Source organism: Ruegeria sp. HKCCD6428 (genome assembly GCF_013110595.1).
In the GTDB taxonomy this organism is placed as follows: domain Bacteria; phylum Pseudomonadota; class Alphaproteobacteria; order Rhodobacterales; family Rhodobacteraceae; genus Ruegeria.
Genome location: NZ_WVQX01000009.1, coordinates 1 through 114,638, shown reverse-complemented (window position 1 = coordinate 114,638; position 114,638 = coordinate 1). Strand labels below are relative to the sequence as shown.

The 114,638-nt window shown below is 58.9% G+C and carries 108 protein-coding genes, 1 other RNA gene and 1 riboswitch (1 of these 110 running past the window's edge); of the genes, 71 read left to right on the top strand and 38 right to left on the bottom strand.

What is annotated here, in order from left to right; all coding sequences use genetic code 11:
- Positions 1-1,886 carry the 5' portion of a leucine--tRNA ligase gene (gene leuS / locus GS620_RS17925; RefSeq protein WP_171617274.1) on the bottom strand. Its footprint begins 652 nt before the window's first position, so only the first 1,886 of its 2,538 coding nucleotides appear in the window; its start codon is at positions 1,884-1,886; its stop codon lies off the left edge, out of view.
- 72 nt (positions 1,887-1,958) lie between these two features.
- A complete protein-coding gene (locus GS620_RS17920; protein ID WP_152459265.1) occupies positions 1,959-2,441 on the bottom strand; it encodes a DUF3576 domain-containing protein in 483 nt (160 codons plus the stop codon).
- 286 nt (positions 2,442-2,727) lie between these two features.
- Between GS620_RS17920 and GS620_RS17915 the strand changes: the two genes are divergently transcribed.
- Both GS620_RS17915 and GS620_RS17910 read left to right on the top strand, forming a co-directional pair.
- On the top strand, positions 2,728-3,777 hold the full coding sequence (locus GS620_RS17915; protein WP_171233755.1) for a porin: 1,050 nt from the start codon (positions 2,728-2,730) through the stop codon (positions 3,775-3,777).
- A 101-nt stretch (positions 3,778-3,878) separates the two neighbouring features.
- Entirely contained in the window at positions 3,879-4,538 is a 660-nt protein-coding gene (locus GS620_RS17910) for a YggS family pyridoxal phosphate-dependent enzyme (RefSeq protein ID WP_171617272.1), read from the top strand.
- On the opposite strand, the gene GS620_RS17905 is transcribed toward GS620_RS17910, so the two are convergent.
- Together GS620_RS17905 and ribA are read right to left on the bottom strand one after the other, a co-directional pair.
- Positions 4,522-5,022: a L,D-transpeptidase family protein gene (locus GS620_RS17905; RefSeq protein WP_171617270.1), complete on the bottom strand. Its 501-nt coding sequence runs from the start codon at positions 5,020-5,022 to the stop codon at positions 4,522-4,524. The two genes, GS620_RS17910 and GS620_RS17905, sit on opposite strands and share 17 nt — an antisense overlap.
- Entirely contained in the window at positions 5,019-6,110 is a 1,092-nt protein-coding gene (gene ribA, locus GS620_RS17900; RefSeq protein ID WP_152459261.1) for a GTP cyclohydrolase II, read from the bottom strand. The genes GS620_RS17905 and ribA overlap by 4 nt, the downstream gene beginning before the upstream one ends.
- 162 nt (positions 6,111-6,272) lie before the next feature.
- Between ribA and GS620_RS17895 the strand changes: the two genes are divergently transcribed.
- Positions 6,273-6,959 carry a response regulator transcription factor gene (locus GS620_RS17895; protein ID WP_117872957.1) on the top strand — a complete coding sequence of 229 codons (687 nt, stop codon included), beginning with the start codon at positions 6,273-6,275 and terminating at the stop codon, positions 6,957-6,959.
- A 216-nt stretch (positions 6,960-7,175) separates the two neighbouring features.
- Here GS620_RS17895 and GS620_RS17890 read toward each other — a convergent pair whose 3' ends face one another.
- Entirely contained in the window at positions 7,176-7,994 is an 819-nt protein-coding gene (locus tag GS620_RS17890) for a DUF2189 domain-containing protein (RefSeq protein ID WP_171617268.1), read from the bottom strand.
- Between the two features lie 242 nt (positions 7,995-8,236).
- Between GS620_RS17890 and GS620_RS17885 the strand changes: the two genes are divergently transcribed.
- The 4 genes from GS620_RS17885 to GS620_RS17870 all read left to right on the top strand — a co-directional run bounded on the left by GS620_RS17885 (position 8,237) and on the right by GS620_RS17870 (position 10,866).
- Entirely contained in the window at positions 8,237-9,025 is a 789-nt protein-coding gene (locus GS620_RS17885) for an exodeoxyribonuclease III (protein ID WP_171617266.1), read from the top strand.
- 75 nt (positions 9,026-9,100) lie between these two features.
- On the top strand, positions 9,101-10,015 hold the full coding sequence (gene trxA / locus GS620_RS17880) for a thioredoxin (protein WP_171230603.1): 915 nt from the start codon (positions 9,101-9,103) through the stop codon (positions 10,013-10,015).
- 27 nt (positions 10,016-10,042) lie between these two features.
- Positions 10,043-10,684, top strand: coding sequence for an LON peptidase substrate-binding domain-containing protein (locus GS620_RS17875; RefSeq protein ID WP_171119908.1), 642 nt, complete (start codon positions 10,043-10,045; stop codon positions 10,682-10,684).
- A complete protein-coding gene (locus tag GS620_RS17870; RefSeq protein WP_171119907.1) occupies positions 10,681-10,866 on the top strand; it encodes a Trm112 family protein in 186 nt (61 codons plus the stop codon). The genes GS620_RS17875 and GS620_RS17870 overlap by 4 nt, the downstream gene beginning before the upstream one ends.
- Here the strand turns inward: GS620_RS17870 and GS620_RS17865 are convergent.
- Positions 10,863-12,125, bottom strand: a complete 1,263-nt coding sequence (locus GS620_RS17865) for an FAD-dependent monooxygenase (RefSeq protein ID WP_253283984.1) — start codon at positions 12,123-12,125, stop codon at positions 10,863-10,865. The two genes, GS620_RS17870 and GS620_RS17865, sit on opposite strands and share 4 nt — an antisense overlap.
- A gap of 52 nt (positions 12,126-12,177) precedes the next feature.
- On the opposite strand from GS620_RS17865, the gene GS620_RS17860 reads away from it, so the two are divergent.
- The 4 genes from GS620_RS17860 to GS620_RS17845 all read left to right on the top strand — a co-directional run bounded on the left by GS620_RS17860 (position 12,178) and on the right by GS620_RS17845 (position 18,368).
- Positions 12,178-13,506 (top strand): amidase, encoded by a 1,329-nt coding sequence (locus tag GS620_RS17860; protein WP_171617264.1) that lies wholly within the window; start codon positions 12,178-12,180, stop codon positions 13,504-13,506.
- 108 nt (positions 13,507-13,614) lie between these two features.
- Positions 13,615-14,796 carry an aminotransferase class I/II-fold pyridoxal phosphate-dependent enzyme gene (locus GS620_RS17855; protein WP_171617261.1) on the top strand — a complete coding sequence of 394 codons (1,182 nt, stop codon included), beginning with the start codon at positions 13,615-13,617 and terminating at the stop codon, positions 14,794-14,796.
- 14 nt (positions 14,797-14,810) lie between these two features.
- Positions 14,811-17,732 carry a DNA translocase FtsK gene (locus GS620_RS17850; protein ID WP_171617259.1) on the top strand — a complete coding sequence of 974 codons (2,922 nt, stop codon included), beginning with the start codon at positions 14,811-14,813 and terminating at the stop codon, positions 17,730-17,732.
- Positions 17,733-17,771: 39 nt separating this feature from the next.
- Positions 17,772-18,368 (top strand): outer membrane lipoprotein carrier protein LolA, encoded by a 597-nt coding sequence (locus GS620_RS17845; RefSeq protein WP_152459252.1) that lies wholly within the window; start codon positions 17,772-17,774, stop codon positions 18,366-18,368.
- A 14-nt stretch (positions 18,369-18,382) separates the two neighbouring features.
- On the opposite strand, the gene GS620_RS17840 is transcribed toward GS620_RS17845, so the two are convergent.
- Positions 18,383-18,964, bottom strand: coding sequence for a lytic transglycosylase (locus GS620_RS17840; protein ID WP_152459251.1), 582 nt, complete (start codon positions 18,962-18,964; stop codon positions 18,383-18,385).
- 60 nt (positions 18,965-19,024) lie between these two features.
- Positions 19,025-19,906 carry an AEC family transporter gene (locus tag GS620_RS17835; RefSeq protein WP_171617257.1) on the bottom strand — a complete coding sequence of 294 codons (882 nt, stop codon included), beginning with the start codon at positions 19,904-19,906 and terminating at the stop codon, positions 19,025-19,027.
- An 80-nt stretch (positions 19,907-19,986) separates the two neighbouring features.
- On the opposite strand from GS620_RS17835, the gene hspQ reads away from it, so the two are divergent.
- Complete coding sequence (hspQ, locus tag GS620_RS17830) at positions 19,987-20,313, top strand: heat shock protein HspQ (RefSeq protein WP_117872061.1); 327 nt, start codon at positions 19,987-19,989, stop codon at positions 20,311-20,313.
- A 35-nt stretch (positions 20,314-20,348) separates the two neighbouring features.
- Here the strand turns inward: hspQ and ggt are convergent, their stop codons facing one another.
- The 3 genes from ggt to GS620_RS17815 all read right to left on the bottom strand — a co-directional run bounded on the left by ggt (position 20,349) and on the right by GS620_RS17815 (position 22,952).
- Complete coding sequence (gene ggt, locus GS620_RS17825) at positions 20,349-21,926, bottom strand: gamma-glutamyltransferase (protein ID WP_171617255.1); 1,578 nt, start codon at positions 21,924-21,926, stop codon at positions 20,349-20,351.
- A 216-nt stretch (positions 21,927-22,142) separates the two neighbouring features.
- On the bottom strand, positions 22,143-22,592 hold the full coding sequence (locus GS620_RS17820) for an ATP-binding protein (RefSeq protein ID WP_171172230.1): 450 nt from the start codon (positions 22,590-22,592) through the stop codon (positions 22,143-22,145).
- A gap of 21 nt (positions 22,593-22,613) precedes the next feature.
- Complete coding sequence (locus tag GS620_RS17815) at positions 22,614-22,952, bottom strand: STAS domain-containing protein (RefSeq protein ID WP_117872067.1); 339 nt, start codon at positions 22,950-22,952, stop codon at positions 22,614-22,616.
- A 102-nt stretch (positions 22,953-23,054) separates the two neighbouring features.
- On the opposite strand from GS620_RS17815, the gene GS620_RS17810 reads away from it, so the two are divergent.
- From GS620_RS17810 to rarD, 13 genes are all read left to right on the top strand, one after another.
- Complete coding sequence (locus GS620_RS17810) at positions 23,055-24,227, top strand: acetyl-CoA C-acyltransferase (RefSeq protein WP_171364480.1); 1,173 nt, start codon at positions 23,055-23,057, stop codon at positions 24,225-24,227.
- A gap of 73 nt (positions 24,228-24,300) precedes the next feature.
- Positions 24,301-24,756 (top strand): GAF domain-containing protein, encoded by a 456-nt coding sequence (locus GS620_RS17805; protein ID WP_171617253.1) that lies wholly within the window; start codon positions 24,301-24,303, stop codon positions 24,754-24,756.
- 141 nt (positions 24,757-24,897) lie between these two features.
- Entirely contained in the window at positions 24,898-25,647 is a 750-nt protein-coding gene (locus tag GS620_RS17800) for a hypothetical protein (RefSeq protein ID WP_171617251.1), read from the top strand.
- 332 nt (positions 25,648-25,979) lie between these two features.
- Positions 25,980-26,549, top strand: a complete 570-nt coding sequence (locus GS620_RS17795; protein WP_152459243.1) for a helix-turn-helix domain-containing protein — start codon at positions 25,980-25,982, stop codon at positions 26,547-26,549.
- Positions 26,549-27,172, top strand: a complete 624-nt coding sequence (locus GS620_RS17790) for a LysE family translocator (protein WP_152459242.1) — start codon at positions 26,549-26,551, stop codon at positions 27,170-27,172. The genes GS620_RS17795 and GS620_RS17790 overlap by 1 nt, the downstream gene beginning before the upstream one ends.
- Before the next feature lie 4 nt (positions 27,173-27,176).
- On the top strand, positions 27,177-27,557 hold the full coding sequence (locus tag GS620_RS17785) for a GFA family protein (protein ID WP_171119897.1): 381 nt from the start codon (positions 27,177-27,179) through the stop codon (positions 27,555-27,557).
- A 15-nt stretch (positions 27,558-27,572) separates the two neighbouring features.
- Complete coding sequence (locus tag GS620_RS17780) at positions 27,573-30,020, top strand: FAD-dependent oxidoreductase (RefSeq protein WP_171617249.1); 2,448 nt, start codon at positions 27,573-27,575, stop codon at positions 30,018-30,020.
- Between the two features lie 15 nt (positions 30,021-30,035).
- A complete protein-coding gene (locus tag GS620_RS17775; RefSeq protein WP_171617247.1) occupies positions 30,036-30,512 on the top strand; it encodes a cupin domain-containing protein in 477 nt (158 codons plus the stop codon).
- A 12-nt stretch (positions 30,513-30,524) separates the two neighbouring features.
- Positions 30,525-31,577 (top strand): alcohol dehydrogenase family protein, encoded by a 1,053-nt coding sequence (locus GS620_RS17770; RefSeq protein WP_152459238.1) that lies wholly within the window; start codon positions 30,525-30,527, stop codon positions 31,575-31,577.
- Between the two features lie 11 nt (positions 31,578-31,588).
- Entirely contained in the window at positions 31,589-32,482 is an 894-nt protein-coding gene (locus GS620_RS17765; protein ID WP_171172216.1) for a homocysteine S-methyltransferase family protein, read from the top strand.
- Between the two features lie 5 nt (positions 32,483-32,487).
- Positions 32,488-33,465 (top strand): GlxA family transcriptional regulator, encoded by a 978-nt coding sequence (locus tag GS620_RS17760; RefSeq protein WP_152459236.1) that lies wholly within the window; start codon positions 32,488-32,490, stop codon positions 33,463-33,465.
- Positions 33,466-33,554: 89 nt separating this feature from the next.
- Complete coding sequence (locus GS620_RS17755) at positions 33,555-36,008, top strand: FAD-dependent oxidoreductase (protein WP_171617245.1); 2,454 nt, start codon at positions 33,555-33,557, stop codon at positions 36,006-36,008.
- Between the two features lie 262 nt (positions 36,009-36,270).
- On the top strand, positions 36,271-37,176 hold the full coding sequence (gene rarD / locus GS620_RS17750; protein WP_171119891.1) for an EamA family transporter RarD: 906 nt from the start codon (positions 36,271-36,273) through the stop codon (positions 37,174-37,176).
- On the opposite strand, the gene GS620_RS17745 is transcribed toward rarD, so the two are convergent.
- Both GS620_RS17745 and GS620_RS17740 read right to left on the bottom strand, forming a co-directional pair.
- Positions 37,167-37,877, bottom strand: a complete 711-nt coding sequence (locus tag GS620_RS17745; RefSeq protein ID WP_171617243.1) for an SGNH/GDSL hydrolase family protein — start codon at positions 37,875-37,877, stop codon at positions 37,167-37,169. The genes rarD and GS620_RS17745 overlap by 10 nt on opposite strands.
- 2 nt (positions 37,878-37,879) lie before the next feature.
- Positions 37,880-38,290, bottom strand: coding sequence for a nuclear transport factor 2 family protein (locus tag GS620_RS17740; RefSeq protein WP_171172209.1), 411 nt, complete (start codon positions 38,288-38,290; stop codon positions 37,880-37,882).
- Between the two features lie 96 nt (positions 38,291-38,386).
- On the opposite strand from GS620_RS17740, the gene GS620_RS17735 reads away from it, so the two are divergent.
- Positions 38,387-39,034 carry an RluA family pseudouridine synthase gene (locus GS620_RS17735; protein ID WP_171617240.1) on the top strand — a complete coding sequence of 216 codons (648 nt, stop codon included), beginning with the start codon at positions 38,387-38,389 and terminating at the stop codon, positions 39,032-39,034.
- Between the two features lie 2 nt (positions 39,035-39,036).
- Here GS620_RS17735 and GS620_RS17730 read toward each other — a convergent pair whose 3' ends face one another.
- Positions 39,037-39,228, bottom strand: a complete 192-nt coding sequence (locus GS620_RS17730) for a hypothetical protein (protein WP_170345624.1) — start codon at positions 39,226-39,228, stop codon at positions 39,037-39,039.
- 106 nt (positions 39,229-39,334) lie between these two features.
- On the opposite strand from GS620_RS17730, the gene GS620_RS17725 reads away from it, so the two are divergent.
- From GS620_RS17725 to GS620_RS17710, 4 genes are all read left to right on the top strand, one after another.
- The gene (locus GS620_RS17725) at positions 39,335-40,027 is read left to right on the top strand and encodes a YafY family protein (protein ID WP_171119887.1); all 693 of its coding nucleotides are present in this window, start codon (positions 39,335-39,337) and stop codon (positions 40,025-40,027) included.
- 126 nt (positions 40,028-40,153) lie between these two features.
- Positions 40,154-40,825, top strand: a complete 672-nt coding sequence (locus GS620_RS17720) for an OmpA family protein (protein ID WP_152459228.1) — start codon at positions 40,154-40,156, stop codon at positions 40,823-40,825.
- A 132-nt stretch (positions 40,826-40,957) separates the two neighbouring features.
- Entirely contained in the window at positions 40,958-41,500 is a 543-nt protein-coding gene (locus GS620_RS17715) for an NADPH-dependent FMN reductase (protein WP_171119885.1), read from the top strand.
- A 15-nt stretch (positions 41,501-41,515) separates the two neighbouring features.
- Entirely contained in the window at positions 41,516-42,307 is a 792-nt protein-coding gene (locus GS620_RS17710) for an acyl dehydratase (RefSeq protein ID WP_171617238.1), read from the top strand.
- On the opposite strand, the gene GS620_RS17705 is transcribed toward GS620_RS17710, so the two are convergent.
- A complete protein-coding gene (locus GS620_RS17705) occupies positions 42,299-43,333 on the bottom strand; it encodes an FAD-binding oxidoreductase (RefSeq protein WP_171617236.1) in 1,035 nt (344 codons plus the stop codon). The two genes, GS620_RS17710 and GS620_RS17705, sit on opposite strands and share 9 nt — an antisense overlap.
- Before the next feature lie 55 nt (positions 43,334-43,388).
- On the opposite strand from GS620_RS17705, the gene mnmD reads away from it, so the two are divergent.
- Positions 43,389-44,054, top strand: a complete 666-nt coding sequence (mnmD, locus tag GS620_RS17700) for a tRNA (5-methylaminomethyl-2-thiouridine)(34)-methyltransferase MnmD (protein ID WP_171617234.1) — start codon at positions 43,389-43,391, stop codon at positions 44,052-44,054.
- Positions 44,051-44,920 carry a DMT family transporter gene (locus GS620_RS17695; protein ID WP_171617232.1) on the top strand — a complete coding sequence of 290 codons (870 nt, stop codon included), beginning with the start codon at positions 44,051-44,053 and terminating at the stop codon, positions 44,918-44,920. Before mnmD ends, GS620_RS17695 begins: the two co-directional genes overlap by 4 nt.
- On the opposite strand, the gene GS620_RS17690 is transcribed toward GS620_RS17695, so the two are convergent.
- Positions 44,894-46,867 carry a lytic transglycosylase domain-containing protein gene (locus GS620_RS17690; protein WP_171617230.1) on the bottom strand — a complete coding sequence of 658 codons (1,974 nt, stop codon included), beginning with the start codon at positions 46,865-46,867 and terminating at the stop codon, positions 44,894-44,896. The two genes, GS620_RS17695 and GS620_RS17690, sit on opposite strands and share 27 nt — an antisense overlap.
- Before the next feature lie 134 nt (positions 46,868-47,001).
- On the opposite strand from GS620_RS17690, the gene dapA reads away from it, so the two are divergent.
- Positions 47,002-47,874, top strand: a complete 873-nt coding sequence (gene dapA, locus GS620_RS17685; protein ID WP_171617227.1) for a 4-hydroxy-tetrahydrodipicolinate synthase — start codon at positions 47,002-47,004, stop codon at positions 47,872-47,874.
- Between the two features lie 136 nt (positions 47,875-48,010).
- Here dapA and GS620_RS17680 read toward each other — a convergent pair whose 3' ends face one another.
- The 6 genes from GS620_RS17680 to GS620_RS17655 form a co-directional block, all read right to left on the bottom strand.
- Positions 48,011-48,883 carry a DmsC/YnfH family molybdoenzyme membrane anchor subunit gene (locus tag GS620_RS17680; protein WP_171230636.1) on the bottom strand — a complete coding sequence of 291 codons (873 nt, stop codon included), beginning with the start codon at positions 48,881-48,883 and terminating at the stop codon, positions 48,011-48,013.
- Entirely contained in the window at positions 48,883-49,632 is a 750-nt protein-coding gene (locus GS620_RS17675; RefSeq protein ID WP_171617225.1) for a 4Fe-4S dicluster domain-containing protein, read from the bottom strand. Before GS620_RS17675 ends, GS620_RS17680 begins: the two co-directional genes overlap by 1 nt.
- Positions 49,633-49,741: 109 nt before the next feature.
- Complete coding sequence (locus GS620_RS17670) at positions 49,742-52,561, bottom strand: molybdopterin oxidoreductase family protein (RefSeq protein WP_171617223.1); 2,820 nt, start codon at positions 52,559-52,561, stop codon at positions 49,742-49,744.
- A 90-nt stretch (positions 52,562-52,651) separates the two neighbouring features.
- On the bottom strand, positions 52,652-53,659 hold the full coding sequence (pta, locus tag GS620_RS17665) for a phosphate acetyltransferase (RefSeq protein ID WP_171617221.1): 1,008 nt from the start codon (positions 53,657-53,659) through the stop codon (positions 52,652-52,654).
- 22 nt (positions 53,660-53,681) lie between these two features.
- Positions 53,682-55,457 (bottom strand): sulfoacetaldehyde acetyltransferase, encoded by a 1,776-nt coding sequence (gene xsc / locus GS620_RS17660; RefSeq protein ID WP_171617219.1) that lies wholly within the window; start codon positions 55,455-55,457, stop codon positions 53,682-53,684.
- A 125-nt stretch (positions 55,458-55,582) separates the two neighbouring features.
- On the bottom strand, positions 55,583-57,043 hold the full coding sequence (locus GS620_RS17655; protein WP_171119873.1) for a PLP-dependent aminotransferase family protein: 1,461 nt from the start codon (positions 57,041-57,043) through the stop codon (positions 55,583-55,585).
- Between the two features lie 133 nt (positions 57,044-57,176).
- On the opposite strand from GS620_RS17655, the gene GS620_RS17650 reads away from it, so the two are divergent.
- On the top strand, positions 57,177-57,485 hold the full coding sequence (locus GS620_RS17650; RefSeq protein WP_171207031.1) for a helix-turn-helix transcriptional regulator: 309 nt from the start codon (positions 57,177-57,179) through the stop codon (positions 57,483-57,485).
- The gene (locus GS620_RS17645) at positions 57,478-58,509 is read left to right on the top strand and encodes a permease (protein WP_171617217.1); all 1,032 of its coding nucleotides are present in this window, start codon (positions 57,478-57,480) and stop codon (positions 58,507-58,509) included. Before GS620_RS17650 ends, GS620_RS17645 begins: the two co-directional genes overlap by 8 nt.
- Before the next feature lie 56 nt (positions 58,510-58,565).
- Here GS620_RS17645 and GS620_RS17640 read toward each other — a convergent pair whose 3' ends face one another.
- Positions 58,566-58,955, bottom strand: coding sequence for a hypothetical protein (locus tag GS620_RS17640; protein WP_152459212.1), 390 nt, complete (start codon positions 58,953-58,955; stop codon positions 58,566-58,568).
- 51 nt (positions 58,956-59,006) lie between these two features.
- Positions 59,007-59,768: a DUF1013 domain-containing protein gene (locus GS620_RS17635; RefSeq protein ID WP_171617215.1), complete on the bottom strand. Its 762-nt coding sequence runs from the start codon at positions 59,766-59,768 to the stop codon at positions 59,007-59,009.
- A 130-nt stretch (positions 59,769-59,898) separates the two neighbouring features.
- On the opposite strand from GS620_RS17635, the gene GS620_RS17630 reads away from it, so the two are divergent.
- Positions 59,899-60,540, top strand: a complete 642-nt coding sequence (locus tag GS620_RS17630; RefSeq protein ID WP_171617213.1) for a ribonuclease T2 — start codon at positions 59,899-59,901, stop codon at positions 60,538-60,540.
- On the opposite strand, the gene GS620_RS17625 is transcribed toward GS620_RS17630, so the two are convergent.
- Entirely contained in the window at positions 60,537-61,025 is a 489-nt protein-coding gene (locus tag GS620_RS17625) for a hypothetical protein (protein ID WP_171617210.1), read from the bottom strand. The genes GS620_RS17630 and GS620_RS17625 overlap by 4 nt on opposite strands.
- 206 nt (positions 61,026-61,231) lie before the next feature.
- Here GS620_RS17625 and GS620_RS17620 point away from each other — a divergent pair, with 206 nt between their 5' ends.
- Complete coding sequence (locus GS620_RS17620; protein WP_152459208.1) at positions 61,232-61,729, top strand: lactoylglutathione lyase family protein; 498 nt, start codon at positions 61,232-61,234, stop codon at positions 61,727-61,729.
- A 69-nt stretch (positions 61,730-61,798) separates the two neighbouring features.
- On the opposite strand, the gene recR is transcribed toward GS620_RS17620, so the two are convergent.
- The 3 genes from recR to GS620_RS17605 all read right to left on the bottom strand — a co-directional run bounded on the left by recR (position 61,799) and on the right by GS620_RS17605 (position 64,971).
- Positions 61,799-62,392: a recombination mediator RecR gene (recR, locus tag GS620_RS17615; RefSeq protein WP_171617208.1), complete on the bottom strand. Its 594-nt coding sequence runs from the start codon at positions 62,390-62,392 to the stop codon at positions 61,799-61,801.
- A gap of 61 nt (positions 62,393-62,453) precedes the next feature.
- Positions 62,454-62,807 carry a YbaB/EbfC family nucleoid-associated protein gene (locus tag GS620_RS17610; protein WP_170347293.1) on the bottom strand — a complete coding sequence of 118 codons (354 nt, stop codon included), beginning with the start codon at positions 62,805-62,807 and terminating at the stop codon, positions 62,454-62,456.
- 400 nt (positions 62,808-63,207) lie between these two features.
- The gene (locus tag GS620_RS17605) at positions 63,208-64,971 is read right to left on the bottom strand and encodes a DNA polymerase III subunit gamma/tau (protein ID WP_171617206.1); all 1,764 of its coding nucleotides are present in this window, start codon (positions 64,969-64,971) and stop codon (positions 63,208-63,210) included.
- Positions 64,972-65,141: 170 nt separating this feature from the next.
- Between GS620_RS17605 and GS620_RS17600 the strand changes: the two genes are divergently transcribed.
- A complete protein-coding gene (locus GS620_RS17600) occupies positions 65,142-65,654 on the top strand; it encodes a dual specificity protein phosphatase family protein (protein WP_152459204.1) in 513 nt (170 codons plus the stop codon).
- On the opposite strand, the gene GS620_RS17595 is transcribed toward GS620_RS17600, so the two are convergent.
- On the bottom strand, positions 65,646-66,053 hold the full coding sequence (locus GS620_RS17595) for a hypothetical protein (protein ID WP_171172574.1): 408 nt from the start codon (positions 66,051-66,053) through the stop codon (positions 65,646-65,648). The genes GS620_RS17600 and GS620_RS17595 overlap by 9 nt on opposite strands.
- 90 nt (positions 66,054-66,143) lie before the next feature.
- Positions 66,144-66,366: riboswitch (cobalamin riboswitch) on the bottom strand.
- Positions 66,367-66,436: 70 nt separating this feature from the next.
- Here GS620_RS17595 and GS620_RS17590 point away from each other — a divergent pair.
- Positions 66,437-67,357, top strand: coding sequence for a hypothetical protein (locus GS620_RS17590; RefSeq protein ID WP_371809825.1), 921 nt, complete (start codon positions 66,437-66,439; stop codon positions 67,355-67,357).
- A 39-nt stretch (positions 67,358-67,396) separates the two neighbouring features.
- Here GS620_RS17590 and rsgA read toward each other — a convergent pair whose 3' ends face one another.
- The 3 genes from rsgA to GS620_RS17575 all read right to left on the bottom strand — a co-directional run bounded on the left by rsgA (position 67,397) and on the right by GS620_RS17575 (position 70,587).
- Positions 67,397-68,473: a ribosome small subunit-dependent GTPase A gene (gene rsgA / locus GS620_RS17585; RefSeq protein WP_253283983.1), complete on the bottom strand. Its 1,077-nt coding sequence runs from the start codon at positions 68,471-68,473 to the stop codon at positions 67,397-67,399.
- Positions 68,474-68,580: 107 nt separating this feature from the next.
- An RNA gene (gene ffs, locus GS620_RS17580) (signal recognition particle sRNA small type) lies at positions 68,581-68,679 on the bottom strand.
- Between the two features lie 39 nt (positions 68,680-68,718).
- Positions 68,719-70,587 carry a bifunctional 2',3'-cyclic-nucleotide 2'-phosphodiesterase/3'-nucleotidase gene (locus GS620_RS17575; RefSeq protein ID WP_371809823.1) on the bottom strand — a complete coding sequence of 623 codons (1,869 nt, stop codon included), beginning with the start codon at positions 70,585-70,587 and terminating at the stop codon, positions 68,719-68,721.
- 182 nt (positions 70,588-70,769) lie between these two features.
- Between GS620_RS17575 and nudC the strand changes: the two genes are divergently transcribed.
- From nudC to GS620_RS17560, 3 genes are read left to right on the top strand one after another with little or no spacing between them, the layout of a single operon-like run.
- On the top strand, positions 70,770-71,753 hold the full coding sequence (gene nudC / locus GS620_RS17570; protein WP_171617204.1) for an NAD(+) diphosphatase: 984 nt from the start codon (positions 70,770-70,772) through the stop codon (positions 71,751-71,753).
- Between the two features lie 37 nt (positions 71,754-71,790).
- Positions 71,791-72,258, top strand: coding sequence for an SRPBCC family protein (locus GS620_RS17565; protein WP_152459201.1), 468 nt, complete (start codon positions 71,791-71,793; stop codon positions 72,256-72,258).
- Positions 72,259-72,305: 47 nt separating this feature from the next.
- Entirely contained in the window at positions 72,306-72,848 is a 543-nt protein-coding gene (locus GS620_RS17560) for a chloramphenicol phosphotransferase CPT family protein (RefSeq protein ID WP_171364674.1), read from the top strand.
- A gap of 4 nt (positions 72,849-72,852) precedes the next feature.
- Here the strand turns inward: GS620_RS17560 and GS620_RS17555 are convergent, their stop codons facing one another.
- A complete protein-coding gene (locus GS620_RS17555) occupies positions 72,853-73,686 on the bottom strand; it encodes a prephenate dehydratase (RefSeq protein ID WP_152459200.1) in 834 nt (277 codons plus the stop codon).
- 120 nt (positions 73,687-73,806) lie between these two features.
- Between GS620_RS17555 and GS620_RS17550 the strand changes: the two genes are divergently transcribed.
- From GS620_RS17550 to GS620_RS17530, 5 genes are all read left to right on the top strand, one after another.
- A complete protein-coding gene (locus GS620_RS17550) occupies positions 73,807-74,319 on the top strand; it encodes a cytochrome c family protein (RefSeq protein ID WP_152459925.1) in 513 nt (170 codons plus the stop codon).
- Positions 74,320-74,489: 170 nt separating this feature from the next.
- A complete protein-coding gene (locus GS620_RS17545) occupies positions 74,490-76,394 on the top strand; it encodes an extracellular solute-binding protein (protein ID WP_171617202.1) in 1,905 nt (634 codons plus the stop codon).
- A gap of 1 nt (position 76,395) precedes the next feature.
- A complete protein-coding gene (locus GS620_RS17540; protein ID WP_171617200.1) occupies positions 76,396-77,490 on the top strand; it encodes a microcin C ABC transporter permease YejB in 1,095 nt (364 codons plus the stop codon).
- The gene (locus GS620_RS17535; RefSeq protein WP_171617198.1) at positions 77,491-78,597 is read left to right on the top strand and encodes an ABC transporter permease; all 1,107 of its coding nucleotides are present in this window, start codon (positions 77,491-77,493) and stop codon (positions 78,595-78,597) included.
- A complete protein-coding gene (locus GS620_RS17530) occupies positions 78,594-80,171 on the top strand; it encodes an ABC transporter ATP-binding protein (protein ID WP_171617196.1) in 1,578 nt (525 codons plus the stop codon). The genes GS620_RS17535 and GS620_RS17530 overlap by 4 nt, the downstream gene beginning before the upstream one ends.
- Positions 80,172-80,195: 24 nt before the next feature.
- On the opposite strand, the gene GS620_RS17525 is transcribed toward GS620_RS17530, so the two are convergent.
- On the bottom strand, positions 80,196-82,124 hold the full coding sequence (locus GS620_RS17525; RefSeq protein WP_171617194.1) for an elongation factor G: 1,929 nt from the start codon (positions 82,122-82,124) through the stop codon (positions 80,196-80,198).
- A gap of 212 nt (positions 82,125-82,336) precedes the next feature.
- Positions 82,337-83,692 carry an oxygen-independent coproporphyrinogen III oxidase gene (gene hemN, locus GS620_RS17520; RefSeq protein WP_171617192.1) on the bottom strand — a complete coding sequence of 452 codons (1,356 nt, stop codon included), beginning with the start codon at positions 83,690-83,692 and terminating at the stop codon, positions 82,337-82,339.
- Between the two features lie 61 nt (positions 83,693-83,753).
- Between hemN and fnrL the strand changes: the two genes are divergently transcribed.
- A complete protein-coding gene (gene fnrL, locus GS620_RS17515) occupies positions 83,754-84,497 on the top strand; it encodes a transcriptional regulator FnrL (RefSeq protein WP_152459193.1) in 744 nt (247 codons plus the stop codon).
- Between the two features lie 71 nt (positions 84,498-84,568).
- Positions 84,569-84,823: a GlsB/YeaQ/YmgE family stress response membrane protein gene (locus GS620_RS17510; RefSeq protein ID WP_152459192.1), complete on the top strand. Its 255-nt coding sequence runs from the start codon at positions 84,569-84,571 to the stop codon at positions 84,821-84,823.
- 37 nt (positions 84,824-84,860) lie between these two features.
- Here GS620_RS17510 and GS620_RS17505 read toward each other — a convergent pair whose 3' ends face one another.
- A complete protein-coding gene (locus GS620_RS17505; protein WP_171617190.1) occupies positions 84,861-85,700 on the bottom strand; it encodes a universal stress protein in 840 nt (279 codons plus the stop codon).
- Positions 85,701-85,900: 200 nt separating this feature from the next.
- Between GS620_RS17505 and ccoN the strand changes: the two genes are divergently transcribed.
- The 10 genes from ccoN (at position 85,901) to nusG (ending at position 94,991) form a co-directional block, all read left to right on the top strand.
- Positions 85,901-87,508, top strand: a complete 1,608-nt coding sequence (gene ccoN, locus GS620_RS17500) for a cytochrome-c oxidase, cbb3-type subunit I (RefSeq protein WP_171207032.1) — start codon at positions 85,901-85,903, stop codon at positions 87,506-87,508.
- A 14-nt stretch (positions 87,509-87,522) separates the two neighbouring features.
- A complete protein-coding gene (gene ccoO, locus GS620_RS17495; protein ID WP_152459189.1) occupies positions 87,523-88,251 on the top strand; it encodes a cytochrome-c oxidase, cbb3-type subunit II in 729 nt (242 codons plus the stop codon).
- A 12-nt stretch (positions 88,252-88,263) separates the two neighbouring features.
- Positions 88,264-88,449 (top strand): CcoQ/FixQ family Cbb3-type cytochrome c oxidase assembly chaperone, encoded by a 186-nt coding sequence (locus tag GS620_RS17490; protein ID WP_050605006.1) that lies wholly within the window; start codon positions 88,264-88,266, stop codon positions 88,447-88,449.
- Complete coding sequence (gene ccoP, locus GS620_RS17485) at positions 88,446-89,309, top strand: cytochrome-c oxidase, cbb3-type subunit III (protein WP_171119849.1); 864 nt, start codon at positions 88,446-88,448, stop codon at positions 89,307-89,309. The genes GS620_RS17490 and ccoP overlap by 4 nt, the downstream gene beginning before the upstream one ends.
- Before the next feature lie 419 nt (positions 89,310-89,728).
- Complete coding sequence (gene ccoG / locus GS620_RS17480) at positions 89,729-91,156, top strand: cytochrome c oxidase accessory protein CcoG (RefSeq protein WP_171617188.1); 1,428 nt, start codon at positions 89,729-89,731, stop codon at positions 91,154-91,156.
- A 2-nt stretch (positions 91,157-91,158) separates the two neighbouring features.
- Positions 91,159-91,617, top strand: coding sequence for a FixH family protein (locus GS620_RS17475; protein WP_171172548.1), 459 nt, complete (start codon positions 91,159-91,161; stop codon positions 91,615-91,617).
- A 2-nt stretch (positions 91,618-91,619) separates the two neighbouring features.
- A complete protein-coding gene (locus GS620_RS17470) occupies positions 91,620-93,797 on the top strand; it encodes a heavy metal translocating P-type ATPase (protein ID WP_171617186.1) in 2,178 nt (725 codons plus the stop codon).
- A gap of 5 nt (positions 93,798-93,802) precedes the next feature.
- Complete coding sequence (gene ccoS, locus GS620_RS17465; protein ID WP_152459183.1) at positions 93,803-93,961, top strand: cbb3-type cytochrome oxidase assembly protein CcoS; 159 nt, start codon at positions 93,803-93,805, stop codon at positions 93,959-93,961.
- Positions 93,962-94,060: 99 nt separating this feature from the next.
- A complete protein-coding gene (secE, locus tag GS620_RS17460; protein ID WP_050605011.1) occupies positions 94,061-94,258 on the top strand; it encodes a preprotein translocase subunit SecE in 198 nt (65 codons plus the stop codon).
- Between the two features lie 199 nt (positions 94,259-94,457).
- Positions 94,458-94,991 (top strand): transcription termination/antitermination protein NusG, encoded by a 534-nt coding sequence (gene nusG / locus GS620_RS17455; protein ID WP_152459924.1) that lies wholly within the window; start codon positions 94,458-94,460, stop codon positions 94,989-94,991.
- An 86-nt stretch (positions 94,992-95,077) separates the two neighbouring features.
- Here the strand turns inward: nusG and GS620_RS17450 are convergent, their stop codons facing one another.
- A complete protein-coding gene (locus GS620_RS17450) occupies positions 95,078-96,307 on the bottom strand; it encodes a peptidoglycan-binding domain-containing protein (RefSeq protein WP_171119844.1) in 1,230 nt (409 codons plus the stop codon).
- Positions 96,308-96,701: 394 nt separating this feature from the next.
- On the opposite strand from GS620_RS17450, the gene rplK reads away from it, so the two are divergent.
- From rplK to GS620_RS17405, 9 genes are all read left to right on the top strand, one after another.
- On the top strand, positions 96,702-97,151 hold the full coding sequence (gene rplK / locus GS620_RS17445; protein WP_037314971.1) for a 50S ribosomal protein L11: 450 nt from the start codon (positions 96,702-96,704) through the stop codon (positions 97,149-97,151).
- 1 nt (position 97,152) lies between these two features.
- On the top strand, positions 97,153-97,851 hold the full coding sequence (gene rplA, locus GS620_RS17440; RefSeq protein WP_171119843.1) for a 50S ribosomal protein L1: 699 nt from the start codon (positions 97,153-97,155) through the stop codon (positions 97,849-97,851).
- Positions 97,852-97,979: 128 nt separating this feature from the next.
- Positions 97,980-98,738 carry a nuclear transport factor 2 family protein gene (locus GS620_RS17435; RefSeq protein ID WP_171331865.1) on the top strand — a complete coding sequence of 253 codons (759 nt, stop codon included), beginning with the start codon at positions 97,980-97,982 and terminating at the stop codon, positions 98,736-98,738.
- A 322-nt stretch (positions 98,739-99,060) separates the two neighbouring features.
- Positions 99,061-99,579: a 50S ribosomal protein L10 gene (gene rplJ, locus GS620_RS17430; protein ID WP_152459179.1), complete on the top strand. Its 519-nt coding sequence runs from the start codon at positions 99,061-99,063 to the stop codon at positions 99,577-99,579.
- Positions 99,580-99,658: 79 nt separating this feature from the next.
- Positions 99,659-100,036, top strand: coding sequence for a 50S ribosomal protein L7/L12 (gene rplL, locus GS620_RS17425; protein WP_152459178.1), 378 nt, complete (start codon positions 99,659-99,661; stop codon positions 100,034-100,036).
- Positions 100,037-100,286: 250 nt separating this feature from the next.
- A complete protein-coding gene (rpoB, locus tag GS620_RS17420; RefSeq protein ID WP_171119841.1) occupies positions 100,287-104,423 on the top strand; it encodes a DNA-directed RNA polymerase subunit beta in 4,137 nt (1,378 codons plus the stop codon).
- Positions 104,424-104,473: 50 nt separating this feature from the next.
- Positions 104,474-108,715, top strand: a complete 4,242-nt coding sequence (gene rpoC, locus GS620_RS17415) for a DNA-directed RNA polymerase subunit beta' (RefSeq protein ID WP_171119840.1) — start codon at positions 104,474-104,476, stop codon at positions 108,713-108,715.
- 191 nt (positions 108,716-108,906) lie between these two features.
- Positions 108,907-109,389, top strand: coding sequence for a hypothetical protein (locus GS620_RS17410; protein ID WP_171617184.1), 483 nt, complete (start codon positions 108,907-108,909; stop codon positions 109,387-109,389).
- An 89-nt stretch (positions 109,390-109,478) separates the two neighbouring features.
- Positions 109,479-110,348: a DMT family transporter gene (locus GS620_RS17405; RefSeq protein ID WP_171331867.1), complete on the top strand. Its 870-nt coding sequence runs from the start codon at positions 109,479-109,481 to the stop codon at positions 110,346-110,348.
- Here the strand turns inward: GS620_RS17405 and GS620_RS17400 are convergent.
- Complete coding sequence (locus GS620_RS17400; RefSeq protein WP_171617182.1) at positions 110,333-111,139, bottom strand: putative rhamnosyl transferase; 807 nt, start codon at positions 111,137-111,139, stop codon at positions 110,333-110,335. The genes GS620_RS17405 and GS620_RS17400 overlap by 16 nt on opposite strands.
- A 390-nt stretch (positions 111,140-111,529) precedes the next feature.
- Between GS620_RS17400 and rpsL the strand changes: the two genes are divergently transcribed.
- From rpsL to fusA, 3 genes are read left to right on the top strand one after another with little or no spacing between them, the layout of a single operon-like run.
- Positions 111,530-111,901 carry a 30S ribosomal protein S12 gene (gene rpsL / locus GS620_RS17395; RefSeq protein WP_005621086.1) on the top strand — a complete coding sequence of 124 codons (372 nt, stop codon included), beginning with the start codon at positions 111,530-111,532 and terminating at the stop codon, positions 111,899-111,901.
- A gap of 15 nt (positions 111,902-111,916) precedes the next feature.
- Positions 111,917-112,387, top strand: coding sequence for a 30S ribosomal protein S7 (rpsG, locus tag GS620_RS17390; protein WP_010441203.1), 471 nt, complete (start codon positions 111,917-111,919; stop codon positions 112,385-112,387).
- A gap of 18 nt (positions 112,388-112,405) precedes the next feature.
- Positions 112,406-114,523 carry an elongation factor G gene (gene fusA / locus GS620_RS17385; RefSeq protein WP_152459172.1) on the top strand — a complete coding sequence of 706 codons (2,118 nt, stop codon included), beginning with the start codon at positions 112,406-112,408 and terminating at the stop codon, positions 114,521-114,523.
- Positions 114,524-114,638: the final 115 nt, after the last annotated feature.

Genomic DNA, 114,638 nt, shown 5'->3' with positions numbered 1-114,638 from the left:
CTGACCGGGTCGACCACGTTCTTCTTGGACTTTGACATTTTGGCCGATGGGATGATCTCGACCTCTGTGCCGTCAGCCAGTTTTCCGTCCGTGACCTCCTCGGGCAGGTGATAGACCGGACGGCCGTTGGCATCGCGGGTCTGGTAGATCTCGTGCGTCACCATGCCTTGGGTAAACAGCGCGTCGAAAGGTTCGATGGCTTTGTCCGGCAAATGCCCGGTGATGTTCATCGCACGGGCGAAGAAACGCGAATACAGCAGATGCAGAATCGCGTGTTCGATCCCGCCGATATACTGGTCTACATTCATCCAGTATTCCGCCTCGGCCAGATCGGTGGGCGTTTCCGCTCGCGGAGCGGTGAATCGGGCGAAATACCATGACGAATCCACGAATGTGTCCATCGTGTCGGTCTCACGCTTGGCAGGGGCGCCACAATTCGGGCAGGCGCAGTCGCGCCAGGTCGGGTGACGGTCCAGCGGGTTGCCCGGTTTGTCGAAGGTGACATCATCGGGCAGGCGAACCGGAAGGTTCTCTTTCTTTTCAGGGACCACACCACAGCTTTCGCAGTGAACGACAGGAATCGGACAACCCCAATAGCGCTGACGGCTCAAGCCCCAGTCTCGCAGGCGATATTTCGTGACCCCTTCGCCCCAACCGGCTTTTTCGGCGAAATCGATGGTGGTGTTGATCGCCTCTTCTCCGGTTGCTTCGGTCAAGCCTGCGAAATGGTTCACCCAGCGGACTTTCTCGGTCTTTGGCGGGACAAAGGCGATCTTGTCGACCGGCGTGTCGTCGTCCAGCGCAAAGAACGTATCGATCACCGGCAGATCGTATTTGCGGCAGAAATCAAGGTCGCGTTGGTCATGGGCCGGGCAGGCGAAGATCGCGCCGGTGCCGTAATCCATCAGGATGAAATTGGCGATCCAGACCGGCAGTTCCCAGTTCGGGTCCAACGGGTGCTTGACGCGGATGCCGGTGTCGAAACCCAGCTTTTCGCCAGTTTCGATGGCCTCTTCCGTGGTGCCGCCCTTGCGGCATTCGGCAACGAATTCAGCGACCTCCGGGTTCTCGGCCTCAAGCTGTTTGGCGATCGGGTGATCGGGCGAGATCCCCACGAAGGATGCGCCCAGCAGCGTGTCGGGGCGCGTCGTGTAGACAGTGATCGGTTCCCCACCATCGGTGCGCTCGAACCCGAATTGCAGGCCGCGCGACTTGCCGATCCAGTTTTCCTGCATCAGTCGAACCTTGGCGGGCCAGTTTTCCAGCGTGTCCAGAGCGTTCAGCAGTTCTTCGGAATAATCAGAGATCTTGAAGAACCACTGCGTCAGCTCGCGCCGCTCAACCAACGCGCCCGAGCGCCAGCCCCGCCCGTTTTCCACCTGTTCATTGGCCAGAACGGTCATGTCGACCGGATCCCAGTTGACCACGGCGTTCTTGCGATAGACCAGCCCGGCCTCAAGCATGTCGAGGAACAGCGCCTGCTGCTGGCCATAGTATTCCGGATCACATGTGGCGAATTCACGGGACCAGTCGATCGACAGGCCCAGTGGCTTCATCTGGGCGCGCATGTCGGCGATATTGCCGTAAGTCCACTCTTTGGGATGGCCGCCGATCGCCATGGCAGCGTTTTCCGCCGGCATCCCGAACGCGTCCCAGCCCATGGGGTGCAGAACATTGTGCCCGGTGGCCAGCTTGTGCCGCGCGATGACGTCGCCCATCGTATAGTTGCGCACATGCCCCATATGGATTCGGCCGGACGGGTAGGGGAACATCTCAAGCACATAGTATTTCGGCTTGTCCGCCTTGTGGTTGGCGGTGAAGATTCCTGCCTTGTCCCAGGCCTCTTGCCATTTTGCTTCGATTTCGGTGGCCGAATAGCGCGACATTTTGCGGTCCTTCGTGAATGAAAACGCCGGGTAGGAACCCGGCGTGGTATTAGTGTGATTTTCGGCGGAGTGCTAGAACTTGTTGTCCGCGATGCGCAGCTGACGAGCGCGGGACAGAATCGCATCCTCCACGGCGCGGGTTGTTGCCGCGCTTACCGGGGCGCCGCCGCTGGATTGCAGGGCGACGGACAAAGACCGGGCCGCAAGCGCCGGATCACTGATGTGTACGGTCGCCCTGTATGACCGTCCTCCGCCCGGAGGAGTGCCGTAACCCGTTACGATCACTCCTGTAAACGGATCGACCTCCTGCACAGGCAAGAAGTTCAATATGTCCAGAGAAGCTGCCCACAAGTACCGGTTTACATTGGTGGTCTGCTCGGCCGTGCTGCGGTCGAAAATGTCCCAAAGCGTGGTACGTTCAGGATCGTTCAACTCGCGTTCATCGGAATTACCGCTGGCGGGATTGGGGGAATATGTCGAAGTGCTTCGATTCTGCCCGCATGCCGCAATAGTGGTGGTCAGCATGATTAATCCCAAAATCGTAGGCAGGCGCATTGTCAGCAGGTCCTGTTTTCACTTGTTGTGCAGTATTCAGGGCATACTCCTAGCCAAGGACCCTCGCTGCAACAAGCCTATTCTTCTGAAATGTAAGCGTGTCAGCCTGATCCGGGCAAAAACGAACTGTGGCATCCTTGCACCAATCTGACCCCAATGACGTGACCGGGTTTATGCCAAGCTTGCGCAATGGGGGCAAAAAGAGCGAAACGGTGTCCGTGCTGAGACATATGCCGAGGCATGTGTCGAGTAGATAACTCTTTTGAATGAAACCGAGGGAAACAAGATGAAAAAAGTTCTCTTCGCATCGACGGCGCTGATCGCGACCGCAGGCGTTGCAGCAGCTGAAGTTAACTTCAGCGGTTACGGCCGTTTTGGTATTGGCTACGTTGAAGACCGTACCGCAACCACAACCGTGAACGGACCTGGCGCAGACGGCCTGATGGGCACAGCCGATGACGTCTCCGCAAGCTCGACCGCACAGTCTGACGACGCTATCTTGGTCTCGCGCTTCCGTCTGAACATCGACGGCATCGTAGAAACCGACGGCGGCGTTCGCTTTGAAGGTCGTGTTCGTCTGCAAGCTGACGAAGACGCCAGCACCGGTGAAGCAAACTCGGCCGGCCTTAACGGCGCACGCTTCTCGGTCATCTACGGCGGTCTGCGTGTTGACGCGGGCAACGTCGCAGGTTCGTTTGACAACCTGGCAAACTACTACGGCAACGAAGTTGGTCTGGAACTGTTCGCAGGTCAGTACTCGGGCGTTGACTATAGCTTCCTGGCTTACTCGTCGACCGGTTCGGGCGCGAACGCTGTGTTCTTCCAGTATTCGGTTGGTGACTTCTCGTTTGGTGCATCTTATGACCAAGCGCAGGTTACAACTGTTGCAGCTGGTGGTACCACTTCGACCACCGTTGACGCAGACCGCTGGGACATCAGCGCAACCTACACCTTCAACAACATCACAGCCGCTCTGGCCTATGGTCAGACCGACGGTGGCGCAGGCAGCGATCCGAGCCTGACCGTTCTGACTCTGGGTGGCGAATGGGGTGATTTCTCGGGTACTCTGTTCGTTGCAGACGACAAAACCCGAGTCGCAGCAACTGACGGCACCGCATGGGGTCTGTCGGCTGCCTACAACCTGGGCGCTGCAACCACCCTGCTGTTCACCTACGGTGACGGTAACGCCTCTGCTGACACTCAGCAGGTTGCTATCGGTGCGATCTACGACCTGGGCGGCGGTGCATCGCTGCGCGGTGGTATCGGCCGTGACGATTGTGACAGCTGCGCAAGCGACACAATCCGTGCCGACTTCGGTGCTCAGTTCAACTTCTAAGCTGATCTGAACCGTAAGATTTAAGGGCGGGTCTTCGGACTCGCCCTTTTCTTTTGTGGCGACTTGGTGTTTTTCTGCGCCAAAGACAGATTGAGGGGCCCATGTCGTTGCAAGAAATCACCTCACGCATTGCAAATGCCGAAGCCAGATCGGACCGCCCTGCCGGTTCCGTCAAACTGATCGCTGTATCCAAAGTACAACCGAATGAGCGGGTTCAGGCGGTGCTGGAGCAGGGCCACAGGTGTTTTGGTGAGAATCGCGTACAGGAGGCGGCCAGCAAATGGCCCGCTTTCAAAGAGCAATTCGATGCCGTCGATCTGCATCTCATCGGCCCGTTGCAGACCAACAAGGCCAGGCAGGCGATGGAACTGTGCAATGCGATCCATTCGGTCGACCGCCCCAAACTGGCCAAAACCTTGGCGCGGCTGGCGCAAGAGGAGGGATACTGCCCCGACCTGTTCATTCAGGTCAATACGGGTGAAGAAGCGCAGAAGGCAGGCGTTCTTCCTGCGGATGCGGACGGGTTTATCGCGGAATGCCGCTCGCTGGACCTGCCGGTGCGCGGGTTGATGTGCATCCCGCCGGTCGATGAAGAACCCACTTTGCATTTCGCCCTCTTGGCCAAGATCGCCGCACGCAACGGGCTTGAGGGGTTGTCGATGGGGATGAGCGGCGATTTCGAGCAGGCCATCGCCTTGGGCGCGACCCATGTTCGTATCGGGTCGGCCATTTTCGGCGAGCGGGTCAAACCTCAGGGATGATCAGGCGCGTTCCAAGGGCAATTCGCCCTGCAATCCAGTGCAGATGGCCCCGACGGAAGGCAATGCAGCCCTCGGTGGGGTAGCCGGGCCTGCGCCACTGGTGCAGAAAAATAGCCGATCCCTTGCCGGGAACGGCATTCGGCCAGTTCCAGTCGGTCAACAGGACCAGATCGTAAAGCGGATCAGCCCGGCGCAGTTTTTCATGACTGAACGCATAAGGGGCCGGCACCATGTGATTGTAGTGGCTGTCCTCGACGTCATCCGACCACAAGTCCTGCGGCCCAATCGGGATTGCCCAGAAGTTGGGGGCGACCAGCCGGTCGGGCCGGTAGAGCAAGCCGACGATTCGATGGCATCCGGTAGGCGTCGCCCCATCACCCTCGTGTTTCGTGTTGCTCAATCCGCCTTTGCCAACCGAACAGGGGAACGTCCTGCCAAGAAAGCGAACGCCACGCGGGGTGAGCACAAGATCGTCTGGGGTCACAACAGGTGCCCGGATTTCGCGGCTTTCGTGGCCAGGTATCCCCGGTTGTGCGCGGTTTCACCCACTTTCAATGGAACGCGCTCGGTCACGGCGATCCCCGTGCGTTCCATCATCGAGATCTTGGCAGGGTTGTTGGTCAGCAGGCGCACCGAGTTGAAACCCAGAGATTTCAGGATATCCGACCCGAGTCGGAAGTCGCGCTCATCATCCTCGAAACCCAGCCTGTGGTTTGCTTCTACCGTGTCAAAACCCTGATCTTGAAGAAAATAGGCACGCATCTTGTTGGCCAGCCCGATACCACGCCCTTCCTGGTTCAGATACAGAAGAACGCCAGCCCCTTCGGCCCCCATTTGTGCCAGCGCGCCCCGCAATTGCGGACCGCAATCGCATTTCAGGCTGCCCATCAGATCGCCCGTGAAACAGGCGGAATGCAATCGGGCCAGCACTGGTTTGTCCCGATCCGGGCGGCCTATTTCGACTGCGTAATGTTCTTCTCCGCCATCTTCGGGGCGGAAAACATGCAGGCGGCCGGCCTCGGATACTTCCATCGGAAGACGCGCGGCAACCACCTCATGCAGGGCGCTGCGGTCCGCCAGATGCGGGGCGGCGCGCGTGTGGTCAATGCAGGTCAGGCCGTGCGATACGGCAAAGGCCCGACCGTCTTCGACCGGCACGACGACCGCGGCGGGAAGAATGCGCGCGGACTTGGCCAACGCAATCGCGATGCGGTGCAAATTGGCGTTGCCGTGGCGCTCGGTCATCAACGGGCCTTTCATCGGCGCGTTCAGATCGTCAGAGGGATCAGCAACCGCCTGCACCCAAGTGATATCTGCATCGGCGGGAATCGAAACGCGCGCGAGATCGCCGTCATAGGCCCGCGCCTTGAGTGTTTCGGCCCGCCGCCCGGTAATGGCCACCACCGGGTCTCCGAGCTTTTTCAGATCGGCCAGGCGTTGAGGGTTGAGCGTTTCCGCAGAGATCGCCACAACGCTAAAGCCGCTGTCATCGGTCAGCACCACTGGAACGCCCATGCGCAGATCGGCCCGGGCCCGGGCAAGAAGTTCGGTGATATCGGGGATGAGGCTCATCTATGTTACCCTATAACGCTCAGCCCTTCTCCTAGCTGTTTCGAAAGGAAATGTGAAACATTTCTGCCAACTCTGACACGAAGGCGTGAAACCGTTGCAGCAAATCTTGTTGATTGCATATTCCGCGCGCAAGTGATGGAAAAGCGTTTGGAGGATCGGGAAATGGCTCAACTCAAGAAAATCCTGTTGGTGGACGATGACGAGGATCTGCGCGAGGCGCTCAGCGAGCAACTTGTCATGACCGAAGACTTTGACGTTTTCGAAGCGTCAGACGGCCAGTCCGCGATGGAGCGCGCACGCGAAGCGATCTATGATCTGGTTATTCTTGATGTGGGTTTGCCGGATACCGACGGGCGGGAACTGTGCCGCCTGATGCGCAAACAGGGCGTCAAAAGCCCGATTCTGATGCTGACCGGTCATGACAGCGATGCCGATACGATCCTGGGCCTGGACGCCGGCGCGAATGACTATGTCTCCAAACCGTTCAAATTTCCGGTATTGCTGGCCCGGATCCGCGCTCAGTTGCGGCAGCACGAACAATCCGAGGACGCGGTATTTGTTCTTGGCCCCTATACGTTCAAGCCGGCGATGAAGATGCTGATCACGGAAGAAGACCGCAAGATCCGTCTGACCGAGAAGGAAACCAACATCCTCAAGTTCCTGTACCGATCAACCGACGGTGTCGTGGCACGGGATGTGCTGTTGCACGAAGTGTGGGGATACAATGCCGGGGTCACGACCCACACGCTGGAAACCCACATCTATCGTCTGCGTCAGAAGATCGAGCCCGATCCGTCCAATGCGCGCCTTTTGGTCACAGAATCGGGTGGATATAGGCTCGTGTCTTAACTGGTTGTGGATTGATGTGGATCAAAGTGATACTCTGCACTCATAATTAGGTTACTCCCAACCCGTGCATGTCCGGGTTATGACATGTACCTCCCTGTTGGACTGCCGGGCCGAATGGCCCGGCTTTTTTTCGCTGCTGAGGGGCGGTTTCCACACAAGGCAGACAGCAGCACTGACCGGTATTCGACCAATGGTGGAGGTGAGTTCTGCCGCGGTTCACCCTTCCGCCGGGGCAACGGCGCGCTGGTAAAGGTGCCACGTGGTGTGGCCTAAGATCGGAAGGGTAAAGATCAGGCCCAGAAACGCCGGAACCAGCGACAGCAGTATGGTGACCGAGATGATCGCCGCCCAGCCGAGCATGACCGCCGGGCTTTCGGATACGACGCGCAATGAGGTCAACATGGCAGAGATGAAGTTGGTGTCCCGGTCCAGCAGCAAGGGCATGGCGACGACGGTCACCGAAAACAGTACGGCTGACAGGAACGCGCCGACACAGGTGCCTACGGCAAGGAAGATCCAACCCTGCGGCGTGAAGAAAACGGTGTTCAAAAACCCGTCGAAGTCCGAGAAGGATGCGTTCTGGAGGATGATCGCCAGCCAAAGCCGGACCTGGTAGATCCACACCCAGAAAATGAAAAGTGTGACAAAGGCCATCCAGCCCAATTCGCGTTTGCGTTGATTGGCCATGACGCTGAGGATTTCAGCCCAGCCAAAGCTTTCGCCTTTCTGCAAGCGGCGCGACATTTCATAAAGCCCGGCGGCGGCGAAAGGCGCGACCAGCGGAAAACCGACAATGGCGGGAATGATCATCCAGATCTGGCCAAGCCAGATCAGAGCCCAAACCAGCAGAATTCCGAATACTGCATAGAACAGACCGAAAAAGCCGCTCAGGACAGGGCGGGCCAGAAAGTCGGAAAACCCGGCTTTCAGCGACGCCCTGATGTCATCCGTCGTGATCTTGTTGACCTGCGGCATGTCCCGCTGCTGAGGCGTCAGATCCTCCGGTGGCGTGGAACCTGCGGTCTCGGATGCCATGACACACTCCTCCCAAAGCATGGTGCCGGGCCGGTCTGTTCGCGAACAGACCCAGCGGTGAAACAGACATTCCTCATTCGCAGACAAGTCTGCATCAGGCGAGATATCAGGGCAAGGGAAAGCATGAATGTGACGCCCGCCTAACTGCCGGCCTGTGGTCCTGGCATCGGGCCGCCTTTTCTCGTGGCAACTGGCGTTATGCCACGCTAACCTGCGCCAATCGCGACAAAGGAATCCCCGACATGCCTTTCACCCTTGCCACATGGAACATCAATTCCGTTCGCCTGCGCGAGCCTATCGTGCTGAAATTGCTGCAAGAAGAAGCCCCTGATGTATTGTGCCTGCAAGAGTGTAAATCACCGGTTGAGAAAATCCCGACCGAAGGGTTTGCCGAACTGGGCTACACCCACATGATCGCGCGCGGGCAGAAGGGGTATAACGGTGTCGCCATCCTGTCGCGCCTGCCGATGGAAGAGGTGGGCGACAAGGATTTCGCGGGTCTCGGACATGCCCGCCATATTGCCGGGCGGTTGGAAAATGGTGTCACGATCCACAATTTCTATGTCCCGGCGGGCGGCGACGTGCCGGACCGGAACGTGAATGAGAAATTCGGCCAGAAGCTCGACTATCTTACTGATATGCGCGATTGGTTCCGTGCGGAAAAGCCGGCTAAATCCATCCTTGTCGGCGACCTGAACATCGCTCCGCGTGAGGATGATGTGTGGTCACACAAACAACTGCTGAAGGTCGTCTCGCACACGCCCATCGAGGTCGAGCATCTAGCCGAGACACAGGAAGCAGGTGGCTGGGTCGATATCACCCGTCAGGATATCCCGGAAGGGCAGCTTTACAGCTGGTGGTCCTATCGCGCCCGGGATTGGGATGCGGCGGACAAGGGGCGCCGGCTGGACCATATCTGGGCCACGGCCGATATCTCGAACGCGGGCCATTCCAGCCGTATTCTGCGAGACGCCCGTGGGTGGGAAAAACCAAGCGATCACGCTCCGGTCTTTGCCAGTTTCGACGTCTGATCCGCAACTCAGCACTTGGTTTCCGCGGCAAGCGGCTGCATATAGGGCGCAAGTTCGAACGAAAGAGTGATTGCCATGGACCTTCTGAACGGCGGAAACGCCCCAGCAACCGATCTGATCAAAGACGGGACCGAGGCCACTTTCATGGCCGATGTGGTGGAAACCTCGCAGGAAACACCTGTGATCGTTGATTTCTGGGCACCTTGGTGTGGCCCGTGCAAAACCCTTGGGCCGATGCTGGAAGAGGCTGTGACAGCCGCGAAAGGCGCGGTCAAGATGGTCAAGATCAATGTGGATGAAGCGCAGACAATTGCCGCGCAAATGCGCATCCAGTCGATCCCGACCGTCTATGCCTTTTTCAAAGGCCAGCCTGTGGACGGGTTTCAAGGCGCGTTGCCGGGATCCGAGATCAAGGCTTTCGTCGACCGTGTGATCGAAGCCGCAGGGGGGGAAAGCCCGGGGGGCCAACTGGATGATGCTGTGCAGGCCGCCGAGGAAATGCTTGCCGAAGGCGCGGCTGCGGACGCGGCTCAGACCTTTGTCGCAATTCTGGGCGAAGATCCGAACCACGCCGCGGCGTACGGTGGGCTGGTGCGGGCGCATATCGCCACCGGTGATCTGGAGCAGGCAGAAGCGATCCTGAACGGCGCTCCGGCCGAGATCTCCACATCGGCCGAGCTGGAGGCCGCACATGCGCAGCTGGAGCTCGCCAAGCAGGCGGCAGATGCCGGCCCCGTCGCCGAGCTGACGGCAGCAGTCGAGGCGGATCCGGACAACCATCAGGCCCGCTTTGATCTGGCGCAGGCGCTGCACGCGAACGGCAATGTGGAAGAAGCCGTGGCACAATTGCTGGAACTGTTCCGCCGGGATCGTGAATGGAATGAAGGCGCAGCCAAGACACAGCTTTTCACCATCTTCGATGCGCTCAAGCCCAATGACCCGATTGTTCTGAACGGACGTCGCAAACTCAGTTCTATGATATTTGCCTAATCTCTCATCAGAGCTAGACTCGGGTACATGATGCATCCCGCCGACCTGCCGGAAACGGTATCAGTTTTTCCCTTGCCCGGGGCGCTGCTGCTCCCGCGTTCGCGCTTGCCGCTTCACATATTCGAGCCTCGCTATCTTCAGATGCTGGACGACGCGCTGAAAACCAAGGAACGGTTGATCGCAATGGTTCAGCCGAATCCTTCGGTCAATGACGACGACAAGCTGCACCGTATTGGATGCGCAGGGCGGGTGACGCAGTTTTCGGAAACCGAAGATGGCCGGTACCTGATCACGTTGACCGGTATATCCCGGTTCAGGGTCATGTCAGAGCTGGATTCGTTCACGCCCTACCGGAGGTGCGCGGTCTCGTGGGACGGGTTCGACCGTGATCTGGGAAAGGCCGAGAAAGACAACGGGTTTGACCGCAACGCGTTCCTGACACTGTTGGAGCGTTTCTTTTCATCCCGTCAATTGTCCACCGACTGGGATTCGCTCAAGGACGCAGAGGATGAACTTTTGGTGAATTCCCTGTCGATGCTTCTGGATTTCGACCCCGAGGACAAACAGGCCCTGCTGGAAGCCCCCTGCCTGCGCACCCGGCGCGAAACGTTGGTGACGCTGATTGAGTTCGCCTTGCGCGGCGGATCAAACGAGGAAAAACTGCAATGACCGACCCTGAACACGCCTTTGATCGCCACATGCTCGAGGCGATGATCTGCCCGCAGACACATACGACCCTGCACTATGACGCCGAAAAGCGAGAGCTCGTTTCAAAAGCGGCGGGTTTGGCTTTTCCCATCCGCAACGGCATTCCGGTCATGCTGGTCGATGAGGCCCGGCAGCTGGACTAAATCGGGCGCCCTTGCAACAGCTTGGGCAGATCCCCGGTCAGCCCGGCCGCTTCGCGAACGAAACCGCGACGGAGGCCGGGCAAAGCGCCGACAACCCCCATACCAATGTCACGCCCAAGCCGCAGCAGCGGGTTGTCGTTGGAAAACAGCTTGTTGAAGACATCCGTCGCCATCGCCAGCGAGGCCGTGTCGAAACGGCGCCATTCCTGATAGCGCTCCAGTACCATCAACGAGCCGATATCCTCGCCGCGCCGTCCCGCCAAAGTCAGAACCTCAGCCAGAGCGCCGACATCGCGCAGGCCAGCGTTCAGGCCCTGACCGGCAATGGGGTGCATTCCGTGCGCGGCATCCCCGACCAGCGCCATGCGATCGCTGATGAAGGAATTGGCGATGGTCAGGTTCAGCGGATAAGTGAAACGATCACCCGCCAGACTTATTTCACCAAGAAAATCGCCAAATCGCGGGCGCAGCACTTGCACGTAGTCATCCCCGGGCAGGGCGTTGATGTGCTGTGCGGTGTCGGCGCGTTCGCTCCAGACGATGGAACTGCGATTGCCGGTCAACGGAAGAATCGCCAGCGGACCGGGTGGCATGAAAAACTGATGTGCAATGCCATTATGCGGCAGCTCATGTTCGATGGCGCAGACCAATGCCGTCTGGCCGTAATCCCAACCGGTGCGTTTGATGCCGGCCCGTGACGCGGTTCCGCTGCGGCGACCGTCACAGCCAACCAGCAGGCTGCCGCCCAGGGTTGTGCCGTCATCCAACGTCACGGTCACGCTGGCCGCGTCGGCCTGTTGCGAAACGACGGATTTGCCGCTTACCTGGGTGATGCGCGGCTCTTCGGCCATCGCGCCCAGAAAAGCACGGCGCAGGTGGCGATCCTCGACCATATACCCCATGGGGCCTTCTTCGATCTCGGCATGGTCGAAAAGCATGAAAAAAGGCGATGGCCCCGTTCCGGCATGGCCATCTGTGACCTTGATTTCCAGCATCGGTTGGGCGTGCTGCGCGACGCGGTCCCAAATGCCGATGGCATCCAACAACCGCTGTGAGGCCAGAGCCAGCGCATAGGCGCGTCCGTCGAATGCCGCGTTCTTGCGAACCTTTTCGACAAGCGCATCGATCACCGTGACCGAATGACCGGTTTGTGCCAGTGCCAGCGCCAAAGCAGGGCCGTTCAACCCGCCGCCCACGATCAGAATGTCAGAAGCCTGTTTCATGCCCTGCAATATGCGCGCCCTTTCGGGATTGTCCATGTGCAGTCCTGTCGCTACCGTCACCCAAAGTCGAAAAATCTGGAGGGATGAGATGCAGGATTGGTTGACAATGACCGCGTGTGATTTGGGCCGTGGCATTGGCATGGGGCAGATCGATCCGGTCGAACTGACGGAAACCTACCTGTCCGCTATTGACGCTCATCCGCATCGGGACCGCATCTATGCCCGCGTCACCCGTGACCGCGCCCGGGCCGAGGCTGAAGCCGCTCGGCAACGCGCGCAACTGGGCCTGCGCCGGTCGCTGCTGGATGGCGTCCCGATCAGTTGGAAAGACCTGTTCGATACCGCCGGCACCGTGACCGAGGCGGGTTCGGCTCTGCTGAAGGATCGCGTGCCGGATGCGGATGCGCTGGTGCTGCGCAATGCGACTCAGATGGGCACCGTTTGCCTGGGTAAAACACATATGAGCGAGTTGGCCTTTTCCGGCCTTGGGTTGAATCCGATCACCGAAACCCCGCCCTGCATTCATGACGAGGCGGCAGTGCCCGGGGGGTCGTCTTCGGGGGCTGCGGCCTCGGTCGCGTGGGGGTTGGCGGCGTGTGGCATCGGCTCGGACACGGGTGGTTCGGTGCGTATCCCGGCGGCTTGGAATGATCTGGTGGGGCTGAAAACCACTGCGGGGCGGCTCAGCCTGGAGGGTGTGGTGCCGCTGTGCCTGCGTTTCGACACGGTTGGACCTGTGGCGCGTTCGGTCGAGGACGCGGCGCATGTGCTGGCTCTGCTCGAGGGGGGAACGCCTGCCGATCTGCGTGGCGTTTCGCTGAAAGGGCGCCGTTTTGCCGATTTGCAGAACATTGCCAAGGACAACCTGCGCGACACACCGCGCAATGCGTATGACGAAGCTGTGGCCAAACTTGCCGACGCGGGGGCCGAGATCGTGCCGTTGGAAGTGCCCGAGTTGAACGAGGCCATGACGTTGACCAGCATCGTATACACGACCGAGGCCTATGGGCTGTGGCGCGATGTCATCGAAGCCAATCCCGATGCAATGTATCCCGAGATTCTCGAACGCTTCCGCATTGGCATGGGCTATTCGGGCCCCGACTATGTGGCAGCCTGGGCCAAACTCAAGGCATGCCGCAGCGCCTGGGACGCGGCAACCGCCGGGTTTGACGCGGTTCTGGCGCCGACAGCGCCGATTTTGCCGCCCAATCTGGAGCGCTTGCTCAGCGATCACGACTATTACGTAACCGAGAATCTTCTGGCCCTGCGGAACACGCGGATTGGCAATCTGATGGGGCTGGCGGCGCTGAGCCTGCCCACAGGAACGCCCGGCTGCGGGTTGATGATGCTGGGCTATCCCAGCTCGGAAGAGGCGTTGTTGCGGCTGGGTTCGGCAGCGGAAACGGTGCTGGCCTGAATGCCACAATCCCCTGATTCGGAACCTCTTTGTCTGGACGAAGAGGCACACGGACTGTAATCTGCCAAAAAAACGGGGCGCCAATGACCCCGATATTGAGGCAGTACCATGGTTTTCCCCGAGCGGTTTTCGAACCTACCGGCTTATGCATTCCCGCGTCTGCGCGCCCTATTGGATCACCACCAGCCGGGCGGTGATGTCGTTCACATGACCATTGGTGCACCGACACATGATTTTCCGGCTTGGGTGACGGATGTCATCATGGAAAACGCCGCCGGGTTCCAGGGATATCCCCCGAACGAAGGGTCGGATGACCTGCGCACGGCGATTACGGATTGGATCAAGCGGCGATATGGGGTTCAGATGGACCCTGATGCCAACGTGATGGCGCTGAACGGCACGCGCGAGGGGCTATACAACGCCGCCATGGCTTTGTGCCCGGAACAGAAGAACGGTCAGCAGCCGATCATCCTGTGCCCGAACCCGTTTTATCAGGTCTACATGGTCGCCTCGCTGTCGGTGGGCGCGCAGCCTTATTTTGTGCCCGCCACCGCCGCGACGGGCCATCTGCCGGACTATGCCGGCCTGCCTGCGGACGTGCTGAACCGCACCGCCGTGGCCTATATCTGTTCACCCGCCAATCCGCAGGGGGCCGTTGCCTCGCGCGAGTATTGGGCCGACCTGATCCGTCTGGCCGAGCGGTACGATTTCCGTATTTTTGCGGATGAGTGTTATTCCGAGATTTACCGTGAAGAAGCCCCGACAGGTGTTCTGACTGTCGCGCAGGAGCTGGGCGCTGATCCTGAACGGATCACGCTGTTCAACTCACTTTCCAAACGTTCGAATCTGGCCGGTTTGCGGTCGGGGCTTATCGCCGGTGGCCCAAAGACGATCAAACAGGTCAAGCAGTTGCGCACCTATGCCGGGTCGCCTCTGCCTCTGCCCTTGCAAGCTGCCGCGGCAAAGGTTTGGGCGGATGAGGAACACGTTCGCGAAAACCGCGCGCTGTATCAGGAAAAGTACGCCATTGCGGATGAGGTATTCGCAGGCGTGCAAGGCTATATGGCGCCCGAGGCCGGTTTCTTTCTGTGGCTGCCGGTCGAGAATGGTGAAGACACCGCATTGAAAGTCTGGAAGGAAACCGGTGTCCGGGTCCTGCCGGGCGCATATCTTTCACAAGGCGATCCGGGAAAGAACCCGGGCGAAGGATTTATTCGGGCTGCATTGGTGGCCCCAAAAACAGAGTTGCAGCGTGGTCTGATCACACTCCGCGACTGCATCTATTCGTGAGGTACGAGGGCAAAATGGCATCATATAACGCGCGCAACCGCGATCCATTGCTGGACAGCACAACGCAGGCAGCCCTTGAGCGACGCAGCAAAGAGTTGATCGGCATCGCCCTGATCCTGCTGGGTTTGGCTGCGGCCGCGATGATCTGGTCCTACACGCCCGATGATCCAAACTGGATGGTGTCCACCGACGCGCCGGTGCAAAATTGGATGGGGCGGATTGGGGCCTCGATCGCCGCACCCTTGTTCATGATCGTCGGCTGGGGAAGCTGGGGCATCGCATTGGTTCTGATCGGTTGGGGTTTTCGGTTTGCGGGCCATTTCGGGGAAGATCGCGCCATTGCGCGTCTGATTTTTGCGCCGATCTGGATCGCCGTCGTCTCGGTGTATGCCGCAACCCTCGTTCCTGATGCAGACTGGCGCGCGACTCACAGTTATGGTCTGGGCGGTTTGTTCGGTGATACGGTCATGGGCGCGTTGCTGACGCTGTTGCCGATTTCGTCACATTTTCTGGTGAAGCTGATGTCGCTGGCCATGGCGGTCGGGATGATTGCGCTGGGTATTTTTGTGCTGGGTTTCACCAAAACCGATGTCAAGCGGGGTTTCCGCGCCTTCCTGCTGGGGCTTGTGATGGCATATGATATGCTGATGACCCTGATGGGCCGTGGTGCAGCCTCGGCTGCGCAGGCGGCACGAGATCGTCGCGCGCAATGGGAAGAGCGCAAACTTGCGCGAACCGCAGGTGCCGAGGCCGTGTTCGAGGATGATCTGGCTTATACCGATCCAATCTTTGAAGAACCTGAACCGGAAAGTCCCGAACCTCCGGTCAAGTCCGGTCTGTTGGCGCGCATGCCGTCACTCATCAGGCGCCCCGATCCCATGCCCGAGCCAGAGCTGGTCGATCCGGAACCAATCGCGGGTTTCGACGAAATGCCGGGTGAAGATCGCATCCGTTCGAAAATCTCGGCCGCTGTGCGCAATCGCAAAGTGGCGACCGGTGAGTTGACGCCCGAACCCGACCCGAACCTTCCGCTGACCAAGGGCCGTGGCCGTCGCCCGGGCCCGCTGATCCTGAACGCAAGCCAGCCGGATGGCCTGCCAATGGAACCGCCGGTGACAGCAGCAGGACTGCCGCCCGAGCCGCCCGTAACAGCGGATGACATGCCAGACTGGCAAGAATCCACGCCGTTTGAAAATGCGCCCGAACCCATGCGGAACCACTATGCACCCGAGCCGGATCTGGAGGACGAGGTATTCGAGGATGTCGAAGAAGCTGTTTTGCAACCACGCCCGGCGATGAAAATCCCGGTGGCCGAACCGCGCAAGCCCGTGGTCGCGCAACCGGTACGCCGCACACCGCAACCGTCTCGCCGCGCACAGGCCGAGGCACAGCCTGCATTATCCTTTGAAGAGCGGCACTCGGACTTCGAACTGCCACCTCTGGGCCTTTTGTCGAATCCGGCCAGCATTCAGCGCCACCATCTGAGTGATGAAGCCTTGGAAGAAAACGCGCGGATGTTGGAAAACGTGCTGGATGATTACGGCGTGAAGGGTGAGATCGTCAGCGTTCGCCCGGGCCCGGTCGTCACCATGTACGAACTGGAGCCTGCTCCGGGGCTGAAGGCAAGCCGCGTGATTGGCCTGGCCGATGACATCGCGCGTTCGATGTCGGCCCTGTCAGCGCGGGTTTCGACCCTTCCGGGCCGTTCGGTGATCGGCATCGAACTGCCGAACGAAAACCGCGAAATGGTGGTTCTGCGCGAAATCCTGGCCAGCCGCGATTTTGGCGATGGCAACCAGGCACTGCCGTTGGCCTTGGGCAAGGATATCGGCGGCGAGTCCGTCGTGGCAAACCTCGCCAAGATGCCTCACCTACTGATTGCTGGTACAACCGGTTCCGGTAAGTCGGTGGCGATCAACACCATGATCCTGTCGCTGCTGTACAAGCTGACGCCGGATGAATGCCGCCTGATCATGATCGACCCGAAGATGCTGGAACTGTCGGTCTATGACGGCATCCCGCATCTGCTGTCGCCCGTTGTGACCGACCCGAAAAAAGCGGTGGTCGCCCTGAAATGGGTCGTGGGCGAGATGGAAGATCGCTATCGCAAGATGTCCAAAATGGGCGTCCGCAACATCGCGGGCTATAACGGCCGGGTGAAGGATGCGCTGGCCAAAGGCGAGATGTTCAGCCGCACGGTGCAAACCGGGTTTGACGATGAAACCGGTGAACCAACGTTCGAGACTGAAGAATTCGCACCCGAAGCGATGCCCTATATCGTTGTCATCGTCGATGAGATGGCCGACCTGATGATGGTAGCAGGAAAGGAAATCGAAGCCTGCATCCAGCGTTTGGCGCAGATGGCGCGGGCCTCGGGCATTCACCTGATCATGGCCACACAGCGCCCTTCGGTCGACGTGATCACCGGTACGATCAAGGCGAACTTCCCAACGCGGATTTCCTTCCAGGTGACGTCGAAAGTCGACAGCCGCACCATTCTGGGTGAAATGGGGGCCGAACAGCTGCTGGGGCAGGGCGACATGCTTTACATGGCTGGGGGTGCCAAGATTACCCGCTGCCACGGACCCTTTGTCTCGGATGAAGAGGTCGAGGAAGTCGTCAACCACCTGAAACAGTTCGGTCCGCCGGACTACATTGGCGGTGTCGTCGACGGTCCGGCCGAGGAAAAGGCTGACAATATCGATGCCGTTTTGGGTCTGAACACTGGCGGCAATACGAACGGAGAGGACGCGTTGTACGATCAGGCGGTGGCAATCGTGATCAAGGATCGCAAATGCTCGACCTCGTATATCCAGCGGAAACTTGCCATCGGCTATAACAAGGCGGCGCGCTTGGTTGAGCAGATGGAGGACGAAGGCGTTGTTTCGTCAGCAAATCATGTCGGTAAGCGGGACATCCTCGTCCCCGAGCAGTAAGATATTTAATAACAAGGGCAGAAGGTCTATCTGTACGGCATGAAACAGATTGCTTTTGCCCTTGCTTTGACACTGGCCGCACCCGCCGCATGGGCGGCGGAGAAGCTGCCGCTCTCGCAGATTTCCAATTACCTGAACGGGTTGAAGACGGTTCAGACGACATTCACCCAGGTGAATGACGATGGCTCGCTGAGCACCGGCAAGCTGTGGATGCAGCGCCCCGGCAAGATGCGGTTTGAATATGACCCGCCCAACAGTGCCGTGGTGCTGGCAAGATCCGGAAGCGTTCAGATCTTTGATCCGAAATCGAACCAGCCGCCCGAGCAATACCCGCTTAAGCGCACGCCGCTGTCCATCGTGCTGGCGCGCAACGTGAACCTGAGCCAGGCGAATATGGTTGTAGGTCACAGCTTTGACGGCACGGCCACCGTCGTCACCGCGCAGGATCCCAAGAACCCCGAAGCGGGCCGGATCGAACTGATGTTCACGGACAATCCGGTCGAGCTGCGCAAGTGGGTGATTCACGACAATGCGGGCAGCCAGACAACGGTATTGCTGGGCGCCATGAATGAAGGCGGTCGCCTTGATCAGAAGCTGTTCTCGGACAAAAAGAGAAGCGGGTCAGGCAATCGCTGACCCGCTTGTATGTGTCAATACCGACAGTTTGCCAACTGTGCCTGATATAGTTGTGCGCGTGCGTCTACGTCATTGGCAACGTTCAACAACCAGGATTTGCTGTTGTAGCTGCCACGGGCGTACCCTGTGTGACCTTCGTGATAGGCCAGGTATTGATTGCGCGTATCTGCCGGGTGGATACCGTTTCGCTCGTAGCTTTTGTTCATGTACCAGCCGATAAAATCCGAGGCGTCGCGGATGCGATCGCGCTTGGCCCGGCGTTTTCCTGTTTCACGCTGGTACTGTTCCCATGTGCCGTCCAGTGCCTGACCATAGCCGTAAGCGCTGCTTTGACGACCCATCGGGATGACGCCCAATACGTATCTATGCGGAGTGCGCGCATCGTGCCGATAGCGGCTTTCCTGATAGATGGTCGCCATCTGAACGTGAACCGGTACGCCCCATTTGCGCTCGGTGTTCTTGAAGGCTTTGATATAGTCGGGTTTTTCACGCGCAATACTGCACGCATCGTTTAATCTGCTGGGCGGCTGTTTAGAGCCGCCCCCACAGGATGCCAGAAGCAGCACCCCTAGGAGTACGAAAAGAATTCTGCTCATGTGCCTCGTGCCTTTTTTGTGTATTCTAGCGCAGATTGAGCGCTGAGGAAATCACAATCGCTATAAAATGATAGCCAGAACAGCCGGTAACGCCGCTACGGAAAGCACTGTGGACACCATGACCATGCCGGCGACGGCGTCGGAATCGGCCCCAAACCGTTCGGCCAACAGGTAAGAGGTTACGGCAACCGGCGTACAGATTTGAAGAACCAGAACGCCAAATGCGATCGTATCCAAATCAAACCATCGCCCGATTCCCCATCCCAGCGCAAAGCACACCGCCAGTTTCAGCGCTGACAGCCACAGCGCCCGCCCCAAGCTGTGCGAGGTCAGACGGGCGATTGCCACACCCAACGTGACCAACATCAGCGGAACAGCCATTTGCCCCAAAAGCTCCAGCGTGTTGGTCAGAAATGTCGGCGTCTGCCACCCCTGCCAAAGAAACACTGCGCCAAGGATCGTCGCCCAGGCCATTGGTTGGCGCGCAACCTGTCCCCACGCACCTTTCCCGGCGACCAGATAAATCCCGTAAGTGAAAGAAAACAGCGCGGTAACTGACAGAAAGACAACAGCATATCCCAGACCAATCTGACCAAAGGCAAAGATGCACAGCGGCAGGCCCAGATTTCCGGTATTGCCGAAGATCAAAGGCGACAGATATGTTCGCGGGTCCAGTCTCAGCCCTCGAACGATCAACCAGAACACAACCACCAGCAGCAGATTTGCGACCAGCGTCGCCATCGTGAAGCGCGACAGATCACTGCCCGGGATCTCGGTTTGCATCAGGGCAACAAATATCAGACTGGGCATTGCCAGCATAGTTGCAAAGCGGGTAACGAATTGCAGGCGGTATTCAAAGCCCAGCTTAACCCATGTAAAACCAACAGCCGCCAATAGAAAAACCGGCGCCACGATTTCGAACACTGTCAGTATAAGGTTCACAGACTGTTTCCCTGATTTTCACATCAATGATTGGCTTTTCCGCCCGGAAACGGGTAAAAAAAGCGTTGGGGGCTGATACAATGCTAAAGACACGTGCAAAATACGGCTTGGGCCAGGTGGTTCGTCACAAGAAACACCCTTTTCGAGGGGTGATTTTTGACGTGGATCCCGAGTTTTCGAATACCGAAGAATGGTATCAGGCCATTCCGGAAGACAGCCGCCCAAGGAAAGAGCAACCGTTCTACCATCTGCTGGCCGAGAACGACCAATCCTTCTATGTTGCTTATGTTTCAGAACAAAATCTGGTTGCAGACTATTCAGGCGAACCGGTCGAGCACCCGGATATCCCCAATATGTTCGGACCGTTCGAAGATGGTTCATACCCCCTGCATTTCCACCTGAACTAGCAGAGCCGAACCGGCGGGCATAGGTCTGCCGCAGATCAATATCCAAGCGCACAGCCGTCCTTGCGTGGGTCGCTGGCGCCTTCCAAAACGCCGTCGTTCCGGATTCGGATCGCTTGCGCTCCGCCAAGAGGTGTTTCCGGCACTTCAATATTGTGGCCGATATCGGACAATTGTTTCGCGATTGCCTCGCTGTACCCACGTTCCAGTTTCAGAACCGATCCGTCGAAGAAAGCGCGCGGCGCATCGATGCTTTCCTGCAACCCAAGCCCGAAATCGGTAAGATTTGACACGAAACGCGCGTGTCCGGTTGGCTGATAGGCACCGCCCATGACACCAAACGGCATCGTGACCCGACCGTTCTGCGCCAACATTCCCGGAATGATCGTGTGCATCGGGCGTTTGCCGCCGCCCAGTTCGTTGGGGTGGCCGGGTTGCAATGTGAATCCAGCCCCGCGGTTTTGCAGCAATATGCCGTATTTTTCCGACGCGATACCGGACCCAAAGCTGTGAAAGATCGAATAGATCAACGAAACAGCCATTTGGTCGCGGTCGACGACTGTGATGTAAACCGTGTCCTTGTGAACCGCTTCGGTCAGAGGCGCCGCAGCAGGCATCGCCTTTTGGGGATCGATCAAAGCAGCCAGTCTGGCAGCGATATCCGGATCCAGAAAGCGCTCCACTCTTGCCATGTGGTCGGGATCCGCGATGAACCGGTTTCGAGCGTCATAGGCCAGTTTGGTGGCCTCGGCTTCGATATGAATACGCTCTGCTCCGAATGGATCCATCGAGGCCATGTCAAAATGCTTGAGGATATTCAGCAGCAAAATCGCGGTTGCGCCCTGGCCGTTCGGCGGATGTTCCACCAAATCCACACCTTTGTAGGCCCCATGTATCGGCTGCGTTTCAGTACATCTTGTGTGATGAAAATCCTCAGCGGAATGGACACCACCCCTTTTCGAAAGTGCGGTGATCATATCATCGGCGATTTCACCTGAATAGAACGCGTCGCGACCGTGGGCCGCGATCTGGCGCAAAACCTCCGCCTGTCCCGGCGCACGGAAAACCTGCCCCATCGACGGGGCTTGCCCGTCAATCAGATAGTGGTCGCGGGCGGCGCCCTGAAGTGTTGCGGCACCCGATTTCCAATCGAAAGCGACCCGAGGAGCCACCGGAACACCCGCTTCAGCATAATGAATCGCCGGTTTCAAAATCGCGCCCAACCCCAGGCGACCCTCGGTCTGGGCCAGGTGGCAGAAGGCATCGACGGCTCCGGGAATGGTCACGGCATCCGGCCCATTCAAAGGTACGGATGACAGGCCCTGATCGCGCAACACCTGGGAGTGCGCGGCAGCCGGCGCGCGACCCGATCCGTTGAGTGCGCGTATCCTGCTTTCGCCGGCGCGATTGAACAGAACGAAGCAATCGCCGCCCAATCCGGTCATCTGAGGTTCGCAAATCCCCAAAAGAACAGCCCCGGCAATCGCGGCATCCATCGCGTTGCCGCCCTGGCCCAAGATATCGATGGCCACTTTGGCCGCCAGCGGATGCGACGTCGCGCACATGCCTTGCGTGGCAAAAACTTCGGATCGGCCCGGATTATGCAGATCACGCATGGCGAATTCTCTCTCGTTGGAACAAGAGAAAGCTATTCACTGATCAGCGATTGTCCAGCGATTTCAGGATGGGAAGTTCCTCGGCGCCATTCACTGGGTGGGGGCTGTGATATGTGGCGCCGAGGGAAGCTATCTGAGCTACGAGTCACTGTATGGCGGTTGTTTGCGGCGCGACAATGTTTCGAAAATGACCTTATTGTGACCAATTATGGTCGATCACCCGTTGGGTTCAAAGTCAAACCGCAGGGATAGACGGTTGCATCCCCCGCGCCGCTCGTACCTGATATCACTGGTGAGGCGATGAATCAGGAACCAGCCGAACCCACCTTCGGGGAGGTCTTGCAGATCCGTTCCAATCGGAGCAGGGGTGCCATCCGGAGGTTGGTATCCAGGCAGCGGGCGCCCCGTATCCGAGATCAAGATGTCCAGAAGATCCCTGTCCAGCCGGCAGGTGACCTGAACCTTGGCCGCGGCGATGCCATTGTAAGCGTGTTCCACGACGTTGTTGATGGCTTCAGCCAAAGCAATCTTCACGTCACCGGCTTTATGCGGGGGCAATCCCCGTTCCGCCAGACCGACGCTGAGCCTTGCAATGCCCTCGCTGGCCTCTGATTCCGTCGCAGGGAAGGTCAATTCCAGACAGGTCTTGTTTTCAATCGGCTCCACGCCATCTATCCCCTGCTGCCGTCAGGCGTCTGTCTCTGACAACGCGTCATCCAGTGTTTCAAAAAGCCTGAAAACCGTATCCATGCGTGTCAGGCGAAAAACTTTTTCGACCACTGGCTGCAATCCGGCCAGATCAAGCCTCCGGTCCTTGCCCAGCTGTTTCATGGAGGCAACGATTGCACCCAGACCGCTGGAGTCAATGAACTCGACATCGGACAGATCCAGCACAACGCGATGAGCGCTGTCCTCGGTATTGGCGCGCATGTCTTCCTTGAACTGAATGGCCATTGCAGCATCGATCCGGTCGGCATGAACGGTGATGATCTGAGTTTCGCCGGTTGTCTTGCTGGTCAGCCCCATGATCCTGCCGCCTTCCAAACTGAAATTGAGTCGTAGAAATACGCTAGACGGCAATTCTTACCATTCGGTATTCAAGAGCCCGAAAGCAGGAGGAAAACCCGGATGAGAGACGTTGTAATAGCAGGGGCCGCCCGTACACCGATGGGCGGGTTTCAGGGCATGTTTGACGGTGTTGCTGCGGCTGACCTCGGGGGCGAAGCAATCCGCGCGGCTTTGCAGCAGGCAGGGGTGCAGACGGTCGACGAAGTGCTGATGGGCTGCGTTTTGCCGGCGGGGCAGGGTCAGGCACCTGCGCGGCAGGCCGGGTTCGCGGCGGGATTGGGCGAAGAGGTTCCTGCCACGACGCTGAACAAAATGTGTGGTTCGGGGATGAAAGCCGCTATGATGTCCTTTGACCAAATTGCATTGGGTCACGCAGATACGATGGTTGCGGGCGGCATGGAAAGCATGACCAACGCGCCCTATCTTCTTCCAAAGATGCGCGGCGGTGCCCGCATTGGCCACGGCCAGGTGGTTGATCACATGTTCCTCGACGGCCTTGAAGATGCCTATGACAAAGGCCGTCTGATGGGGACTTTCGCCGAAGACTGTGCCGAGGCGTATCAGTTCACCCGTGAAGCACAGGATGAATACGCGCTGCAATCTTTGTCCAACGCGCTGTCTGCGCAGGAAAATGGCGCATTCGATCAGGAAATCACGCCCGTTACCGTCCGGACGCGCAAGGGTGAAACTCTGCTGGAGACAGATGAGCAGCCAAAATCCGCCCGCCCCGAGAAGATCCCGACGCTGAAGCCTGCGTTCCGCAAGGACGGTACGGTGACGGCGGCTAACTCGTCTTCGATTTCGGACGGCGCGGCGGCGCTGGTTCTTGCGTCGGCAGAAACCGCCGAAGCGCAGGGCATGACGGTTCGGGCCCGGATTTTGGGGCATACGAGTCATGCTCAGGCGCCCGGCCTTTTCACGACGGCTCCGGTTCCGGCGGCGCAGAAGCTCTTGTCACGCATTGGCTGGAGCAAGGATGACGTCGACCTGTGGGAAGTGAACGAGGCCTTCGCGGTTGTGCCGATGGCATTCATGCACGAAATGGGCTTGCCGCGAGACAAGGTGAATGTGAATGGCGGCGCCTGCGCCCTGGGCCATCCCATCGGTGCCTCTGGTGCCCGCATCATCGTTACGTTGTTGAATGCGCTGGAAAAACGTAACCTCAAACGGGGCGTCGCGGCGATCTGCATTGGCGGGGGGGAAGGCACGGCCATTGCCATCGAACGCGTTTGACCCTTCATCTTTTTCCAAATACTCCGGGGGGTTCGGGGGCCGTGCCCCCGACCATCCGAAGGGGTTGCAATCAATGACTGCCGATTATGAAACGCTTGCCAAAACCATCGCGGCCCTGACCGAAGGCGAAACGGACCAGGTTGCTCTTATGGCCACTGTCGCCTGCGAGGTTCACCATTCCGACGATCGTTTCGACTGGACCGGGTTTTATCGTGTCACCGAACCGGGCGTTCTGAAAATCGGCCCCTATCAGGGTGGGCATGGTTGTTTGGTCATCCCGTTCGAACGGGGCGTCTGCGGTGCAGCCGCAAGAACGGGCGAAACGCAACTGGTGCCGGATGTCGATGCGTTTCCGGGTCACATCGCCTGCGCCAGCTCAACCCGGTCCGAACTGGTTCTGCCCGTGCGGGATTCGTCGGGAAAAGTCATCGCCGTTTTTGACATTGACAGCGACCAGCCGGATGCTTTCACGCAACAGGATGCGCAAAATCTGGAAGACATTCTGACCGCCGTGTTTGCCGGGCACTGACCGTTGCGGTCGTTGCTGATGTGCATCAACCCAAGGGATTCCCGGGCGATCGTACGGCCCGGCTGACTTCGTCTTGCAGGCTTTGAAGCGATCTCCTATCAAAATCCATAGCGAAGTTTCGTTTTGGGGTGTTTCTCAGGGATGCAAGAGTCTGACATCAATCCGACGGTCGCGGATGAAGCGCCTCCAAAAGGGATCAGACGCGCCCATATGGCGACATTCCCGGATCGCATCGGCGTATTGCCCCATTCGGTGGCAAGCATCGCGCATCAGGTCGACAGGGTTTTCATCTGCCTGAACGAATATCAGGAAGTTCCCGATTTTCTGGGCGAGTTCGACAACGTCACCGCCGTGATCCCTGACCGGGATTACAAGGATGTCGGCAAGTTCATTTTCCAGCCGGATCCGGCAGATACCGTTTTTCTGGTCGACGATGATATCGAATATGCGGACAACTATGTCCGTCAGACCATACGCCGGGCGCGGGGCGTCGGACTGGAAAAGCGTGTCTTCGGCTATCATGCCACGACGTTCAAAAACCCGACGCCCAGGTCGATACGGCAGCGCACGTTGTTGCGTATGAACCAACGGCTGACCTACTCGACCAGGGTACACCAGTTGGGAACCGGAACCGTCATGGTGTCCGGGTCGCTGTTCCCGACACTGGAATACATGGAAGGCAGCGAGAAGTTCGTCGACGTGCGTTTTGCCCGTTACTGTTTCGAAAACGGCATCGAAATGTGGACGCTGCCCAGAAATCGCCGCCGATTTCCCAGCTTGCTTGCCGGGCTTGAGCCGGAAAAGCGCGAAACGATCGCCGACAGTTTCACCCGTCGTTGGCCTCAACATGTGTTGGATGAAGTGAAGGTTTTTGCCGGCCTTCAACTCTAAAGCCAGGCGGGCTTTGCACGATTCAGGCTTTTCCAGATCTGTCTCTGTCGCGAAGGGTTTCCCATGTCGCCGCAGCGCCACGGGGGAGCGATATGTCTGTCTTTTTGAAATGAAGTCCTTGTACGGCAAAAACTGAAATTCGGCTGCTGCACCCCTGCGGTTTTTCTGGTGTTTCAGGGGCCTGTGCGCCTGCTGGTCCTCAATTCTGTCTTTCGCACACGATGATGATCGACACCCAAATGAAACCGAGCGTGAAAAAATGCTTGGAAATTTCACCAGCTTGCTTCATCGTGAAAAACGAAGTAAGAATTTCACGAGATTCGGAGCGGCCTGTGAACAGCCAAGCCCCCCAAAGCGCAACCCTTGGTGCTGACCTGAGGGCCTTGCGCAAGGCCAGAGGGTTGACCCTGACCGAGATTGCAACTCGGCTGGATCGCTCTGTCGGTTGGTTGAGCCAGGTAGAGCGCGATTTGTCCGAGCCTTCAATCTCGGACCTGCGCCAGATTGCAGAATGCCTTGGCGTGCCAATGTCGATGCTGTTTGCGCATTCCGCTGCCCCAGCAGACGAACAGGGCTACGTCGTGCGCGCCGGGTCGCGTCGCCCGATGGGGTCGGGCGAAGAAGGCCTGATCGAAGAGTTGCTGTCGCCGGATCTGACCGATGATTTCGAAATGGTGCATTCCACGTTCGAGCCAAACTCACGGATGCAGACACCCGCCAACCGCCCGACCCAGGAAGTGGGCTATATGATTTCAGGTCGATTGAACCTGACGATCGGGTCGCGTGAATTTCTGGTGGGGCCGGGCGACAGTTTTCGGATCAAACATGAACCTTATCAATGGGCCAACCCCTATGAAGAGCCTGCTGTGGCCATCTGGGTCATTGCTCCGCCGGTGTACTGATGTCATTCGAGGCCTGGACCATTTTCGCGCTGTTCTGGGTGGTATTCGTCACCACACCGGGGCCGAACGCGGTCAACTGCATCTCGAACGGGATGAGCCTGCCGTTTCCAAAGGCCATGATGGGTGTATTGGCCATACTGACGCAAGCCAGCATGTTTTTGATTCTGTCCGCGCTGGGCGTCACAGCCCTGATTGCCGCTTCTCCGACCGGGTTTTTCGTAGCCAAGCTGGTCGGCGCGGGCTTTCTGATCTGGTTGGGCGTGCGGGGATGGATGAATGCCGGCAAGCCCGCTCCGGTCTCGGAACGCCCGGCCCGGCACGTTTATCTGCACGCGCTGGCAGTGGCCACGATCAACCCAAAAAGCGTCGCGGGCTATCTGGCCGCGTTTTCGCAATTCGTGCAGCCGGACGTGCCGATCTGGCAGCAGATGGTCGTGATCATGCCAACCGCACTTTTCATCACAACGCTCAGCTATACCGGTTTTACCGTGTTGGGCGCTTTGATGGGCAAGGCGGCGCTGGGCGCAGTGTTCAACATCTGGGTGCGCCGGGTGATGGCGGCCTGTTTCATAATCTACGGCGTGTTGTTGGGAACCAGCACCGCGCCTGCGGCAAGGGGGTAATCTTATGTACAGAGGGTCCTGCCTTTGCGGTTCAGTTACCTTCACCATCGAAGGAGACCTTTCTCCGCCTTCGGTCTGCCATTGCGGGCAGTGCCGAAAGCAATCCGGCCATGTCTGGGCCTCGACCACGACCCATCAGGACAATCTGAGTTTCTCGGCCCGCGACACGCTGAACTGGTTTCGCGCATCAGACATCGCACGGCGCGGGTTTTGCAGCAAATGCGGCTCATTTCTCTTCTGGCAACAGACCGAAGAGGACACGATTTCGATTGCCATGGGCGCGTTCGATGCGCCCACGGGCCAAAAGCTCTCGAAGCACATCTTTGTGGCTGACAAGGGCGATTATTACGACATCACGGACGATCTGCCCCAACGGGCACAGTAACAGGGACCAAGACACATGAGTGATTTTCCGACAAAAGCCCGCGTGGTCATTATCGGTGGCGGTGTGGTGGGGGCTTCCTCGCTGTATCATCTGGCCAAGAAAGGCTGGACCGACTGCGTTCTGCTGGAAAAGAACGAACTGACCGCAGGCTCGACCTGGCATGCGGCCGGTAACGTTCCGACCTTTTCGACCTCGTGGGCGATCATGAACATGCAGCGCTATTCGACCGAGCTGTATTCGCGTCTGGGTGAAGAGGTCGACTATCCGATGAACTACCATGTTTCCGGGTCGATCCGTCTGGCGCACAGCAAAGAGCGGATGCAGGAGTTCCAGCGGGCCATGTCGATGGGCCGCTACCAGGGAATCCCGATGGAAATGTGGACGCCGGAGCAGGCCAAGGAACGCTACCCGTTCTTGGAAACTCATGATCTTGAGGGCGTTCTGTATGACCCGACCGATGGGGACATCGACCCGGCGCAGCTGACCCAGGCGCTGGCCAAGGGCGCACGCGACATGGGGCAGAAGATCATCCGGTTCTGCCCGGCCACCGGCGTGACCCAGCATGACGACGGCACCTGGACCGTCCACACCGAAAAGGGCGACATCGACTGCGACTATGTCGTCAACGCCGCCGGCTACTACGCGCAGCGTGTGGGCGAATGGTTCAAGCCTTATGGCGGCCGCACCGTACCGGCGATGGTCATGAGCCACCAGTATTTGCTGACTGACGAGATCCCCGAGGTCGAAGCCTGGTCGAAGGAAAACGGTGGCAAGCTGCCGCTGCTGCGCGACGTGGATATCTCCTACTACCTGCGACAGGAAAAGCACGGCTTCAACCTTGGCCCATACGAGCCCAACTGCAAGGGCCACTGGATGACCGAGGACGACCCGATGCCCGAGGATTTCAGCTTCCAGCTGTGGAACGACGATCTGGACCGGATCGAGGACATCGTCACCGACGCGATGGAGCGGGTACCGCTGATGGCGACCTCGGGCGTAGGGCGCGTGATCAACGGCCCGATCCCCTATGCGCCCGATGGCCTGCCGCTGATCGGCCCGATGCCCGGCGTTAAGAACGCGTTCGAGGCGCATACCTTCACCTTCGGCATCGCCCAGGGCGGCGGCGCGGGCAAGGTACTGGCCGAATGGATCGTGGATGGCGCCACCGAATGGGATATGTGGGCCGTCGATCCGCGCCGCTATACAGACTACACCGATCAGGACTACTGCAACCAGAAGGGCATGGAAGTCTACGGCAACGAATACGCCATGCACTTCCCGCATCATGAATGGCCCGCCGCGCGCGACAAGAAGCTGTCGCCCGTGCATGCCAAGGTCAAGGAACTGGGCGGCGTCATGGGCGTCTACAATGGCTGGGAGCGCGCCAACTGGTTCGCGCAACCGGGCGATGACACCTCCGAGGAAAGCACCCACACCTGGGGCCGCTCGGGCCCGTGGGAGCAGCGCATCAAAGAAGAATGCGAAGCCGTGCGTGACCATTGCGGCGTGCTCGACCTGCCGGGTTTCTCGCGGTTTGTCGTCAAGGGCGAAGGCGCGGCCGAGGCGCTGCGCGGGCTGGTCACCGGTGGCCTGCCCAAGGTGGGCCGGATCAACCTGGTCTACATCGCCGACGATCGCGGCCGCATCCTGACCGAGATGTCCTGCATGCGCCTGGGTGAGGATGACTTCGTGATGATCACCGCCGCCACCGCGCAATGGCATGACCGCGACATCCTTGTGAACGCGATGCCCGCGGGCGTCACCGTCGAGGACGTGACTACCACCCGCGACACGCTGATCGTGACCGGGCCGAAATCGCGCGAGATCCTGTCGGGCTTGACCGATGCCGACCTCTCGCTGGGCTGGCTGACCCATCAGGCGGCCACCGTGGCCGGACAGCCCGCCCACCTGATCCGCGTGTCCTTCGCCGGCGAACTGGGCTGGGAGGTGCATGCGCTCAACGAGCACATGCCCGCGATCTATGACGCGATCCTTGCCGCCGGGGCCAAGCCGTTTGGCATGTATGCGCTGAACAGCCTGCGCATCGAAAAGGGATACCGCGCGTGGAAGGGCGACCTCAGCACCGACTACTCGCTGCTGGAAGCGGGTTTGGAGCGGTTTGTCAAACTGGACAAGCCACAGGACTTCCCCGGAAAGGCCGCTATCCTGAACGAAAAGCAGCAGGGTGTGAAAAAGTCGTTCGTCACCCTGACTGTCGACGCAGGTGATTGCGATGCGCCTTACATGTCGTGCATCTGGCAGGGCGATCAGATCGTGGGCGAGACCACTTCGGGCGCATGGGGTTACCGCGTCGGCAAATCCATCGCGCTGGGCATGATCAAGTCAGAACTTGCAAACCCTGGTACCGAGCTCGAGGTGGAAATCTACGGCCAGAAGTGCCGCGCCGTGGTACAGGAGGATCAGCCGCTGTGGGATCCCGCAAACGAGCGGCTGCGCGCCTGACACAAGGAGGCCCATATGCGCCCGCGATATTCCAAGCAGGGACCCGGTGAGGGTCCTAACTATGACTGGGAGAACGACCATACCTTCGTGAAGGTTTCCGGTCAGGACACGGGCGGGGCGTACACCCTGATGGAAGACAACTTGAAGGCCAGCTTCGCGCTTGGCCTTCATCGCCACGACAGCCACGCCGAGACTTTCTATTTTCTCGAGGGCGCCGTGGATTTCTATGTCGACGGAGACTGGCACCTGTGCACGCCGGGCACCACCATGCATGTTCCGGCGGGTGTGCCGCATGCCTGCCGGGTTGCCGACAAAAAACCGGCACGGATGCTCATGATCTTTCAACCATCCGGGTTTGATGGTTTCCTTGCGGAACTGGCAACCATGACCCCGGCGGATTTCGAGGACGAGGCCAAGATGGCCGACCTGAATGCCCGATATGACATCGTGCCGATGGGACCGGTTCCGCCCCATCCCGACGACCAGACCTGAGAAGCCAGCGAAATGAATGCTCCAAAGACGATGTCCGGTGTCTATCTGACGGGTCACGGTGGCCCCGAAGTTCTGGAATGGCGAGATGATATCCCGGTTCCTGAACCCGGGGCAGGGCAAGTTCTGGTTCGGGTCGCCGCCGCAGGCGTGAACAACACGGATATCAACACACGGGTCGGTTGGTATTCCTCGGACGTCACCGGCGCGACGGATGCCGTTGATCAGAAGGTCGAAGCGGGCGGTTGGGGCGGTGCATTGCACTTTCCCCGCATTCAGGGCGGAGATCTTTGCGGCATCGTGGAACAGGTTGGGCCGGGTGTTGCCTTCAAACCCGGGCAGCGCGTGACCTGTCCGATAAACCTGCCGCGCCCGCGCCCGGGAAACCCGCAGGGCTTCATTGCGCTGGGTTCCGAAATCGACGGGGCTTTTGCGCAGTACTGCCTGGTTGAAGCCGATGATCTCTATGACGTCAGCGCCTCGCCCCTTTCGGATGTGGAAATCGCCGCCATTCCTTGCGCCTTCGGGACGGCGGAAAACCTGCTGACCCGCGCAGGCGTGACTGCCGGGCACAAGGTGCTGATCACCGGCGCCTCGGGTGGCGTCGGGCTGGCGGCGGTGCAACTGGCCGCCCTGCGCGGGGCGTCGGTTTGGGCTGTAACAGCGGGCACGAAAGCCGAGATCGTGAAATCCCAGGGGGCCGAGAATACGTTTGACCGGAACGACCCGCTTCCGCAGGATATGTTCGATGTGGTGATCGACGTTGTGGGTGGCCCGGCCTGGCCATCGCTGATCCTTTCCCTGAAATCCGGCGGGCACTATGCCGTTTCGGGGGCAATAGCAGGCCCGATTGTCGAAGCTGATCTGCGGGACATATATCTGCGCGACATCACCATACATGGGTGCACGCACCAGGCGCCCGAAGTCTTTGACCGTCTTGTTGAACTGGTGAATACCGGACGGATCAAGCCACTGGTTTCCCGGACCTATCCGTTGAAGGATATTGGTATTGCACAGGCTGATTTTCAGTCAAAGACTCTTCCGGGAAAACTGGTATTGGTGCCCTGAGGAGTAATGACATGGCGGATATCACTCTTTTGGACGGCTCTATCGGGCAGGAACTGGTAAAACGCAGTGGCGACCGGGCGACACCGCTGTGGTCGACGCGCGTGATGATCGATCACCCCGATTTGGTCGCGGAAGTGCACCGCGATTATTTCAGCCGGGGTGCGACGGTCGCGACAACCAATACTTATGCCGTCCATCGCTCTCGTCTGGTGCGGGTGGGGATGGAGGATCATATGCCTACCCTGATCGACACCGCCCTGACACAGGCCGTACGTGCCCGAACGGAAACCGGGGGGCGGATCGCGGGTGCACTGGGGCCATTGCTCGCTTCATATCGCCCCGACCTTAACCCGGACCCGGCGGATGCGGCTGAAAAGTTCGCCGAACTTGTGGCCATGATGGCCGCGCGGGTCGATCTGTTTTTGATCGAGACCGTCTCGTCGGTACAGGAAGCCGAGGGCGCATTGCGTGGCACGGCAGGATGCGGAAAACCGGTTTGGCTGTCCCTGTCGGTCAATGATGACGATGGCAGCCTTCTCAGGTCCGGCGAACCGTTGGCGGACATTGCTCTGCTGGTGGAGGAGTTTTCGCCCGATGCCGTGTTGATCAATTGTTCGTGCCCCGAGGCGATCCCGGCGGCGCTGGAAGTTCTGTCCGGCATGGGTCGGCCCTATGGGGCCTACGCCAATGGCTTCACGCATATTTCGGATGATTTCCTTCAGGATGCGCCGACCGTGGATGCGCTGCAAAAACGGCATGACCTTGGCCCCGGGGCTTATGCGGATCAGGTGATGCGGTGGATCGATCAGGGGGCAACGATTGTTGGCGGATGCTGCGAAATCGGGCCGGATCATATCGAAGAACTGGCGAACCGGTTGCGGGCCACCGGTCATAACATCGTTTGAAGAAAATGGCGGCAAAATCTACTTCGGACGCTCCAAAACAGGCCATCCGGCATTTCGACATCCTTGTCGCGCCGGGTTTCGTGCTGTTGGAGCTGGCGTCGTTGGTAGAGGTATTGAGGCTGGCCAACCGCGTATGCCCAAGCCCTCCGTTCACCTTCACCTATCGCTCGCTCAAAGGTGGCCCGATTGCCAGCAGCAGTGACGCCGTGGTTCAAACAGAAGCGGTGCCGTCACAGCCAAGGGCGGATTACCTGTTCGTAATCGGCAATTCAGACCCGGACCATCCGGATTTGTCGTTGGGGCGGGTGGTGTCGGACTATACCTTCCGGGACGCCAAGGTGTTCCTGCTGGCCGAAGCCGCCAGCCGCTATATCGACGAGCAGGGAACAGCCGACCTGGCAACCCATTGGGAAAACGCATCGTTCCTGCGGGAACGCGGCGCCCGGTTCGAAGCCAAACTGTCGATCGCAACCGAACAGGGCGCGGTTGTGACATGTGCCGGGATGGAGGCCACGACGGATATCGCCTTGGCGGTGATCGGGCGCCATATCTCGGGGCCTGCGAAGATGACCGTGGCCGACATCATGCTGCATGAGAATATCCGCGATTTCGCTTCGATGCAGCCATTCTCGGGCGCCAAATTGACGGCGACAGGCGATTCGAAGCTGGATCAGTGCATAAAGCTTATGCAGGCCAATATCGAAGACCCCCTGCCGATCAATCAGATCGTCGAATCGCTGCACCTGTCGAACCGGTCCCTCGAGCGTAAGTTCAAAACCTTTTTTGGAACCACTCCCAACGGATTCTACCGGGAAATGCGACTGGCCAAGGCAAATAACCTGTTGCTGAACACCACGATGAGCGTACGCGAAATTGGTTTGGCCTGTGGTTTTCCGAACGGGTTTTCGTCTGTTTACAAAAGCTTCTTCGGGGTCACGCCCTTTGTCGTACGTCGGCAAAAGCGAGCGGCATCACATCGGTGAAAACTGCGGATTTCGTGACGCTTTTGGTGCATTTGTCGTCGATCTTCCGTGGCAACCTATGCCAAACCTTACACAGCGGAGATTTCAGGATGGTTGATCTTCCCAGCAAGGCCCGAGCGGTCATCATCGGCGGTGGCGTCATCGGATGCTCGGTCGCTTATCATTTGACCAAGAAGGGTTGGAAAGACGTCGTGTTGCTTGAACGAAAGCAGCTGACAAGTGGCACCACCTGGCATGCAGCGGGTCTGATCGCACAGCTGCGCGCCACCGCAAACATGACCAAGCTGGCGAAGTACAGTCAGGAGCTGTATGGCTCACTCGAAGAGGAAACCGGTGTCGCCACGGGCTTCAAGCGCTGCGGGTCGATCACCGTGGCGCTGACCGAAGAACGCAAAGAGGAAATCTATCGTCAGGCTGCGATGGCGCGGGCGTTTGGCGTCGAGGTCGAAGAAATCTCGAATGAGCGCGTGCAGGAACTGTATCCGCATATCAATCTCGAGGGCGTCAAGGGTGCAGTTTATCTGCCGCTGGACGGGCAGGGTGATCCGGCCAACATCGCGCTGGCTCTGGCCAAGGGCGCCCGCCAGCGGGGCGCCATCGTCAAGGAACGGGTAAAGGTCACCGATATCGTCAAACAGGGCCGCAGCGTGACCGGCGTGGACTGGGTGGCCGATGACGGCAGCGCCTCGGGCAATATCGAGTGTGACATGGTGGTCAACTGCGCCGGCATGTGGGGGCACGAAGTTGGCCGAATGGCGGGCGTCAACGTCCCGCTGCACGCCTGCGAACATTTCTACATCGTGACCGAGAACATCGACGGCCTGACGCAGCTGCCGGTGTTGCGGGTGCCGGATGAATGCGCCTATTACAAGGAGGATGCAGGCAAGATTCTGCTGGGTGCCTTCGAGCCCAACGCCAAGCCCTGGGCGATGGAGGGCATCCCAGACAGTTTCGAATTCGACCAGCTGCCCGAGGATTTCGACCATTTCGAACCGATCCTCGAGGCCGCCTGCAACCGCATGCCGATGCTGGCCGAGGCAGGCATTCACACCTTCTTCAACGGGCCCGAAAGCTTCACGCCCGACGACGCCTATCACCTTGGCCTTGCGCCCGAGATGGACAACGTCTGGGTCGCCGCCGGCTTCAACTCGATCGGGATCCAGTCGGCGGGCGGCGCGGGCATGGCGCTGGCCGAATGGATGGACACAGGCGAAAAACCCTTTGACCTGGGCGACGTGGACATCAGCCGGATGCAGCCCTTCCAGGGCAACAAGCAGTATCTTTTCGAACGGTCCAAGGAGACGCTGGGCCTGCTCTATGCCGACCACTACCCCTATCGCCAGAAAGCCACCGCGCGCGGCGTGCGCCGGACGCCATTCCACCACCACCTGAATGAACACGGTGCCGTGTTCGGTGAGCTGGCCGGGTGGGAGCGCGCCAATTGGTTCGCGAACGAAGGGCAGGAGCGCGAATACAACTACAGTTGGAAGCGTCAGAACTGGTTCGAGAACTCGGCCGCCGAACACCGCGCTGTGCGCGAAAACGTGGGCATTTACGACATGTCCTCGTTCGGCAAGATCCGGGTCGAGGGCCCCGATGCCGAGAAGTTCATGAACTATGTCGGTGGCGGCGACTATGCCGTGCCCAATGGCAAGATCGTCTACACGCAGTTTCTGAACCGTTCCGGCGGGATCGAGGCGGATGTCACCGTCACCCGCCTTTCCGAGAACGCCTATCTGGTGGTCACCCCGGCGGCGACGCGCCTGGCGGATCAGACCTGGATGATGCGTCGTTCGGGCAATTTCAACGTGGTCATCACCGACGTCACGGCGGGTGAAGGCGTTTTGGCGGTGATGGGTCCGAACTCGCGGGCCTTGCTGGAGAAAGTCTCGCCCAACGACTTCTCGAACGCGGCAAACCCCTTCGGCACCGCGCAGGAGATCGAGATCGGTATGGGCCTCGCCCGCGCCCACCGCGTCACCTATGTGGGTGAGCTGGGCTGGGAGATCTACGTCTCATCCGACATGGCGGGCCACGTCTTTGAAACGCTGCACGAGGCGGGGCAGGACATGGGGCTGAAGCTGTGCGGCATGCACATGATGGACAGCTGCCGGATCGAAAAGGGCTTCCGCCATTTCGGCCATGACATCACCTGCGAAGATCACGTGGTGGATGCGGGGCTGGGCTTTGCCGTCAAGGTGGACAAGGGCTGCGACTTCATCGGCCGCGAGGCGGTGATCGCGCGCAAGGAAAGCGGCCCGAAATCGCGCCTTGTGCAATTCCGCCTGACCGATCCCGAGCCGCTGCTGTTCCACAATGAACCGATCATCCGCGATGGCGAGTATGTAGGCTATCTCAGCTCGGGCAATTATGGCCACACGCTGGGTGGCGCCATCGGTTTGGGTTACGTGCCCTGCGAAGGGGAAAAAGCCGCGGACGTTCTGGCCTCGACTTACGAGATCGACGTTTGTGGCACGAAAGTCCGGGCCGAGGCGTCGCTCAAGCCGATGTATGACCCGAAATCCGAACGCGTGAAGGTGTGACCACGGGGTTTGGTGGGGGCGCTGCCCCCGCCGCCTTCGGCGACTCCCCCGGGATATTTTCGGCCAGATGAAAAGCGGGTCCCTTGTTCATCTGGCCACAAATATCCCGGAGCGCGAGGCAGAGCCTCGCATTTCAGACCTCGCGTGAAAAGCGTGGTCTGACAACTCATCAAACATTGTTATGTGACACTTCACTGTTTTCAGAGTTTTCAACCCCCTCATTTCTGCCTTAAACCGAACCGGTATCAACCGGAGACCCGATGTGGCAGACACGCTTCTACCTTCACAGAACACGGACACACCAAAGGGGCTTGCGCTGGCAGTCACGGCCTATGTCCTGTGGGGGTTCTTGCCTCTGTACATGAAAGCGCTGGATCATATGGGCGCGGTCGAGGTTGTGGCGCACCGTGTTATCTGGTCAGTGCCTGTGGCCGGGTTGTTGCTGGTTGTCCTGGGCCGAACCCGGGATCTGAAGGCCGCGCTTGGCAATCCGAAGATGTTGGGTATGGCCGCTTTGACAGCAGCGCTTATTTCCGTGAACTGGGCGATTTACGTATGGGCAATTTCCACGGGCAACGCACTGGATGCGGCGTTGGGTTATTACATCAACCCCCTATTCAGTATCGCGCTGGGGGCAATCCTGTTGAGGGAACCCCTGACACGGACACAACTGTTCGCGGTCGGATTGGCTGCGCTGGGTGTGGTGGTACTTGTGGTGGAAGCCGGTCGTTTGCCTTGGGCGGCTCTTGGGTTGATGATCAGCTGGGGATTCTACGCGTTCTTCAAGCGCTCGCTGCCGATTGGGCCGAACCAGGGTTTCCTGCTTGAGGTCCTGATCCTTTTGATTCCGGCACTGGTCTATGTCACCTTTCTGGGTGTGCGGGGCACTGGTCATTTCGGTGTCGCGATGTCGGACACCTTGTTGTTGTCCTGTGCAGGGGTCGTGACGGCGGTGCCGTTGCTGGTCTATGCAAACGGCGCCAAACTGGTGCGCCTGTCCACGATGGGCATCCTGCAATACATCGCACCGACCATGATCTTCATTACAGCGATAACCCTGTTCGGCGAGAAGATAGACACGGGCCGGATGATCGCATTCCCACTGATCTGGGCGGCTCTGGTCGTTTACTCGATCCCTATGATCCGGCAGGCGCGCGGTCAGGCCTGAAGCAACAGGCGCGCGGCTGCATCCGCCCAAAGCGCATACGCCCGGGGGCTGGGATGATAGCCATCCGGTGCAGCCAATGCCGGGTCGTCCGGCAGGTCGAGTGGCAGGTGTTGAACATGCGGAAATGCAGCCGCAACCTCTTGCAACCCTTGATCCAGGCGCGCAGCCTGGCATCCAAGCACCCAGGCCAGCGGCTGAGGCAGGGCCGGAAACCTGTTCATCTGCGGGACTGCGGTTACGACGATGCGACGAGTCCCCAGGTTTTCTGAAAGCAAGCGGATAAGGCGGGTCTGGCGGCGCGCAAATTGCTGGCGTGTCACAGCCCGGGTGACATCATTGACGCCGAGTGCCGTAACGACAGCATCGAATTCGCCTTCCATTTGCGAAAGACGGTCGATCGTGTCCTGGGTGGTGTGCCCGGTTGTCGCTTCCAGCCGCCATTCGACCGCATAGTGCCCGGCCAGACGGTTGACCAGATGGCCGGATAACGCCTGATCCTGCGTGCCTGCGCCCACTCCGGCTGCCGAACTGTCACCGGTGATCAGAAGCCGCAGACGCGGCCCGCGCCCTGTGCGGCCTTCGCGCGGGCCAGTCGGTTCCGGCAGCAACTGCGCGTTCCTGCGTACCGATAGGCCCTGCGCGGCAAGCACCGGAAGCAACGGAACCCGCAAAATCTGATCGGCAGCCAGTGAACGAGGCATTGTCAGCTCAGCGCGTTTTTGAATTCCAGAAAACGAGCGTCTGTCATGACCCGCGCCATCATGGCATCGCGCAAGGCACCTACCGTTTTGTAAGGGCGCATGACGACCTCGAAAACCTGGATCAACCCATCGTCGTTCAACGTAACAAGATCCACGCCGATACCGTCCAGATCGCCGACTTTGCATTGAAACTCCAATGCCCAGTCTTTCCCGTCGCCCATGGCGCGCCGATAACGAAAATCTGAAAACACCTGCCCGACATGCCCCAGAACGGCAGCGACCGGTGCGCGCCCTGTCCAGGTGCTGTAGTATGTGGGCGGCAGGAACTGCACATCTTCGGCCAGGAGCTGATGGATCAAGGCCTCATCGCCCTTTGCGACAACCTCTTGCATGCGTTCAATTGTCGGGTGCATGGCATCTCCTCCGCTTTTGGAGAGAAGGTCACCGAACATGGGCGGGCATGCAAGGACGACGTTGCGGGAGGTCACGAGCTGGGATAGGCACCCTGCATGAGCGACACCTATGATCCCCCTCAAACCCCGCTGGATGTGTTGCATGAAGATGCACAGCTGATCGTGGTGAACAAACCATCGGGCCTGCTTTCGGTTCCGGGGCGGGGCGCGCATCTGTCAGATTGTCTGTTGACCCGGGTGCAGGATGTATTTCCACAAGCACTGCTGGTGCATCGGCTGGACCGGGACACGTCCGGTGTCATGGTCTTTGCCCAGACGCCGCACGCGCAGCGCAACCTGAGCATGCAATTCGAGCAGCGTCAGACCCGCAAAACTTATATCGCCCGTGTCTGGGGGCAGCTGGAACCCAAGACCGGCACCGTGGACTTGCCTCTGATCGTGGACTGGCCCAACCGGCCCAGACAGATGGTTTGCCATGCGACGGGCAAACCTGCCGTGACGGACTGGCGTGTCGTGAAGACCGAAGGCGATACGACGCGTGTGCGTCTGTTTCCCAAAACGGGCCGGTCTCATCAACTTCGCGTTCATATGCAGGCGCTGGGCCACCCGATCCTGGGCGATCCATTCTATGCGACGGGCGATGCGCTGGACTTCCCCAGATTGATGCTGCATTCAGAAGAACTGCGCCTGAAACACCCGGAAGGTGGGGTTTCGATGAAGTTTCGGGCCCGGTCCGAGTTCTGATCTCAGGCCGTGCTGGTCCAGAGCATCTTCAGATTCCCCAGCGAAAAACGTCTGGATCGTTTCTTTGAAACGGGCTGCTTGCACTGCCGGGCCATGGCGATTTCGCGCTCGATCTCGAAGGCGCGCAGGGTATGGTCCTGAGACCATTGCCCCAGCCTGAGTGTCATCATGACATGGGTGTCGAGGTAAGGCATTTTTCGTGCTCCTTCTTTCGATGCCATTCCAATCTGGCCCATCACTCCTGACACCCTCTTGTCAGTGGGGTGTGCTAGGGTGTCAGCATGTTGACAGGAGGATGCAATGCGCCGTTCGACCCGATTGTTTGAAATCATCCAGATCCTGCGGGCTGCGGGCGCTCCGGTCACGGCAGAGGCGCTGGCCGCAAGGTTGGAGGTGTCCGTGCGCACGGTCTATCGGGATATTGCCGAGTTGCAGGCGCAACGGACGCCTATCGAAGGTGAGGCCGGTATCGGGTACGTGATGCGGCGCGGCTATGATCTGCCGCCGCTCAATTTCGATGCAGAAGAGGTTGAAGCCTTGTGGGTTGGCCTGTCTCTTCTTGCGCGTACCGGCGACAGTCACCTGCAAAGGGCCGCCAGCCGGATATGCCAGAAGATCGACGCATTGCATTGCCCAGCGGATTGGTTGCAGGTTGCCCCATGGGGTGCCCCGGCGGATGATCCAAACAAGGGTTGCGTTTCGATCGCGCATTACCGCGAAGCCATCAGGGCAGAGCGGAAAATCCGTATCACCTATGAAGATGGCGAAGGCGAACGCACGGTTCGGGTCGTGCGCCCTGTGGCGCTGATCTATCACATCGAATGCACGATGCTGGCAGGCTGGTGCGAATTGCGCAACGGGTTTCGCCATTTCCGCACCGACCGTATCTGGTCCAGTGAATGCACCGAAGATAGCTTTTCAGGACAAAGCGGGTCATTGCGCGAGCTCTGGCAGGAGCAACAGAATGCAGAAACGTTCGTTGAAGCGGTTTGAATACGTGTTTGGCGGGTATTCGCCGACTTCACCGCATTGTTGCTTGAGCCGCCAAGCCTGCCCAGTGATATACTGCGGAAAACGAAGCACGCCCGAATAACGGGTGCTGGAGCAGAAGGTGATATCATGACGATTTCCAAGTTTTTCGTGGCCACAGGTTTGTGTTCAGCCCTTGTGTTGGCGGCCTGTACCGACCCGGGCACGCTGACAGTACAAGACGACCCGAACCAGAACGCCAAACAGGGCGCCGTTCTGGGTGGGCTGGTCGGCGCTGGAATCGGGGCGATTGCCAATAATTCGAACCCCGGTCTGGGCGCGTTGGCCGGTGCTGCAATCGGTGCTGCCGGGGGCGGCGTGATCGGCAACCAACTGGACAAGCAGGCTGCGGAGCTGCGTCAACAACTGGCAAATGACGGAATTACAATCGTCAACGCAGGCGATCGCCTGATTGTGACGGTCCCGAATGACATCACCTTTGACACCGACAGTTCGACCGTGCGCCCGGCGTTGCGGTCTGACCTGGTGAAAGTGGGCCAGAACCTGGTCAACTACCCGAATTCGAACGTGCAGATCATCGGGCACACTGACAGCGACGGCGACGCAACCTACAATCAGGGCCTGTCAGAGCGTCGCGCGAATGCCGTGGCCGATATCCTTCAGGCCAACGGTGTCAGCTATAACCGCATTCGCACGATCGGGCAGGGCGAAAACAACCCTGTCGCGTCCAACCTGACGCCCGAAGGAAAATCGCAAAACCGGCGTGTCGAGATTGTCGTGGTGCCCAGCGGAAACGCGTAACCACTGCGCGGCATGAACAGCGGGGCCGCCCAATGGGCGGCTCGGATTGCGCAATGACTGTGCGTCAAATGGGGTTTGGATCGGGGTGATCTCGGTCTAACTTGCGGGAAACACAGAAACGGAGCTTTCCCGATGTCCCAACCGACCCTTCTTGGCCTGTCCGGTTCTCTGCGCCAGAACGCGACCAACCGTAAGCTTCTGCGCGAGGCGGCACGGTTGTTCGATCCGGCAAGCTTTGTCGAAGCGGATTTGAACCTGCCCCTCTACGATGGTGATCTGGAAGACGGAGAAGGGATTCCTGAGGCGGTTCATACGCTGGCCAATCAGATCGCACAGGCCGATGCGGTGATCATTTCGACACCTGAGTACAACAAGGGTCCATCAGGCGTTCTGAAGAACGCGCTGGACTGGGTCAGCCGAACGCAAGGCAATCCATGGGCCGACAAACCGGTTGCGGTCATGTCGGCGGCCGCTGGTCGTGCAGGCGGGGAACGCGCGCAGATGATCCTGCGGGCCTGTATGGTTCCATTTCAGCCGCGCATCCTGCAAGGGCCCGAAATCCATCTGGCGAACAGTTCGAACGAATTCGACGATCAGGGAAAGCTGCGTTCGGACCGGTACGAAAAGTCTTTGCATGACTTGATGCAGAAACTCCGGGCCGAGGCCGGTTTCTGATCGCGGGTCAGGCAAATGACGCAAGAGCGACAGACCGATCTCTTGGATCCGGCCCGCGCGACGGCATTTCAGGTGGCGCTGGGCGGTGTGCCGTCGATCGCCAGTGGTTCGGAATTGCCGCCCTTCTTCCATCAGCTTTATTTCTGGACACCGCAACCGGCCGCCGAATTGGGTCGGGATGGGCATCCCAAGGTTGGGGGCCTGATCCCGGATATGGGATTGCCGCGCAGAATGTGGGCCGGGGGGCGGTTGACCTTTCACGCTCCTCTGATCGCAGGGATAACCGCCGAAAAGAAATCGGTTCTTGAAAGCCAAAGCGCCAAGGTGGGGCGGTCCGGCCCGTTGGGCTTTGTCACTTTGCGGCACGAGATCTGGCAGAACGGTCAGTTGCGCGTGACAGAGTGGCAGGATCTCGTTTATCGCGAAGATCCTGCGCCGGATGCTGAAATGCCCCAACCGCCCAGAGCGCGCACCGATGAGACCGATTGCCGCGAAGTCGGGTTCGATTCAACGTTGTTGTTTCGATACTCGGCCCTGACCTTCAATGGCCACCGTATTCACTACGATCTGGACTATGCGCGCGATGTTGAAGGATATGGCGGGCTGGTCGTGCACGGGCCGCTTTTGGCGCAGCTTCTGATGTTGTTCGCGGTTGACCTGATCGGCCCGCTCGCCTCGTTTTCATTCCGCGCGACTTCGCCATTGATGCATTTCGAAACGGCCCAGTTGTGCCGGAGGGGTGAAAACATGTGGGTGCGCGGCCCTGACGGGCGGCAATGCATGCAAGCCGCCGCGCAGTCACAATGAGGCTTCGGGCCGGAACTCATCAGGGATCGTATCCCGATCTTCCAGCATAAGATCGGCCATGACCTCGGCGATTTTGGGGGCCATGCCGAAACCGATCTTGAACCCGCCATTGGCGATGTACTGCCCTTGATGCAGGGGATGGGCGCCCAACATCGGCGCTCGGCTTTTGCTGCGCGGGCGCACACCAGCCCAGCGTTCGATCACCTCGGCCCCGTGCAACAGGGGCAGGACGCGCGTGGCGCGGTCTATCACGTCGTCCAGAGCTTCGTCCGTGCTGGTCGGGTTCTCATAATTCCGTTCCGAGGTCGATCCGATCGCAAGTGTTCCGTCAGCATGCGGGACAATGTGAATCGCGTCGGCGAATAGTTGCGGCACTTCCCCCGCGTCGAAGCGCAAAAGGGCGGCCTGCCCTTTGACACCATTTCCGACGGTCTTGCCGTAGGCGTCGTTCAGTTCCTGCAATCCTGCAAGGCCCGTGGCGTGGATGACCTGCCCCTTGTCCCTGGCTTCACTGACAATGTGAACGCCCATGACCTCCAGGGCTGCGACCAGCGCGGCACAGGCCCGCCGGGGGTGCATTCGTGCCGTCAACGTATCGCGAATGACAAAGCCTGTGGGGCTGGGTGGGCACCAAGAACCCGCTTGGGCCGTGGTGATGACACGCCATTCCGCCCGGCCTTGCCAAAGCTCATCTGCGGTGCCTTCGCGCTGGCGGGCCAGTTCCAGACCACGCGCGTCCGGGATCGGCTGCAGGCGGCCCAGCTGGCCATAGCCGGGGGAAACCCCGCCAGTGTCTTCGATCTGTCGCCAGAATGGCTCAGCCATGATCAGACTGTCGAACTGAAATGCTTTCTTGGCGTTCCAGTTTTCCGGCACATGCGGGGCCAATGCGCCGACCAGACCTCCGCTGGACCCGGCGCCGGGACCGGACGGATCGACAACCTGCACTTTCGCACCGCGGCGCGCACAAATCCAGGCGATGGACAGGCCGAAAATTCCTGCGCCGCGAACCGTCACATCGACCATTGCCAATTCCCTTTTCCTTGTTCAGTGTCGCGCCGCTTAGCTACAGGATTCCCCAATGGCAGACCAGCGCGCCGAATTGACGTGGACCGAAGATCAGATACCGGTCTCGGACCGCTTCGACGACCCATATTACTCGTTGCAGAACGGGCTGGAAGAGACGCGCCATGTGTTTCTGGCGGGAAATGATTTGCCTGCGCGGTTTGCACCGGGGTTTCATATTGCCGAGTTGGGTTTCGGCACCGGCCTGAACCTGCTGACCGCCTGGTCGGAATGGGAGGCATCCGGTCAGAAAGGGCCATTGCGCTTTACTAGTTTCGAAGCCTTTCCCATGGCGCCGGAAGACATGCAGCGCGCGCTTGGGGCCTTTCCTGAATTGCATCCGTGGAGCAGTCGGTTTCTGGCGCATTGGACAGGACGCACATGTGTGTTGGATTCGCTTCGGTTTGAGGTGGTGATCGGCGATGCACGCAAGGCATTGCCGAACTGGGACGGAATGGCAGATGCCTGGTTTCTCGACGGGTTTTCACCAGCCAAGAACCCTGAATTGTGGGGCGCGGACCTGTTGCAGGACGTGGCAAACCACACTGTCACGGGCGGTACCGCGGCCACGTATACGGCCGCGGGTTTCGTGCGCCGGGGACTTGAGAGTGCAGGTTTCAACGTAACCCGCATGCCCGGCTATGGTCGCAAGCGGCACATGACACGGGCACACAAAGCATGACCCAGAAGAACAATGTCGGCGCGGGCATCGCTTTGATGGTGGGCGCGACAATTGTCTTTGCGTTGCAGGACGGTATCTCGCGCCATCTGGCCGGAACCTACAACACCTACATGGTGGTCATGATCCGCTATTGGTTCTTTGCGGCTTTTGTCATCGCTCTGGCCGCGCGGGCCCCCGGTGGGCTGAAGGCGGCCACAAAGACAAGTCAGTTGGGTTTGCAGATCGTGCGGGGCTTGTTGCTGGCGGCCGAGATCTGCATTGCGGTGTTCGGCTTTACGGTCCTTGGCCTGATCGACAGTATGGCGGTTTTCATCTGTTATCCTTTGCTTGTCGCCGCGCTGAGCGGGCCGGTGCTGGGCGAAAAGGTCGGATGGCGGCGATGGGCTGCGATCGGTGTCGGCTGCATCGGCGTTCTGATCATCCTGCAACCGGGCGCCGGGGTCTTCAACCCGTGGGCTGTCATACCTTTGATTTCTGCATTGCTGTTTGCGATCTATGGTCTTTTGACGCGATATGTCGCCCGCCAGGACAGCGCGGCGACCAGCTTTTTTTGGACCGGTGTCGCCGGTGCCGTGGCGATGACCGTGTTTGGCATGTGGTTCTGGGAGCCGATGGCGCACGACGACTGGCTCTGGATGGCGCTGCTTTGCGTCAGTGGGGTGTTCGGGCATTGGTTGCTGATCAAGTGCTACGAAGTGGCCGAAGCCAGTGCGGTTCAACCCTTTGCATATTTCCACCTGGTTTGGAGCGCGATCCTGGGTATTTCGATCTTTGGCGAAACGTTGCGCCCCGAAGTCGTGGCGGGCGCAACCATCGTCGTAGCCGCAGGTTTGTTCACCTTATGGCGCGAACGCCGCCAGAGATGATCCGATCAGCTCCTGCGAGAACGGAATCGGAAGGGCGGGTTGCCCCAGGCGGGCACGGTAGACCGGCAGGCTTTCGGTCACGCGCATCACGTAGTTCCGCGTTTCGCTGAACGGGATCGTCTCGATCCAGTCCACGATATCGACCTCGCCCGTGCGCGGATCACCATAGCGTTCCATCCACGAGATCGGGCGCCTTGGCCCTGCATTGTACCCCGCCGCCATCATCACAACGTTGCCGTTGAAATCGGCCGCCAGACCAGAAAGATAGTTGGCCCCAAGCTTTGCGTTGTATTGCCAGTCCGTGGTCAATCGTCCCGTCTGATGGCCGCTGAGAATGCCCAGCTCGCCCGCAACCAGCTTGGCCGTGGCGGGCATTACCTGCATCAAGCCGCGTGCACCCGCACCGCTGACGACGACCGGGTCGAACTCGCTTTCGCGACGCGCGATGGCCAATGTCATTTCCTTGGCCATCGGCAATCGCATATCTGCCACTGGATGGACCGGGTAATAGGCTGCGGGTAAAACGGTTCCCGTGGTCGCCGCCCGCTTGGCGATCATCACGGCCAGATGCGGCTGTTTCAGTTCGATAACTAGGTCGCCCAATTGATTGGCCTGCACTGGATCAAGGCTTTCGACCAGATGGGTCAGGAACCGCTCGGACAGGTTTGCTTCTCCGGCTTTCAACAACAGCAATCCGGCCTCCAAAACGCTGGAATCGGCAAACTCCGCCTGCCGCCAATGCGGCGCGCGACGCGGATTGGCCAGTTCCGCATCAAACGGTCGTCCGATCCGTTCTGCGGCCAACAGACCGTAGAATGAGGTCTGGTAATCGGCCCCCATTGCATAGGCGTCATACGCCTTGTCCGCGTCACCCAATGCCGCGTAAGCGCGCCCAAGCCAATAGCCACCACGGCCTTTCGAGATCGGAGATTTCACGGCGTCCGAAAAGTTCTGGAAGTGGCGAACGGCGGTGGCAGGATCGTTTAGTTTGCGAAGCGCCAGAAAACCGGCCAGCCATTCAAGATCGGCATAGCCGTAACCCATTTCGGGGGTCATATGATGATTGGCTGCCACGTCATATGCGCGCGCCGCACGGCCCGATCGCATCTCAAGCCGTGCAAGACGGCGCCGTCCCTCGGCCCATTTGTCAGGTTCACCCAGTGCGTCAGGCCCGGTAGAGCGTGCCAGCATCAGATCGACGGCGCTGTCATCCAGTTCTTTCTTGTCGCGCCAGACAAAACGATCGAAGGCCAGCCCGGGCGCATCCGCCAGAGACTTGGGAACTGCTGCCACCTTGGTGTCCACACCGGGTTGGCGTTTCTGCAATGCTATGCGCGCTTCGGCCAGTTTGCGTTCGTCCGGACCGACCAAAGGCAACATCTGTCCGGCGCTTACAAGATGACCGTCCCAAAGCATTCTGTCCAGCCGCGCCGCGTGATGCGGTTTCAGAAGTTTGGCAAAGTTCTCCAGATAGCTTTTTTGCAGACCCGAACCCATTGGCATGGTGCGCCAAGCGGTCACAATGTCGGCCTCCGCTTCTCCGATGCGTCCCTTGGCTTTCAGGGCGACGGCAAAGTTCAACGCGCCCTCTGCCGTCTGAGGCGGCATGCCGGCATAGAATTTCAGAACCCTGTCTGGATCGGCACCGGTGAAAACAGGCTCGCTCTTGCGGCGCAGCCATGCCAGCCCGGGCCAGTCCGGGCGACGTTCGAGAAACACCAACACGTCGCCAGAGCTGCCGAAGCCCTCGCGCAGCCAGTGCCAGACAATGATATCGCGCGATACAGAACCTCGCTGGCCGGATACGCGCAACGCTGCGTTCCAGTCGCCTTTGCGCATTTCGTTAAGTCCAGCGCGCAAATCAGCAGCAGCATCTGCCCGTGCTGAATGCGTCGCAGTCACCGAATACAGAATCACAGCAGTCAACAGTGCCAGAAAGCGTGTCATCCCTTGCATTTCCCAACCAACCGAGGATAGAGCCTGTGAGGATAAACCGTGCGTCGCTGGGATCAACTCACAAAGCTGGAAACGTGAGGAACCGCGGCGTAAAAACTGCAAAATGCACCTTGAAGGAGCGTGTCATGTTCAAAGGCTCGATGCCAGCCCTCGTCACCCCGTTCAACAACGGCGAGTTGGACCTGAAGACGCTCAAACATCTGGTGGACTGGCAGATATCCGAAGGCTCGACCGGGCTGGTGCCTGTGGGAACAACCGGTGAAAGCCCGACCCTCAGCCACGAAGAGCATGAAACGGTGATCGAAGAGGTTGTTAAAACCGCTGCGGGCCGCGTTCCTGTCATTGCCGGTGCCGGGTCGAACAACACGGTCGAAGCTGTCCGCTTCGTTCAGTTCGCGGAAAAAGTCGGAGCGGATGCGGCACTGGTCGTCACGCCGTATTACAACAAACCAACTCAGCGTGGCCTGATCGCGCATTTCGAGGCGCTGCATGCGGCCGCGGATATCCCGATCATCATCTACAACATTCCGGGCCGTTCAGTCATTGATATGACGCCTGCCACAATGGGTGAACTGGCCAAGCTTCCTCGTATCGTCGGGGTCAAGGATGCAACAGGCGACCTGGCCCGTGTCAGTCAGCAGCGCGCTGCCTGTGGCGCAGATTTCTGCCAACTGTCCGGCGAAGACGCCACGGCCCTTGGGTTCAATGCCCATGGCGGTGTTGGCTGCATCTCGGTGACTGCAAACGTGGCCCCCAGGCTCTGCGCCGAATTCCAGCAGGCCACGCTGGCCGGAGATTATGCAAAAGCGTTGGAGTATCAGGACAAGCTGATGCCGCTGCATGAGGCGATCTTCATCGAGCCGGGCCTTGTCGGTGCCAAATATGCACTCAGCAAACTGGGCCTTTGCAGCACCGAAGTGCGCTCACCCCTGACCGAGCTGGAAGACAGCACCAAGGATGCAATCGAGGCCGCAATGGCCCATGCCGGCCTGATCTGACCGGTATTTCAGAATACGACGAAGGGCGGCCTCAAACCTTGAGCGCCGCCCTTTCTTTTTGATGTATCCAGACTTCATCTGGCCAAAAAATATCCCGGGGGAGACTCGGCTTGCCGCGGCGGGGGCAGAGCCCCCCTCAGCGTTTGCCGTAATACAGCCCCACGACATGTTCGGCCTGCGCAAAGAACAGCCAGCGCGACGTTGTAACACCTGCCAGATGCGATGCCACGGCCAGCAGGGCGAAGACGTGATTGAACGGCAGCAACAACAGCAGAACCGGCAGCACGAATGCCAGAACGAACGAGATCAGCCGCAGTTTTTCGGCGTGTTTGCGCCCGACCACGTGAACGAATTCTCGCAGCAGGTAATTGGTGCCGGTATGGGGCGGCTCAAAGGCGCGGACGGATCCGCGTGCGCCAAGCCCGGTGGCTGTTCCCAGATCCGTTCCCGATAACGCAAACGCCTGATCCCCCTTGCGCCAGTACAGTATCTGCACCAGCGCCGCGATCAGCAGCAGCGGCAGAGCTGCGCTTGTCTGACCTGCCAGCAATGCACCACCGGCCAGGCTGAAGCTGAGAAACATGGCAGGTGTCAGGTTCATGTTCCAGCGTGGGATGGTCTTGAGCTGCGTGTAGATCATCGAGGTCGTGAACACTGTGGCCAGCGACAACCCTGCGCCGATCCAGCCCAGAAAACCCCAGCGTTGGTCCAGAAACACCACGCCAATTGCATAGAGCCCCATGATGACCAGCGCGAGGACGGCACACCAACCTTCACGGCTGAGCCAGCTGGTTTTCCATTGAGTGAACGCCTTCAAGGCCCGTTCCGGATGGCCCAGGTGGAAGGTCGAAGCCAAAAGCCCGCCGACGGCCAGACCATAGGCAATGGCGAAGAACACAAAAGCCACCCAACCCGAGACAGCCGGAAACCCCAGGCCAAGAAAGAACAGCAGTCCAAATCCCAGACCGGACAGGGTGGTGAACAGAATGACGGAGGGTGCGGGATGCATCAGAGTTTCTCCAACGTCTTGTCGAGCCAGCCGAGGAACCCTTTGGGCTCGTCAGCAATGGGGGCCAGCAGGGGGGCCAGTATGTCGATCTGGTCTTCCACGGTGTCCTTGGGGCGCGGGGGCAGGTATTTGTTGACGGGTTTGGTGCCCATTTCTGGCATCAGGTCCATGCCGCCCCGTTCTGCAACCAGCTGGCTGACATCGCTGTCAGGGTCGCCCAGATCGCCAAAGTGCCTTGCGCCCGCAGGGCAGGTGCGAACACAGGAGGGGATACGGTCGACCTCGGGGAGGTTTTCATTGTAGATGCGGTCCACGCAAAGTGTGCATTTCTTCATCACGCCTTCGGCCACATCAAGTTCCCGCGCACCGTAGGGGCAGGACCAGGCGCACAGGCCGCATCCGATGCAATCGCTTTCATTGACCAGGACGATGCCATCCTCGACCCGTTTGTAGCTGGCGCCGGTGGGGCAAACGGTAACACAGGGCGCGTCTTCGCAATGCAGGCAGGACTTCGGGAAGTGGATCAGCTGGGCATGCCCGTCGGCAGGTTGCACTTCGTAGGAATGCACGCGGTTGAGAAAGGTGCCCGACGGGTTTGCACCGTAGGCGTCCTGATCCGAAAGAGGGACACCGTAATTTTCCGTGTTCCAGCCTTTGCAGGAAATAACGCAAGCGTGGCAGCCGACACAGGTGTCCAGGTCGATGACCAGGCCCATCTTGCGGTCAGTGGAGTTTGGTAGCTGGGTCATGTCAGGGAACCTCTGCTGTTGAGGGCAGGTGAGGGGGCCAGCCCCCTCTTGAGCCTGCGGCTCAATTCACCCCCGGGATATTTTTGGCCAGATGAAGTGCGGATCCGTGTCATTTGCCCACCTTCCAGGCCAGGTTTTCAGGGCCGGTTCCGACAGGAGATTTGATCGGGTCGAAATTCGGCTGGCTTTGCGCATCGGCAGGTGCGTCGGCTTTTTCGATTTTGACCTTCAGGTCGAACCATGCTGCCTGACCAGTGATCGGGTCCGAATTGGCCCAGCGCATTCCATCATCTTTGGACGGCAGCAATTCGTGAATCAGGTGATTGAGCAGGAAACCTTTGGTCGCTTCTGGCGCGTCGTCCTGCAAGGCCCAGGCGCCTTTGCGTTTGCCGATGGCGTTCCATGTCCAGACCGTGTTGTCATTCAGCGCGGCCATCTCCATCACCGGCACGGTGATCTCACCGTGGGGGGAGCTGACTTTTGCCCAGTCGCCGTCTTGCAGGTTGTGTTCTCGCATCAGTTTGGTCGGGACGTACAACGGGTTTTGCCCGTGCAACTGGCGCAGCCACGCGTTCTGTGTGCCCCAACTGTGATACATGGCCATTGGGCGCTGGGTCAGCGCGTTGACGGTGAAGCCTTCATTGCCCTGCTGGTCGGTTTCGTACCAGATCGGCAGCGGATCCATGGTGTCCTTGATGCGCTGGCGCAGGTGCTCGGGCGGCTGGCGGTCACCGTGACCTTCAGCAGCCAGCTGGAACCGGCGCATCGGTTCGGAATAGAGCTGGAACAGATAGGGCTGAGGGCTGTCATAGATGCCCATCCCGACGGCCCAGTCCTGATAGGCGGTGTTCCACGGTTTGTAGTAATCCGCGCCTTCCGGGATATGCGCCACATAAAATCCGCCGTTTTCGATATACCGATTCAGCTGATCCGGATTGACCTCGCCGCGGCCTTCCTTGTCGCCGTCTGGACCCCGGAAACCGGCCAGCGGGCCGATGCCAGGGCGTCGTTCGTGGTTTACGATGTAATCCGCGTAGTCTTTCCACTTTGGGCTGCCGTCTTCATTCGTGAAACCCGGCAGGCTCATGCGGTTGGCCAGCTCGATCAGAACCGACTGGAAACCACGCACGTCTCGGTCGAGTTCGACCACCGGCCAGCGAATGGCGTCTGCCGCGGCGTCTGCCTCGCAGATCGGGCGATCCAGCAGCGAGATACAGTCGTGCCGCTCGAGATAGGTGGTGTCGGGCAGGATCAGGTCGGCATAAGCCACCATTTCCGAAGAATAGGCGTCGGAGTAAATGATGCGCGGGATGACGTAATTGCCGTCATCGGTCTTGGCCGTCAGCATCTCCATCACACCTTTGGTGTTCATGGAGGAGTTCCACGACATATTCGCCATGTACATGAACAGGGTGTCGATCTTGTAGGGATCACCAGCCGCAGCGTTCGAAATCACCATGTGCATCAACCCGTGCACGGACATCGGGTTTTCCCAGGTGAATGCCTTGTCGATGCGTTGCGGTGTGCCGCAGTCGTCCAGCAGCAGGTCTTCGGGACCTCGTGGAAAGCCCAGATGCGGGCCGTTCAGCGGGCGTCCCGGACGCCTCTCGCCATGAGGCGTCGGGTGTGCTTCGACCGGTTTGGGATAGGGTGGTTTGAAGCGGAAACCGCCCGGTACCTCGACTGTTCCCAGCATGATCTGCAGCACATGCAGAGCGCGGCAGGTCTGGAATCCATTGGCATGGGCTGATACGCCCCGCATGGAATGGAAGCTGACGGGACGACCAATCATCTTCGAGTGCTTTTCACCCCGAAAATCAACCCATTCCTGATTCAGTTCGATCGCTTCGTCAAAAGCGACCCTGGCGATTTCAGCGGCAATGGCCCGGATACGTTTGGCGGGGATGCCGCAGCGATCGGCCACCGCCTCGGGCGCGTGTTCGTCGCTGAGGTATTTTTCGGCCATCAGGTGGAAAACGGGGCGGTGCGTCACACCGTCCTTGTCATAGGTCGCCGACAGGTCCGGGCGCACGCCGGGCTTGTCGAATGCGGTTGGCTCGCCCGTCTTGCGATCAATAACCAGCGGCTTGCCGTCCTCGTCGCGCAGGAACAGGCCCTTTTCCGCACCCTCGCTTGCGTTCACCAGAACCGGCGCATTGGTATAGCGGCTCAGGTAATCCAGATCGATCTTGCCGGCTTTCATCAGAACGTGGATCAGCGACAAAATGAACAGCCCGTCTGTTCCGGGTGTGATGCCGACCCAGTCGTCGGCAACAGCGTTATAGCCCGACCGGATCGGATTCACTCCGATCACCCGTGCGCCGCGCGCCTTGATCTTGCCGATCCCCATTTTTATCGGGTTGCTGTCATGATCCTCGGCGACGCCGAACAGCATGAACAGTTTGGTGTGATCCCAGTCGGGTTGTCCAAACTCCCAAAACGCGCCACCCATCGTGTAAATGCCACCGGCCGCCATATTGACCGAGCAGAAGCCGCCGTGGGCTGCGTAGTTCGGAGTGCCGAAATTCTGGGCCCAGAAACTGGTGAAACTTTGGCTCTGGTCGCGGCCAGTGAAAAAGGCCAGCTTCTGCGGTGCGGTTTCATGCAGTTCGTTCAGCCAGCCCACAGCAGTGCTGAGCGCCTCGTCCCACTCAATCTCGCGAAATTCACCCGAGCCACGTGGGCCGACACGCTTCAGCGGTTTGCGCAGGCGAGAGGGGGCGTTGACCTGCATGATCCCGGCAGAGCCCTTGGCGCACAAAACCCCCTTGTTGACCGGATGGTCCCGGTTTCCTTCGATATAGGCAACCTTGCCATCTTTCATGTGAACGTTGATGCCGCAGCGGCAGGCGCACATATAACAGGTGGTTTTGCGGACCTCGTCCGAAACTTTCGGAGACGTTTCAAGGATCGGCTGCTGATGGGTCATTGGCGGGTCCTGTCGGTTGTGTCGGGAGGACTTTGTCACTTTCCTTCCGATTTGAGAACATCGTTCTGGAAACGACGTGAGTTCTGAGTTTTATTCCCTGATAGCTTGCAGTGCCGTCACGGCGATCATCTGGGTCACATCTTCGGCGCTGCATCCGCGGGAAAGATCATTGGCGGGTCGGGCCAGCCCCTGCAAAACCGGGCCGATCGCGGTGTAACCCCCCAGTCGTTGCGTGATCTTGTAGCCGATATTGCCCGCGTCGAGATTGGGAAAGATCATCACGTTGGCCTGACCAGCGACCGAAGATCCGGGCGATTTGCGATCCCCGACCGAGGGCACGAAGGCCGCGTCGAACTGAAGCTCGCCGTCGACCTCGAGATCCGGGGAACTTTGGCGCAGTGTTTCAGTGGCCTCGATCACCTTATCTACGTCGGGATGCTTTGCGCTGCCCTTGGTCGAAAAGCTGAGCATGGCGATCTTGGGGTCTACCCGCAGCAGTGCCCGCGCCGATCTGGCCGAGGCGACGGCAATTTTGCTCAACTCGTCAGCGCTGGGATCGATGACCAGGCCGCAGTCCGAATAGAGCATCGCCCGCGCTCCGGGCTGAGCGTTTTCCGGCGGGTACATCAGGAAAAAGGATGAAACCATTCCGGCATCTGGGGCCATGCCGATCACCTGAATGGCCGCGCGTACAATGTCTCCGGTCGTGTGAACGGCACCACCTACGGTTCCAGTGGCCCGCCCGCTGCGTACCAGCATGGCGGCATAGACAGGCGGTGTTTCAACGGTGGCACGGGCTTTGGCCGGATCGACGCCCTTGTGTTGGCGCAGTTCAAAATAGGTTTGGGCAAATTCCTCGGTCAGGTCCGAGGTTGCCGGGTCGTGAACCATGACGCCGTCAGAGCGAGCGGCATTCTGGTTCTTGAGGGCGGCTTCGACCTCGGCTTGTGGACCGACCAGAATGACATCGGCCAGTCCGGCCTGGTGGGCGGCCAGCGCCCCCGCAACGACGCGGGGATCACTGCCTTCGCATAAAGAAATCACAGGGCTCGAGGCCGGGGCGTTCTGACGCAACAGTTCAATTGGTGTCATTGTCATACGCTCTGGCCTCGTCCTTTGATCACGCTTCCTGAGCTTTCATGTCGTCTGCCGAGATTCCTGCGACGGCGACGGGTTTTTTCATTGCGTCGCGGCGGAAGGGTTCGCCGAGCTCCTGGTTGATCAGGGCTTCGATCAGCGTGGTGATGCCGTTCTTCTGATCCTCGATCGCCTGGTTCAGCGCTGCGGTCAGCTCGTCCTGGGTGCGGGCCACGACGCCCTTCAGGCCACAGGCCTGCGCGATACCGGCGTAAGACACTTTGGTATCCAGTTCGGTGCCGACGAAATTGTCGTCGAACCACAGGGTCGAGTTGCGCTTTTCCGCGCCCCACTGATAGTTGCGGAAGACGATCTGGGTCACGGCAGGCCATTCCTCACGCCCGATGGCGGTCAGTTCGTTCACCGCGATGCCGAAGGCGCCGTCACCGGCAAAGCCCACGACCGGCACGTCCGGGCAGCCGATCTTGGCGCCGACGATGGCCGGCAGGCCATAGCCACAGGGCCCGAACAGGCCCGGTGCCAGGTATTTGCGGCCCGCCTCGAAGGACGGATAGGCGTTGCCGATGGCGCAGTTGTTGCCGATATCCGAGCTGATGATCGCCTCTTTCGGCAGCGCCGCCTGAATGGCGCGCCACGCCATGCGGGGGCTCATCCAGTCGGGCTTGGCCGCGCGGGCGCGCTGGTTCCAGGTGGTGCCCGGATCATCATCCTCGTGGTCCATGCTGCTCAGCTGCTGGGCCCAGCGGGACTTTTTCTCGGCGATCTTCGCCTTGCGCGCGTCGCGGCCCTCGTCGCCCGCGGTGTCGCTCAGCTGGTTCAGGATGCCGGTCGCCACCTTGGCCGCGTCACCCACGATGCCCACGGTGACCTTCTTGGTCAGGCCGATCCGGTCGGGGTTGATGTCGACCTGGATGATCTTGGCCTCGGCCGGCCAGTATTCCATGCCATAGCCCGGCAGGGTCGAGAACGGGTTCAGACGGGTGCCGAGGCACAGAACAACATCGGCCTCGCTGATCAGCTCCATCCCGGCTTTCGAACCGTTATAGCCCAGCGGACCGGCAAACAGAGGGTGGCTGCCGGGGAAGGCGTCGTTGTGCTGATAGCCCACGCAGACCGGCGCATCCAGGCGCTCGGCCAGCGCCTTCGAGGCCTCGATCCCGCCCTTGGACAGAACCACGCCCGCACCGTTCAGGATCACCGGGTTCTTGGCGTTCGACAGCAGTTCAGCCGCCTGCGCCACGGCGGTTTCGCCGCCCGCGGGGCGTTCGAAATCGACGATGGCGGGCAGATCAACATCAACCACCTGGGTCCACATGTCACGCGGGATGTTGATCTGGGCCGGGGCGCTGGCGCGCTTGGCTTTCATGATCACGCGGTTCAGAACTTCGGTGACACGTGTCGGATCGCGGACCTCTTCCTGATAGGCGACCATGTCTTCGAACAGCTTCATCTGCTCGACTTCCTGGAAACCGCCCTGACCGATGGTCTTGTTCGCCGCCTGCGGCGTCACCAGCAGCAGCGGGGTGTGGTTCCAGTAGGCCGTCTTCACCGCCGTCACGAAGTTGGTGATGCCCGGGCCGTTCTGCGCGATCATCATCGACATCTTGCCGGTGGCGCGGGTATAGCCGTCGGCCATCATGCCGGCCGAGCCTTCATGCGCACAGTCCCAGAACATGATCCCGGCCTTCGGGAACAAGTCCGAGATCGGCATCATCGCAGATCCAATGATCCCGAACGCATGCTCGATCCCGTGCATCTGCAAAACCTTAACAAACGCCTCTTCCGTCGTCATCTTCATGTGGGTGCTCTCCAAACAAGAGTGAGTGAAACCGGGCACTGTGCCCGGCGTTTGATATGGTTTTGGCGCAAGGGTGCGACCTGCGTTAGGGCCAAAACGAAAGCCGGATTAGGTCCAGATGAGGCTCAAACGGCCCGAATTGCGTCGGCGATCAGTTTCACGCCGGGCGCGATGCGGTCTGTTGGAATTGAGGAATAGCCCAAGCGATAGAAATTTTGTGGCCTGTCCGGCCCCGAGAAGAACGGTGCGCCCGGCTCAATGTGAACACTCTGGTTTTGCAGCCTTAATGCCAGTTGAGTTGTGTCGATGTGCTCAGGGGCTGACATCCACATTGAAGAGCCGCCAATCACACCCCGTCCAGCCACGGTCAGCCCACTTTCCGCGATGGCTTCGTCCATCGCGTCGCGCCGTTCTTGCAAGGCCTTCGACATACGCCGAATTTGCGCGTCGTAATGGCCCAACGACAGGAAATACGCCGCCGTGCGCTGAATGTGGCCCGGCGGGTGGCGCAGAACCAAGGAGCGCAGCGCGCGCGCCTCGCGGATAAAGGGCTCTGAGCCGACCATGTATCCAAGTCGCAATCCTGGAAACAGCGACTTGGAAAAACTGCCGACATAAATCACGCGCCCATCCCGATCCATGGATTTCAGCGCCGGCGAAGGGGCGCCTCGGAAGGCCATTTCAAACTCATAGTCATCCTCGACAACCATCGCATCCAGATCGCGTGCTCGGTCCAGCAATTGGTTGCGGCGGTCGATCGGCATCGTTGCGGTTGTCGGGCTTTGATGGCTGGGGGTGGTAAAGATGACGTCCGCTTCGTCGGGAATCGCCTCGGGAGGCAGCCCGTCCCGGTCCACGCTCAAGGGCGTGACCGCGCAATCCCAATGGTTCAGAAGGCTTCGCAGCGCATAGTAACATGGGTCTTCTATGACGGCCGTGCGATTGTGGGTCAGCAAGATGCGCGATGCCAGCCAGAGCGCGTTCTGCGCGCCCAGAGTGATCAGGATCTCTTCGGGGCGGGCTGCGATGCCACGGCGAGGTAGAGTGTGACGGGCAATAAATTCGATCAACAACGGATCATCCTGATCCACGTAATCTCCGGTCAGCGAATCGAAATCCTTGTGTCCCAACGCGCGGACGGCGCATAACCTCCAGTTGGCGTGGTCAAACAAGGTTCGGTCAGCCTGCCCGTAGATGAACGGATAACGGTACTCTCGCCAGTCGCTGGGTTTTGGCAGAACGTCACTGTCCAGAAAGCGGCGCGCCAGCGCCTTGTCCCAGTCAACGGATTCGGTGCCGCGCTGGACAGGCGAATACTTGGGGGGGACAGGTGCGTTTTGCGAAACGTAATACCCGGACCGCCCCTTGGCCGTCAGGTAGTCATTGGCCAAAAGTTCGGTGTAGGCCAACGTCACCGTTATTCGGCTGACACCCAGATGCGCGGCCAGTTTGCGTGACGAAGGGAGTTTTTCTCCGACGTGAAAGCGACCGGACAAGATGCCTTCGGCAATCATCTGCTGGATCTGGGCCTGCAATGTGCCCTGACCATTGAGCTCAAGAAAGAATGTATCGACCGAAATCCCCATGCCTGCTTATAGGGTGGACTTAAGGTCGGGGCAATCTGGACTTACATCGCAGTAACGAAATTTTGTCGGCGGGGTTGACCGGCGAGTTCCTTCGGACTAAATAACTAGAAAACTAGTTAAATGGAGATAGTGGATGTGGGAAGCTGCTGCGGCCGGATTTTCTGCCATGGGCTCTGAAGCTCGGCTGAAAGTCCTCAAGACGCTGGTCCGGGCTGGCAAAGCCGGATTGACCGTTGGCGAGATACAGGACCGGACAGGGATTGCCCCGTCGACCCTGGCCCATCACCTGCGGTTTCTTGCAGCCGGTGGTGTGGTCGAACAGGAAAAGGTCGGTCGAACCACGATCAACCGCGCCAATTACGACGAATTGAGAAATCTGGCGCAATTCATTCTCAGCGAGTGCTGCGCTGACGAAGTTGGAAAGGCTGCGAACGATGGCTGAATTGACACAGAACCCGCGTATGACTGCCAAAGTGGCGCTGGACCTGATCAAGACACCCTGGACGCTGATCGTCGTCATTCTGGCGGCGGTGGCAATCCTGGATCCCGGAAACTTGCCCGAGGTGGTGACATTTGCAGCCAAGGCTCTGGCGCATACAGGGCAATATATTCTGTTTGCAGTGCTTCTGCTGTCTTACCTCAAGTCGACCGGCGCAGAGGTGATGGTGGCGCGTGCCTTTGAGGGGCGCGAAACCCGGATGATCTTTCTGGCTGCCTTGTTCGGTGGTCTTGCACCGTTCTGTTCTTGCGAGGTTATCCCCTTTATTGCGGGTCTTCTGGCCCTTGGTGCGCCGTTGTCCGCAGTCATGGCGTTCTGGCTCAGCTCACCTTTGATCGATCCGCCGACGCTTTTGATTACCGCCGGTGCGCTGGGATGGCCCTTTGCCATCGGCAAGGCTGTTGCGGCGGTTGCGCTTGGCCTGTTCGGCGGGTTCGCGGTTCGGTTGCTGATGCGCAACGGCGCGTTTGCCCAGCCCTTGCGCGAATACAAGCCCGCCGGGTGCTGCGGATGTGTTCCGAAAACGGATGACAAACCGGTCTGGAAATTCTGGCAGGAGCCCGAGCGTCGCGCCCGGTTCCGTTCGGAATTCGTGCACAACGGTCTGTTCCTGTTGAAATGGCTTGCGCTGGCTTATGTGCTGGAGGCGCTTTTGGTAAACTATGTCCCCGCCGACCTGATCGCAGGCTTGGTTGGCGGAGAAGGCGTGCTGCCGATCGTCGTTGCTGCGCTGGTGGGTATGCCGGCATACCTGAACTCCTACGTGGCGCCGCCTTTGCTGGCAGGGTTGATGGAGCAAGGTATGACAGCGGGTGCGGCCATGTCGTTCATGGTTGCCGGTGCCGTCAGTTCCATCCCGGCGATGGCTGCGGTCTGGTCATTGGTCAAACCACGTGTCTTTGCAACCTATCTGACCCTGGGGGTCGGTGGCGCAATCGTGGCTGGTATCATCTTTCAATTGGTTTGAACGCAAAAGCCGCCCGGTGTCACATCGGGCGGCTTTTATCCGTTCGGTTCCGTCGATCAACTACCGTCGCACAGACGTGGCAGTTTGAACCGGTATCGGGCTTCTCCGCTTTCGACGTAAACGCGTTTTTCAATACAGGCCGTCGTGCCCACTGTCTGCGAAATCTGCGCATCTGTGGACGTAATCGATGTGGCGGACCCATCAGGCAAGCGGACCGACGCCACGACGCCGTTCTTCAGATCTCCGTTCACCGGAGTTGCAGACAGAACCGGGACGATCAGAAACGCCTCATGCTCGTGTTCGCCTTCATCCCCCAGCAGAAACAATGTCGTGACGATGGCAATCATGACAACGCCGCCGGCCAGACCAAGCCCCCACGTTTTCAGAAAGGCATAAATCGTGACGGCGCGGTGCGGGCCAAATACCGCAGATAGAACGTTCAGCATGGCAAGTCCGTGAAAAAAGCCCCAGCCGTCATGGCCGAGGCTGTTTGCGCGTTACGGACGAAGATCGTCTTCGTCTTCGTCATCCGCCCCACCCTTGGGCAGGTTGAAAAAGCTGTCTGCGTCGATGATCGGCTCGTCTTCTTTCTCTTCCGGCGGCTCGTCGGACAGCGAGAAGGTTTCCAGACCTTCAATTGCGGTCGGGATTTTCGGCGCTGCGTCCATTTCCAGCGACTGCTCGGTCGAGACCAGCTTGCGACGTTCGTCATCGCTCATCACGCCGCCTTCAGCTGCTTTCTTGGCCGCCGCTTTCTGCACGGCGGTGTCCAGTTCGGACTGTTTGCACAGACCCAGAGCAACAGGATCAATCGGCTGCATGTTGGCGATGTTCCAGTGCGTGCGTTCGCGGATCGACTGGATGGTGGGTTTGGTGGTGCCGACCAGCTTGGCAATCTGGCCGTCGCTGAGTTCCGGGTGGAACTTGACCAGCCACAGGATCGAGTTCGGACGGTCCTGACGTTTCGAAAGCGGCGTGTAACGCGGGCCACGGCGCTTTTCCTCGCCGGCGGCCGATGGGTTGAACTTTAGCTTCAGCTTGTGAAGCGGGTTGTTCTGTGCCGCGTCGATTTCTTCCTGGGTCAACTGGTTGTTGGCGATCGGGTCAAAGCCCTTGACGCCGGCGGCGACGTCACCATCAGCGATACCCTGCACTTCCAACTCGTGCATTCCTACGAAATCCGCGATCTGCTTGAAGCTGATCGTGGTGTTGTCCACCAGCCATACGGCGGTTGCCTTGGCCATAAGCGGTTTTGCCATCAGCCCGTCTCCTATACATACATCTGTCCCGTCGCCGGAATTCGGCGGCCCCTTGGTTTTGGGGCAGGTTTCCGTTGTCGGGGAACTTGGCCCGTATATAGTCGCGCAAAGGCAAGAAGGGAAGAGGCGAATGCGCCAAGGGATTACGGGGCTGGTTTTGTGGATCTTGAGCGCGGTCGCTGCGCTGGCCGAGGGCGAAAAGGCGGGCGAGTTCGATTACTACGTGCTGTCGCTCAGCTGGTCGCCCAACTGGTGCGCCCGCGAAGGTGACGCGCGCGGCTCGGATCAATGTGACGATCGGCATGATCACGGCTGGATACTGCACGGGTTATGGCCACAGTTCCATCAGGGCTGGCCGTCCTACTGCCGTACCCCCGAAAGCCCACCTTCGCGACGCATGACGCGGGAAATGGAGGATATTCAGGGCAGCTCCGGCCTTGCGTGGCATCAATGGAAGAAACACGGCACATGCTCGGGATTGTCGGCATCCGACTACTTTGCCTTGTCCCGGCGGGCTTATGAAGCGGTCAAGCGCCCTGAGGTGCTCCGCAAGCTGGATTCATCCGTCAAACTGCCGGCTTCGGTGGTCGAGGAGGCATTCCTGAAGGCCAACCCGGAGTTGGAGCGCGACATGATCACGATCACCTGCAAACAGGGCTATATCGAAGAAGTCCGCCTGTGCCTGTCCCGCGGTCTTGATCCCGTACCCTGTGGCCGCGACGTGATCCGCGACTGCACCGCCAAGGACGCCCTGTTCGATCCGATTCGTTAAAGCTTTTTGTTCTGGCAGTTCCGCGCATAGTCCAGCGCCTTGGCGGTGCCTTTCAGATCGATGGCCATCACCACTTCACCTGCCGGATTGTAGACGGTCATCGTTTTGTTCTGAGCGATGGCGTTCACAAAGCTCCGGTCGGTGAAAAACACGGTTGCGCCCGGCACGTCGCGTTCGTTGAACCCGATGGCCGTTGCATCATAGCTTTTGCCGTCCAGATCAAAGCGGATCGGATAACTCTCACCCTGTTTAATGTCGCCCCATGCCTTGTTGTACACGGCGAAATACCCACGATTGCCCAACGCATCATAGCCCAGCCGCACCACCGAGAGATCCTGATACACCGTCTGGATCAGGCACCCGTTGCCAAGCGCTGGGTCCATCATGATGTTCCAACCTTCGACAAAGCCCTTGTCCACAAGGTCCTGCGACAGGGCGGCGGTTGCAGTGAACGTGGCGAAGGCGAGGGCGAGAAGGCGGGCCATAACGTATTCCAATCAAAGGGATCAAGTCCGAGGCATTCTACTACGCGCGCACGGAAGGCAAAGCCCCTTTTGCTTTGTAGCGAGTATTTTGTCTCCGGGTCATGACCCGTGCGGCGGGGTGAACCCTGCTATGAAGGCTTGGGAAGCAACTTGAAAACGAATCGCTGTCCAATAGTTTTACGTCTTAGCAGATTAAGGAGCCTTCTATGTCTCAGTTTCCAAGGACTTTTTCACATATCGGGTTGTCTGTTCCCAACGTGGACGAAGCCGTGAAGTTCTATTCCGAGGTCTTGGGTTTTTACGTCATCATGCCGCCCACCGACGTGGTCGAGGATGACTCGGATATTGGCGTTATGTGCACGGATGTTTTTGGCCCGGACTGGAGGAAACTGCGTATCGCGCATCTCGCGACAGCGGACAGGATTGGAATTGAACTCTTCGAGTTTGACGGGAATTACGAGCCTGAAAACAACATCGATTTCCGCAGAAATGGCACGTTTCACTTTTGCATTCAGGACCCTGACGTCGAAGGTCTGGTCGAAAAGATTGTGCAGGCTGGTGGAAAACAGAGGATGCCGATACGGCACTACTATCCCGGAGAAAAGCCTTACCGAATGGTCTATGTTGAAGACCCCTTTGGTATCGTATTCGAAATCTACAGCCACTCGTATGAGCTGACCTACTCGTCTGGTGCATATACCTGAAGCCCTTGGGCCCGCGTTGATACGTGCTGGGGCGATGGCGCAGTTATCGCCCCGATCCTCTGAGGTTAGCTAGATCTCCTTCCGCGCCCGCAGCGCGGCCGTGATCGTCCCGTCGTCCAGATAATCCAGTTCTCCGCCAATCGGCACACCTTGCGCCAGCGAAGTCAGGCGCACCTGCCCCTCCAACTGATCGGCGATGTAATGGGCGGTGGTCTGGCCATCTACGGTGGCGTTCAGCGCCAGGATGACTTCGGAAATCCCTTCGGCCACAACCCGGTCCTTGAGGCGGGGAATGCGCAACTCGTCGGGGCCGATCCCGTCCAGCGCCGACAGCGTGCCGCCCAGAACGTGATAACGGCCCTTGAAGACTCCGGCACGCTCCATCGCCCAGAGGTCGGCGACGTCTTCGACCACACACAGCTCTCCTGTCGCGCGGGCCTCATCGTTGCAGATGTCACAGATATCGGTGGTGCCCACGTTGCCGCAATTCAGGCATTCCCGGGCCGTGATCGCGACCTGCTGCATGGCATCAGACAGGGGCGTCAGCAGCAAGGCACGTTTGCGGATCAGGTGCAGCACAGCGCGGCGGGCCGAGCGCGGGCCCAGGCCCGGCAGTTTGGCCATCAGGTCGATCAGGTTGTCGATGTCGCTGTTCGAACTCATGGCCAATCCTGCTTTGCGCCGGAGGGATCCTCCGGCGGGAGTATTTCAGAAAAGATGAAGCTCAGAACGGCAGCTTGATGTCTGCGGGCAAGCCCATGCTTTCGGTCAGCTTGGCCATTTCTTCCTGCGAACGTTCAGCGGCTTTGGTCTGCGCATCCTTGATGGCGGCTAGGATCAGGTCTTCGACCACTTCCTTGTCATCACCGTTGAAGATGGAGGGGTCGATATCCAGACCTTTGAGTTCACCCTTGGCTGTCGCCGTTGCCTTGACCAGCCCTGCACCGGATTCGCCGACAACCATCATGTTGTTCAGCTCTTCCTGCATTTCGGTCATCTTGGTTTGCAGGTCCTGCGCGGATTTCATCATCTTGGCCATGTCGCCCAGACCGCCAAGCCCGCCGAGTCCTTTCAGCATAGTATTCTCCTGTGTCTCCGTTTGCGCTCTAGATACGGGCAGCAGCCACATGGCACAAGGGTTCTCCCGCCGGTCGGAGGCTCTATCGTTCCGGCCGGTATGTTGATCGGCGCAGGCGTCAGCAGGATCGTGCCGCCCATCTGCGACGCCATATTCGCCTGCAGGTCCGAAAAGCGCAGATCGTCCTTGGCGCGCATATGGCCTGCTGCCGAGACTGATCACACAGGGCAAAGAAAATCTGGGCGTGGTTCGAATGGCTACGCGGCATCCGGATCAGAATTGTCACGGGCCGCCTACCGCTGGCCGGTGTCGCAACAAACGATCTGAGACATGCGGGCGGATGTGTTCGATCGAAACCTCGATCTGTTTCGTTTGAAACAGGGGGTGACGGGCGGTGAGGTCAGTCTTCCTCGAACGGGTCCCACTCGTCTTCAACCTCGGGAAGCGCTTCGGTCTCGACCTTGGCGGCGCGTTGCTCCGGCGTTTCGATCCTGGTGATTTTCGCCTTTGGGAATTGCGCCAGTACCGCCTGCACCAACGGGTGTTTTTCGGCCTCGGATTTCAGAGCCAGCTCGGCCTCGTCCCGTATTTCTGCAATTGTGGGGGCTTCACCGTCCGAGACGATCGAGACAGCCCACCGATTTCCTGTCCAGCGTTGCAGGGCAGAGCCCAACCGTGGCGCCAGATCGGCCGGTGCCTGGGCGGCGGGCGTAAATTCGATTCGCCCGGGTTGATAGGAGACGAGGCGCACGCCGTTTTCCACCTCGACCAGCAACTTCACGTCGCGATTTGTCCGGATCAATTCCACCACGTGATCGAAGGTCGGGTACCGGGCAAGAGCCGTCTGGGAATCCTGCGCCAGGGCTGCAACCGGTGCGCCACCGGCACCGCGAGGGGACGGCGCATAGGTAGGTGGATGGGCCGCGCCAGCCGGCGCCGGACCGGCGCCCTGTCGGGGTATCGAAACGCCGCCATTGGGCCCGCCCGGCGGCGGTGGCGGGGCATCTTGCAACCGTTTGATCAGCTCTTCGGGGCTTGGCAAATCCGCCACATGGGTCAGGCGAATAACGGCCATTTCGGCGGCCATCATGGCGTTGGGGGCTGCCGAGACTTCCTCGAGCGCCTTCAGCAGCATTTGCCACATCCGGGTCAGAACCCGCATCGGCAGAGCCTCGGCCATGTGTTGGCCCCGGGTCCGTTCGTCCGGAGAAACCGTCGGGTCCTGGGCCGCGTCAGGTGTGATCTTTACGACGGACACCCAGTGCGTGATCTCGGCCAGATCGCGCAGCACCGCCAGCGGGTCCGCGCCTTCGGCGTATTGGCCGCTCAACTCGGTAAGTGCTCCGGCGGCATCACCGCGCAGGATCATATCCATAAGGTCCAGAACCCGGCCACGGTCTGCCAGTCCAAGCATTGCACGGACCTGATCGGCGGTCGTCTCGCCAGCCCCGTGCGAAATCGCCTGATCCAGCAACGAGGTCGCATCCCGGGCCGATCCTTCTGCTGCTCGGGTGATCAGCGCCAGCGCGTCTTCGGCGATCTGGGCGTTTTCCGCTTCGGCGATCTTGCGAAGCAGGCCAATCATGTCTTCGGGTTCGATCCGGCGCAGGTCGAAACGCTGGCAGCGGGACAGCACGGTGACAGGGACTTTGCGGATTTCAGTGGTTGCGAAGATGAACTTCACATGCGCGGGCGGTTCTTCCAACGTCTTGAGCAGCGCGTTGAACGCGCTGGTCGAGAGCATATGAACCTCGTCGATGATATAAATCTTGTAACGCGCGCTGGCGGCGCGATAGCGAACACTGTCAATGATCTCGCGGATGTCGTTGACGCCCGTACGGCTGGCGGCGTCCATCTCCATCACGTCGACATGGCGGCCTTCCATGATGGCGACACAATGTTCACACTGACTGCAGGGTTCGGTCGTGGGGCCACCGGTTCCGTCGGGTCCGATGCAGTTCATCCCCTTGGCGATGATCCTTGCGGTCGTGGTTTTGCCGGTGCCGCGAATACCGGTCATGATGAAGGCCTGCGCGATCCGGTCGGCCGCGAACGCGTTTTTCAGGGTGCGCACCATGGCATCCTGACCCACCAGATCGGCAAAGGTTTCCGGGCGATATTTGCGGGCGAGAACCTGATAGGCGGGGCTGGAGCTGTCTGTCATGTCTTCTCGTTGGGATTCGGTGCTTGGGCACAGCGTAGTGGCCACCGTTGCCCGCGTCCACAGCGGGGCGCGATGATTTTTGATTTAGAAACGAGTCGCTTTCGCACTAAACTGCATCAGCGGATTTAATGGCTCATTTTGTAAAGAGTTCTTTGGGGAGGACAGGATTCATGTCGCAGTTGGTGATCTACGCCCTGCAAGTCGGTGGCGGAACGCTGGCGCTGACCTCGATGCCCGGACGCGGCGGAGATTACTCCAGCGATCTGGATATGATCGCAGCCTGGCAGCCGGGGCTTGTTGTTTCGATGACGACGGATGTCGAAATGCTTCAGGACGGGGCGCAGGAATTTGGCAGCGATATTCAAAGCCGCGCCAGCCGATGGGTTCACCTGCCGATCGAAGATTTCGGAGCGCCGACAAAAGCGATTGATGACGCGTGGCCGTCCGTCAGCGCCGCGGCCCGGCACGCGCTTTCCGGCGGAGGTCGCGTATTGGTACACTGCCGCGGGGGATGTGGCAGGTCAGGTATGGTTGTCCTTCGGCTTATGGTCGAATGCGGCGAACGCGCGGACACGGCGCTGCAACGATTGCGGGCGGTGCGCCCTTGCGCCGTCGAAACGGATGCGCAACTGGCCTGGGCCTCTCGGCGCGCCCAGGCACAGGTCAGTCTGGACTCAGATTGAAATCTGCATGGGCGCGCAAGCAGGTTTTCGAGGCCGGATCGTGGAAACTTCGATCATCGCGCAGGGTGGGGTCTTCACGACGCCGGATGGCATCGCACTGAACGTGTTTCCGAAGATCAGGTCGGCATAGCCGTTCAGCGGCTCAATTGCGGTTTCGGGCTGCGTTCCGCAAAAGACACGAATGCTGTCTGATCGCGCGCGGAAAATTGCATGACATCCTTCGGCGCAATGTGACAGCTCGCTGCTGCCCTCAATCTCGAAATCGTCACTTGTGGCCGAGGTCGCCTGGGCCATGGCTTCGGATATCGAGCGCGCCAGCCGCGCCAAAGCGGGACAGGTTTTGCCCGTCCGCTGACATACTGTTGCACTGAATTCATGTGTTTTTGTCTTCCAGATCATCCTGCGCCCTCCGCGCTTGGTGGACAGGATATTGGGGACAGGTGGAACAGCGTGATGCCGTCAGGACCTGCCCGGACACCCCGCCCGAGTTTCGGTTTCGTTTCCGATGGCAGGTCTCCTGACTTGCGGGTCATCGCTTTGCCGACCTTCCCAGCCTTCGGGGCCAGTGGTGTTTCGGCATCGCTTACCGCTTACAGTTGCGGGGGCAGTCGCGGATTTGGTTGTTGCCTGCATGACCAGACATTACCGCACCGTGTTCCCTTTTCATCCCGACCCCTTGTGGAGGCCGGAAACCATCACACAACCGCTAGCGTTTGAGCACGCATCGAGTCAAGCCGATCTTTTGACCGGACGCTTGGTCATGCTGGATACGGTGTCGGTTCATGCATAGTGTCGAGGGCGTTGAGGTTCGGAAACCGGATTTACCAAGCCCAAAGCCAGAGATCATGTTGGACACAGAGCAAACGGTATTGACCGAAGAGTTTTGCTTTCCGTCCGGGCAGAAAACACTGTCTGCACGGTTGTACAGCCCGCTGACCTCGCCCGAAATCGTCGTCGTGCTGAACAGTGCAACGGGTGTGCCGCGCGATTATTACCGTCATTTCGCACGATGGCTTGCTGCCGAGCAGGGTATGGCCTGCCTGACCTATGACTATCGCGATTACGGGCATTCCTTGACTGGCCGCCTGAAAGACTCGCGTGCGACCATGGCGGATTGGGCCTTGATCGACATGCCCGCGGCACGGGCGGAAATGCGCAGACGGTTTCCCGATTCGCAGCATTGGACCATCGGTCATTCGATCGGCGCGATGTTGGGGCCTGTGCAGCCGGATATCGATCTGATTGACCGGATGATCTGTGTGTGTTCGGGGCTGGTAACCCTAAGCGACCATCCATGGCCCTATCGTGGTTTGGCAGGATTGTTCTGGTATGGTCATGCGCCGCTTTTGGCCCGAGCCCTTGGCTACCTTCCCGGAAAGGCGATCGGGTTCGGCTCGGATCTGCCGGCATCGGTCTATTGGCAGTGGCGCAAATGGTGTACCGCGCCTTTGAATTATGTGCCTGAAATCGGGCATGAGTTACCTGCGGCGCAGTGGAAGGATTCTGGAACGCCCGTGGATTTGTTCACCTTCGAGGACGACCAGATGGTGCCGCCGGAAGCGGTTTGGCGGCTTGCGGATCTTTACGGCCCCGATGCCAACCGCCACCTGCTGAGCCCCGCCGATTTCGGGTTGCCCGAGGTTGGTCATATCGGAGCATTTGCCCGGCGCAATGCAGCGGTTTGGCCGCGACTGATCGCTTGATCAGACGCGGCGCAGAACGGGCCAGGCCCCGTCCAACAATCACCGGTTGCGAAGTTTCTTTTCCTTTATGACGCCACGGACCATCTTGCCGAACGCTTTGTCCCGCGCCCGGGACTGCGCGACGGTTTCAGAATTGCGCTGATCTTCGCGCCGAAGCTTGCGCCACCGGTCCAATCGAGCCGGATCAAGCGTGCCGTGGCTGATCGCCTCTTGCACGGCACATCCGGGCTCGGAGCTGTGCTGGCAATCCGAAAAACGGCAGTCCCGGCTCAACTCGACAAGGTCCGAGAAAACGTCGTCGATCCCGTCCTGAGCGTCCAGCAGGCGCAACGCGCGCATTCCGGGTGTATCGATCAACCAGCCGCCGTTGCGCATCCGGTGCAATGCGCGTGCGGTCGTCGTGTGTCGGCCCCGCGCGTCATCCTCGCGAATGTCCGAGGTGGCAAGATCCTGATCGGTCATGGTATTGGCAAGTGTCGTCTTGCCAACGCCCGACGAACCAACCACGGCTCCGGTCTGGCTTTTGGGGCACCAGGACAGAACCTTTTCAACCTCTGCCGGGTCCAGCGCGTTGATCGCCAGAACCGTCAGGAACGGGTCCAGTGATTGCACCTGTCCCGAGAAACTGTCAGGGTCCGCCGATTTGTCGGCCTTTGTCAGAACGACGACCGGGTAACACCCGGCCTGATGCGCAAGCGCCAGATATCGTTCCAGCCGGGGCAGGTTGAAATCGGCATTGCACGAACTGACGATGAACAACACATCGACATTGGCTGCGATCAGTTGCATTGCGGCGCCTGTACCGGCGGCGCGTCGGTGCAGCAGGCTGCGCCGGTCGAGCAAATGGCGCACGCGTTTGTCGTCATCGGCGAGAACCCAATCGCCAACGGCATAGCTGCCGGTCGTTTGATCGGGGGTCAGCAACGGGACTTCGCCGTCAGGGTTCAGCCCGATCAGGCGGTCCCGATGAACGGAAGTGATGCGAAAAGGTGTGCAGGAAGGATAAGCCGCGTGTTGCGCAGCAAAGTGAGAGGACCATCCCAGGTCCGAAAGTGCAAGAAACATTGGTTTGCCTGTCGTCAGAAACAGCACTCCCGACGGATGGCGATCGCTCATCCCCGGGTCATGTGTTCAGGCAGTCAGTCGATACCGTGAGGTCAGAACCGTGCTGCCCGAAGGGTCTTTGCTACAATCATAAAGCCCTCCTGCGGCCAAGGTTCGTAAAGTGAGAGGTTGGACATCGACCCAAGCGGGGCTCGTTGTGGCTGCTTCCTTCCGGACCTGACCAGGTTGGCGAGGCGCTCGCCCGCGCCAACCTCTCGACTCTGGATATAGGGAAGGCTTCGGCAAAAGACAACCCGTCAGAGCGTCAGCCGAATGCGTGCAAAACCGTTTTCGTCAGGTTCCAGAATCTTGGGGGCAAACCTGTTCAATTCGTCGACATACTTCAAAGCACCGGGGCCGGTCCGAAGAATGGTCGTCACCCCCGATTTCGGCATCAGAGAGAACGGATAAGGTTGTCGGGCCAATGGGTCGGGTGGCAGGCGGTGCGTCATGTAATCCCGCAAAATGTCCCGGATATCCAGCGGGGGCAGATCGATGGCCGGGGCCGATGACACATGCGGGAAATGTCCGCCCCCGCTTGCGCGATAATTATCGAGCGCAACGACAAATGCCTGATCGGGTTGCACGGCCTGGCCTGCGCAAGTCAGATGATGCACCCGCCTGTGGCCGGGATGGATCATTTGCCCCCCGACATCGTAACGCGCCGGTTGCGACGGGTCGATCTGATAGGACAGGCCAAAGATGACATCGAAATTGTATCCCGCCCGATCCCGGTCGAACAGCTCTGCCTCGGCGTCGGGGAATTGTTGGTTGAATGCGCTGGCCGACATCTCCAACCACTCCAGCAGCTGCGCGCCCGTGATCTGAACCGCGCGCAACTCGTTGGGAAAGACATGCAGGTCCGCCACGTGACGCAGACAGATTTCACCGGGCGGCACGTCCGTATAGTGCCTGGGGCCAGAGCGTCCGCCGCATTTGGCCGGTGACGCGGCTGACAACAGCGGCAGCTCTGCAAGCGTGGTGCCGTGTAAGAAAGGGCGCAACGCGGCTGCCTGTGCGGCTGCCACAAGCGTCAATCCACGATCCGGCGCACAGAAACTGAAATGGCTGTGCAATGTGTCCGAGACGCGCGCAACGGGCGCGGCCATGTCCTGACGGGTCTGCTGATGTGCGGGTTCAACCAGATGCGCGATTTCCAAATCTTCGCCAATCGCGGTGCCGTCCACCGAAACCAGGCGCAATTCGGCGTGGCTGTCGACAACGCGCTGCCTCGACTCGTGCTGTAGGGTAACGACCAGATCGATTACTCCAAGATATGCGCCTGCCGAGCCGGGCATGACAACCGGCGTTCCATGCACCAGCCCTTTCACGTAATCCACATTCGGGGTTTGCGCGCCGGTGCGTGCGGGAAGGGTCAGGTGAGTGTGCCCGGCGACAACAGCGTCGATGCCCTCGATCGCGGCCAGGGGAATAACGGCATTTTCAGTGTCGGTCGCTGCGTCCGGGTGTCCAAGCCCGGAATGGGCGAGCGCCACGATCAGATCGCACCCCTTTTCGCGCAAGATACGCGTCAGGGACCGTGCCGCGACAACGATGTCGTCCGCCGCTACGGTTTCGTTCAGATTGTGTTCTTCCCAACGCGTCGTCTGCGGCGGCAGAACCGAAAACACGCCGACGCGAATGGGCACATCCTTGTTTCCCACTCTCACGACACGGTCAAGGATCGTAAAACGCTGCCATGATTGTTGTTCTCCGGACCGATGAAGATTGCCGCACAGAACCGGGCACGGGGCTTGTGCAAGGGTCTTGTCCAATGTCGGCAGCCCGAACCCGAAATCATGGTTGCCCAGACCAATCGCATCATAGTCCAGCGCCTTGAATGCCTGCATCATCGGGTGGGGATTGTCGTTCCGAACGGCCCATTCGCCCATCGGCGTTCCCTGGAGCGAATCCCCGTTGTCGAAAATCAGCACCAGCGCGTCTGTGGCCTCGTGTCGGGCCTTGCGGATCAGGCTGGCGGTGCGTGTCAGCCCAAGCGTCGGGTCCGGTGTGTCCGCGTAATAGTCAAAACCGGTCAGATGCATGTGCAGGTCGGAGGTGGCAAGAATACGAATACGCCCACGGTCTTTTGTGGGTTGAACCTGCGTCGATGGGTTTTGCTTCACTTTTTTTGTTCTGCTTTTGAATGTGGTAATGGGCTAAAATCATCAAAGCGCAGTCTAGATGATTTTTCCGAGGCCGCCATGCGGCTTTTCGGCGGCGCGTCTCTGCGTTTTGCGTCTTGAATTGCCATTGCAACAGGGCCTGAGACATGGCAGCCCTGTGCGCAAGACCAGAAGGAATTCCAATGAAAAACGCAGAGCAGGTGACTTTCGGTGGCTCGGGCCTGAATCGGGCAGCGCATCTTCGTGGGGATTCAGAGAAGCTGGCCGAGATGGCGCGCGACCCTGCTGCGCGATGCATATTGCTGTGGCGAGGCAAGCTTTTGGTCGTGGGCGCGGCGCTGGATCAGCTTGCCCTGACGCAGATGACTCACCCGCTGGTCAGCGATGGCCCCGGCGGCGTGATCGAAGCACCGGTTTTTCTGGGCCTGAGCGCAGAGGGCGCACCCCTGTTTGCTGCGGATATCTCGGCCTGGGCGGCAGAGGGATTGGATCTGACCGGCCTGGGAGAGTTCGTGGACAGATCCGAACAGCAGCACCCGGATTTGCCTGAAGGGCATGTTTTCGCCGAGCTTCGCCGGATCATGGCGCGATTGTCGCCTCGTGATGCCGAACTCGCCGCATCCGCCAAGGCGGTTGTCGGTTGGCACGAAACACATCGCTTCTGCGCTCGCTGCGGCGCAGCCAGCGATATGTCGCAAGCGGGATGGCAGCGCAGTTGCCCGTCATGCGGCGGGCAACATTTTCCGCGCACGGATCCGGTTGTGATCATGCTGATTACGCATGGGGACAATGTGCTTATGGGGCGGTCTCCGGGTTGGCCCGAGGGCATGTTTTCCTTGCTGGCGGGATTTGTCGAACCCGGCGAAACGCTCGAAGCGGCGGTGCGTCGCGAAGTGATGGAAGAGGCAGGCGTACCTGTTGGTGCGGTGTCTTACCTGTCCAGCCAGCCCTGGCCGTTCCCGGCATCCCTGATGTTCGGATGCGCCGGCGAGGCCCTGTCGCGCGACATCGTTATCGATCCGGTCGAGATCGAAGAGGCGATGTGGGTCAGCAAATCCGAAATGATGCAGGCATTTGCCGGCGAACATCCCCGGTTGTTGCCGGCTCGCAAGGGAGCTATCGCTCATTTTCTGCTTCAGAACTGGCTTGCGGATACGCTGGACTGAGGAAAAACTGGTGAAGCCATAAACAGCAAAGGTCATTATGCAGTTTTCAGCGCGCGAAGATATCGAAGCCCCGATCAATTCGGTGTTCGACATGGTGTCGGATTTCGAAAGGTTCGAACGTATGGCGATGCGTCGTGGTATCGACGTGCGGCGTCTGGAGGCTGATGCAATGGTGGTTGCCGGCACTGAATGGAAAACCGAATTCAAGTTGCGTGGAAAGCCGCGCCAGATGTCGGTGGTGATGACGGATTACGACAAGCCGTCGCAAATGCGGTTTGAGGCGGCCAGCAAAGGGATGACCGGCCTGACGACAGTTGATTTTCTGGCCCTGTCTCCGCGCCGGACACGCCTGAGCATCGAGATGTCCTTGGCCGCAAAGTCCTTGCCCGCGCGGTTGCTGTTGCAGTCCATGAAGCTTGGACAGTCAAAGTTCCGCAAGCAATTCCAGCTGCGGTTCAGCGAGTTTGCGCGTGAACTGGAGCAGCGTCACCTGCACGGGGCGTGAACGGGGTCTGCTGGGCTGATCGGGGCAAGGATTGGAAAAAACCTCGGATGTCGCACATTATTTTTCTGCATGGTGCATCAAGCAGCGGAAAATCGACAATCGCGCAGGCTTTGCAACAGAAGATGGCGAAGCCATTCTGGCATATCTCGATCGATCACCTGCGCGATTGTGGTGTTCTGCCGCTGGATCGCTATCGCCGTGGCGAGTTCGATTGGTCCGACGACCGATCGGCAGTCTTTGATGGGTTTCATCAGTCGCTGGCCGCCTACGCGGCCTCGGGCAACAATCTGATTTTGGAACATATTCTGGATACGCCGGGGTGGGACAGAGATTTGCGCGACCTTTTCCGCCCGTTTGATGTTCTGTTCGTGGCTGTCCATTGCCCGGTTCCCGAGTTGAACGCGCGCGAACGATTGCGCGGCGACCGCCCGGTGGGAAGCGCCCAACGGGACCAATCCATGATCCATGCTGGTAGAGTTTACGATATCGAGATTGATTCGATGGACGGCATTGAGACCAACGTGAAGGCAATTCTTCAGGCATGGCGCAGTGACCTGCGCCAATCGGAATTCAACCAGTCTTTCGCGTGACCTGTCAGCCGCGAGGATGGGCCGCAGGGTAGACGCCAAGAACCTCGACATTGGTCGTGAAGTGTTCCAGTTCGTCCATTGCCAGCTGCACGTTGCGGTCTTCGGGATGTCCAACGATATCCGCATAAAACTGCGTTGCAGTGAAGGACCCGTCGACCATATAGCTTTCCAGCTTGGTCATGTTGATCCCGTTGGTGGCAAAGCCACCCATGGCCTTGTACAGCGCGGCCGGGATGTTGCGGACCTGAAACACGAAGCTGGTGATCATTTCATACTCACCCCGACGTGACAGATCCGCCTCTCGTGACATGACAAGAAAACGGGTCGTGTTGTCGTCATTGTCCTCGATATGGCGGGCCAGCACGTTCAGATCGTAGATTTCAGCCGCAAGCTCGCTGGCCAGAGCGGCGGAATGCAAATCCCCGATTTCGGCCACTTCGCGCGCGGCGCGGGCATTGTCGGGACTGACACGGCCGCGAATACCGTGTTCTTTCAGAAAGCCGGAACATTGCGGCAGCAGCACCAGATGCGAATGCGCTTCGGTGATGTCTTCCAGTTTTGCGCCGGGTACACCAAGAAGGTTGATGTGAACACGCACGAACGCTTCATCGATGATGTGAAGCCCGCTATGGGGCAACAGCCGGTGAATATCGGCAACCCGACCATAGGTCGTATTTTCGACCGGCAGCATCGCCAGATCGGCCGCGCCCGAGCGAACTGATTCGATCACATCCTCGAATGTGCGGCAGGGCAGGGCCTCCATTTCGGGTCGTGCGTTGCGGCAGGCCTCGTGACTGTAGGCGCCGGGTTCGCCCTGAAAAGCAATGCGATTGGTCATTTGGTCGATTCCATGCAACAAGTTCGCGATTTGGTCGTTTCGTCGCGGTGTCTATACCTTGCCTCTCGCAAGTGGAAGCCTTAGACACCTGCGCAGACAGCTGAAATGGACACGCGATCAATGTTCGACACGATGACAGTTACGAAGGCCGCCGCTGGCCTGTTCGGCACTTTCCTGGTGCTGCTTCTGGCCAAATGGGGGGCTGACATCCTCTATTCTTCCGGTGGCCATGGCTCGGCTGAGGCCGCCTACATTATCGAAACCGAAAGCTCGGGCGAAAGCGCCGACGGCGAAGAAGTGGTCTTTGAAGATCTGCTGGCCGCCGCTGACGTTGAGAAGGGCGCGAAAGTATTCCGCAAGTGCACCGCGTGCCACAAGCTGGAAGACGGGGCGAATGGAACCGGCCCTTACCTGTATGGCGTAGTTGATCGCCCGGTTGCCTCGGCAAAAGGTTTCACCGGGTACTCAGCCAGCATGCAGGCCCATGGCGGCAACTGGACGCCCGAAGCGCTGGATGCCTTCCTGGAACGCCCAAGCGCTTATATCTCGGGAACATCGATGAGTTTTGCTGGCTTGAAAAAACCTCAGGACCGCGCGGACTTGATTGCTTATCTGCAGACAATTGGCAACTGATTGCCTGAGAGAACATTGAAGTTCAGAGCCGCTGCCCCGCGCAGCGGCTTTTTTTGTCTGAAGGGAACTTCACAAAGCGCTCACGCATTCTAAACTTGAAACTGTCAGCGTTGGCACTTTAGCTAGCGTATGCGACATAAAAGATTACAATAACCCAGAGGATGAGCCCCATGATATCCCTAATGCCTGCTGCACGTGATCTTAAGGTCAGGCCATTGGCTGGCATATTCGGGCTTTGTGCTGTTCTGCTCTCACCGCAAGCCGCTTTGGCATTGGATGAGGGGGTTACCCGCAGTCATGGATATTCGTATTTCGGCAATCTGGATTACACTGCTGACTATCCGCATCTGAATTACGTGAATCCAGATGCGCCCAAAGGTGGTGAGTTGTCCTTGGCGGCTTCGGGGACGTTCGATTCCCTGAATCCCTATTCCCGCAAGGGGCGCGCAGGCGCCTTGACGACGCTGCAATATGATCGCCTGTTCGAAAGCTCTGATGACGGTGTCGGGCAGTATTACGGCGTGCTGGCGGAAAGTCTGGAATATGATGAAGGGCGCAACTACGTCATTTTCCATTTGCGACCCGAAGCAACCTTTTGGGATGGCACGCCGGTGACGGCCGAGGATGTTGTCTACAGCCACCGCCTGTTCATCGAACAGGGCCTGCCTTCGTACGCCCAAGCCGTGGGCCGCATGGTGACGGGGGCCGAAGCGCTGGATGATCACACGGTCAAGTTCACGTTCAATCCGGAAGTCACCCGCCGCAGTTTGATCGAGACCGTTGGGTCGACCCCCGTCTTTTCGAAAGCATGGTTCGAGGCGGACGAGTCCCGGCGTCTGGATGAGCCGCGTCTGGAAGTTGCGGTCGGCTCGGGCCCCTATAAACTCGACAGCTATGACATCAATCGTCGTATCGTTTACAAGCGACGTGACGACTATTGGGGTAAAGATCTGCCATTCAATGTCGGTCGCAACAATTTCGATACCATCCGCGTCGAGTATTTCGCCGATCAGACAGCGGCGTTCGAGGGGTTCAAGGCCGGTGAATACACGCTGCGGATTGAAAGCGATCCCAAGCTTTGGGCGACGGCGTATGATTTTCCGAAGCTGAACGAAGGTGTGATCGTTCGGGACGAGATACCGGATGGCAGCCCGCCAACGCCGTCAGGCTTCGTCTTCAACCTCGGAAAACCGCAGTTTTCCGACAAGAACGTACGCAAGGCCCTTGCACTGGCCTTCAATTTCGAATGGGCAAATGAATCCCTGCTGTTTGGTCTGAATTCACCGCGCAATTCCTTTACACAAGGCACCCCGCTGGAAGCGCAAGGCCTGCCCGAGGGCGATGAACTGGCGTTTCTTCAAGCGCTGGGTGAGGTTGTGCCCGAGGACCTTCTTTCAGAACCTGCCGTGACGGTTCACGAGTCAAACCCCGCGCGCCTGAACGATCGCAGAAATCTGCGAATAGCCGCGAAATTGCTGGACGAGGCCGGGTGGCCCGTCGGCGATGGCAACGTGCGGCGCAACGCGGAAGGGCAGACGCTCAAGGTGGATATCCCCTATCCTTCAAACCTGCCGACCTCGACGGCCACGATGATTGAAACCTATGTCCAGAACCTGCAAGCCATTGGCGTGGATGCGTCGGCGGAAAAGGTTGACCCGGCGCAATACACGCTGCGCAGCCGCGAGCGGGACTATGACATGGTCTATTCCACTCGTTACGGGTCTTTTTTGTCGACCGGTGGCGGGTTGAGCCAGATGTACGGGTCGGAAGAGGCCGCATTCAGTCTTTTCAACCCGGCCGGATTGGCCAGCCCATTGGTTGACGCAATCATCGAAGCATCCTTTGATACTGACAATCAGGCGGATCAGGACATGGCGTTGAAGGCGTTGGATCGCGCTTTGCGGTACGAGTTCTTCGTGATCCCCGTAGGATACATCGCTGACCACTGGGTGGCATATTACGATATGTATGAATACCCGGAAAACCTGCCGCCTTATTCCTTGGGCTATCTGGATCTGTGGTGGATCAATCCGGAAAAAGAGGCCGCACTGAAAGCGAAAGGCGCGCTGCGATAACATGGGCGCCTATATTCTAAGACGTTTGTTGCTGATCATCCCGACCCTTCTGGGCATCATGATCGTCAACTTCACGCTAGTACAATTCGTGCCTGGCGGACCGGTCGAGCAGATCATTGCCCAGATCGAAGGTCAGGGGGATGTTTTCGCCGGTTTTGCGGGTGCGGGCGATACCGGCGCGGGGTCAGAGCCGGCGGGCGGCGTTTTCGACGACAAATATGTCGGTGCGCGGGGCCTGCCGCCCGAGTTCATTGCTGAACTTGAAAAGGAGTTCGGCTTCGACAAACCGCCCTTGGAACGTTTTCTGATCATGATGGGCAACTATCTGACGCTGGACTTCGGCGAGAGCTATTTCCGCTCGATCAGCGTGATTGATCTGGTGCTCGAGAAAATGCCGGTCTCGATCTCGCTGGGCCTGTGGTCAACGCTTATCGCCTATCTGGTTTCGATCCCTCTGGGCATTCGCAAGGCGATCAGGGACGGTTCGCAGTTCGACACGTGGACCAGCGCAGCGATCATCGTGGCCTATGCGATCCCTGGCTTCCTGTTTGCCATTCTACTGCTGGTGCTTTTCGCCGGTGGATCTTATTGGCAGATCTTCCCGTTGCGGGGGTTGACATCCGACAACTGGGACAGCCTGAGTCTTTTTGGCAAGATCGCAGATTATTTCTGGCATATCGCGTTGCCGACCATTGCGCTGACGATCTCGGCCTTTGCGACATTGACGCTGCTGACCAAGAACTCTTTTCTTGATGAAATCAAAAAGCAATATGTCATGACCGCCCGCGCCAAAGGCCTGAGCGAACACAAGGTGCTGTATGGCCATGTGTTCCGCAACGCGATGCTGATCGTCATAGCCGGATTTCCGGCTGTGTTCATCGGCGTGTTCTTCGGAGGTTCGATCATCATCGAAACGATCTTCTCACTTGATGGTTTGGGACGTCTGGGTTTTGAAGCCGCCGTGGCGCGGGATTACCCGGTGATTTTCGGCACGCTGTTCATCTTTGGCCTGATGGGGCTGGTGGTCGGCATCATCAGCGATCTGATGTATGTGCTGGTCGACCCGCGCATCGATTTTGAAAAGCGGGAGGGGTAAATGGCATTGTCCCCCCTGAACCAGCGCCGCTGGAGCAACTTTCGCCGAAACAAGCGCGCCTTCTGGTCGTTGATCATCTTCGCCGTGTTGTTCGGCCTGTCGCTGTTTGCCGAGTTCATCGCCAACGACAAACCGATTCTGGTGAAATACCGGGGCGAGTTCTACATGCCGGTCTTCAACTTCTACGCGGAAACCGATTTTGGCGGAGACTTTCAGACAGAGGCGATCTATCGCGACCCCGAGGTTCAGTGCCTGATAGACAGTGGCGGGCTTGAGCAGTGTTTCGACGATCCCGAAGCCATTATCGAACAGATCGACGCCGGCACGTTCCAGGCGGAGGGGTTCGAGCGTGGCTGGTCGCTTTGGCCGCTGATCCCCTATTCCTACAACACGTCTGTGGACCGCCCCGGGGCTGCACCTTTGCCGCCCAACGGCCAGAACCTGCTGGGCACCGATGACACCAAGCGCGATGTGCTGGCACGGGTGATTTACGGCTTCCGCTTGTCGATCCTGTTCACGCTGTTGGTGACGGGCGCTGCCAGCCTGATCGGTGTTTTTGCCGGTGCCATACAAGGTTTCTTCGGCGGTTGGCTGGATCTGATCTTTCAGCGGATCATCGAGATCTGGTCAGCGACACCATCGCTTTACGTCATCATCATCATGTTCGCGGTATTGGGGCGAAGTTTCTGGCTGCTGGTCGCGTTGATGATCCTGTTCAGCTGGACCGGGCTGGTTGGCGTGGTGCGCGCAGAATTCCTGCGGGCGCGAAACCTTGAATATGTGCGCGCTGCACGGGCATTGGGGGTGGGCAACATGACCATTATGTTCCGCCACATGCTGCCCAACGCAATGGTTGCCACGCTGACCTTCATGCCCTTCATCGTCACGGGCACCATTGGCGGGCTGGCTTCGCTGGATTATCTGGGTTTTGGTCTTCCGTCTTCGGCCCCTTCGCTGGGGGAGCTCACCTTGCAGGCAAAACAGAACCTTCAGGCCCCATGGCTGGCCTTTACGGCCTTTTTCACCTTTGCCATCATGCTGTCCCTGCTGGTCTTCATCTTTGAAGGCGTGCGGGATGCGTTCGATCCCAGAAAGACCTTCTCATGAGCCTGCTGGATGTAAACAACCTGAAGGTCTCGTTCCGGCAGGACGGTCAGATCAGTGCTGCGGTTCGGGGCGTGTCATTCCATGTCGATCGCGGGGAAACCGTGGCGCTGGTGGGTGAATCCGGATCGGGCAAATCTGTGACCGCGCTCAGCACCGTATCTTTGCTGGGCGACAGCGCGATCGTCGAAGGGTCCGTCACCTATGACGGACAGGAGATGATCGGCGCCTCGGAGCAACGCCTGATGGATGTGCGCGGCAATGACATCAGCTTTATTTTCCAAGAGCCGATGACATCGCTGAACCCGCTGCACACGATCCAGAAGCAGATGGCGGAATCGCTGGCCCTGCATCAGGTGGTCACGGGTGATGTCGCGCGCGAGCGGATTCTCGAACTGTTGAACAAGGTCGGTATCCGCGACCCCGAAGACCGGCTGGACAGCTATCCGCACCAGTTGTCGGGCGGACAGCGGCAGCGCGTGATGATCGCCATGGCGCTGGCGAACAAGCCGGACATCCTGATCGCCGATGAACCGACAACGGCGTTGGATGTAACCATTCAGGCACAGATCCTCGAGTTGCTGGCCAGTTTGCAGAAATCCGAAAATATGGGGATGCTGTTCATCACCCACGATCTGGGCATCGTGCGGCGCATCGCCGACCGGGTCTGTGTGATGAAGGATGGTGAGATCGTCGAGACCGGCGCGACCGCCGAGATCTTCGACAACCCGCAGCACCCCTATACCCGCAAGCTCCTGGCCGCGGAACCTTCGGGTCAGCCAGACGCCGTTGCGACAAATGCCGAGGAAGTCGCGCGCACCGATCACCTGAAGGTCTGGTTCCCGATCCAGCGCGGGTTTCTGAAACGCACGGTCGGCTATGTGAAGGCGGTGAATGACGCCACGCTGAGCGTGCGCGCGGGTGAGACCTTGGGGATCGTGGGCGAAAGCGGGTCGGGCAAGACCACGCTGGCGCTGGCGATCATGCGTCTGATCGCGTCCGAAGGCGGCATCACCTTCCGCGATCAGGATGTTCGAAAATGGTCCACACGAGAGCTGCGCCGGCTGCGCAAGGATATGCAGATCGTGTTTCAGGACCCGTTCGGCAGCCTCAGCCCACGCATGACCTGTCAGCAGATCATCGCGGAAGGTCTGGCCATTCACAACATTGATCCTCATCGCGCGCCGCGCGAGCTGGTCGCTGAGGTGATGACCGAAGTGGGCCTGGATCCTGCGGCGATGGACCGGTATCCGCACGAGTTTTCGGGTGGTCAGCGTCAGCGCATCGCGATTGCGCGCGCGATGGTCTTGCGACCCAAGCTGCTGGTTCTTGACGAACCGACCAGCGCGCTGGACATGACGGTTCAGGTTCAGATCGTCGATCTGCTGCGCGATCTGCAAAAGAAATACGGGCTGGCGTATCTGTTCATCAGCCACGACCTGAAAGTGGTGCGGGCGATGTCGCACAAGGTGATCGTCATGCGAAACGGAGATGTGGTTGAAATGGGCACGGCCGAGGATTTGTTCGAAAATGCCCAGACCGACTATACCCGCGAATTGATTGCTGCGGCGGGCTGAGATCAGCCCGCCACCGTCAGTCCATCAGGCGCTGGCTTTCTCTTTGGCCGCCGTTTTCGGCACCGGCCCGCGCAGTTCTTCATAGTGATCAAAGCTCAGCCTGACCCACCCGGTTCCACGCGTGGCACTGGCAAGAGTGCGATGCAGTTCATCCTCGGCCACGGCGGGAATCAGAGCGTTGAAAATCTCCCAGCCTGATGCGTTCGGGTTGCCCTCAAATCCCAGAACCTGTCCTTGCAGAGAGCTGATCGTCGGCACGAGGTCGCCAACAAAATCAGAAGGCAGGTGGATTTCAGCGTTCAGGATCGGCTGCAAAACAACGGGCTTGGCCTGTGGCAGCGCTTCGCGCACGGCGTTCTTGCCCGCGGTGCGGAAGGCATAATCGGAACTGTCCACGTTGTGATGTTTGCCGTCATGCAGCGTGACCTTCACATCCACCACCGGAAAGCCCTCGGGGCCTTGCTCCAGCGCGTCTCTGGCGCCCTGTTCCACGGATGGGATGTAATTCTTGGGCACCGCGCCGCCCTTGACCACCTCTTCGAACTGGAACCCAGATCCGCGCGGCAGCGGCGCGACCGAAATCACGACATCCGCGAACTGCCCAGCCCCGCCGGATTGTTTGCGGTGTCTGTGGCGATGTTCGACAGGTGTTCGGATGGTTTCGCGATAGGCGGTTTCGACCGGGTCGGCTTCAATCTCGATCCCGAAATCCTCGGCCAGCTTGGCGGTCACGCGTCGCATGTGCTGCGGACCTTGAGACCCAAGAACGGCGTGGCCGGTAAGCTCATCCTGTTGCAGGTGAAGGCCGGGGTCGATTTCGGCCAGACGGCTCAGGGCGTTTGACAGGCGCACATCGTCCCGCTCATGCGCGGGCGAGACGATCTGACGATGCGCCACCGGATGCGAGGACGCCCATTCCGGCAGTTCAGTCGCCGAATTGCTGTCGTAGATATAGCCGGGGTTGAGGTGATCGGATTTCACCGCCAGACCAATCTGCCCGGCCTCCAGCGTGGCGATCTGGGTTTTGGCATCCAGCATTGTCAGATTGCCGACGGTTTCACCCCCCAAGGCTTCATGGGCTTGCACGCCGTCCCCCAGGCCGCGCAGAACCACGATTTTTCCGATGTGCTTTTTGACATCCGCAAAACCGGCAATTGCGCGGGCGCCGTCTCCGGCCTCGTCGCGCCCGGCGGCGATGTCAAATTCGGGGGCTTCGTGCCGCAGCGCCTTCATCAGACGCGTCAGCCCGTTGCCGTGGCTTGCGGCCCCCAGACAGGCGGGAATCAACTGATGGTTCTTCAGGACCTGTGCCGCCAGGTCATAGACCTCGTCGCTTGGCGGCTGTTTGTCTTCGATGAGCTGTTCCAGCAGGGTGTCATCGAAATCGGACAGGGTTTCGAGCAGCTCGGTTCGCGCTTCCTGCTCGCGGTCTTCGACGGATTGAGGCAGTTCGATCAGGGCCGAGGGCTGGCCCTCCTGATATTTCCAGGCCCGTTCCGAGATCAGATCAACCGCCCCGATGATCGTATCCCCTTCGCGGATCGGGACCTGACGCAGGGCGATGTGATGGGTGCAGTATGTTTGCAATGTGGCGATGATATCGCGGATGCGGCCGTTGGGATTGTCCATCCGGTTGATGAAGAGAAAACACGGGATGCCGGCCTCTTCTACCAGTCGCAGGTAGGGCGCGCACAAAACGGCGGCATTCGGGTCGGGGGGCACGACAACTACGGCAGCGTCCGATACAGCCATTGCGGGTCCGACATAGGCCAGAGCATCGCCGCCCCCGTCAACGTCGATCGCGCACCAGGGCTCGTCCAGGTAAGAAAAACCGTGCAAATGCACGGTTTCGGAAACATCGAATGTGGTGGGGCGCCCGTCGAGGCGGCTGATGGCCTCGACAAGCGTAGATTTGCCCGATTGACTGGGCCCGAGGACGGTGAATACGCGCATGAGTGTTGTCCCTCTTTCAGGTTGCAGATTGGCTGCACGAAAGGGACCGACCGACGCGTTGGCGTCGACAAGGATTGTCTGTATTTTGCCCGCCTCAGGCCGCAGAGCGAGATGCCGCCCTACAGCATGAGTGTGGGAAAAACCGCAGGCGTGCGTCAAGCCCCTGATGTGTTTTGCGCGTGACGGGCCGAATGCTGCCCGCCGAAAAAGGGTCAGATGGCCGAGCTGTGCCCGGCTTTGCTGAGGTCATAGGCGTCAAAGCTGCGGGCGATCATCCGGGTCAGCGCCCGCGCTTCGGGCGGTATGAAAAGCCCGGCTTCAGTGATTTGCAGCATCCCGTCGAAAGATGCGTTGGCTGCGTGATACATCTCGTCCAGTTCAGCGGCTGATACATCGTGATCCCGCAGGATTTCTGCCGTGTCGATTTTGAAATCGCACATCAGTGCCTCGATCAGGCGGGCACGCAGAATGTCCTGACCCTTGAAGAGGTGCCCTCGGGATGTCGAAAACTGCCCATCGCGAATGGCTTTGGTATGGGCAGAGGTGGCCGGAGCGTTCTGCGCGTAACCTTGCGGGAAACGAGAGATCGAGCTGGCCCCGACACCAATTAGAACATCGGCCTGATCGTTGGTGTAACCCTGGAAGTTCCGCTTGAGGCGGCCCGCGCGCAAAGCGTGTGTCAGACCGTCATCCTGAGTGGCGAAATGGTCGATACCGATCTCGGCATAATTGTCCCAAAGGAACAAACGTCGGGCCGTGTCGAACAGTTCAAGCCGCTGTTCCGGTGTGGGCAGGGCGTCCGACGGAATCAGCTGCTGCCGCTTGGCCATCCAAGGCACGTGGGCATATCCGTAGAGTGCCACGCGATCCGGGTTGAGCGACAGGAGTTTCTGCACGCTTTCCGTCATGCGCGCCTTGGTCTGATGTGGCAGACCGTAAAGGATATCCGCATTCAGGCTGGTAATGCCACGTTCACGGATCATGTCGATTGCGTCGCGTGTTGTGTCATAGCTTTGAATACGGCCTATGGTTTTCTGGATTTCGTCATCGAAATCCTGCACCCCAATCGAGGCGCGGTTCATGCCCGCGTCTGCCAGCGCGTCCAAACGCGCCTCGTCAATCTCGTTCGGATCGATCTCGACCGAGAATTCGGCATTTGGCCCCATGGGCACGATACCCAGGATGTGTTGTGCCAATTCGCGCATCAATTGGGCGTTCAGCAATGTTGGTGTGCCGCCGCCCCAGTGCAGGCGCGACAGAACCACACCTTCAGGCAGACGGGCCGCCAGAAGGTCCAGTTCGGCCTTCAGAACATCGACATAGGCGATTACCGGATTGTCGGTTTGTGTCCCTTGTGTCCTGCAGGCGCAGAACCAGCATAGCCTGCGGCAGAATGGGACATGAATGTACAGCGAAATTGCACTGCCGGGTTTGATCCCGGAAATCCAGTCGCCAAACATGTCTGATCCCACGTCGTTGCTGAAGTGGGGGGCGGTGGGGTAGCTTGTGTAACGCGGTACTTTCGCGTCAAAAAGTCCAAGCTTTGCCAATTGTGGTTTCACTATCATGGCGATACCCTTATGCGACAGGCGACACAGGTGCTTTGATGGAGATCAAGTGGGAACGCGCATGACAGTAAAAGCACAATTTGACCATTCAAATTGCGGAGATTGCCCGATTCGTCATCGCGCCGTCTGTGCCCGGTGTGATGCCGATGAGTTGGAAGAGCTTGAAAGCATTAAATATTACCGAAGTTTCGAGGCCGGTCAGACGATCATCTGGTCTGGGGATCAGATGAGTTTTGTCGGCTCGGTTGTGGCCGGAATCGCATCGTTGACTCAGACGATGGAAGATGGCCGCACCCAAATGGTTGGTCTGCTGCTGCCAAGCGACTTCGTTGGCCGCCCGGGTCGCGATACTGCGCCTTATGATGTTCAGGCCACGACGGATGTCGTGATGTGCTGTTTCCGCAAGAAACCGTTCGAAGAGTTGATGGACCACACCCCGCATATTGCCCATCGTCTTTTGCAGATGACTTTGGACGAGCTTGATGCCGCCCGCGAGTGGATGCTGGTTCTGGGGCGCAAAACGGCGCGTGAGAAGATCGCCAGCCTGCTGTCGATCATTGCGCGCCGGGACGCTTCGGTCAGCCAAAAGGGTCTGACTGGATCTATCGTGTTCGACCTGCCCCTGACCCGAGAAGCAATGGCGGATTACCTGGGTTTGACATTGGAAACGGTCAGTCGCCAGATATCAGCTTTGAAAAAAGACGGGGTGATCACACTTGAAGGAAAGCGACACGTGACCATCCCCGATCTGGGCCGCCTGATGGAAGAGGCAGGTGACGATTCGGATGGCGGCTTTCCGGTCTGACGCGAACGGTTTTTGACCGCCAACAGCCGTCGCGGTCTTGTTCGCAGGAATGTCTGATTCAGGAGATCGACATGGAATTTACCAGTTTGTTGGCAATGCTTTTGGTCGGCGCAATCGCCGGTTGGCTTTCCGGAAAGATTATGGAGGGCAGGGGTTTTGGTCTTTTCGGAAACATAGTTGTCGGAATCGTAGGTGCGTTTCTGGCGGGGTTGATTTTTCCGGCGCTTGGATTCGCTGTTGGCGGCGGCCTGCTGTCATCTATTCTCTTCGCAACAGCAGGTGCCGTAATCTTGTTGTTCTTGATAGGCCTGATCCGCAGAGGATGACAAAAGCCGCCAAGTCGGGCGGCTTTTGAAGGGCGGATCAATGAGCCAGGAATACCGGTACGGTAGACTGCTCCAGCATGTTGCGTGTTGCGCCGCCCAGAATGGCCTCGCGAAAACGGGAATGACCGTAAGCGCCCATGACGATCAGATCTGATTCTGTATCGGATGCGTGGCGGTTGAGAATATCCGACACGCGCGTCATGCTTTTGCTCAGCACATCAATCTCACATTTGACCCCGTGTCGGGCCAGCATCTGTGACAGCATTCCGCCCGGATCAGACCGGTCCGGCCCATGGCGGGGCGGATCGATGACCACGATTCGGACCAGCTCGGCCTTTTTCAGGAAGGGCAGGGCGTGACGAATGGCGCACATGGCCTCTACGCTTTCGTTCCAACCTATCATGATATTGCGCGGCACCGACAGCGGCTCGACGTCGTCCGGTACGACCAGAACCGGGCAATGCCCTTCGAACATGGCGGCTTCGATGATGGGTTCGGCCTCGGCACCGCGGTCTTTGCCATAAGGGTGCGGCAGGACCACCAGATCGGAAAACCGTGCCCTATGCGCAACATGGCGTCCGATATCGGCGATCTGCGCGACGCCGTGCTCGGCGGACCAACGAACGCCGGACTTGCCAAGGTAGTTATTGGCAAAGTTCAACAGCTCCTGGGCCTCGGCGTTGGCCCGGCTCAGTGTTTCCTGAACGATAAGCGCATTGGCACCAGCATAGTAATAACCTGTCTGACTGCGATCGACGCCAAGGCACAGGGCTTCGGCATGTGCATCCTGCGATTCTGCCAGGGCCACCATCTGCGCCAGAGCGGCGGGTGCCGTCTGCGTTTCGGTCATGACAGTGAGTAGTGATTTGTAAGTCATTGCGACCTCATGATTCGGGCATTTGGTCTCATGTGACCAGTCGGCCTATTTCCTCTACAATGCGTGTCACAGAAAACGCAGAACTGTCTTGATACAGATCAAAGCAGTAACAGCTGCCGTGCTTCAGAACGGCAGCCAGTCAAATGGGTTTCGCGCGTACAAGAATCAAAAACGCGCGGGGCATGGCAAAGGGACGCAATATGTCGAATTACATCAAGCTGATCGTGCTTGGTCTGATCGCGCTGTTTGCAGCGATCGGAACCAATTATGCACGCGATTTGGCGTATCAGGTACATGCACTGCTGGTGATGCTTATCGCCAGTGGCCTGTTTATCTGGACGCTTCGAAACACTGACGAGCCAGATATTCTAGTCGATCGCTCGGGCGAATACATGGATGACGTGATCCGCTATGGCGTGATCGCAACCGCCTTCTGGGGCGTGGTCGGGTTTCTGGCCGGGACCTTCATCGCGTTTCAGCTCGCCTTTCCGGTGCTGAACTTTGAATGGGCACAGGGGTATCTGAATTTCGGTCGTTTGCGTCCGCTGCATACGTCGGCAGTGATTTTTGCCTTTGGTGGCAACGCGCTGATCGCAACGTCGTTCTACGTCGTTCAACGTACCAGCGCCGCGCGTCTTTGGGGCGGCAATCTGGCCTGGTTCGTTTTCTGGGGCTATCAGCTGTTCATCGTGCTGGCGGCGACGGGCTATGTTCTGGGCGGAACGCAGTCCAAGGAATATGCCGAGCCTGAATGGTATGTCGATCTGTGGCTGACCATTGTCTGGGTCGCCTACCTGGCCGTGTTCCTGGGCACGATCGTCAAGCGGAAAGAGCCGCATATCTATGTGGCCAACTGGTTCTACCTGGCCTTTATCGTCACCGTTGCGATGCTGCACCTGGTCAACAACATGACCGTTCCTGTCAGCATCTGGGGTTCGAAATCGGTCATCGTCTGGTCGGGCGTACAAGACGCCATGATCCAGTGGTGGTACGGCCACAACGCGGTGGGATTCTTCCTGACTGCCGGCTTCCTGGGCATGATGTACTATTTCATCCCGAAACAGGCCGAACGCCCTGTATTCTCGTACAAGCTGTCGATCATCCACTTCTGGGCACTGATCTTCCTGTATATCTGGGCCGGTCCGCACCACCTGCACTATACCGCGCTGCCTGACTGGGCTTCGACGCTGGGCATGGTGTTCTCGGTGGTCCTGTGGATGCCGTCCTGGGGTGGTATGATCAACGGTCTGATGACTCTGTCGGGCGCATGGGACAAGCTGCGCACTGACCCGGTGATCCGGATGATGGTGATCTCGGTCGGCTTCTACGGCATGTCCACCTTCGAAGGCCCGATGATGTCGATCCGCGCGGTGAACTCGCTGTCGCACTACACAGACTGGACCATTGGTCACGTGCACTCGGGCGCGCTGGGCTGGAACGGCATGATCACCTTCGGTGCGCTGTACTTCCTGGTGCCCGTCCTGTGGAAGCGTGAGCGTCTGTACTCGCTGCAGATGGTCAGCTGGCACTTCTGGCTCGCCACCATCGGCATCGTGCTTTACGCCGCGTCGATGTGGGTCACCGGTATCATGGAAGGCCTGATGTGGCGCGAAGTGGATGCCAACGGCTTCCTGGTGAACTCGTTCGCCGACACCGTGGCTGCCAAGTTCCCGATGTATGTGGTGCGTGCTCTGGGTGGCGTGATGTTCGTCGCCGGTTCGCTGATCATGTGCTACAACCTGTGGATGACTGTGCGGAAAGCGCCGGCCAAAGAGGCCAGCCTGACCGTCGCGGTCCCGGCTGAATAAGGAGGGCCGGAGCAATGGCAATTCTCGACAAACACAAGATCCTCGAGACCAACGCGACCCTCCTGCTGATCTTCAGCTTTCTGGTCGTGACCATCGGTGGCATCGTACAGATCACCCCGCTGTTCTATCTTGAGAACACCATTGAGAAGGTGGAGGGCATGCGCCCTTACACCCCTCTCGAAATGGCGGGGCGCGAGATCTACATCCGCGAAGGCTGCTATGTCTGCCACAGCCAGATGATCCGTCCGATGCGGGATGAGGTCGAACGCTATGGCCACTACTCGCTGGCGGCGGAATCGATGTACGATCACCCGTTCCAGTGGGGGTCCAAACGTACCGGACCGGATCTGGCGCGTGTCGGTGGCCGCTATTCTGACCAATGGCATGTCGACCACCTGCGGGACCCGCAATCCGTTGTGCCGGAATCGGTGATGCCGAAATACGGCTTCCTCGAACATCGCAAAATTGACGGAAAGTACATCGGTGATGTGATGGCCGCCAATGCTCTGGTCGGTACGCCATATTCCGAAGAGATGCTGGAAAACGCACAAGCCGACTTCCTCGCTCAGGCTGATCCGGACAGCGACTATGACGGGCTGCTGGAGCGCTATGGCGACAAGGTCAACGTGCGCAACTTCGACGGCCAGCCCGAGTTGACCGAAGCTGATGCGTTGGTTGCCTATCTTCAGATGCTGGGCACGTTGGTCGATTTCTCGACCTTCACCCCGGACGCAAGCCGCTAAAGGAGGATCGTGATGGAAGAATACACAATTCTCAGGCAGTTCGCGGATAGCTGGATGCTGCTGCTGTTGTTCGCCTTCTTCGTTGGTATCGTCATCTGGGTTTTCCGCCCCGGTGCCAGCAAGGAATACAAGGACACCGCCAACATCCCCTTCCGGCATCAAGACAAACCCGCCACATCCAAGGAGGCGCGGCAATGAGCAAGACACCTGAAAAACAGCCGGGTGATCCGAATACAACCGGGCACAGCTGGGACGGGATCGAAGAGTTCGACAACCCGATGCCGCGCTGGTGGCTGTGGACCTTCTACGCCACTATCTTCTGGGGCGTGATCTACACGATCATGTATCCAGCATGGCCCCTGGTGCAGTCGGCAACCGCCGGCGTCATGGGATGGTCTTCACGGGCTTTGGTCCAGCAGGAGATGGTCGCATTCGAAGAGGCAAATGCACCCTGGAACGCCAAACTGGTAGAAACACCATTGGAAGACATCGCGAAGGACGCTGAGCTTCAGCAATATGCCGTGAACTCTGGCGGTGCCGTGTTCCGTACCTGGTGTGCACAGTGCCACGGTTCCGGTGCGCAGGGCGCGCCGGGTTTCCCGAACCTGCTGGATGACGCCTGGCTGTGGGGTGGTACGATGGAAGATATCGTCTACACCGTCAGCTATGGTATCCGGAACGAAGAAAGTGACGATGCGCGCTATTCCGAGATGCCTGCCTTCGGTGAAATCCTGGAGCATGACGAAATCACGCAGGTGGTTCAGTATGTCATGTCGCTGAGCAACGCTCAGACCGATGACGCGGCGGCACAGGCGGGCAAGGTAGTCTTCGAAGACAACTGCGCGGCCTGCCATGGTGAAGATGGCAAAGGTGACATCTTCCAGGGGGCGCCGAACCTGACCGACGCGATCTGGCTTTATGGCGGTAGCGAAGAAGCTCTGACCGAAACAGTGACTTACAGCCGCTTTGGTGTCATGCCGCCCTGGGATACCCGACTGACCGAGGCGCAGATCCGTGCGGTATCCGCCTATGTCCACCAGTTGGGTGGTGGCCAGTAAGACCTAGAGGGCACCTTCGGGCGGCTGGCCGCCCGAAGGCTGTAGCACCGGCTGTTCCATCTGTTCGCGCGTTTCCTGAACAGCCGGTGCTTTTTTACACTGAATTCCTGTTGTTTTGCCATTCCGTTCTTTGCAACGACGGCTGATCACCCGCGTTCGGGCAGGGCTGACCCGGGGCTGCGACAATTGGTCGGCACTTGGAAAACTGCATGTACCACGTGTAGCTGGTATCGCGCCTCAAGTAGATTTTCCGCCAAAATAGGCTGAAAATCGGCTAAAATACCTGATCTCCGGTGCCGGCAAGATGGGCTGATCTTCAAAAGATGTTTGCTCGATGCGCTTTTTGACCCATGTCAAAGTTCGCCTAGGCATGATCTGGAACAAGACGTCTTCAGAAGACCCATTTGTGGAGCCAGCCAGTGAGCGATTCCGATCCCGCCCCCAACCTTTACGCCGCGCGTGAGCCGATTTTTCCAAGACGTGTTTCGGGGCCGTTTCGAAACCTGAAATGGATCATCCTCATCGTGACACTGGGCATCTACTATGTGACACCCTGGATCAGATGGGATCGCGGCCCCAGCCTGCCTGATCAGGCTGTCCTGCTGGATCTTGCAAATCGACGTTTTTATTTCTTCTGGATCGAGATCTGGCCGCACGAATTCTACTTTGTCGCTGGTCTGCTGATCATGGCAGGTTTGGGTCTGTTCCTGTTTACGTCCGCTCTGGGTCGCGTTTGGTGCGGATACGCATGCCCGCAAACCGTCTGGACGGACCTGTTCATTCTGGTCGAGCGGTGGATTGAAGGCGACAGAAACGCCCGCCTGCGCCTGCACCGTCAGGAAAAGCTTGATTTCCGAAAGGCTCGCTTGCGGGCCACCAAATGGGCGGTCTGGTTTCTGATCGGTTTGGCGACAGGTGGTGCCTGGGTGTTCTATTTCGCGGATGCACCTACGCTGGCCCGTGATCTTGTGACGGGCAACGCGCATCCCGTTGCCTACACGACGATGTTGATCCTGACGGGTACAACCTTCTTCTTCGGCGGGTTCGCCCGCGAGCAGATTTGTATCTATGCCTGCCCATGGCCGCGCATTCAGGCGGCGATGATGGATGAGGACACGCTGGTTGTCGGCTATCGCGAATGGCGGGGTGAACCGCGCGGCAAAGGCAAGCGGACGGCCGATTCTGAATTGGGGGATTGCATCGACTGTATGGCCTGCGTGAATGTCTGCCCTGTCGGAATCGATATTCGGGATGGCCAGCAGCTGGAATGCATCACCTGTGCCCTTTGCATCGACGCGTGTGATGACATGATGGCCAAGATCGGAAAGCCACGAGGGCTGATCGACTACATGGCGCTGAGCGATGAAGAGCATGAGCGATCCGGCGAGCCCGCCAAGAATGTCTGGAAGCACATTCTAAGGCCGCGTACGATCATGTACACCGCATTGTGGGCGCTGGTCGGGTTCGGGCTGTTGTTTGCACTCTTCATCCGTTCTGACATCGATCTGACTGTTGCACCGGTCCGCAACCCCACTTTCGTCACCCTGTCGGACGGTACAATCCGCAACACCTATGACGTTCGACTGCGCAACAAGCACGGTGAGGACCGTCTGTTCAAACTGTCTTTGGCGGGCGATCCGGCGATGCGACTGGAAATCGAGGGAACCAAAATCGATACTGTGAATGTCACGGCGGATACGGCACAATTGACCCGTGTATATATCGTGGCCTCCCGCGATAGCGATCCGGCCGCAGCAGAGGCGACGCCAGTACGGATCTGGGTCGAAGACCTCAGCAGCGGCGAACGCGCCTACAAGGACACCACGTTTAACGGACGAGGGAACTGATCATGGCCGAACGTAAATTCACCGGAAAGCACGCTTTGGCCGTGTTTGTCGGCGCTTTTGGCGTGATCATCGCAGTGAACCTCGTGCTGGCGTATAATGCAGTGAAAACCTTTCCGGGGTTGGAGGTCAAGAACTCCTACGTCGCCAGCCAGGAGTTCAACGAGCGCCTGAAAGAGCAGCAGGCGCTGGGCTGGACAGTTCGGGCGGAAACCAAAGGCGGCCTTCTGATCCTGCACATCACCGACGAAAGCGGTGCGCCAGTTGAGGTGAGCGAATTGCAGGCCGTGGTCGGCCGGGCAACCCATTTGCGCGACGACTTCGTGCCGGATTTTACGTTCGACGGTACAGCCTATGCCACGCCTGCTACACTGGGTAAGGGCAACTGGAACATCCGATTGGTGGCGCGTGACGGAAAAGGCGCCGAATTCTCGCAGCGCGTCCCGCTTTACGTGAAGGGGTAAGCATGACGGCTCAGCTTTCATCCGGCACAGCAGCTTGCCCGGGCTGCCTTGCGGCCCCGGCAGAACCGGCCCGGCCCATACCGGAAGATGTACAGATCGCCTTGTCGCTGCCGGGCATTCATTGCTCGGCCTGTATCGCGACGGTCGAGCGTGAGCTGAACGCGCATCCCGGCGTCGAAGACGCCCGGGTGAACCTGACGCTCAAACGCGCGATGATCAAAGCCACGCCGGAAACGCGTGCAAGCGATCTGATCCCGGTGCTTGAACAGGCAGGATTCGAAGCACATGAGCTTGATCCGGGGGCTTTGTCCGCAACGCAGACGGACAAGGCCGGGCGTGATCTTTTGATGCGGCTGGCCGTGGCCGGGTTTGCATCCATGAACGTGATGTTGCTGTCGGTGTCGGTATGGTCCGGTGCGACGGATGCAACGCGGGACATGTTCCACTGGATTTCAGCGGCCATTGCGCTGCCGGCCATTGCGTTCTCGGCCCAGCCGTTCTTTGCCAATGCCTGGAGCGCCCTGCGCGTGCGACGGCTGAATATGGATGTGCCGATTGTGCTGGCGATCCTGTTGGCGCTGGTCACGTCGCTGTGGGAAACCGCGTTGAGCGGCGAGCATGCCTATTTCGACGCAGCCCTGACATTGACCTTCTTTCTGCTGGCCGGACGGTATCTTGATTACCGCACCCGTGCCGCGGCGCGATCTGCGGCCGAGGAATTGACCGCGTTGGAAGTTCCCCGCGCCATTCGTGTCGCCGATGGGGTTGAAGATGAAGTTCCCGTTGCCGAGTTGCGCGTCGGAGACCTGATCCTTGTGCGACCGGGTGGGCGCATGCCCGTGGACGGCCAGATCGTGTCGGGTCAGTCAGAACTGGATCGATCCCTTCTGACGGGTGAGACGGTGCCAGTCTTTGCCGAAGCCGGACAGACTGTGAGCGCGGGCGAAGTCAACCTGACGGGTCCGTTGACAATCCGGGCAACGGCGGTCGGGGAAGACACGTCGCTCCATCGTATGGCTGATCTGGTCGCCATCGCCGAGTCTGGCCGGTCCCGTTATACCTCGTTGGCCGACAAGGCCGCCAAGCTGTATGCGCCGGGTGTTCACATTCTGTCGGCGCTCAGCTTTGTTGGGTGGTACATCTATTCCGGTGACTTGCGCACGGCGCTGAATATCGCGGCGGCTGTTCTGATTATTACCTGCCCCTGTGCGTTGGGTCTGGCCGTGCCAGCAGTAACCACGGCCGCGTCGGGCCGGTTGTTCCGCAAGGGAATGCTGATCAAGCACGCCACGGCACTGGAGCGGCTGTCCGAAGCCGACACGGTTGTATTCGACAAGACAGGCACGCTGACATCCGGCGCGCCGGAACTGGTCAATCTGGCAGACCATGCACGCGCCAAGATCGAGGTCGCTCTGGCGCTGGCCGAGGCTTCTGCACATCCATTGTCCGTATCACTAGCAAAAGCGGCACGTGCGGCAGGGATCAAACCAGCATATGTGCGGGGAATAGCCGAGGTTCCCGGCTATGGCACCGAGGGCGAATTCCGTGGTCAACGTGTTCGTCTGGGGCGGGCGGCCTGGGTCGGCGCGGATCAGGGTACCGATACTTCGGCCTGGCTTGCAATCGGCGAGGACGCACCCGTGGCCTTCCGATTCTCGGACGCGTTGCGCCCCGGCGCTGCTGAGGCGGTGGATGCCCTGCGTACTTCGGGCAAACGTGTACTTTTGATTTCAGGGGATTCGCAGGGGGCGGTGCGCGCCTTGGCGGAAAAACTGGGAATTGCGGACTGGATCGCCGAGGCTTTACCGCAGGACAAGGCAAGACGCATTCAGGATCTCAGCGATGAAGGCCACAAAGTTCTGATGGTTGGCGACGGGCTGAACGATACCGCCGCTTTGGCCGCGGCGCATGTGTCGATCTCTCCGGCCTCTGCGCTGGATGCGGCGCGGGTCGCGTCGGATATCGTGCTGTTGGGCAATGATCTTTCGCCCATTGCGGATGCGTGTGACACGGCCGTCAAAGCCACCAGACGCATTCGCGAAAACTTCCAGATCGCAACCGTTTACAACGTGATCGCCGTTCCTCTGGCCGTGATCGGATTGGCGACACCGCTGATCGCGGCCTTGGCGATGTCGACCTCGTCCATTACCGTGTCCCTGAACGCCCTGCGGCTGAGGTAAACTGAATGGAAGTGCTTGCTTATCTGATCCCGATTTCCCTGTTCCTGGGGGGCGTTGGTCTGGCTGCCTTCGTATATACCGTTCGTACGAACCAGTACGAAGACCCCGAAGGTGATGCGCGCCGGATCCTGAGCGACGAATGGGATGACAAACCCAAACCCTGAACGAATGCCCTATAGAGGCAGAGTTGAACCAACTGCCCTTGAAATTGCCGCAATGCCCGGCTATGTCCGGCCCATCCGCTAGCAGAGAGAACACGCCAAATGGCCACCACCAATCCGATCCAGTTCATTCAGCAAGTCCGTGCCGAAGTCTCCAAGGTCGTCTGGCCGACCCGGCGCGAGGTGCTGTTGACCACGGTAATGGTCTTCATCATGGCGGCGCTGACGGCTGTATTTTTCGCTTTGGTCGATTTGGGTATTCGGGGTGGTCTTCAACTGATCCTGGGTGCTTTCAGCTAGACGGGATCAGCGCGTTGAAACGTCTCTGCCCCCTTGCGCTGCGGGCAATGTCAGAGTAGGTGACGCGGTACTATTCGGAATGGGCGTGTGGCGATTCGGGCTGCGCGCCGCTTTTTATTCCGGATGGCGTGACAAGATTTTAATGACGGGTGTGTCCGGTACGCTTGATGCCCCGAAGACAAACAAGGACGACAGGTTCATGGCGAAACGGTGGTACTCGGTCAGCGTTCTTTCGAATTTCGAAAAGAAGATCGCAGAACAGATCCGCACGTCGGTGGCTGAACAGGGCCTTGAGGACGATATCGACGAAGTTCTGGTGCCCACCGAAGAGGTGATCGAAGTGCGCCGGGGCAAGAAGGTCACGACCGAACGCCGCTTTATGCCTGGTTACGTTCTGGTGCATATGGAAATGTCGGATCAGGGGTATCACCTGATCAACTCGATCAACCGCGTCACTGGTTTCCTGGGCCCGCAAGGCCGCCCGATGCCGATGCGCGACGCCGAAGTGAATCAGATCCTGAACCGTGTTCAGGAAGGTGAAGAAGCACCCAAGCTGATGATCAGCTTCGAGGTCGGCGAGAAGGTCAAAGTCAACGACGGCCCGTTCGAGGATTTCGACGGCATGGTCGAAGGTGTGGACGACGAAAACCAGAAGCTGAAGGTTTCGGTTTCGATCTTCGGCCGGGAAACTCCGGTCGAGCTGGACTTCACGCAGGTTACCAAGCAGAGCTGAGGAAACGTTCCTCGAGAATTGAAGCGCCGCGATGCCAAGGGCAACGCGGCGCTTTTTGTTTGGGTATTCGCTGAAAACGGATCGACCTATTGCGCCTGAACCATGGCCGCGCGCAAGAGTTGCGGGCGGTCGGTCTGGGAAGGCAGGAACACAGCCTGCGATCCGGCATCCAGTGCCGACAGGCTCGCGTCATACCACTGCATCGCAAGATCGCGACGTTTCTGCACACCGAAGCCTTCGCGCAGATGGTGGCCAATCAGCTCGCCATAGGCGGGCTCACCCATTGCGACCAGCATCAGGGCAGACCCAAGCGCGGCATCCATGTTGTCCTGACGATAGCCAATCGCAAGGCAAACCTTACTTGTCGCGGCAAGATCTTGGGGGCTGAGGCCCGAGTCCAGCGCCAGCTTGCGCATCTGGGTTTCAGCCTCAGTTTTCGAGTTGATAGACAGAGCATCAACCTGAGGCGCCACCATTTCACCATACGAGTCGCATTGAGCACTCACCTGATCCGGCGTGAGCCCCTGGATATCCTGAATCAGATCTTCACCGCGCGCCATCGCGTAGCTGCGGGCAAGACAGAACTGTTCGCTGAGCGCAAAGTCGGGATCCGACATGTTCGCCAGGGTCGTATAACCGCCATTGGTAGATGTTTGCAGCATGACCCCGCTACAGCGATTGGCCAGCGACGGGCCTCCGGTGCCGCCGGAAAACAGGCTCGGCAGGCTGGCAGACGTTGTTTCGGTTGTCTCCGGCTCAGGTTCTTGCGGTGTCGCAACCGGAACAGGTTGTGCCGGGGCGGTTTGTGCCGGAGCTTGCGGGGCAGTAGCCAAAGCAGATCCCGTCTGCACCTGACGGCGATACGCCATCAGAAGCGGTTGGCCCGCAAGTTGAGTCGTCGCCTGTCCACCGCTTGTGGCCCAATAGTAGGCTTGCATCAGAAAGTCATACTGATACGGCTGAAAATCATAGCCGTTTACAGGATAACCCATCGAGGCCTGATAGCGCTCGATTGCGGACCGGGTGCCGCGACCGACCTGACCATCGACGCGTCCTGCATTGTACCCGAAGTAATTGAGCGCGGTCTGAGTTTGCGCGCCTTGCGTGGTCGATGGAATACCTGACCGATAGGTGCGGTTCGATGTAGTTGTTCTCTGAGATTTTTTCTTTTGTTGGTCCTTGCCGATTGCGTAACCAACGATCCCGCCGACGACCGCACCACCAAGAAACTCTCCAGCGTCGGCCCGCGCCGTTTGAGGGATGGCAGCAGCAAGAGAAAAGGCGATGCCAAGAGTTAAAGCTAAACGAAGTATCATAATTAACCTCCACCAATAATCACAATTTTTAAAGAGTATAGCACGGTCATCTGCGTTGTGGCGAAGCAAGCGCCAATGTCGCGTTCAATTGGCGGCAAACTGGCGGTTTTACATGTCTTTGCAGATTGTTAGAGGAATTTGAAACTGTACGGACATTCGCGTGCGATCATGCAGGCAGCAAGAATCCTCTCAGGGTTTGATTCAGGGTTTGATTCGGTACAACCCGAATGGTGCGCCAACCACTTGTCATCTCTCCTGATCCCATGTAAACGCCGCCTTTATCGTCTTCGGGCGAGATTCTCTCGTGGGAGGTTGCTGGGGTCGCGATCCCGGACCGGACCACGCAACATAATCTGGGTGGGACGCGTTTCACCCAAGTTGAAAGGAAAACCAAATGGCCAAGAAGCTTGCTGGTACAATGAAGCTGCAGGTTCCTGCAGGTCAGGCGAACCCGTCGCCGCCAGTTGGTCCGGCGCTGGGTCAGCGCGGCATCAACATCATGGAATTCTGCAAGGCGTTCAACGCCAAGACTGCAGACATGGAGCAGGGCGCCCCTTGTCCGACCGTGATCACCTATTATCAGGACAAGTCCTTCACCATGGACATCAAGACGCCACCCGCGTCTTACTACCTGAAAAAAGCAGCTGGTCTGAAGCCGGTTGGCAAGCGTAACCGCCCCCGTGGCGCGGAAAACCCAGGTCGTGAGACCGTGGCAACCGTGACCTCGAAGCAGGTTCGCGAAATCGCCGAAGCCAAAATGAAAGATCTGAACGCCAACGACGTCGAAGGCGCAATGCAGATCATCCTGGGCTCGGCCCGCTCTATGGGCATCGAGGTGAAGTAAGATGGCAAAACTCGGTAAACGTACGCGCGCCGCGCGCGAAGCTGTCGCTGGCAAGGAAAACCTGTCGGTAGACGAAGCAGTTGCCCTGGTCAAAGCCAATGCAACGTCGAAATTCGACGAAACCATCGAGATCGCTCTGAACCTGGGCGTTGACACCCGTCACGCGGACCAGATGGTTCGAGGTGTTGTCGGCCTGCCGAACGGCACCGGTAAAGCGATGCGCGTTGCTGTTTTCGCTCGTGGCCCCAAGGCAGACGAAGCGAAAGAAGCAGGCGCGGATATCGTTGGTGCAGAAGACCTGATGGAAACCATCCAGGGCGGCACCATCGAATTCGATCGCTGCATTGCCACCCCGGACATGATGCCGATAGTCGGTCGTCTGGGTAAAGTTCTGGGCCCCCGCAACCTGATGCCGAACCCCAAGGTTGGCACCGTGACCATGGACGTGAAAGCGGCCGTGGAAGCAGCCAAGGGCGGTGAAGTTCAGTTCAAGGCGGAAAAAGGCGGCGTTGTGCATGCCGGTGTTGGCAAAGCGTCGTTCGACGAAGCCAAACTGGCTGAAAACGTCCGCGCGTTTGTCTCGGCTGTAGCCAAGGCGAAACCGTCGGGCGCCAAAGGCACCTATATGAAGAAAATCGCGCTGAGCTCGACCATGGGCCCCGGTGTGACCGTTGATGTAGCAGAGGCCTCGGGCGAGTAAGCCAGACAAATCTGATGCAAAGAATTGATCCCGGGTGGTGCAAACTGCCCGGGATTTTCATTTTGCCGGGTTCGGTGCGAAGAAAAATCGCATGCATTTCAGTTCTGGCAATCGAACGGACCATGGCTATGGAAACTAAGCGCGAACTCCTCCAAAGATTTCTTAAGGGTTTGGAAACCGGTGACGCCATGGCGGCAGCGGTTGTGAATGAAGAGAAGTACATCCAGCACAACCCTCAAACTCACGAAGGCAGCGAAGGTATTGCCGACCTGTTCGCAAGGCTGTCCAAAACCTCACCCAAGGTTACATTCAAAAGGGTTTTCGAGGATGGCGAATTTGCCTTTGCGCATATCGAGTACGATTTCAGTAGCCTGCGCGCCGCGTTCGAGGTTTTTCGGTTCGAAGATGGCAAAGCCGTAGAGCATTGGGACAACATTCAGCCCTTGCGCGGTCCAAACCTTTCTGGGCGTGGAATGCTGGATGGTCACACCGAAGTAACGGACCTGGAGAAGACGGAAGAAAACCGGGCCGCTAGCAGCATGTTTGTCACAGAGGTTCTGATAAAGCGCAGGTTTGACAGATTGGCGGACTTTGTTGCAGAGGATCTAAAACAGCACAATCCGGACATGGCCGACGGAATCGTAGCGCTCAAGAACGTGTTGGAAGGAACAAACGAAAGCGGGACAAAATTTGTCTACAAGCATTTGCATCGGGTTTTGGCAGAGGGAAATTTCGTCCTTTGCGTGTGTGAAGGGGAAAGAATTGGGGTGCATTCCAGCTTTTATGATTTGTATCGCTGGGACGCTGATCGGATCGTCGAACATTGGAGCACCATCGAAGCGGTTCCGCCGCGCGAGGAATGGAAAAACGACAACGGGAAGTTCTGAAAACATGCCCTTGGAATTTGGGTGCTGTATGATCTGAATTGGGTGCAATTTACCCCTTGGAAACCCCCTCCATCTGCCCTAAGAAGACCTGCGGAACAAAGCGTGCGATTCGTCGTGCGCTTTGTTTCGTTTCGTCCAAGACGGTGGGTGGGCCCATTCGGTCCCTTAATTCCCTGCCTGAGACGGGTAAGACCAAAGAATTCTGGGGGTCCCACCCTCGGGCGCATTTTGGCCAATCCCGTAACAAGGACCTGAACGCCGGAGCGAAAGCTGCGGCAAATATGAGCCGGGGTGAGATTTCGCCCCTAACTTGGAGAGAACTGTGGATAGAGCCCAGAAAGAGAAAGTGGTCGAGGAACTCGGCCAAATCTTCGAAAGCTCTGGCGTCGTAGTGGTTGCCCACTACGCCGGTCTGACAGTTGCCGAGATGCAGGACCTGCGCGCGCGTGCACGCGAAGCGGGCGGTTCCGTGCGTGTTGCCAAAAACAGGCTCGCCAAAATCGCCCTTGAGGGTAAGCCGTGTGCAAACATGGCCGACCTGCTGACAGGGATGACCGTTCTGACCTATTCCGAGGACCCCGTGGCAGCAGCCAAGGTGGCCGAGGACTTCGCCAAGGAGAACAAAAAGTTCGAAATCCTTGGCGGTGCAATGGGCGAGAACGCTCTGGACCGCAAAGGCGTCGAAGCTGTTTCGAAAATGCCGTCTCGCGAGGAGCTTATTGCTTCGATCGTGGGCTGCATTGGCGCACCTGCTTCGAACATCGCCGGCGCGATTGGCGCACCTGCAAGCAATATCGCAAGCATCCTTTCCACCATCGAAGAGAAGGCGGAAGCTGCGTAAGCGGTTGGCACTGAATGATCTGCGTGGGGCATGTGCCCTGACGTTGGAACACACACTGTAAACGGAAAGAGCTGATAAAATGGCTGATCTGAAAGCACTCGCAGAAAGCATCGTGGGTCTGACCCTGCTGGAAGCACAGGAACTGAAAACCATCCTCAAAGACGAATACGGCATCGAGCCCGCAGCTGGCGGCGCCGTAATGGTCGCAGGTGCAGCTGGCGACGCCGGCGGCGCAGCCGAGGAAGAAAAAACCGAATTCGACGTCGTTCTGAAGAACGCCGGCGCATCGAAAATCAACGTCATCAAAGAAGTTCGCGGCATCACCGGCCTGGGCCTGAAAGAAGCCAAGGAACTGGTCGAAGCCGGCGGCAAGATCAAAGAAGGCGTGGACAAAGCAGAAGCAGAAGACGTCAAAGCCAAGCTGGAAGCAGCTGGCGCCGAAGTCGAACTGGCCTAAGCTTGGTCTCAGGTGCATCGCTGATGTGCCGAAAAATTTGGCTGGGTCCGGAGAAATCCGGGTCCAGCCGAACCTGTCTTAGAAAGGGCCTCAAGACGCGAGGCGTTTTCTAAGACACGGTTTTCGGATCGGGAGGCCGCCTTCGGGACGGTGGCCATGAATTGATCCGGACGTGTTGTCTCGATTGTGCAAGATGCCGGGGCCCGACGGTGTCTTTGCCCGCTGAGAACATCGAAAGGTGACATCTGACATGGCTCAAACGTTCCTTGGCCAGAAACGTCTTCGTAAATATTACGGCAAAATCCGCGAAGTGCTGGAAATGCCGAACCTCATTGAGGTCCAGAAATCTTCTTATGATCTTTTCCTGCGCTCCGGCGATGCAGAGCAGCCCACCGACGGCGAAGGCATCAAAGGCGTGTTCCAGTCGGTTTTCCCGATAAAGGATTTCAACGAAACCTCCGTTCTGGAATTCGTGAAATACGATCTGGAAAAACCCAAATACGACGTTGAAGAATGTATGCAACGCGACATGACCTACAGCGCGCCGCTGAAGGTAACACTGCGTCTGATCGTTTTTGATGTCGATGAGGACACCGGCGCAAAATCGGTAAAGGACATCAAGGAACAGGATGTCTTCATGGGCGATATGCCTTTGATGACGCCGAACGGCACATTTGTCGTGAACGGGACCGAGCGTGTGATCGTATCCCAGATGCACCGTTCGCCCGGCGTGTTCTTTGACCACGACAAGGGCAAGACTCATTCCTCGGGCAAGCTGCTGTTTGCCTGCCGCATCATCCCGTATCGCGGCAGCTGGCTGGACTTCGAGTTTGACGCCAAGGACATCGTGTTCGCCCGGATCGACCGTCGCCGCAAACTGCCTGTGACAACCCTGCTTTATGCATTGGGTCTGGATCAGGAAGCGATCATGGACGCGTATTACAACACCGTGTCCTACAAGCTGGACAAGAACAAGGGTTGGGTCACACCGTTCTTCCCCGAGCGCGTGCGCGGCACCCGCCCGACCTATGATCTGGTTGACGCCAAATCCGGTGAAGTGATTGCCGAAGCGGGCAAGAAAGTTACCCCACGCGCGGTCAAGAAGCTGATCGACGAAGGCACCGTCACTGATCTGCTGGTTCCGTTCGATCACATCGTCGGCAAATTTGTCGCCAAGGACATCATCAACGAAGAAAACGGCGCGATCTATGTCGAAGCCGGTGATGAGCTGACCCTGGAATATGACAAAGACGGCGACCTGATTGGCGGCACCGTCAAAGAGCTGATCGATGCAGGTATCACCGACATCCCGGTTCTGGACATCGACAACGTCAATGTTGGTCCTTATATGCGCAATACCATGGCTCAGGATAAGAACATGAGCCGCGAAACCGCGCTGATGGACATCTACCGCGTCATGCGTCCGGGCGAGCCGCCCACCGTCGAGGCTGCGTCGGCGCTGTTCGACACCCTGTTCTTCGACAGCGAGCGTTATGACCTGTCCGCCGTTGGCCGCGTGAAGATGAACATGCGCTTGGCTCTGGATGCGCCGGACACCCTGCGTACCCTGCGCCGCGAAGACATCGTGGCCTGCATCAAGGCGCTTGTTGAACTGCGTGACGGCAAAGGCGATGTGGACGATATCGACCACCTCGGCAACCGTCGTGTGCGTTCGGTCGGCGAACTGATGGAAAACCAGTACCGCGTCGGCCTGCTGCGCATGGAGCGCGCCATCAAGGAGCGCATGTCGTCGGTCGAGATCGACACCGTCATGCCTCAGGACCTGATCAACGCGAAACCTGCTGCGGCTGCTGTCCGCGAATTCTTCGGCTCGTCGCAGCTGTCGCAGTTCATGGACCAGACCAACCCGCTGTCGGAAGTCACCCACAAACGCCGTCTCTCGGCGCTTGGCCCCGGTGGTCTGACACGTGAGCGTGCGGGCTTTGAGGTGCGTGACGTACACCCGACCCACTATGGCCGGATGTGTCCGATTGAAACGCCGGAAGGTCCGAACATCGGTCTGATCAACTCGCTGGCCACCTTTGCCCGCGTGAACAAGTATGGCTTCATCGAAACACCGTACCGCGTCGTCAAAGACGCCGAGGTGACCGATGAGGTTCACTACATGTCCGCGACCGAGGAGATGCGTCACACCGTGGCGCAGGCGAACGCGACCTTGGATGCCGATGGCAAGTTCATCAATGATCTGGTTTCGACACGTCAGGCCGGTGACTACACGCTTGCCCCGCGCGAGAATGTGGACCTGATCGACGTGTCGCCGAAACAGCTGGTGTCGGTTGCGGCCTCGCTGATTCCGTTCCTGGAAAACGACGACGCGAACCGCGCTCTGATGGGCTCGAACATGCAACGTCAGGCGGTTCCGCTGCTGCGGGCCGAGGCGCCGCTGGTCGGTACCGGCATCGAGGAAAAGGTAGCCATCGACTCGGGCGCTGCGATTCAGGCGAAACGCGCCGGTATCATCGACCAGGTCGATGCCCAGCGTATCGTGATCCGCGCCACCGAAGATCTGGAACTGGGCGACGCTGGCGTTGACATCTATCGTCTGCGCAAGTTCCAGCGTTCTAACCAGAACACCTGCATCAACCAGCGTCCGCTGATCAAGGTGGGTGACACCGTCCAGAAGGGCGAGGTCATTGCCGATGGTCCGTCGACCGATATGGGCGAACTGGCTTTGGGTAAGAACGTGGTCGTCGCGTTCATGCCGTGGAACGGTTACAACTACGAAGACTCGATCCTGATCTCGGAACGTATCGCGCGTGATGACGTCTTTACCTCGGTCCATATCGAGGAGTTTGAAGTCGCCGCCCGTGACACCAAGCTGGGCCCGGAAGAAATCACTCGCGACATCCCGAACGTTGGTGAAGAAGCGCTGCGCAACCTCGACGAGGCCGGCATCGTTTACATCGGCGCGGATGTGGAGCCGGGCGATATTCTGGTCGGCAAGATCACTCCGAAGGGCGAAAGCCCGATGACCCCGGAAGAAAAGCTGCTGCGCGCCATCTTTGGCGAAAAAGCATCTGACGTGCGCGACACCTCGCTGCGCGTGAAGCCGGGCGATTACGGTACGGTCGTGGAAGTCCGCGTCTTCAACCGTCACGGCGTCGAGAAAGATGAGCGTGCGCTGCAGATCGAGCGTGAGGAAGTCGAACGTCTGGCCCGTGACCGGGACGATGAGCTGGCGATCCTGGACCGCAACATCTATGCGCGTCTGCAAGGCTTGATCCTGGGTAAAACCGCTGTCAAAGGCCCGAAAGGCGTCAAGGCAGGGTCGGTGATCACCGAGGAACTGCTGGAAACCCTGACCCGTGGTCAGTGGTGGCAGCTGGCGCTGGAAGACGAGCAGGACGCACAGATCGTCGAAGCTCTGAACGAGCAATACGAAGTGCAAAAGCGTGCTCTGGACGCCCGTTTCGAGGACAAGGTCGAGAAAGTCCGTCGTGGCGACGATCTGCCGCCGGGTGTGATGAAGATGGTCAAAGTCTTCATCGCCGTGAAGCGCAAGTTGCAGCCGGGCGACAAGATGGCCGGTCGCCACGGAAACAAGGGTGTGATTTCCAAGGTCGTTCCGATGGAAGACATGCCGTTCCTGGCCGATGGTACGCCGGTTGATTTCTGTCTGAACCCGCTGGGTGTGCCGTCGCGTATGAACGTCGGTCAGATCCTTGAAACCCACATGGGGTGGGCCGCACGCGGTCTGGGTCTGAACATCGATGAGGCGCTGCAGGAATACCGCCGTTCGGGCGACCTGACGCCGGTACGTGACGCGATGAAACACGCCTATGGCGAGGATGTCTATGAAGAGGGCATCAGCGGCATGGACGAGGACCAGCTGATCGAAGCGGCCAGCAACGTCACCCGCGGTGTTCCGATTGCTACCCCGGTCTTTGACGGCGCCAAAGAGGCTGACGTCAACGACGCGCTGGTGCGCGCGGGCTTCTCGGAAAGCGGTCAGTCGATCCTGTTCGACGGTCGTACCGGTGAGCAATTCGCGCGTCCGGTGACCGTGGGCATCAAGTACCTGCTGAAACTGCACCACCTTGTGGACGACAAAATCCACGCGCGTTCGACCGGGCCGTACAGCCTGGTGACCCAGCAGCCGCTGGGTGGTAAGGCGCAGTTCGGTGGTCAGCGCTTTGGTGAGATGGAAGTCTGGGCTCTGGAAGCTTACGGCGCCGCCTACACTCTGCAGGAGATGCTCACCGTGAAATCGGATGACGTCGCCGGCCGGACCAAGGTCTATGAGTCGATCGTCAAGGGCGAGGATAACTTTGAAGCGGGCGTACCGGAATCGTTCAACGTTCTGGTGAAAGAAGTCCGTGGCCTCGGCCTGAATATGGAACTCCTGGATGCGGAGGTTGAGGAGTAAGGGCGCTGCCCTTTCTCCCGTCCCCCCTTCCGCAAGATTTGAGGTAACAAATGAACCAGGAAATCACCAATAACCCGTTCAACCCGCTGACGCCGCCGAAAGTCTTTGACGAGATCAAAGTCTCCCTGGCGTCACCAGAGCGGATTCTGTCTTGGTCCTATGGCGAGATCAAGAAACCCGAAACCATCAACTATCGGACGTTCAAGCCCGAGCGTGACGGTCTGTTCTGCGCGCGTATCTTTGGCCCGATCAAAGATTACGAATGTCTGTGCGGCAAATATAAGCGGATGAAGTATCGCGGCGTTGTCTGCGAGAAATGCGGTGTGGAAGTCACCCTGCAGAAAGTCCGCCGCGAGCGAATGGGCCACATCGAACTGGCAGCACCCGTTGCGCACATCTGGTTCCTGAAATCGCTGCCGTCCCGCATCGGTCTGATGCTGGACATGACGCTGCGCGATCTGGAACGTGTTCTGTACTTTGAAAACTATGTCGTCATCGAGCCCGGTCTGACCGACCTGTCTTATGGCCAGATGCTGACCGAAGAAGAGTACATGGACGCGCAGGATGCCTATGGCATGGACGCGTTCACGGCGAACATCGGTGCGGAAGCTATCCGTGAAATGCTGGCTCAGATCGATTTGGAAGCCGAAGCCGAGCAGCTGCGCGCTGATCTGGCCGAAGCAACCGGCGAGCTGAAGCCCAAGAAGATCATCAAGCGTCTGAAGGTTGTTGAATCCTTCCTCGAGTCGGGCAACCGGCCCGAATGGATGGTGATGACCGTGATCCCGGTTATTCCGCCGGAACTGCGTCCGCTGGTTCCGCTGGATGGTGGCCGTTTCGCGACGTCTGATCTGAACGATCTGTATCGCCGCGTCATCAACCGGAATAACCGTCTGAAGCGTCTGATCGAGCTGCGCGCACCTGACATCATCGTCCGCAACGAAAAGCGGATGCTGCAGGAATCCGTTGACGCTCTGTTCGACAACGGCCGTCGTGGCCGCGTGATCACTGGCGCCAACAAGCGTCCGCTGAAATCGCTGTCGGACATGCTGAAGGGTAAGCAGGGCCGCTTCCGTCAGAACCTTTTGGGTAAGCGCGTCGACTTCTCGGGCCGTTCGGTCATTGTGACCGGTCCGGAACTCAAGCTGCACCAGTGTGGTCTGCCCAAGAAGATGGCGCTGGAACTGTTCAAGCCGTTCATCTACTCGCGCCTTGAAGCCAAGGGTCTTTCTTCGACCGTGAAACAGGCGAAGAAACTGGTCGAGAAAGAGCGTCCCGAAGTGTGGGATATCCTCGACGAGGTGATCCGCGAACACCCTGTCATGCTGAACCGTGCGCCGACGTTGCACCGTCTTGGCATTCAGGCGTTCGAGCCCGTTCTGATCGAAGGTAAAGCCATCCAGCTGCACCCGCTGGTCTGTTCGGCCTTTAACGCCGACTTCGACGGTGACCAGATGGCCGTTCACGTCCCGCTGAGCCTTGAGGCCCAGCTGGAAGCGCGTGTTCTGATGATGTCGACGAACAACGTTCTGTCGCCTGCAAACGGCGCACCGATCATCGTTCCGTCGCAGGATATGATCCTGGGTCTGTACTATGTGACCCTGGAACGCGAAGGCATGCCGGGCGAAGGCAAGGTCTTTGGGTCGATCGAAGAAGTTCAGCACGCGCTGGATGCGGGCGAGGTGCATCTGCACTCGAAAATCACGGCCCGGATCACGCAGATCGACGAGGAAGGCAACGAAGTTCAGAAGCGATATGAAACCACCCCGGGCCGTCTGCGTCTGGGTGCGTTGCTGCCAATGAACAACAAGGCACCGTTCGATTTGGTCAACCGCCTGCTGCGGAAGAAAGAAGTGCAGCAGGTGATCGACACCGTCTACCGTTACTGCGGTCAGAAAGAGTCGGTGATCTTCTGTGACCAGATCATGTCGATGGGCTTCAAGGAAGCGTTCAAGGCGGGCATCTCGTTCGGCAAGGATGACATGGTCATTCCGAAGGACAAGTGGAGCATCGTCGATGACACCCGCAGCCAGGTGAAAGACTTTGAACAGCAGTACATGGACGGCCTGATCACTCAGGGCGAAAAGTACAACAAGGTTGTCGATGCTTGGTCGAAGTGTAACGACCGCGTGACCGAGGCAATGATGAGCACGATCTCGGACGTTGCCAAGGCCGAAGACGGGTCGGACATGGAGCCGAACTCGGTCTACATGATGGCCCACTCGGGTGCGCGTGGCTCGGTCACTCAGATGAAACAGCTGGGCGGTATGCGTGGCCTGATGGCCAAACCGAACGGTGACATCATCGAGACGCCGATCATCTCGAACTTCAAAGAAGGTCTGACCGTTCTCGAGTACTTCAACTCGACCCACGGTGCCCGTAAGGGTCTTTCGGATACCGCTCTGAAGACGGCGAACTCGGGTTACCTGACCCGTCGTCTGGTGGACGTGGCGCAAGACTGTATCGTTCGTGAGATCGACTGCGGCACCGAGCGTGCGATCACAGCCGAAGCAGCCGTGAACGACGGTGAGGTTGTCGCCTCGCTGGCCGAGCGCGTGTTGGGCCGTGTAGCCGCTGACGATGTTCTGCGTCCGGGCACCGATGAGGTGATCGTCGCAGCCGGTCAGCTGATCGACGAACGTATGGCCGACACCATCGACGAAGCCGGCGTTCAGTCGATGCGCATCCGCTCGCCTCTGACCTGTGAGTCCGAGGAAGGCGTCTGTGCGACCTGCTATGGTCGTGACCTTGCACGCGGTACGATGGTGAACACAGGTGAAGCTGTCGGCATCATCGCGGCTCAGTCGATCGGTGAACCGGGTACACAGCTGACCATGCGGACCTTCCACATCGGTGGTGTTGCGCAAGGTGGTCAGCAGTCGTTCCAGGAAGCCAGCCAGGAAGGTATCGTTTCCTTCGAGAACCCGCAGATTCTGGTCAACGCAGCCGGCGAAAGCCTGGTCATGGGCCGGAACATGAAGCTGGTGATCAAGGACGAACACGGCGAAGAGCGTGCCAGCCACAAGCTGGGCTACGGCTCCAAGCTGTTCGTCAAGGACGGCACCAAGGTGGCCCGTGGCGACAAGCTGTTCGAGTGGGACCCGTACACCTTGCCGATCATCGCCGAGAAAGCCGGTACTGCGAAATATGTCGATCTGGTTTCGGGCCTCGCTGTCCGCGACGAGACCGACGAAGCAACCGGTATGACGCAGAAGATCGTGATCGACTGGCGCGCCGCCCCCAAAGGCAGCGACCTAAAGCCCGAGATCATTCTGGTTGGCGAAGATGGCGAGCCGGTCCGCAACGATGCGGGCAACCCGGTTCACTATCCGATGTCGGTCGATGCGATCCTGTCGGTCGAAGACGGCCAGAAGGTCGAAGCCGGTGACGTCGTCGCGCGTATCCCGCGCGAAGGTGCCAAGACCAAGGACATCACCGGTGGTCTGCCGCGTGTGGCCGAACTGTTCGAAGCGCGCCGTCCCAAGGATCACGCGATCATCGCCGAGGCCGATGGTTACGTGCGCTTTGGCCGCGACTACAAGAACAAGCGCCGCATCAGCATCGAGCCGGCTGACGAGTCCATGGAGACCATCGAGTACATGGTACCCAAGGGCAAGCACATCCCGGTCGCCGAAGGGGACTTCATCCAGAAGGGTGAATACCTGATGGACGGTAACCCTGCGCCGCATGACATCCTGTCCATCATGGGTGTCGAAGCGCTGGCCGACTACATGATCGACGAGGTGCAGGACGTGTATCGTCTGCAGGGCGTGAAGATCAACGACAAGCACATCGAGGTCATCGTGCGCCAGATGCTGCAGAAGTGGGAGATCCTGGATTCAGGCGACACCACCCTGCTGAAAGGCGAGCATGTCGACAAGCAGGAGTTCGACGCGGCCAACGAGAAGACCATCGCCCGCGGTGGTCGTCCGGCACAGGGTGAGCCGATCCTGTTGGGGATCACCAAGGCCTCGTTGCAGACGCGCTCGTTCATCTCGGCGGCGTCGTTCCAGGAGACCACCCGCGTGCTGACCGAAGCTTCGGTTCAGGGCAAGAAGGACAAGCTGGTCGGCCTGAAAGAGAACGTCATCGTCGGTCGTCTGATCCCCGCCGGTACCGGTGGTGCAACGCAGGCTGTCCGCCACATCGCGCAGTCGCGTGACAACGTGGTGATCGAAGCCCGCCGGGAAGAGGCCGAGGCCGCCGCCGCCCTGGCCGCGCCGATCATGGATGATGATATGGTCGGGGATGAGCTGGACGTTCTGGTCGAAACACCGGAAAGCCGCGAATAAACCGCGTCATTCAGAATCGAACAGAAAAAGGCCCTGCGATTTCGTGGGGCCTTTTTTCGTCGCCTCTCCTGGTACGCAATTGTGAACCGTCGTGACAGAGCACAGCCTTTGACGCGATTTCATCAGGCTTGTGGTTCTGCAATCGGTGGTTTAGCGATGTTCTGTGTTTTCGGATTATTTTGAGCTGAACAATGGACACCAAAAGCAACTCTTTCGAGGACCGAGTGGCGCGGATCAAAAAGCGTTCGGCAGAAAACACACACAAGTCGCCTATGCCTCGAACCGAGAGTATCTGGCAACGTCTGGGGTATCCCGCTGCGTTTCTGGGGGCTTTTTTACTGGGTGTTTTTGCGGTCTTCCTGTCCCGCCTGATTCAATACCAATCGGTTGGCATTCCGGTGCCCGGCAAGGTAGGAACGCAGGATTTCGTAAGCCTCGGCCTCGCAGGCGGGGCCTGCATCATGGTTATGCTGTTTTTGAAAGGTAAACTGCGAGAGTTCGCCGGGGCGCTCACGGTTGGCGCGTTGGTGACGACCTTTTTCTATCATAATTTCGTGTGGAAATATCCTGTGTTTTTCGAACTTGTATACGGGGAAGACTGGGTGGAGTTTGTAAAAGACACGACAGAGCCTTCCAGCCTGAACCTGTTCGGGACCATCCTTCCATTCGGTTGATGATTACTGCACCCCTTGTGCGTTGTTGACATCCAGCCCGACTCGGCGGCCAATGCGGGGCGATCAATTGCCCCGGAGCCCGAAGCAGCATGACTCCAAACACCAAAGGTGCTTTGCTGATGATGGGCAGCATGGCTGCCTTTACCCTGAACGACACGCTGGTGAAGGTTGCCTTGCAGGATCTGCCATTGTTTCAGCTGGTGGCCATGCGCGGGTTTCTGGCGGTATTTCTGATCTATGTGCTTGCCCGGTCACTGGGCACGTTGCATCTGAATTTTTCGCGCCATGACAAGTGGCTGGTTGCACTGCGCTGCCTTGCAGAGCTTGCGGCGACATTCTTTTTCCTGACGGCGCTGAAGAACATGCCGCTTGCCAATGTTACGGCCATTCTTCAGGCATTGCCTCTTACGGTAACATTGGGTGCTGCTCTGGTTTTTTCCGAACAGGTTGGTTGGCGACGCGCTTTGGCAATCGCCGTGGGTTTCGTCGGAATGCTGCTGATCGTAAGACCCGGGCCAGGGGGGTTCAGCGTGTATTCCATCTATGCGCTGGTTGCAGTGGTTTCGATTACAGTTCGGGACCTCATCACGCGACGCATGTCAGCCGACGTGCCGTCAATGCTGGTTACCCTTGCCACCTCGGTTTCCATAGCGGGGGCTGCGGTAATAGCCTCGGTTTTCGAAGGATGGGTTGCGGTTTCGGCAACGGCGGGTTCTCTGGTCGCGGCGGCGGCCGTGTTTGTGCTGCTTGGCTATTTGTTCAGCGTCATGGTCATGCGTCAGGGAGATGTCGGATTCGTTGCACCGTTCAGATATTCCAGCCTGATCTGGGCGCTCGGGTTGGGTTGGGTCGTGTTTGACGAATGGCCTGACAGCCTGACGATGCTGGGTGCTGTCCTGATCGTGGGTGCCGGTCTGTTCACCTTGTTCCGGGCACGTGCGCGTCAGGGCTTGGCGTGACGCCGTCTGACCACGTCCGGATCAATGGCGAAACGGGTTTGAAACTCGAGCTCCTGCTGCCGGGTAAGAGGGTTGAGCGCTACATCCATGTTTCTGGTTCGCGGTGAGTCATTGAACCGGTTCAATCCCCGTACCCACATAGGACTATCGGGTCGGGTCACAACGGGCATCGCGCGGTTGATCCTGTTATGGGCAAAATTCATGATCGCTTTCCGCTGCCCGCCCCGCACGTACATTCCCAGACCGGCAGTGATCAACGGGCGATGCACGCGCGTAGCCCGTATCCCCTCGGAATTGGCGCGGGCCAGATAACCGCAGTTGAAGTCAACGGCGACCATCGCGTGCCTTTCGAACAAGCCGACACATTCCCTGACACAGCCCCGAAACCGCTCGACAAAATCCACGGCCACTGCATCATCATCGTCGTGGCGAAACTGAAGGCAGGGTTGATCAGGATCGTTCCGCGCCGAATTCAGGACATCCTGCATGACTTTTCTGTGCCGCCCCGGAGGTTTCGCGACAATGCGCACCTGTTTCAGCCCACCGGTCAGATCGTTGAGGCGGTCAAATGCCGGCTTGGGCAGGCAGTCGCCGACCACGATCACCAATTGGAAATCTTCGTCGGACTGTTTTTTGAAACCGGGCAGGGCGACCGTCTCGAACAGGCGAAACCGTTCTTCCAACCTGTCGTGCTGGTACAGGAATTGCCGTCTTTCTTCGACACTTTCGTGCGTTGTCTGAAAGCCGCCAATTGCGGGATAGGAAAACCGACAAAGGCCAATCACTTGCATCTGTAATCCATCAGCAGATATTCGACCCGACTATGCCCTTGTCGCGGTTCAGCCGCAACCGGGACAGCGGCGCGCAGGAATGGCAATCCTACAGGCTGCATTCAACGCGCGCGCCTGGGCGCCGGGATAGGGCTGTTGACACTTGGGACGACTCCCCCTATACGCGCGTCATCTCGGTACCGGGGGCCGCCCCGTAGCCGATTCCAGTAATGAACTGGTCAAGGCCCGGACAATTTTGCAGTTCGCGCCCTCTGAGAACCAACCGCGACGTTCACCTCGGAATGGGAACGCTCGTGGGTTTTGCGCTTGTGGACGCATAAGTGCAGCGAATTTAGCCGCACGCAACGCGCGTGCATGTCATGTGTGTTGCAAAACGGGGAAAGAACCGGAATGCCAACTATTCAACAGCTGATCCGCAAGCCGCGGCAGCCCAAAGTCAAACGCTCGAAGTCCATGCACCTGGAGCAGTGCCCGCAAAAGCGCGGTGTCTGCACACGTGTCTATACCACAACGCCTAAAAAGCCGAACTCGGCGATGCGTAAGGTTGCCAAGGTGCGCCTGACCAACGGGTTCGAGGTCATCTCGTACATCCCCGGTGAAAGCCACAACCTGCAGGAACACTCGGTTGTTCTGATCCGTGGCGGCCGTGTGAAAGACCTTCCCGGTGTGCGTTACCACATCCTGCGCGGTGTTCTGGATACTCAGGGCGTCAAAGACCGTAAGCAACGTCGTTCGAAATACGGCGCGAAGCGTCCCAAGTAAGAAGGAGAGGCTGATATGTCACGTCGTCACGCCGCCGAAAAACGCGAAGTCCTGCCTGACGCCAAATTTGGCGACAAGGTACTGACCAAATTCATGAACAACCTGATGATCGACGGCAAGAAGTCGGTCGCAGAGCGCATCGTCTACAACGCATTTGACCGCGTTGAGAACAAGGTAAAGCGCGCTCCGGTCGAAGTGTTCCACGAAGCGCTCGACAACATCAAACCTTCGGTCGAGGTTCGCTCGCGCCGGGTTGGTGGTGCAACCTACCAGGTTCCGGTCGAAGTGCGCCCCGAGCGCCGCGAAGCACTGGCCATCCGCTGGCTGATCACCGCTGCGCGCGGCCGCAACGAAAACACCATGGAAGAACGCCTCGCCGGCGAACTGCTGGACGCCGTACAGTCCCGCGGTACTGCCGTTAAGAAGCGCGAAGACACCCACAAGATGGCCGAGGCGAACAAAGCCTTCAGCCATTACCGCTGGTAATTCTAGAGGCTTATCCAAATGGCACGCGAATATCCGCTCGAACTATACCGTAACTTCGGTATCATGGCGCACATCGATGCAGGCAAGACGACCTGCTCGGAACGCATCCTGTATTATACTGGCAAATCCCACAACATCGGTGAGGTGCACGATGGTGCCGCCACCATGGACTGGATGGAGCAGGAGCAGGAACGCGGCATCACCATCACTTCGGCTGCGACCACCACGTTCTGGGAACGCACCGAGGACGGTAAAACCGCCGATACCCCCAAGCACCGCCTGAACATCATCGACACCCCCGGCCACGTTGACTTCACCATCGAAGTCGAACGCTCGCTGGCGGTTCTCGACGGTGCCGTCTGCGTTCTGGACGCAAACGCCGGTGTTGAGCCCCAGACCGAAACCGTGTGGCGTCAGGCTGACCGCTACAAGGTTCCGCGTATGGTTTTCGTCAACAAGATGGACAAGATCGGCGCAGATTTCTTCAACTGCGTTCGCATGATCGAAGACCGCACCGGCGCACGTGCAGTTCCGGTTGGTATCCCGATTGGCGCCGAATCCGAGCTGGAAGGTCTGATCGACCTGGTCACCATGGAAGAATGGCTGTGGCAGGGTGAAGACCTGGGCGCAAGCTGGATCAAAGCTCCGATCCGCGACAGCCTGAAAGACATGGCTGAAGAATGGCGCGGCAAGATGATCGAAGCGGCCGTCGAAATGGACGACGACGCGATGATGGAATACCTGGAAGGCAATGAGCCCGACGTTCCGACCCTGCGCAAACTGCTGCGCAAGGGCACACTGGAAATCGCGTTCGTTCCGGTGCTGGGTGGTTCTGCGTTCAAGAACAAAGGCGTTCAGCCGCTGCTCAACGCTGTGATCGACTATCTGCCCAGCCCGCTGGACGTTGTCGATTACATGGGCTTCAAACCCGGTGACGAGGACGAAGTTCGGGACATCGCCCGTCGTGCTGACGACAACATGGCGTTCTCGGGTCTGGCGTTCAAAATCATGAACGACCCCTTCGTCGGTTCGCTGACCTTCACCCGGATTTATTCGGGCGTGCTGAACAAGGGTGACTCGATCCTGAACTCGACCAAAGGCAAGAAAGAGCGCATCGGTCGTATGATGATGATGCACTCGAACAACCGGGAAGAGATCGAAGAAGCGTTTGCAGGCGACATCATCGCGCTGGCGGGTCTGAAAGACACCACCACCGGTGACACCCTGTGTGACGCGAAGGATCCGGTGGTTCTGGAAACCATGACCTTCCCCGATCCGGTGATCGAGATCGCGGTCGAGCCCAAAACCAAGGGCGACCAAGAGAAAATGTCTCAGGGTCTGGCGCGTCTGGCGGCCGAAGACCCGTCCTTCCGTGTGGAAACCGATCTGGAATCGGGTCAGACCATCATGAAGGGTATGGGCGAACTTCACCTGGACATCCTGGTTGACCGCCTCAAGCGCGAGTTCAAGGTCGAGGCCAACATCGGTGCGCCGCAGGTGGCCTATCGTGAAACCATCTCGATGCCGGTCGAACATACCTACACCCACAAGAAACAGTCGGGTGGTTCGGGTCAGTTCGCCGAGGTCAAGCTTGAGATCACTCCGACCGAGCCCGGCGAAGGTTATTCGTTCGAAAGCCGCATCGTTGGTGGTGCTGTTCCGAAGGAATACATCCCGGGCGTCGAAAAAGGCATCCAGTCTGTCATGGACAGCGGCCCTCTGGCTGGCTTCCCCGTGATCGACTTCAAGGTTGCCCTGCTGGACGGTAAGTTCCACGACGTCGACTCGAGCGTTCTGGCGTTCGAAATCGCTGCCCGTATGTGCATGCGTGAAGGCATGCGCAAAGCCGGCGCGAAACTGCTGGAACCGATCATGAAGGTCGAAGTGATCACCCCGGAAGAATACACCGGCGGTATCATCGGCGACCTGACCTCGCGTCGTGGCCAGGTGTCTGGTCAGGAGCCGCGCGGCAACGCAATCGCGATCGACGCGTTCGTTCCGCTGGCGAACATGTTCGGTTACATCAACACCCTGCGTTCGATGTCGTCGGGCCGTGCCCAGTTCACCATGCAGTTCGACCACTACGATCCGGTTCCGCAGAACATCTCGGACGAGATCCAGGCGAAATACGCATAAGCGAAGATTTGGGGGAGCGTGGGTATCACGCTCCCTTCATTACCGAAAAAGGAGGCCATCATGGCAAAGGAAAAGTTTGAGCGTACAAAACCGCACGTCAACATCGGCACGATTG

Coding starts and splice junctions, on each gene's coding strand:
- GS620_RS17525 (WP_171617194.1), bottom strand. CDS start 82,124: ATGCGCGTATTCACCGTCCTCGGGCCCAGTCAATCGGGCAAATCTACG.
- GS620_RS17650 (WP_171207031.1), top strand. CDS start 57,177: ATGTGGGAAGCTGCTGCGGCCGGATTTTCTGCCATGGGCTCTGAAGCT.
- GS620_RS17625 (WP_171617210.1), bottom strand. CDS start 61,025: ATGGCCCGCCTTCTCGCCCTCGCCTTCGCCACGTTCACTGCAACCGCC.
- GS620_RS17730 (WP_170345624.1), bottom strand. CDS start 39,228: ATGCCTTACCTCGACACCCATGTCATGATGACACTCAGGCTGGGGCAA.
- GS620_RS17920 (WP_152459265.1), bottom strand. CDS start 2,441: ATGCGCCTGCCTACGATTTTGGGATTAATCATGCTGACCACCACTATT.
- GS620_RS17590 (WP_371809825.1), top strand. CDS start 66,437: ATGCATAGTGTCGAGGGCGTTGAGGTTCGGAAACCGGATTTACCAAGC.
- dapA (WP_171617227.1), top strand. CDS start 47,002: ATGTTCAAAGGCTCGATGCCAGCCCTCGTCACCCCGTTCAACAACGGC.
- GS620_RS17675 (WP_171617225.1), bottom strand. CDS start 49,632: ATGACCCAGCTACCAAACTCCACTGACCGCAAGATGGGCCTGGTCATC.
- nudC (WP_171617204.1), top strand. CDS start 70,770: ATGAAAAACGCAGAGCAGGTGACTTTCGGTGGCTCGGGCCTGAATCGG.
- GS620_RS17785 (WP_171119897.1), top strand. CDS start 27,177: ATGTACAGAGGGTCCTGCCTTTGCGGTTCAGTTACCTTCACCATCGAA.
- secE (WP_050605011.1), top strand. CDS start 94,061: ATGGCCACCACCAATCCGATCCAGTTCATTCAGCAAGTCCGTGCCGAA.
- GS620_RS17435 (WP_171331865.1), top strand. CDS start 97,980: ATGGAAACTAAGCGCGAACTCCTCCAAAGATTTCTTAAGGGTTTGGAA.
- GS620_RS17490 (WP_050605006.1), top strand. CDS start 88,264: ATGGAAGAATACACAATTCTCAGGCAGTTCGCGGATAGCTGGATGCTG.
- rpsL (WP_005621086.1), top strand. CDS start 111,530: ATGCCAACTATTCAACAGCTGATCCGCAAGCCGCGGCAGCCCAAAGTC.
- mnmD (WP_171617234.1), top strand. CDS start 43,389: ATGGCAGACCAGCGCGCCGAATTGACGTGGACCGAAGATCAGATACCG.
- GS620_RS17890 (WP_171617268.1), bottom strand. CDS start 7,994: ATGGCATCCGAGACCGCAGGTTCCACGCCACCGGAGGATCTGACGCCT.
- GS620_RS17805 (WP_171617253.1), top strand. CDS start 24,301: ATGACTGCCGATTATGAAACGCTTGCCAAAACCATCGCGGCCCTGACC.
- GS620_RS17635 (WP_171617215.1), bottom strand. CDS start 59,768: ATGGCAAAACCGCTTATGGCCAAGGCAACCGCCGTATGGCTGGTGGAC.
- GS620_RS17840 (WP_152459251.1), bottom strand. CDS start 18,964: ATGAGCAGAATTCTTTTCGTACTCCTAGGGGTGCTGCTTCTGGCATCC.
- GS620_RS17725 (WP_171119887.1), top strand. CDS start 39,335: ATGCGCCGTTCGACCCGATTGTTTGAAATCATCCAGATCCTGCGGGCT.
- GS620_RS17915 (WP_171233755.1), top strand. CDS start 2,728: ATGAAAAAAGTTCTCTTCGCATCGACGGCGCTGATCGCGACCGCAGGC.
- GS620_RS17565 (WP_152459201.1), top strand. CDS start 71,791: ATGCAGTTTTCAGCGCGCGAAGATATCGAAGCCCCGATCAATTCGGTG.
- GS620_RS17720 (WP_152459228.1), top strand. CDS start 40,154: ATGACGATTTCCAAGTTTTTCGTGGCCACAGGTTTGTGTTCAGCCCTT.
- GS620_RS17610 (WP_170347293.1), bottom strand. CDS start 62,807: ATGCTGAAAGGACTCGGCGGGCTTGGCGGTCTGGGCGACATGGCCAAG.
- GS620_RS17765 (WP_171172216.1), top strand. CDS start 31,589: ATGGCGGATATCACTCTTTTGGACGGCTCTATCGGGCAGGAACTGGTA.
- rpoC (WP_171119840.1), top strand. CDS start 104,474: ATGAACCAGGAAATCACCAATAACCCGTTCAACCCGCTGACGCCGCCG.
- GS620_RS17540 (WP_171617200.1), top strand. CDS start 76,396: ATGGGCGCCTATATTCTAAGACGTTTGTTGCTGATCATCCCGACCCTT.
- rplL (WP_152459178.1), top strand. CDS start 99,659: ATGGCTGATCTGAAAGCACTCGCAGAAAGCATCGTGGGTCTGACCCTG.
- GS620_RS17450 (WP_171119844.1), bottom strand. CDS start 96,307: ATGATACTTCGTTTAGCTTTAACTCTTGGCATCGCCTTTTCTCTTGCT.
- GS620_RS17775 (WP_171617247.1), top strand. CDS start 30,036: ATGCGCCCGCGATATTCCAAGCAGGGACCCGGTGAGGGTCCTAACTAT.
- ccoO (WP_152459189.1), top strand. CDS start 87,523: ATGGCAATTCTCGACAAACACAAGATCCTCGAGACCAACGCGACCCTC.
- GS620_RS17620 (WP_152459208.1), top strand. CDS start 61,232: ATGTCTCAGTTTCCAAGGACTTTTTCACATATCGGGTTGTCTGTTCCC.
- hspQ (WP_117872061.1), top strand. CDS start 19,987: ATGCTAAAGACACGTGCAAAATACGGCTTGGGCCAGGTGGTTCGTCAC.
- GS620_RS17630 (WP_171617213.1), top strand. CDS start 59,899: ATGCGCCAAGGGATTACGGGGCTGGTTTTGTGGATCTTGAGCGCGGTC.
- rpoB (WP_171119841.1), top strand. CDS start 100,287: ATGGCTCAAACGTTCCTTGGCCAGAAACGTCTTCGTAAATATTACGGC.
- recR (WP_171617208.1), bottom strand. CDS start 62,392: ATGAGTTCGAACAGCGACATCGACAACCTGATCGACCTGATGGCCAAA.
- GS620_RS17705 (WP_171617236.1), bottom strand. CDS start 43,333: ATGGTCGATGTGACGGTTCGCGGCGCAGGAATTTTCGGCCTGTCCATC.
- pta (WP_171617221.1), bottom strand. CDS start 53,659: ATGACAATGACACCAATTGAACTGTTGCGTCAGAACGCCCCGGCCTCG.
- GS620_RS17755 (WP_171617245.1), top strand. CDS start 33,555: ATGGTTGATCTTCCCAGCAAGGCCCGAGCGGTCATCATCGGCGGTGGC.
- hemN (WP_171617192.1), bottom strand. CDS start 83,692: ATGATAGTGAAACCACAATTGGCAAAGCTTGGACTTTTTGACGCGAAA.
- GS620_RS17600 (WP_152459204.1), top strand. CDS start 65,142: ATGTCGCAGTTGGTGATCTACGCCCTGCAAGTCGGTGGCGGAACGCTG.
- GS620_RS17690 (WP_171617230.1), bottom strand. CDS start 46,867: ATGACACGCTTTCTGGCACTGTTGACTGCTGTGATTCTGTATTCGGTG.
- GS620_RS17470 (WP_171617186.1), top strand. CDS start 91,620: ATGACGGCTCAGCTTTCATCCGGCACAGCAGCTTGCCCGGGCTGCCTT.
- GS620_RS17810 (WP_171364480.1), top strand. CDS start 23,055: ATGAGAGACGTTGTAATAGCAGGGGCCGCCCGTACACCGATGGGCGGG.
- GS620_RS17695 (WP_171617232.1), top strand. CDS start 44,051: ATGACCCAGAAGAACAATGTCGGCGCGGGCATCGCTTTGATGGTGGGC.
- GS620_RS17640 (WP_152459212.1), bottom strand. CDS start 58,955: ATGCTGAACGTTCTATCTGCGGTATTTGGCCCGCACCGCGCCGTCACG.
- GS620_RS17605 (WP_171617206.1), bottom strand. CDS start 64,971: ATGACAGACAGCTCCAGCCCCGCCTATCAGGTTCTCGCCCGCAAATAT.
- GS620_RS17850 (WP_171617259.1), top strand. CDS start 14,811: ATGGCATCATATAACGCGCGCAACCGCGATCCATTGCTGGACAGCACA.
- ribA (WP_152459261.1), bottom strand. CDS start 6,110: ATGAGCCTCATCCCCGATATCACCGAACTTCTTGCCCGGGCCCGGGCC.
- GS620_RS17735 (WP_171617240.1), top strand. CDS start 38,387: ATGAGCGACACCTATGATCCCCCTCAAACCCCGCTGGATGTGTTGCAT.
- xsc (WP_171617219.1), bottom strand. CDS start 55,457: ATGAAGATGACGACGGAAGAGGCGTTTGTTAAGGTTTTGCAGATGCAC.
- GS620_RS17870 (WP_171119907.1), top strand. CDS start 10,681: ATGACCGACCCTGAACACGCCTTTGATCGCCACATGCTCGAGGCGATG.
- GS620_RS17895 (WP_117872957.1), top strand. CDS start 6,273: ATGGCTCAACTCAAGAAAATCCTGTTGGTGGACGATGACGAGGATCTG.
- ccoS (WP_152459183.1), top strand. CDS start 93,803: ATGGAAGTGCTTGCTTATCTGATCCCGATTTCCCTGTTCCTGGGGGGC.
- GS620_RS17790 (WP_152459242.1), top strand. CDS start 26,549: ATGTCATTCGAGGCCTGGACCATTTTCGCGCTGTTCTGGGTGGTATTC.
- rplK (WP_037314971.1), top strand. CDS start 96,702: ATGGCCAAGAAGCTTGCTGGTACAATGAAGCTGCAGGTTCCTGCAGGT.
- GS620_RS17760 (WP_152459236.1), top strand. CDS start 32,488: ATGGCGGCAAAATCTACTTCGGACGCTCCAAAACAGGCCATCCGGCAT.
- fnrL (WP_152459193.1), top strand. CDS start 83,754: ATGACAGTAAAAGCACAATTTGACCATTCAAATTGCGGAGATTGCCCG.
- GS620_RS17740 (WP_171172209.1), bottom strand. CDS start 38,290: ATGCACCCGACAATTGAACGCATGCAAGAGGTTGTCGCAAAGGGCGAT.
- GS620_RS17910 (WP_171617272.1), top strand. CDS start 3,879: ATGTCGTTGCAAGAAATCACCTCACGCATTGCAAATGCCGAAGCCAGA.
- fusA (WP_152459172.1), top strand. CDS start 112,406: ATGGCACGCGAATATCCGCTCGAACTATACCGTAACTTCGGTATCATG.
- GS620_RS17645 (WP_171617217.1), top strand. CDS start 57,478: ATGGCTGAATTGACACAGAACCCGCGTATGACTGCCAAAGTGGCGCTG.
- rpsG (WP_010441203.1), top strand. CDS start 111,917: ATGTCACGTCGTCACGCCGCCGAAAAACGCGAAGTCCTGCCTGACGCC.
- GS620_RS17710 (WP_171617238.1), top strand. CDS start 41,516: ATGACGCAAGAGCGACAGACCGATCTCTTGGATCCGGCCCGCGCGACG.
- GS620_RS17885 (WP_171617266.1), top strand. CDS start 8,237: ATGCCTTTCACCCTTGCCACATGGAACATCAATTCCGTTCGCCTGCGC.
- rplA (WP_171119843.1), top strand. CDS start 97,153: ATGGCAAAACTCGGTAAACGTACGCGCGCCGCGCGCGAAGCTGTCGCT.
- rsgA (WP_253283983.1), bottom strand. CDS start 68,473: ATGAGCGATCGCCATCCGTCGGGAGTGCTGTTTCTGACGACAGGCAAA.
- GS620_RS17510 (WP_152459192.1), top strand. CDS start 84,569: ATGGAATTTACCAGTTTGTTGGCAATGCTTTTGGTCGGCGCAATCGCC.
- GS620_RS17545 (WP_171617202.1), top strand. CDS start 74,490: ATGATATCCCTAATGCCTGCTGCACGTGATCTTAAGGTCAGGCCATTG.
- GS620_RS17530 (WP_171617196.1), top strand. CDS start 78,594: ATGAGCCTGCTGGATGTAAACAACCTGAAGGTCTCGTTCCGGCAGGAC.
- GS620_RS17860 (WP_171617264.1), top strand. CDS start 12,178: ATGCAGGATTGGTTGACAATGACCGCGTGTGATTTGGGCCGTGGCATT.
- GS620_RS17655 (WP_171119873.1), bottom strand. CDS start 57,043: ATGGGGATTTCGGTCGATACATTCTTTCTTGAGCTCAATGGTCAGGGC.
- GS620_RS17770 (WP_152459238.1), top strand. CDS start 30,525: ATGAATGCTCCAAAGACGATGTCCGGTGTCTATCTGACGGGTCACGGT.
- ccoN (WP_171207032.1), top strand. CDS start 85,901: ATGTCGAATTACATCAAGCTGATCGTGCTTGGTCTGATCGCGCTGTTT.
- GS620_RS17815 (WP_117872067.1), bottom strand. CDS start 22,952: ATGGGGCTGACCAGCAAGACAACCGGCGAAACTCAGATCATCACCGTT.
- nusG (WP_152459924.1), top strand. CDS start 94,458: ATGGCGAAACGGTGGTACTCGGTCAGCGTTCTTTCGAATTTCGAAAAG.
- GS620_RS17800 (WP_171617251.1), top strand. CDS start 24,898: ATGCAAGAGTCTGACATCAATCCGACGGTCGCGGATGAAGCGCCTCCA.
- GS620_RS17550 (WP_152459925.1), top strand. CDS start 73,807: ATGTTCGACACGATGACAGTTACGAAGGCCGCCGCTGGCCTGTTCGGC.
- GS620_RS17780 (WP_171617249.1), top strand. CDS start 27,573: ATGAGTGATTTTCCGACAAAAGCCCGCGTGGTCATTATCGGTGGCGGT.
- GS620_RS17405 (WP_171331867.1), top strand. CDS start 109,479: ATGACTCCAAACACCAAAGGTGCTTTGCTGATGATGGGCAGCATGGCT.
- GS620_RS17410 (WP_171617184.1), top strand. CDS start 108,907: ATGGACACCAAAAGCAACTCTTTCGAGGACCGAGTGGCGCGGATCAAA.
- GS620_RS17400 (WP_171617182.1), bottom strand. CDS start 111,139: ATGCAAGTGATTGGCCTTTGTCGGTTTTCCTATCCCGCAATTGGCGGC.
- GS620_RS17560 (WP_171364674.1), top strand. CDS start 72,306: ATGTCGCACATTATTTTTCTGCATGGTGCATCAAGCAGCGGAAAATCG.
- GS620_RS17875 (WP_171119908.1), top strand. CDS start 10,043: ATGATGCATCCCGCCGACCTGCCGGAAACGGTATCAGTTTTTCCCTTG.
- ccoP (WP_171119849.1), top strand. CDS start 88,446: ATGAGCAAGACACCTGAAAAACAGCCGGGTGATCCGAATACAACCGGG.
- GS620_RS17595 (WP_171172574.1), bottom strand. CDS start 66,053: ATGATCTGGAAGACAAAAACACATGAATTCAGTGCAACAGTATGTCAG.
- GS620_RS17845 (WP_152459252.1), top strand. CDS start 17,772: ATGAAACAGATTGCTTTTGCCCTTGCTTTGACACTGGCCGCACCCGCC.
- GS620_RS17715 (WP_171119885.1), top strand. CDS start 40,958: ATGTCCCAACCGACCCTTCTTGGCCTGTCCGGTTCTCTGCGCCAGAAC.
- GS620_RS17670 (WP_171617223.1), bottom strand. CDS start 52,561: ATGACCCATCAGCAGCCGATCCTTGAAACGTCTCCGAAAGTTTCGGAC.
- GS620_RS17865 (WP_253283984.1), bottom strand. CDS start 12,125: ATGGACAATCCCGAAAGGGCGCGCATATTGCAGGGCATGAAACAGGCT.
- GS620_RS17475 (WP_171172548.1), top strand. CDS start 91,159: ATGGCCGAACGTAAATTCACCGGAAAGCACGCTTTGGCCGTGTTTGTC.
- GS620_RS17535 (WP_171617198.1), top strand. CDS start 77,491: ATGGCATTGTCCCCCCTGAACCAGCGCCGCTGGAGCAACTTTCGCCGA.
- trxA (WP_171230603.1), top strand. CDS start 9,101: ATGGACCTTCTGAACGGCGGAAACGCCCCAGCAACCGATCTGATCAAA.
- GS620_RS17555 (WP_152459200.1), bottom strand. CDS start 73,686: ATGACCAATCGCATTGCTTTTCAGGGCGAACCCGGCGCCTACAGTCAC.
- GS620_RS17505 (WP_171617190.1), bottom strand. CDS start 85,700: ATGACTTACAAATCACTACTCACTGTCATGACCGAAACGCAGACGGCA.
- GS620_RS17680 (WP_171230636.1), bottom strand. CDS start 48,883: ATGCATCCCGCACCCTCCGTCATTCTGTTCACCACCCTGTCCGGTCTG.
- GS620_RS17745 (WP_171617243.1), bottom strand. CDS start 37,877: ATGCCTCGTTCACTGGCTGCCGATCAGATTTTGCGGGTTCCGTTGCTT.
- ggt (WP_171617255.1), bottom strand. CDS start 21,926: ATGCGTGATCTGCATAATCCGGGCCGATCCGAAGTTTTTGCCACGCAA.
- GS620_RS17855 (WP_171617261.1), top strand. CDS start 13,615: ATGGTTTTCCCCGAGCGGTTTTCGAACCTACCGGCTTATGCATTCCCG.